Genomic DNA, 113,559 nt, shown 5'->3' with positions numbered 1-113,559 from the left:
TAACAAAAAGCGGCAGCCCATGGGCTGCCGCTTTTTTGCTGGAAAGTAGTGCTGGCGCCTCGCGGTAACTCAGAGCAGGGTGCTGCCCCAGGACAGCGCGAGCGACGCCGCCAGGCTGGCAAAACCGAAACGATAGAAAAACCGGTTGATACGCAGGGTCGGGGCGTCGAACACACTCACCTCCTCGACCATCTGCTTGGCGCCGCCGCCCGCGATCACGCGTGCCACTGCACGCCGCTCACGCACGCGGGTGGCCAGCAGCAACCAGCCCCCGGCAAGCCCGAAGAACAGGGCAAGGGTATTCAACGACTGCGCGGGATGGGCAAGAAAAACAGACCAGAGCGCCTGCAACGGCATAGCAACCTCCACAGCAAATTGGTGCACAGATCACGCCGGCGCACCACGAAAGGGAAAAACTCCGGCGCTGCCGGACGGCATGAAGCGCCTAGGCTGATCGCTCGGGGAAGGAACACTCGATGCTCCAGGGGGCAGGCGCTGAATTCCCCTCTTACACACCTCCATCAGCCGCACCTCACACCGCCACATCCCACCAGACGAGCCAAAATACCGCGCGCAGTTTACTGAAGCAGTCGATTTAGAAGTTTCGTTTCCGACGAACGAAGGAGCGATCTCAAAATCGTCTAAGAATCGTCATATTCCTGGCCTAAGCTTTGAATTCTTTTCAGCTACGCCACCGTCATCGCTGCACGGGGCGTATCCAATAGGCCCGCGGAGGAATTGCCATGCTCACGCCCCAACCCCTTGACCGTGACTACCTGATCGATTCGCTCGACGACATGGAAGAAGCGGTAATCAACGAACTGTCCTTCAACGTCCAGGATCACCACTGGCTGGTCTATTGCACCCTTGGCGGTCATGAACACTATGACCTGCCGGACATCGACCAGCACACCGGCTTCAGCTTGCCGGAGTTTTATGCCGACGCGGCCTGAACGCCCAATCAGCGCCATGCCACCCGCAATACCCTTCGACCAAGAAAAAACGCCACTCCACCGTTACCGGTGAGCGGCGTTTTTTATCTGCCCTCGCCGCCCCCAACCCAGCAGCTCTGACTGATGGGCGGCAGCCATCGCACACAATCCTTGGGCAGGCGCCGCACGGCCCTGTCTTCAAGAAAAAATGCCGCTTAGCCCTGACGGGGAAGCGGCATTTCTTCAGACTCTCGAACTATACAACTGGTCGCTGACAAGCAAGACCTGACGAACCGGCTCTTGGCTGACTAGCCTTGCGCAACTGACCGGTCGTTTATCGACAGGCGCTTACTGACGGAGCATTTGGCCGACAGTCGGATCCTTGAACGCACGGGTCAGCGCATCGCTCAAGACATCGCCCACCAGCTTGGTATTGGTTTCCTGGTTCGGCGCCATGCCAAAGCGCTGGTTCATCGAGGCGCCGTAGCGACCGTTGTAACGGCGCACACTGTTCTGCACGTCGATGCGAAAGGTCGCGGTGATATCGGACTCAGTGACGTACAGGCCTTCTTTCGGCGACTGGTACTTCAACTCGGCCAGGGTCAGGGTCAGCTGCGGCGCGTTGTAGGCATTCGGGGTCGGGGTGAAACCAAGTAGACGCACCGCCGCTTCTGCCTGGGCTTGCAGTTTTGGCAGAATGTCCTGACCAGTCACGACGATCGCACTGGTTTCCGGGTACAGGCCACCACGCGTACCGAGTACTGGCGACGGACGACCGTCGACAACCTTCACCACTACCGGCTGGCCCTGGCCAACGGCAGCCAGCGGGGCATTGATCTTGGGTTGCGGACTGAGTTGTTGCGGGCTGTGGGCACAGCCGACCAGGGTCAGGCTGACGACAGCGATCAGACCAAACAACAGGCGATGCAGCATGCTCATCTCTCCATGGGTGTGGGGCGCAAAAGTGCTCCGCAGTATAACCAGCAGCAGCATGGGCTAACAGCGCCGCAGGCAAGACTTGAGGGAGACCGAGCTGTTGTCACAGCGCTGTCATGCCCGGCTGGCATAAGACTTTAGTCGTCAACCGCCTGAGTCCATGCCATGTTCTCCCTTCGCTCCTGGCTCGTCCCGCGCCGTCACATTCGCACATTTGCCCTGCTCGACGAGCACGGCCTGTGCCGTGCCTTTCGCCAGTCAGCCCAGGCGCCACAAGGCCTGGACTGGACCGAGGTCAATCAGCAGCAACTCGGCTGGCTGCATAAACCACTCCCGGCCAGTGCCCGAATCGCCCCGACCGCGACAAATTCGACCGCCGCCGAAGCCTCGCTGGCCTGACCGGCTGAAGAAGAAAAGTCACTTGATACGATCAATTTCCCCGTATTCGTCTTATAATCGCGCCCCGATTATAAGGACGCCTCCTGATCGGGCCTCGCCGTACCGCTGATGCATTAGCCATCGGCACGCCCCAGAGAGTCGCCCACTTCGTGCAGCCCCTTCCGGCTCGCCGCTTTACCCAACACGCAGACCGCCTTGCAGCCATGCAACGGGAGTTTTGCGCGGGTAATAAGGCTGGCCTGGGCGAACGAGCTTTTGAGGTTCACGGCTCCAAAAGAGCGTGAAAAAACGGTTTCAACAACTTCACAAGAGTGTGGCGAATATGAACGATCTTGCGGCTGGGCAATGCTCCGTCATCCCCTCCTGCCTCACCCCGGGACACCTCAGCGACTGCTGATAGGCGTTGTTTCACGCTTAGGCCTCTGGCCGTCAATTGGGTGCAGCATTTTTAGGAGAAGTGATAATGGCGCAGAACGATTACGAAACGGTGGATGCGGTGCTGGTTGGTGCCGGCATCATGAGCGCGACCTTGGCCGTGCTCCTGAAAGAACTTGATCCAGGCCTCACGCTGGAAATCATCGAACTGATGGAATCCGGCGCGATCGAAAGCTCCAATCCCTGGAACAATGCCGGTACCGGCCACGCCGGACTGTGCGAGTTGAACTATACGCCGCAGGCGGCGGATGGCTCGATCGACATCAAAAAGTCGGTGACCATCAATACCCAATTCGAAGAGTCGAAGCAGTTCTGGGCTTATTTGATCGAAAAGGACGCCGACAAAGGCACCTTTGGTTCACCCAAATCCTTCATCACTCCGGTGCCGCACCTTAGCTTTGTGCGCGGGCAGGAAGGCATCGACTTCCTCAAGACGCGGTTCAAGGCGCTGACCCAGCACCATGCCTTCGCCGATATGGAGTACACCGAAGACCGCGCCACCATGGCCGAGTGGATGCCACTGATGCTGCCGGGCCGCGATCCGCAAGAGCCGATCGCCGCGACCCGGGTCATGGCAGGCACCGACGTCAACTTCGGCACGCTGACCAAGCACCTGCTCCACCACCTGGGCAAACAGCCCAACGCACAGGTCAAATGCAGCCAGAAGGTCACCGGCCTCGAACGCAACGAGCAAGGCTGGCGCGTCAGCATCAAGGATCAGCAGAGCGGCAATCACCGCACGATCCAGGCCAGGTTCGTCTTCCTCGGTGCCGGCGGTGCCGCCCTGCCGTTGCTGCAGATGTCCGGCATTCCCGAAGGCAAAGGTTACGGCGGTTTCCCGGTGAGCGGCCAATGGTTGCGCTGCGACAACCCCGAGGTGGTCAAACAGCACGAAGCCAAGGTCTACAGCCAGGCCGAAGTGGGTTCGCCGCCGATGTCGGTACCGCACCTCGACACCCGCGTGGTCGATGGCAAGACATCTCTGCTGTTCGGGCCCTACGCCGGTTTCTCGACCAAATTCCTGCGTCACGGCTCCTTGCTCGATCTGCCACTGTCGATCCGCCCCAACAATATCGGCCCGATGCTTGCGGTGGCACGCGACAACTTCGAACTGACCCGCTACCTGATCAAGGAAGTGATGCAGTCCGATGAAAAGCGCCTGAAGACCCTGCGCGGCTTTTACCCACTGGCGAAAGCCGAGGACTGGCGCCTGGAAATGGCCGGCCAGCGCGTGCAGATCATCAAGAAAGATGCCAAGCACGGCGGCATCCTGCAGTTCGGCACCGAGCTGGTTGCGGCTGAGGACGGCTCCATCGCCGCCCTGCTCGGCGCATCGCCAGGCGCCTCGGTGACCGTGTCGATCATGCTCGACCTGATTCAGCGCTGCTTCCCCAAGCAGGTTGAATCCGAGCAGTGGCGCAGCAAGCTGAACGAGATCTTCCCCGCCATGGCCGAGGTGCTTGCCAGCAACGCCGAACGCTACAGCGAGGTGCAGATGCGCTCCGACGAACTGCTGCAACTGAACGAGCCAGCAATGGCTTGAGGTGGCGGCATAATTGAGAAAACCGCCTTACGAGGCGGTTTTTTTATGGACGCTGTTTCGCTCAAGCGGTGCACGAACCCGTTCCTGTTGATCCTGCGGCCCGTCTCACCGCGAGATCTCAAGGCTTGGGCAAATATCGAGCGCCGTCACGAGACCGTCTGCAGGCGGCCGCAGCAGGCGGGCGTCTTCCACTCGTCATCAGCCCCTCTCCAAGAGCGCCGCCTAGGCAGAGGCACCCAGCGGGTAGAAACTGAAGTATTGACGCAACGAGTCGACCATCTCGACGAACTCGGCGGGCGGCGCCACCAAGGCGAAACCCGAGTCGAAGCTGCCTGGAGTGACATCCTCGCGACACCACTGACAGGTGGCCGAGAAGTCGATGAAGTGGAGCGTGCTCTGCCCTGGAATCTTCAAGCGCATGTCGAAACGCGCACCGACCAGCAGTGGTAATTGGCTGATCAACATGAGGCCGTCCAACGACACATTGCCGATATAGCCCATAGGCTTATCGGTAATGCGGTTGAACACCTTCAGGTAGCAAGGCAACTGCTGGCGTTCGATTCGGCGCTGAATGGGCATAATGGCACATCGCTATGAAGAGCTTCTAAGTATGGCCGCACTATTGCTCCTGGACCAGTTTCAGGAACAGCGTTCGGATACTCGGTCACGCAGCTGACGACGAGCGGCATCAAGCTGTTGATCGCTGTAATAGGTCCGTTCGCCATTCGCCTCGGAGCTGAAATAGCGCCGCCCTTCCTGGAGCTGCACCAACCTGTTGCGCAGCTCGCTGCATTCCTGCGCACGCTGGGTTTGACGTGTGGCTGAGGCAACCGCCGCCTGCGCCTGCTCGGCGCGGCGCGCGTCGTAGAAGCGCGCGGCACGCTCCTCGCGCTGGCGCGTCGCCTCGTCACGTTCGATCACCTGCGGCCTGACCTCGACCTGCTCGGCCCCGGGCGTAACAGGGCGCTGAGCGAAGTGCACCTGACCATTGGCATCGACCCAGCGATAAATCTCTGCCGCGGCCAATCCGGGCAGCAACAGGAGACAGAGCAACAGGCGCATGATTTTCCCTCCCTGAACGATCCATCAGCTTACCCCTGCAATCTCATGCAGCCAAACCCCGTGACCTATAGTCAGAGTGCCGTGGCTGTCGCCTTGGCTGCGCCTGCCGGACGGTAATGCCCCAACTGCTGCAAGGTTTGCAGGCGCGCGCGGGCGCGGAAGGCGTATTCACTGCTGGGGTAGCGACTGATGAGGAACTCATAGGTCTGCGCCGCATCGACGAACAGGTTTTGCCGCTCCAGGCACTGGCCACGCAACAGGGAGATTTCCGGCTGCAGATAAGGACGCGAACGGCTTTTACGCTCGGCCTGGGATAGCTCCAGCATGACCTGCGAACAATCGCCCTGCTCATAGGCGCGATAGGCATTGTTCAAGTGGTGGTCGAGCGACCAACGGGTACAACCGGCGGCGCTGAGCGCCAGGGTCAGAATCAACAGGGTTCGCATGGGTCTCTCCTCCAATGAGCAGTGTATCGACTGACCTGCAGAAATCTGCAGGCTCATGCCGATCGCCGGCTCAGACGCCAAGCAATAGCCGGTCCACTAAGCTGATACAGATCAACGCCAGCAGCGCGCCCATGCGTTGCAATGTGCCGCTAACCCACAGCGAGGTCCAGGTCCATGAATCTGCAACAGCTACTGGTTGTCATCGAACCCCAGCAGACACACCAGCCGGCACTCGAGCGGGCGCTATGGCTGGCACGCAAGACCCGCGCGAAACTGCACCTGCTGCTGGTCGAATACAACGCCACCCTGGAAGCCGGCCATCTGTTCGATACGGCCATGCAAAGCCGGGGGCGGGCCGCCTGGCTCGAACGTGGCATGGAATGGCTGGAGGAATTGGCCGCGCCAGTGCGGGCCGAGGGCCTGGAACTGCATCTGGACGTGCGCTGGGGCAGGCCGCTGCACAAGCTGGTACTGGAGAAAGTGGCAGAGCTGGTGCCCGACCTGGTGCTCAAGGCCACCGTGCATGACAGCCTGCTGCGCCGGCTGCTGCTGACCAACAGCTGCTGGCAGTTGATCCGCCATTGCCCGGCACCGCTATGGCTGGTGCATCATGCCCAATGGCAGGGCCATAGCCTGTGTGCAGCGCTCGATCCCCTGCACAGCGCCGACAAGCCGGCGGCGCTCGATCATCAACTGATTCGCGCGGCCAGCGAGTTGAGTCGTCAACTGGGCATGCACGCCCACTACCTGCACAGTTATTCCGCCTTGCCGCGCACCCTGATGTTCGATGCCGAACTGCTGGCCAATTACGATGACTATGTCGCCCGCTGCGCCGCCCAGCACCGCGAAGCCTTTGCCCAGTTGATCGACCAATACCCGATCGCCACGCCCAATACGCACTTGATCGAGGGCTTTGCCGAAGAAGTCCTGCCCCGCTTTGTTCGCGAGCAGCATGTCGACCTGCTGTTGATGGGCGCCATCGCTCGCGGCCACCTGGATACGGCCCTGATCGGGCATACCGCGGAGCGTATTCTGGAGAGCGTGGACTGCGATTTACTGGTGCTCAAACCCGAGCAGAAAGGTAGTGCAGAGCAACAATGACTACAGGGTTGCAGCGTAGTAGCCTCGCGCTCAATCGCAACTCAGGAGTCCGTGCATGACTTTTCGCCGTACCAAAATCGTCGCCACCCTTGGTCCATCGAGCAACTCGCCCGAGGTCCTCGAACAACTGATCATCGCCGGCCTGGATGTGGCCCGGCTGAACTTCTCCCATGGCACGCCGGACGAGCACAAGGCCCGCGCCAAGCTGGTGCGCGAACTGGCCGCCAAGCATGGCCGGCATGTCGCCCTGCTCGGCGACCTGCAAGGACCGAAGATCCGCATTGCCAAGTTCGCCTGCAAGCGCATCGAACTCAAGGTCGGCGACCCCTTCACCTTTTCCACCAGTCATCCGCTGACCGAGGGCACCCAGGAAATCGTCGGCATCGACTACCCGGACCTGGTCAAGGACTGCGGCGTTGGTGATGAGCTGTTGCTCGACGATGGCCGGGTGGTGATGCGCGTGGACACCGCGACTGCCGACGCCCTGCACTGCTCGGTATTGATTGGCGGCCCGCTGTCCGACCATAAAGGCATCAACCGTCGTGGTGGCGGCCTGACCGCGCCGGCGCTGACCGAGAAAGACAAGGCCGACATCATCCACGCCGCCGAGATGGACCTGGATTACCTGGCCGTGTCCTTTCCGCGCGATGCCTCGGACATGGAGTACGCGCGCAAACTGCGTGACGAGTCGGGCGGCACCGCCTGGCTGGTGGCCAAGATCGAACGGGCCGAGGCCGTGGCCGACGACGACACCCTCGACGGCCTGATCCGCGCCAGTGACGCGGTCATGGTCGCCCGTGGCGATCTCGGCGTGGAAATCGGCGACGCCGAGCTGTGCGGCATTCAGAAGAAAATCATTCTGCATGCGCGCCGCCACAACAAGGCGGTGATCACGGCGACGCAGATGATGGAGTCGATGATCCAGAACCCGATGCCGACCCGCGCGGAAGTCTCCGACGTAGCCAACGCCGTACTCGACTACACGGACGCGGTGATGCTCTCGGCGGAAAGCGCAGCCGGCGCCTACCCGCTGGAAGCGGTGCAAGCCATGGCGCGGATTTGCATCGGTGCGGAAAAGCACCCGACCAGCAAAGCCTCCAGCCACCGCATGGGCACGACCTTCGAGCGCTGCGACGAAAGCATCGCCCTGGCCGCCATGTACACGGCCAACCATTTCCCGGGCGTCAAGGCGATCATCGCCCTGACCGAGAGCGGCTATACCCCGCTGATCATGTCGCGGATTCGCTCCTCGGTGCCGATCTACGCGTTCTCCCCACACCGCGCCACCCAGGCCCGCGCCGCCATGTTTCGCGGCGTCTACACCGTACCGTTCGACCCGGCGGCCCTGCCGCCGGAACAAGTCAGCCAGGCGGCCGTGGACGAACTGCTCAAGCGTGGCGTGGTCAAGCCGGGTGACTGGGTGATCCTGACCAAGGGCGACAGCTACCACACCATCGGCGGCACCAACGGCATGAAGATCCTGCATGTCGGTGAAGCGCTGGTGTAATGCCTGCGCCGTAACGCAAACAGGCCCGCAAGCGCGGGCCTTTTCGTTGCTGCCGTGTATGGCTCAGCCGGCTACCAGTACGCCGGCTTCCATCACCGGCGGACTGTTCGCTGCGCTCCTGAGTCCGCCCTACGCATCACAACCCCTTCTGCCGAACCCTGGCTGCTGGAAGCCGCTAGCGGCTGCAACAGCTAATTTGACCATAGCCTTTTCGTTGGCCCAGCCCGACGAGATTTCCATTCGGGACAAGCGTATCAAGCCAACCTGGAGAAGTCCGGCGCGCGCCGCTGCATGAAGGCCGTCAACGCTTCGATGGCCTCCGGCGAGCGCAGGCGCTGGCCGAACAGCGCACCCTCGTCCTCGATCACCTGGCGCAACTCCTCACGTCCAGGCGCGCGCATCAGGCGCTTGCTGTCAGTCACGGCCGAAGGCGGCAGTTGCTGGAAGCGCAGAGCCATCTCGCGGGCCCTGGCCAGGGTCGCGGCGCCATTCTCCAGGGCCTGGTTGGCGATGCCCCAGGCAGCCGCCTGCTCGCCGCTGAAGCTTTGCCCGAGCAGCAGCAACTCGGCGGCCCGCGCATGACCGAGCAGGCGCGGCAGAATCAGGCTGGAGCCGTATTCGGGGCACAGGCCCAGGTTGACGAAGGGCATCTTCAGGGTCGCATCACGGCTGACGTAGACCAGGTCGCAATGCAACAACAGGGTGGTGCCGATACCCACTGCAGGTCCACTGACCGCCGCCACCACCGGCTTGCTGAACTCGAACAGGGCCTGCATGAACTGGAACACTTCACTGTTCAGGCCGGATGGCGGCGCCTGGATGAAATCGGCCACATCGTTGCCGCTGGTGAAGCACGTTGCGCCACCGGTGATCAGCACGGCGCGCACGCTGCTGTCTTGATCGGCCTGCTTGAGCACCTCGGCCATGCCGCTGTACATCGCCCGGGTCAGGGCATTTTTCTTGTCGGGACGGTTCATACGCAGGGTCAACAGACCTGTCTCGCGCTCAATCTGCAGGTGCTCGCTCATTTCTCATGCTCCGAGGGGCACGCCGCAGAGGTGGTTAGCGGGCGTGCGGCAAGAACAGGTCGGCAAACATCTGATTACGCGGCATACCTGCCAAATACAGGCGCCGGGTAAAAGCTTCGACACTGTCGGGGTGGCCGCAGAGTAAGGCGAGGGTTTGCCGGGAAACAAGGCGCAGTTCGGCCAAAGCCGCTGGCAACTCGGCCGCGCCCAGCAGCTCGACCTGCAGCTGCGGATACTGCGCCGCCAGCTGCGCCAGGGGCTCGGCCAGGTAATGCCCGGTTCGATCATGGGCCAGGTGAATAACCCGGATGCGGCCCTGGTGATCCTGGCGCAGTGCCTCGCGCAGTACCCCATAGAGCGGTGCCAGCCCGGTACCGGCCGCCAGCAGCCAGAGTGGGCGCATCTGCCAGTCGGGGTCGTAGTGCAAAGCGCCGCCGCGCAGTTCTCCGAGGCGCAAGCTATCGCCCGGCTTGAACGTCCGCGCCGCATCGCAGAACGCGCCGCTCTGGCGACAGTCCAGATGGAACTCCAGCCAGGGGTCTTCACCCGGCAGGCTGGCCAATGAATAAGGCCGGGCAATCCCCGAATCGGTCCAGAGCACCAGATGCTGACCGGCACGGTAACGCAGCGGTTGTTGAGGAATCAGGCGCAGGCGCAACACCTCCGGGCTGAGCCAGTCGCAGGCATCGATCTGCGCGGGGCGACCATCGCGCACGGGATCGAATACCTCGACCTGCAGGTCGTCGACGATTCGACACTGGCAGGCCAACCGCCAGCCCTGCTCGCGGCGCTGCTGGTCAAGCGCCTCGGGCTTGGCATCCAGCGGCTCACCGCGCAGGCAGCGCACCAGGCAGGCGTGGCAACTGCCCGAACGGCAACTGTAAGGCACACTGACGCCGCCCTGCAGCAGGGCATCGAGCAGGTTGCTGGCAGGCGCAACGGTCAACCGCTGCTCACCCACCCGGAGTTCAGGCATCGACATCCTCCCAGGCCGCCGCGCAACGGTTACGCCCGTTGCGTTTGGCCCGGTAGAGTGCCTGATCGGCGCGTTGCAGCGCCTCGTCCAGATCATCGTGCATGGTCAGTAAGGTCATTCCGACGGACAAGCTCAGAGTATCCACCTTAATGCCCAAGGGTTCAGCCTGATTAAAGGCCTCGCGCAAGCGCTCGCAACAGGCGGTGAACTGATCAGCCTTGGTATTGGGCAATAGCAGCACGAATTCCTCGCCGCCGTAGCGGGCGATGATATCGCCATCGCGCAGACAGGTTTGTGCCACGGTGGCGAAGGTCTGCAGCACGCGATCGCCTGCGGCATGACCGTGGGCATCGTTGACCCGTTTGAAGTGGTCCAGGTCGATCAGCGCCAGGCCGTGCTGACTGCCGGCACGCAGGTTTTTCAGCTCGACGTTGGCAAAGCGCAGGAAATGGCGGCGGTTGAACAGCCCGGTCAGTTCGTCGGTAGCCACCAGGTCCTCGAGCTGGCGCATCATTCCGCGCAGGGTGTCCTGGTGCGCCTGCAAGGCGAAACGCCGCTGGCGCATGCGCTGGCGCATGGCCTGCACATAGCTGGCAAACAGACTCAGCCAGAGCATCACGCCGCCCAGTACGCTGACCTGCAAGATGGCCAGGGCAGGATCGGCCAGCCGGTACTGATAGGCCTCGTAGAGATTCAGCCCGGCAAAGCCGAAAAAAGCGATGACCGCACAGCGCGCAAACACCCTGGGCGGCAACTGGAAGACTGCGAACAACAGGATCAGCACGTAGATCACCAGCAAGGCGCCGCGCCCATTGGCAAACATGCCCAACAAGAGCGTCAGCCAGACCAGGGCCACCAGCACCTGCGCCTCGGTCAGGCTGGGGTCACGAAAACGCAGGTTCTGCCCGGTGAGAAACAGGCCGAGGAAGGCCGCCTGACCGAGTATTACCAACCCGGTGAGTAGCAGCACCGTCGGTATGGAGGCACGAAACAGATCGTTGAATACCGCGATCCAGCACAGCAGCGCCGTCAGGGCGTAGGTTGCCGTGGCCATGCCGAAGCGCTTCAGCAGCAGGCGCTGCAGGGTATGCTGAGTGACCCGCTGATGGCTTAGGCTCATGGGGGCTTATGGGCTCCATCCCATACTGGCATTCAGCCGCCACTGTACGCCCGTGCCTATCAAATGCCTAGCCCGTTTCAGGGGGCGATCAGCGACCAGGGTCGGCCGTTGGTCGACTGTCCGCTCAGCCGCCAGCGCGTTATACTGCCGCGCCTTTTTTACTGCACCCGCGCGTCGACTCGTGGTTCGCCGTCGCCGAAGTTTTGCCCTACTCCTACCTTTATAAAAGGAGCGCCCAGCATGACCGTGATCAAGCAAGACGACCTGATCCAGAGCGTCGCCGACGCCCTGCAGTTCATCTCCTACTATCACCCCGTGGACTTCATCCAGGCGATGCACGAAGCCTACCTCAAGGAAGAATCCCCGGCCGCGCGCGACTCCATGGCGCAGATCCTGATCAACTCGCGCATGTGCGCCACCGGCCACCGGCCGATCTGCCAGGACACCGGCATCGTCACCGTGTTCATCCGCGTCGGCATGGACGTGCGCTGGGACGGCGCCACCATGAGCGTCGACGACATGATCAACGAGGGCGTGCGCCGCGCCTACAACCTGCCTGAGAACGTCCTGCGCGCCTCGATCCTGGCCGACCCGGCCGGTGCCCGCAAGAACACCAAGGACAACACCCCGGCGGTGATCCACTACAGCATCGTCCCCGGCGACAAGGTCGAAGTCGACGTCGCGGCCAAGGGCGGTGGCTCCGAGAACAAGTCGAAGATGGCTATGCTCAACCCGTCCGACTCGATCGTCGACTGGGTACTCAAGACCGTGCCGGAAATGGGCGCCGGCTGGTGCCCGCCGGGCATGCTCGGCATCGGCATCGGCGGCACCGCCGAGAAGGCCGCGGTGATGGCCAAGGAAGTGTTGATGGAGTCCATCGACATCCACGAGCTGAAGGCCCGCGGCGCGCAGAACCGCATCGAGGAGCTGCGCCTGGAGCTGTTCGACAAGGTCAACCAACTGGGCATCGGTGCCCAGGGCCTGGGCGGCCTGACCACGGTGCTCGACGTCAAGATCATGGACTACCCGACCCACGCCGCCTCCCTGCCGGTGTGCATGATCCCCAACTGCGCCGCCACCCGTCACGCCCACTTCGTCCTCGACGGCTCCGGCCCGGCCGAGCTGGAAGCGCCGTCGTTGGACGCCTACCCGGAAATCGTCTGGGAAGCCGGCCCGAGTGCGCGCCGCGTCGACCTCGACAGCATCACCCCGGAAGACGTGCAGAGCTGGAAGCCGGGCGAAACCGTGCTGCTCAACGGCAAGATGCTCACTGGCCGCGACGCCGCGCACAAGCGCATGGTCGAGATGCTCAACAAGGGTGAAGCGCTGCCGGTCGACCTCAAGGGTCGCTTCATCTACTACGTCGGCCCGGTCGATCCGGTTGGCGACGAAGTGGTTGGTCCGGCCGGCCCGACTACCGCCACGCGGATGGACAAGTTCACCCGGCAGATCCTCGAAAGCACCGGCCTGCTCGGCATGATCGGCAAGTCCGAACGCGGCCCGATTGCCATCGAGGCGATCAAGGACAATAAGGCCGTGTACCTGATGGCCGTCGGCGGCGCCGCCTACCTGGTGTCGCAAGCGATCAAGAAGTCCAAGGTACTGGCCTTCGCCGAACTGGGCATGGAAGCGATCTACGAGTTCGAGGTCAAGGACATGCCGGTGACCGTCGCGGTCGACACCAAAGGCGAGTCGGTGCACATCACCGGCCCGGCGATCTGGAACAAGAAGATCCACGACAGCCTGGCGGTGGAAATCAAGTAACAGCCACTGCGCTTAACGACAAACCCGGCCATGTGCCGGGTTTGTCGTTTTCATGGGTAAGCGCCAGCCTCAGTCCAGTGGCTCATCGTCGCGAATCAGGGTGTAGTGCCGGCCCTGCTCGTCATCGCTGTAATCGTGCACATAGAACATCACGACCTCTCCCAGCCCCGGCATGGTCGCCACATAATCGCCAACGTCAGCCACGAAGAAGTCAGCCGAACCGGGCTTGGCCTCGCACTCGATGTAGGCGGTGACGAACGTATCGGGCTCGGCATCGCCGAAGTACTCGGCGCGCTCGTTTTCATCCCATTCGACAGGCGCCTGGAACAGGCCACTGAACAGAATTTTGGCATCGCCAAGGTCCAGCTCTTCAGCATCGGGATCATCTTCATCCGGGCGGTAGACGGTGCAGTCCTGGGCGTCCGGGTGGCTGAGAATGGCCAGGCGCTGCTGGGGGTCGGTCTGGGGCACGTGAATCTCCTTCTTCAGGATTGGCGCCTACGGGAGGCAGCGAAAGTGGTGAAAATAGCCATCGGCGAGCATGGTCACTGGCCCTCAGTGTGGCGGCTAAAGACCAGGGCTTTCAAGCCGCTGTCAGGCTGGATATCGGTAAACTCCGGCGGGTTGTCCAGGCGCTGGTCAAAACGCAGCTCCGGTGCCTCAAGGGCCATGCTGTCCAGCAGAAAGTCGGGGCCAATATCCGGATCATTGATGCACGCCAGCACCCTGCCATGCTCGCCGAGCAGCTCGGGCAGGCGGCGCAGGACTTTTCGGTAATCCTGGGTCAGGACAAAACTGCCCTTCTGGAATGACGGCGGGTCGATGATGATCAGGTCATAGGGGCCGTGTTTTCTTATCGCGCCCCAGGATTTGAACAGGTCGTGACCGAGGAAGCTCACTCGCCTCAGGTCATGCCCATTCAGCCGGTGATTGTCTCGCCCGCGACTCAACGCCGCCTTGGCCATGTCCAGGTTCACCACATGCTCGGCGCCACCGGCGATGGCGGCCAGCGAAAAACCGCAGGTGTAGGCGAACAGATTGAGTACCCGCTTGCCTTGCGCCTGGGCCTGCACCCAGCGGCGGCCATAGCGCATGTCGAGAAACAGGCCGGTGTTCTGCTTCTTGCCCAGATCCAGCTTGAAACGCAGGCCATTTTCGCTGATCAGCCATTCATCGCGCACCTCGCCCAGCAACCACTGGGTGTCGCTGTCCGGCAGATAGCGGTGTTGCAGTAACAGGCTGTGCGCCTGACTGCTCAGCCAGGCGGGCGAGCGGGTCAGCGCCATGAGCATGTGTTTCAGCGCGACCAATTCGCCTGGCTCCGGCTCGCGGAACAGCGACACCAGCAGCAGCCCCTGCAACCAGTCGACCGTGACCTGCTCGAGCCCCGGCCAGCAGCGCCCCCGGCCATGGAACAGGCGCCGGGTTTCGGCGGGGGCGGGACTCAACCCGGCGAGCAGCTGCTGCTGCAGGGTAGCGATTGCATCTGAATTCATGGGGACTCTTATCACCTGGACGTTGCGGCGCATTTTAAACGCAATAAGGCCGTGTCCCCGGAAAAACTCGGCTGAGCACCTGACACACTCGGCCAGGGCCGCTCCCGCTCAAAGGATCTCCAGGCGCCCCGGGGCGAACTGCTGCGGCCAGTCGCGGCGGGTGAACACCTGGCCCTGCTGGCGCACCCGGCGCACGGCATCCAGGTCCAGCTCGCAGAGCAACCAATGACTGCGATCCGGGCAGAGTTCGGCGCTTTCGGCGAGTACGCCATCGGCTGGCAGGCCGTAGTCTGGCGGCAGGTAGAGCGCGGCGCGGCCGTAGTTTTCATCCAGTGCCGGCGACCAGGGCGCCAGGCCGACGCTGGGCGCCTGCAGCACCGCGATTTGATTCTCCAGGGCGCGGGCCTGGGCACCGATGCGCACGCGGTAAAAACCGGCCACGCTGTCGGTGCAGCTGGGCGCCAGGATCAGGTCGACGCCGGCATCGCTCAGGCGGCGGGCGAGCAGGGGAAATTCGTTGTCGTAGCAGATCAGGATGCCCAGCTTGCCCAGGGCGGTGTCGAACACGCGCAAGCCGCTGCCCGCCGCGATCTGCCACTGTTCGCGCTCGAAGCGGGTCATGATCAGCTTGTCCTGGCTGCCCAGGTTGCCCTCGGGCCCGAACAACCAGGCGCGGTTGCGGTAACAGCCGTCAGTGTCCAGCACCGGCAGCGAGCCGGGTTGCAGGTAGACACCCAGGCGTTGCGCCAGCCCCGCGCAAAGCGCGATCCAGGCCGGCAGCAACGCCTGGATCCCGGCGATCGAGGCGTGCAGATCGCCACGCTGCTCGGCCGGCAACTGACCGCTGAGCACCAGCCCGGCGTACTCCGGCAACAGCAGCAACTGCGCGCCCTGCCCCGCAGCGTCTTCGCATAAGTCGGTCAGGTGGCGGGCGTAGGCGTCCCAGCTCGGCAGCAGGTCGATGTGGTACTGGCAGGCGGCGAGCTTGATCACGGGCGCAGATCCTTCAACCAGAACGACATGGGCTTGGCCGACTCCTCACGCTCATCCAGATCCTGCCAGCTGAGCTCGGTATGCAATTCGGGGTGATGACGGTAGCCGCGCCGTGTCCAGAACTCATTCAGCGGCTGGTAGTCGAGCGGACGCCGCGGATGCTCAGGGGCCCGTTCGACCGCACAGAAGGCGCACCAATCGAACCGGCCGAGACGCCGCGCATAGCCTTCGCGCTCGGCAAAGAAGCGCACACCCAGGCCCTGACCGCGATAGGCCGGCAGCAGCACCGACTCGCCGAAATAGAAGATTCTTTGTGGGTTCCAGCCGCAGTCGACGAAGGGCCGCTTGAACGCAGCGGTTTCGTCGGCCAGCGGCAAGCCGGTAGAGGCGCCAACCACCCGTCCCCCATCCAGCGCCAGGACAACCAGACTGTCGGTCGATTGCGCGTAGGTGTGCAGGTACTCGGCCTCGTAGTCGAGCGAGCCGTCATACAGATAAGGAAATTCGCGGAACACGGCGATGCGCAGGCGCGCCAGGTCGTCGATATGCGGAGCAATGGCCGGGCCATGCAGCAGGCGGATATCCATCAGCGTGTCGTTCCATTAGCGATAGATGACGCCAGCGGCTATGCCAGCGCGAAAGGCAGAACTTATCATGCCGGCCGAACGCCGAACCAATCCCCAAGCGACCGGAGTATTGCCATGACCGCAACCGAACTGGTGCACGCCTATTACGCCGCCTTCAATGCCGGCGACATGCCGGCCTTTCTCGAACTGCTCAGCGATGAGGTGGTGCACGACATCAACCAGGGCGAGCGCCAGGTCGGCAAAGCCACCTTCGCCGCCTTCATGGGCAAGATGAACCGCTGCTACCGCGAACGCCTGAGCGACATCGTGGTGCTGCAGAACCGCGAGGGCAACCGCGCCGCCGCCGAGTTCGTGGTGCACGGCGAGTACCTGGCCGATGACGCCGGCCTGCCACCGGCCAACGGCCAGACCTATGTGCTGCCGGCCGGCGCCTTCTTCGAGATCGATGGCGGCAAGCTGACGCGGATCAGCAACTACTACAACCTCAACGACTGGATCGCCCAGGTCGGCTGAGCGCCGCCCGCCTCGGCAACGGCATGCGCGGCCGACCCTTGCCACGTGCATGCGCCCGCTCCACTCCCAAACAGATTGCGATCGCTTAAGTCTGCGTTAAGACTCACCGCCGACACTCACACCCAAGCCAACAGATGAGGTTCCAATCATGGAGCTGCCTTGGGTGCAACACGACAAAGCGTTGGCTCGAATCGGCCGCGATCAAACTATGAGCCTGTTCCTGGCTCAAGCCTCCAGCCCACGCCGGGCGAAACTGGAAGCCTTCATCCACCAGCGCTTCGCGCTGCATCATGGCGCCCAGGTGCGCCACTTCCTGCCTTGCCTGTTCGGCCTGGAAGATGCCGACGGCCAACTGCTCGGCGCGGTCGGTCTGCGCAGTGGTGCCAGTGGCCCATTTTTTCTCGAACGCTACCTGAGCCAACCGATCGAAGGCGTGATCGCAGCGCATCACCAACATAACCCGCCCAGCCGTCAGCAGATTGTCGAAGTCGGCAACCTGGCCTCTTGCGGCTCTGGCTCTGCGCGCCTGCTGATAGTCGCCCTGACCGACCTGCTGGTGGCCATGGGCTTTCGCTGGGTGACCTTCACCGGTACCCCGGGCCTGCTCAACAGTTTCCAGCGCCTGGGCCTGACCCCCTTGCCGTTGGGGCCAGCCAATCCTGACTGCATGGGGGCCGAGCTGGCCGACTGGGGCAGCTACTACGACTCCCAACCGCAGGTAATGGCCGGCAACATCTACGCCGGCCATCAACGCCTGCTGCACCTGGGCGTCTATCCGCGCCTGGGTCACCAAGCCTTTTATGCCCTGGAGGGTATGCCCGATGTGGCCTGCAGCTGACAGCCTGTTCAACCAATTGACCCTGCACGCCGAGCGAATCGCCCTGCGCGAAGGCGAGCGGCAATTGAGCTACCGTCAGTTGCTCGACGAGGTGTCGCGGCGCAGCGCCTGCCTGACGCAGCTCGGCGCCCAACGCATCGGCCTGGCCCTGGACAATGGCATCGACTGGCTGTTGTGGGACCTGGCCGCGCTGCAGTCCGGCCTGGTCTGCGTGCCACTGCCCGGCTTCTTCTCCGCCGACCAGCAACGCCATGTGCTCGACAGCGCCGGGGTCGACTGCCTGCTCGGCCGGGACAGCCTCGCCTATCGCGAACTGGGCTTCGTCGAGATCGCTGCCGGCCTGTTGCTGCGCCCGCTGCCCCAGGTCAGCCAACTGCCCGCCGGCACCTGCAAGATCACCTACACCTCGGGCACCACCGGCCAGCCGAAGGGCGTCTGCCTGGATGCCCACACCCAGTTGCAAGTCGCCCGCAGCCTGGTCAAGGCCAGCGCGAGCTGCCGGGTCGAGCGTCACCTGTGCGTGCTGCCGCTGGCCACCCTGCTGGAGAACATCGCCGGGGTCTATGCCCCGCTGCTGACTGGCGCCTGCGTCGAACTGCTGCCGATGGCCGAGGTCGGCCTGCTCGGCGCCAGTCAGTTCGACCTGCCGCGCTTTCTCGGCGCGCTGAACCGCGTGCAGCCAAATAGCCTGATCCTCCTGCCGCAGTTGCTCCTGGCTCTGGTCAGCGCCGCCGAGCGCGGTCTGCCGCTGCCCGACTCGTTGCGCTTCATTGCCGTGGGTGGTGGCCGGGTGGCGCCGCAGTTGCTCGAGCGCGCCGACGCCCTGGGCCTGCCGGTATTCGAGGGTTATGGCCTGTCCGAATGCGCCTCGGTGGTCTGCCTGAATACCCCAGAGCAGCGCCGCATCGGCAGCGTCGGCAAGCCACTCGAGCACCTCGAGATCCGTCTTGGCCCGGACCAGGAAGTGCTGGTCAAAGGCCCGCGCCTGCTCGGTTACCTGGGCGAGCCGGCCACCCAGGGCGAATGGCTCGGCACCGGCGACCTCGGCCACTTCGAGGAGGGCTTTCTGGTCCTGCACGGGCGCAAGAAACACCAGTTCATCACCGCCTTCGGCCGCAACGTCAACCCGGAATGGGTCGAGGCCGAACTGGTCCAGCAGCTGCCGATCGCCCAGGCCTGGCTGCATGGCGAAGCGCTGCCGGAAAATGTCGCGGTGCTGGTGCCACGCTTTCCCAACACCAGCGATGAGCAACTCGACGCGGCGGTCGAGCAGGTCAACCGACAACTCCCCGATTACGCCCGCGTGCACCACTGGCTGCGCGCCGAGCAGCCCTTCAGCGCGAGCAACGAGCTGGCCACCAGCAATGGTCGCCTGCGCCGCGCCGCCCTTTACCGCCACTACCAGCGCGCCATCGCACAGCTGATGGCCGATCAATCCTGTTACGGAGACGCTTCTTGATGAGCTTCTATGAGTCCCTGCTCGAACAAACCAGCAGCGAGCGCAATTACCTGCTGAGCGCACCGATCATCCGCCAGGCCATGAGCGGCCAGGTCAGCCTGCCCAGCTACGTGGCCTTCCTCACCGAGGCCTACCACCACGTCAAGCACACCGTGCCCTTGCTGATGGCCTGCGGCGCACGCCTGCCCGAGCGCCTGGAGTGGTTACGCGAGGCGATTGCCGAATACATCGAGGAGGAATACGGCCACCAGGAATGGATCCTCAACGACATCCGCGCCTGTGCCAGCGATGCCGATGCCGTGCGCGGCGGCACGCCGCAACTGGCCACCGAGCTGATGGTCAGCTACGTCTATGACCGCATCGCCCGGCACAACCCGGTGAGCTTCTTCGGCATGGTGACTGTCTTGGAAGGCACCAGCATCGCCCTGGCCACTCAGGTCGCGGGCGTGATCCAGGACAAGCTGCAGCTGCCGAACCAGGCCTTCAGCTACCTGACCTCCCACGGCAGCCTCGACCTCGAGCACATCGAACTGCTGAAGAGCCTGATGAACCGCCTGGACAACGACGACGACAAGGCCGCCGTGGTGCACACCGCCAAGGTGGTCTACCGCCTGTATGGCGATGTATTCCGCAGCCTGCCGCTGTCCAGCGAGGAGTAAACATGCACCTTAACGATTGCCGAGCCCTGCTCACCGGCGCCAGCGGCGGTATCGGCCAGGCGCTGGTCGAACGCCTGGTCAGCGAGGGCGCGCGCCTGCTGCTGGTCGGTCGCCAGCTCGAGCCATTGCAGGACCTGGCCCTGCGCCACCCCGACAAGATCAGCGTGGTGCAGGCCGATATCTGCGAACGCAGCGGCCGCGAGGCCGTGGTGGCGGCTGCCCAGCGCTTCGGCGGGATCAATACCCTGATCAACGCCGCCGGGGTCAATTGCTTCAGCCTGCTCGAGCAACACGACGAGCAGGCCATCGCCGAACTGATCGGCATCAACGTCACCGCCACCCTGCAGCTGACCCATCGCCTGCTGCCGCTCTTGCGCCAGCAGGCCCGGGGCCTGGTGATCAACCTGGGATCGACCTTCGGCTCGATCGGTTACCCCGGCTTCAGCGCCTACTGCGCGAGCAAATTCGCCCTGCGCGGCTTTTCCGAAGCGCTGCGCCGCGAGCTGGCCGATACCCAGGTCAAGGTTCTCTACTTCGCCCCACGCGCCACCCGCACCAGCATGAACGCGGCCAATGTGGTGGCCATGAACGACGAGCTCAACGTCACCATGGACGATCCGCTCAGCGTCGCCGCGCAACTGGTCGAGGCCATCCGCCGCGAGCACGAGGAAAGCTACCTGGGCTGGCCGGAAAAACTCTTCGTGCGTCTCAACAGTCTGCTGCCACGGTTGGTCGACCAGGCACTGCGCAAGCAATTGCCGATCATTCAACGCTTCGCCCGCAGCAAACCCCCAAGTGATAAATCAGCCCCGCGCGCGCTTCCCTGACAGCGGCCTGCTGCCACGGCTGGTCGACCAGGCGCTGCGCAAGCAATTGCCGATCACTCAACGCTTCGCCCGCTCAAAGCCCTGAAGGAGTTCCACCATGACGTTCGCCCGTACTCTCCTCTGCACCCTGCTCTGCCTGGGCAGCCTGCCTGCCTTCGCCCTCAGCGAGCAAGGCCAGCAGCAGCTGCAACAGTTGCAAGGCCGCTGGGCAGAGATCAATTACCAGCTGCCGAAAAAACAACGCGAGGCGGCCTTCGCCACACTCGCCGAACAAGCGCAGCAGGCGGTCAAGGCCGAACCCGGTGCCGCCGAACTGCTGATCTGGCGCGGCATCATCCTCAGCACCCAGGCCGGCGCCAAAGGCGGGCTGGGCGCGCTGAGCCTGGTCAAGCAGGCCAAGGCCAGCCTCGAACAGGCCCTGGCCGCCGATCCCAAGGCGCTGGCCGGCTCCGCCTACACCAGCCTCGGCAGCCTTTACTACCAAGTGCCGGGCTGGCCGATCGGCTTCGGTGACGACGAAAAGGCCGAGGCCATGCTCAAGCAGGCCCTGGCGCTCAACCCCGAGGGCATCGACCCCAACTACTTCTACGGCGACTTCCTGCAGCGCAACAAACGCTACGCCGAAGCCAAGGTCGCCCTGGAAAAAGCCCTGCAGGCACCCGACCGTCCCGGCCGCGCCAGTGCCGATGCCGGCCGTCGCGCCGAAGCGCGCCAGCTGCTCGCTGAAATCACCAAGAAACTGGAATAAGTTCGCCAAGCGGAGTTGAATGGCGAAAAATCGCCAGCCGCCTGCGTGCGCATGGCGCCCCCTCGACAAGGAACCCCCATGCGCATTCTGCTGGTCGAAGACGATGCCGCCCTCGGTGAAGGCATTCGCACCGCCCTCAAGCCCGAGGGCTACACCGTCGACTGGGTACAGGACGGCAGCAGCGCCCTGCATGCCCTGACCCATGAAAGCTTCGAACTGGCGATCCTCGATCTCGGTCTGCCGCGCATGGACGGCTTGCAGGTGCTCAAGCACCTGCGCGCCGCTGCCAACCCGGTACCGGTGCTGGTGCTCACCGCGCGCGACTCGACCAGCGATCGCATCGCCGGGCTGGATGCCGGTGCCGACGATTACCTGGTCAAACCCTTCGATGTCGCCGAACTCAAGGCGCGTTTGCGCGCCCTGTTGCGGCGCAGCTTCAACCGCCCGCAACCGGCCCTGGAATACCGTGGCATCAGCCTCGACCCGATCAGCCAGGCTGTGAGTTTTCAGGGGCAACCGGTCAATCTGCCGCGCAAGGAATTTCTCCTGCTGCACGAACTGCTCGCCCAACCCGGTCGGGTGCTGACCCGCGACAAGCTGCAACAAGCGCTCTACGGCTGGGAAGAAGAGCTGGAAAGCAACGCCCTGGAAGTACACGTGCATCACCTGCGCAAGAAGTTCTTTCCCGAGCTGATCCGCACCGTACGCGGAGTCGGCTACCTGGTGGATAAAGCCTGATGCTGTCGATCCGTGCCCGTACCCTGCTGCTGGTTCTCGGCTTGCTCAGCCTGTCGATGACCCTGATCTCCTATAAAAGCTACCGCGATGCCCAGCATGAGATCGAAGAGCTGTTCGATGCCCAGTTGGCGCAGACCGCCCGGCTGCTGCAAGGCATGGTCAGCCGCGACATGCCCGCAAGCGCACGCCAGAGCCTGCAACGTGCGCTGAACCAGGCAATCCTGGTGCACGACGAGGATGAAGACGAGGACGAAGGCTCGGCCAGCGGCCACCCCTACGAGGGCAAACTGGCCTTCCAGGTGCTCGATGAACGCGGCCAGATACTCCTGCAGTCGGCCAGCGCCCCGAACGGCGTACTGGAAAAAATGGTCGAAGACCTGGTGCAAACCGACAGTCCCGCGCTCACCCTGGCCACGGACGAACTCCTGACCCACATCACCGAGCAGCTGGCCGGTTACCACACGGTGGCCGTGGGAAACTATCACTGGCGCCTGTTCATCCTGCGCGACCTACCCGATGGTCACTGGATCCTGGTGGGCGAGCGCGAAGACGTGCGCGGCGAACTGGTGGGTAAAGTCGCCCTGCGCAGCCTGCTGCCCGACCTGGTCGGCCTGCCCCTGCTCGCCCTGCTGGTCTGGCTGGCCATTGGCTGGGGGCTGCGTCCACTGCAGCGCATGGCCGAGCTGATCAAGGCCCGCGCCCCGAACAACCTGGCGCCCCTGCTGCTGTCACCGCTGCCCGCCGAACTGGAGCCCATGGGCGCCGCACTCAACCGCCTGCTGATGCAGGTCAACCAACTGCTCAACCAGGAAAAACGCTTCATCGCCGACGCCGCCCACGAACTGCGCACGCCGCTGGCGGTGCTGCGCATTCACGCACAAAACGCCCTCGAAGCCCCCGACCCGGCCGACCGCAACGACGCCCTGCGTCAGCTCGGTGGCGGCGTCGAACGCGCCACCCGGGTCATCACCCAGCTGCTGACCCTGGCCCGCCTCGATCCCAACGTGGTGCAACTGGCGATGGTCAACCTCGACCTGCTCGGTTTCGTGCGCAACGAACTGGCCGAACTCATCCCCCTGGCCCTCGAGCGCCAGCAGGAGCTCAACCTCGACGCCGACGACAGCGCCGACTACCAGCTGCTGGCCGATGCCCCAAGCCTGGGTACCCTCCTGCAAAACCTGGTCAGCAACGCCGTGCAATACACCCCAGCCGGCGGGCGCATCCAGGTGCAACTGCAGGCGCAGGCCGATGCGGTGCTGCTGCGCATCCAAGACAGCGGCCCCGGCGTCGAAGCCGCCCAGCGGGAAAAACTCTTCGAACGCTTCTACCGCCAAGGCAGCGGCCAGGGCGCAGGACTCGGCCTGTCGATAGTGCTACGGGTGGTCGAACTGCACCGTGGCAGCATCAGCCTGGGTGAGTCGCCCTTGGGCGGGCTGGAGGTCTGCGTGCGCCTGCCGAGGCAGGGGCAGCTAAAGAAGGCATAGGCACCGACGCTGCCGAGTTAAGGCCGCCACGGCTTGCACAGTGGGCCGAGTCGCTGGCCATTTCATGGACACCTGCAGGCCTGAAAGTATTGGTCATTAGGTGCCTGTCTCGATTGTTTGGTTTGGGTTGACTGCGGCCTATCACGACCGGCAACAGTCGGCCAAAAGCGGTCTTTCGTGGGGCGCGGCATCCTTCCCTACACGGACTGTCGGCACGCATGCTAATGTCGATCCGATTCAGCTTACGCCGCATAACTCAGCACCAGATGTACTGGGTTACCCCTCCGCGACGAACTCAATCATCTCGTAGTTGTGATCAGCATTCGAACTCATAGACCCATATCCGCTTTGATGGACCTCTTCTTCGCGCGCGTGAGAACTTTCCACTTGCTGTACCAGTGTAGGAAAAAGTACGCCTTTTTTAACAATAGCCCGAGCAAAGTCGACCCAACACAATAGCGTCCAAGTCGTTCGGAAATGTCTTCCGGGCAGAACCTGGAGCTCAACATGTCTTTTTTCGATTCGGTTTTTGATTTTGTTGGCAGTGCGGTTGGTGCGGTAAGCGATCTGGCGGTTGCGACGGTCGGCACGGTGGGTGACCTGGCCGGTTCGGCAGTTGATACTGTGATGGAGAACCCTGGTAAGACGGCCTTGGTGTGCCTCGGCACCCTTGCCACGGGTGGTGCAGCCGCGGTCTTTGCGGGCCCCATTGCCGCCGCTGTGGGTTCGACGGGGTTGTTGGGGGCAACGGCTTCCGGTACGGCCATCAGCTCGCTTTCAGGGGTAGCGCTGACCAACGCGTCGCTGGCGGCGTTGGGTGGTGGCGCTATCGCTGCGGGCGGCGGAGGCATGGCGGCGGGTGCTACGATAGTGGCGACGACCGGGGCGGCAGCGGGTGTTGCGGCAGGCATCGGTGTGGCGGCAGGCGCCGCAGAGGCAGAGCGGAAAGGGTAGGCGTAAATGGCTCGCATCACCAAGGCACAGAAAGCTGGCCTAGATTTTCTGGATCTGGTTTTCTTTAACGAACTGGTCGTTTACCGAGGCATGGACGCCGAGGAGCGGCGACAGCTTGAAACGGTCATTCAGCGGGTCACGCAGATGACTGAGAGTCGATACTCGGGTCGTGAGTGCGAGATCATCAAGCATCTCGCGTACTACTTCCTGGAGGTGAGCCTGGCCAACACCAGTGAGGAGTTGAGACAGGCTATCCCGGTAGAGGTGCCACAGCCAGACTTGCCAAAGGAGACAATAGAAGCTGTCGATCGCCATACGAATGCTTTCCAGATGGGTTTCATGCTTGCGGTGACACGAAAGTCCACGGGTGTTGATGCCAGTTACGCCTTGGAAATTGCTGATGCCTTGAAGGGTGAGTTCGTTGGCTACTCGGCGCTGGTCCGGCGAGATCTGCTCAAGCGCTGCTTTGTCCGCGAGTTCAAGGATGTGTCCGTGGGCGTCTATTGCTGGCTGACCGTTGCGGGGGTGCTGCCGGTGACAAAAAACAGTCCGGATCGGATAGGTAGCGAGTTTGATGAGAAATTCATAACACGTCTTGCCTTGCTTGCCGACTACGAAATGATTACGCATGGCTTGAACATGTTGATAAGTAAGGATAACTCTATTTGCGTATTTCTCGGAAGGCGGGAGTTCAACTTGACGGAGGCGACGGTCGATCGCCTTCTGGACATACAAAAGCATTTCAATGAGGCAGTTACCAAATCGAGCTTGCGGGGCATCCCGCTCATCAATACCCGGGATTTGACGAGCATGGAGCAGATCCAGGATTTTTTCGAACGGTGGGGCATTCGCAAGGTGCGGTTGCGTATGCACGCGGGGACGCTGGCCAGTTGGCTGGGCATCCTGGGGGCGGGCATGGTGGAACTGCAGCTGTGGCGCGAATACGTTCATGCCGCTCGGAAAAAGTACCCTAATGGCACCGGGTCCGTTGAGATCGCTGAGTTGAAGGTAGCGGCAATCTTCAATGCGTGTGACAACCAGCACACCATCACCGAATTCGTGAAGGACAGGCTTTCGGAGTACGGTCTCAAAATCAACCCCGACACGCTGTACCGCAGTCACTCGATGATGAGAAAGACCATCCTCCGGTTGCTGGGCAGGTACTGCAAGCTGACGCGTGATGCGGGGGTTGTCATGTCGCCCATCTACGATGACACGTTCTATGGGTCGGCTTTCATCAATGCAGACAAACTGGCCCCCTGAAAGCTTCAGCTCTCTCCATGACGCTACTCAGTCGCCTTCTGCTCCCGTTAGAGTGTTTTCACGCTGCACCCAGTACCACAATCCTTCAGACTATTCCGATATTGCTCAAAAAATCTGCTCTAATGTCTCTCAGGGGGAGGCGCCCCACCGAGTAATACGACGATGTCATTACAGGGAGAAGTGATAGGCATGGCTGTAACTCCAACGGCTAACGATATTGCGGTGCGGGAGGTGCTTGAGAAACTCGAGTCCGAGTTCGCTTCGGCCGCCAATGCGGTCGCGAATGGCGAATTTGCAGTATGGGTAGGTTCAGGGATTTCAAGGCAAGCTCCAAATCTCGGCAACCTCATAGAGCGGGCCTTCGATTATATTCGAGAGAGGGCTATCGCAGCTGGGACTGCCGCTGCCTACATGCCAGCACTTGAAGAAGCCCTCGGGCTTGCCGAGGTTGAGCCCGCAACAGTCCAGGCACAGTACGGACAACCGCTCGCGTATTGGCCCGAGCATGACACCATCATCGATCGCCTCTGGAACAAGTATGCCCGCGTTCTTGACATCCGCATCGCGGGAACGGCCGCTGACTTTATCCTGTGGGATGCGATCGATATCAGGCAGGCATTCCAGGATCCCGCGCCGCCTGCCGCCGAACATCTTTGTATAGCGATCCTAATCCTTGAGGGGGCAGTACAGTCGATCGCCTCGGCAAACTGGGACGGATTTATAGAGGCGGCGGTCGATCGTCTGAGCAACCGTGTGCCTGGAGTGATGCAGGTCGTCGTCGACCCCGGCCAGCTTAGGGGGCCTGCAGGGCGAGCACGATTACTGAAGTTCCATGGTTGTATTGAGCATGCTGCTCGCGAGCCATCAGCCTTTCGGCGATTTTTAACCGGAAGCTACACCCAGATCATGGATTGGCCGGAGAAGCCTGAATTCTTAGCGATGTGCAATGCTGTCGTCGGGCTTGCAACGGCTCAGAAAACGCTCGTGCTCGGACTTTCGATCCAAGACAATAATCTCCAGACGCTCTTCGCGCGAGCTAAGGCAGCGCATGCGTGGCCCTGGCCCTGCGCACCGGCTGCTCCAGCGCATATCTTCTGCGAGGATAGGATTCAGCAGGGGCAGCGAGATGTGCTACGTCTCTCTTATGGTGATGCATACAATGAAAATGCCGCGGCCATCCATGAAGCCACGCTGCTGCGCGCCTGGGGCGAAAAGGTGTTAATCGCGCTTGTTCTGAAGGTCCTCGGCGATAAGCTCTCTGCATTAATGGAGCTTACTCTCACCGCGCTCGGGAAAGGACTTGTAGCGGGCGAACTCGAGCCCTTGCTAAAAGCGGTACGAGACGACATCGCGGAACTTGCAGTTCCCGCCCCCGGGGCACACAACCGGACTGACATCGTAAACCAGGCCATCACGCTTTGGTCCCGTATGCTCTCATTGTTCCGAAGCGGTCGCCTACCAATAAGCGCGGACGCCTACGAGACATTGAGCAACTCGACGCTCAACCTCATCGCTACTGATCAGAACGCTCAGGCTGCGGGCTTGGGACGTCTTGGTGTCGCTTTGTCGCTGTTGCAATATGGGCGCACAACGGGGCTTTGGGAGATTCATAAACCCGTGGCTGAAGATCTGAAGTCAGGGGCAATTACCGCGTGTGCATTGCGTCTGGACGGAACGAATCGCCCAATCTTCGTCGTGAAGTCGGCTACGGAAGCGATCGCGCTAAATATGAACGGTGGGTTCGCCGATGGCAATGCAATCATCTTACATGCTGACGACGCCTGGCATCAGATGGTCGGGAGCGGCGCAAGCGCGAGGCGCGTCCGTTCTGCTCCGGGACGAACCGGACGCGTCGGCGAAACGCATGTCAGCCTTGGCAATCTACTCGCGAATTGTGGCGATGCCGCGACACTACAACAGGAATTTGTTAAGGAGATGATGCTGTGAGCGTCGCACCTATCATACATGCAATCCAGGAACGACTTCGCGGCGCTGAATACACCGACTTGGCTATCCCCTTCAAGGTCGCTGGCGTCGAGTTCGCGTTCACCGCTGCGATGCGTGGTCACGATGGTAGGGCGCTAGATCTGGTGCTCGTGGTCGATACAACAACGGGAGATTTCGGTGATCGCGTTGGCGCAAGTGTCAGGCAACGTGTAGAAGCGTTAAGTCGCGCGCTCGACGTAACCGGCTCACGTTATGTCGTGACTGTAATCCTTGCAGGTGCAGTGCTGGTGGAGGGTATTGAAGTTCTGTCTGAGACCTGTCGTGTGCTGCTCGTCGAAGGAGTCGCACTCGATGATCAAGGCAGGCCGGCAGGCGAGGTTGCACACCGTCAGCTCGACGATTGTATTCGCGTCCTACTACCGCTTACGCTTCCCGCTCATCTGGCACAATCACAAAACGGCAGTGGCCCAGCCTTGGAACAACTCATTCGAGCACTTCCCGCTAGCACTGACAGCGCGCTTGTAGCTGCTGTGATCGCCGCATCGATTGACGGGGAGCAGGCGGTGATCGATACCATTTCACAGATGATCAATGCTGCCTTCCAATCCGACCTGGGAGTGAAGCAGTCTTGAGCGACTTTGTCCTTAAAAGCCTCGATATCAAGAATTTCCGAAGCATCCGCGGCAAGATTCATGCACCCCTCGACGCTAAGGTTGTGCTTCTTCATGGTGAAAATGGTGCAGGAAAGACGAGCATACTTTCAGCTATCGAGCTAGCTCTGACAGGGAAGGTCCAGTCGCTGGAGCGTGCCGATCCCAGCTATGAGAAGCAATTACTGCATCGCTCAGCTACCGAGGGCAGCGTACTGCTGCGGACCCTTAGCGGAATATCAGAACAAAGCTTTAACGCGACTCTCAATACAACCGGCGCGCAGTCGATCACCGCGCTTGATGATATGCGAGCGACATTCTTCCGCGAGCGGGCATTTCTACCGCAAGCTCTGCTTGGTCAGTTGCTTCAGATCTATCAGGACGCGGGACACGATGCGACATCTCCTCTAGCTCAGTTTGTAGCCAAACTTCTAGGATTGGATCGCCTGGACGCTCTCGAAGCTGGGCTGAAGCCGCTTGGAGACGTGCGCAACGTTCGCAAAAATGTGGAAGGCTGGTTGACAGCGGAAAATGAGAAGTCGCGCCTTGATCGCTTGCTCTCCGATCAACGAAAGGCACGCGAAACTTTAAATGAGCAAGTTCTGTCCGTGGTTGATGAGCTTGCAAGCCTCTGTGCGGAGTTGGAGTTGTCCGTGGAGGTGCGGGAAGAAACGCTTGATGAGGTCGCAACAAGCCTTTCAGATGACAAAGACGCAGATGCTTTTTCACAACTGACGGACCAGCAGCGAAAATTAGCCTCAATCCGGCGTGAGATAGAGGCAGCGCAGACTGCAACCGGGTCCAGTGTTGGCCTCATCACTACTGGCGCGGATGAAGCCAGTAAGGAGTTTTCGCGTTGGGAGGCGAAATATGGAGATCGTGTCAGATCTCTTTGTAGCCGTGTTCAAGCCGTGCTATCAAATATTTCATTTCCGAGTGACCCAGAGCAGTTCGCAGAAGCGGCGCTGGTGCGATTGAGCATCGAGCAGCAGCATTTTTCTGATCGTGTTACGCAGGCGCGGGCGGACATCGCACGGCACGCAACAGCGCAAGATGAACGTGATGTGGCTTTACGCCAACGAAGCACTATCGATGAAGAAGTGGTTCTCTTATCGAGCAGTGCAGGCAGTCTCGGGTCGGCACTATCGGAGTTGACATCATTTATTACGGATGAGACGTGCCCAGTTTGCGATCGAAATTTTACCGAAATAAGTTCGGACCCACTAAGCGCACATGTCCATGACAAAGTACGGAGGTTATCTGCATCGGCAGAGCGATTGCTGACACTTGGACGCACACGCAGTGAAGTGCAGGTCACCATTGAGCGACTGGACCGAGATATTGAGGCGATTGCTGCGCGTAGCCTCGGAGAGAATGATCTGGCCAACCTCGATCGGCAGCTAGCCGTTATTGATGTACTGATCAACGAACTGAATAGCATTCTCGACGTACTGCAACTAGGCGGAAGATTACGCGCGGCCGAGGTCGCAGCGCACCGTGCAGTGGCCAACGCTCAGACACACCATGCGTCTCTAGCTGCGGCGCACGACACGTTGAATGACTTTGCACTTTCAGTCCACGCACTTGGGTTAGGGGAAGGAGAGTCCTTCGAGTCCGCAGCGACTAGGCTGGAGGCGCTTTTGTTGGCCCAGGCAACGCGCTTTGAGACGCGCCTATCACTGCGGCGCAAGGCTGCCGATCAAATTGCCACGATCCGCTCGGCGATTAGGCAACGACTGGAAGTGGATGCAAGGATTTCTGCCGATGACTGGTCTTGGCAGTCCGCTAACCAAGCCCTCGAGCGAGCGCAAGTCCTGCGCGAGCAGGGCAACACTATCCGTAGTGCCGTTGATAAGGTGCGCTCCGCAATTATTCGGCGGGAGTTCAATGATCGACTCAATCTCGTGTGGCGCGATCTGTTCGTACGCTTGGCACCAGGCGAACCATTCGTACCAGCATTTCGTATTCCGGAGTCATCCACTCAGAAGCTCCAGCCCAAACTTATCACCGAGCATAGAGATGGCGGCGAGTCCGGTGGGACACCAGGTGCCATGTTGAGCGCAGGCAATCTCAATACCGGAGCCCTCTCATTGTTTATCGCGCTGCATCTCTCGGTCCCGCGCGACCTACCGTGCCTTATTCTCGATGATCCGGTGCAATCGATGGACGACATCCATATTGCCCACTTCGCGGCACTATTAAGGACTTTGTCAAAGGAACATGGTCGGCAGGTAGTAATCGCGGTCCATGATCGTCAACTATTTGAGTACCTCAAACTTGAGCTCAGTCCAGCCTTTCCCGAGGATAGCCTTCTGACGCTTGAGCTATCGCGCGGCCCCCGTCGAGATAGTGTATGCATCTCGCAGCGGTTCTCGTTCAAGCAGGAGACCGCCCTCCATGCTGTAAGTTAGTTCGCTGTTCGATGAGTGTGCACTGAATCGCCCTTGATTTCGTAGACGGGGGTGAAAGACTACAGTGAGCCGAAAGCTGCCTTCACCGAGTGGCTGCTTTTGGCCGGTTTCAGCCTGTCGTGACAGGCGTTTTTGGGTTGGCTCCAATCACTCGTAACCAGCTGCGCCCGGCCCGCCTAACTCTAGATGCACCCTCAACAATAACAATCGGGAATAACAATCGGGGACAGACCACGGTATTGATGCTGATGGGCCGCTTCTGGCCGGAAGGTAAGTTTGGCACCGTAAGGCCTTGGTTTCGGCTTGCAAATACTCACTTGATCACACTTGGTGGGCTTAAGGGCTGACAGGCTAGCGAGCAGATGCATGCGGTAAGGGCTGTCAGAACTGATGGCTGGTTCTTACCTTGCGCAGGTTTTCGAAGAATGTGGCGTTCAGCGTCCCCGTCCAGTCGATAGGCAGCAGCTCAATCCAGCTCAATGCCTCAAGCAGGGTTACTAGGCCAAGGCCGTATGCATTTTCGGGGGCCTGTTCTACGTTCAGTCCCGCCCAAAACTTGGTGTCGAAAAAGAGTGACGATTTGATGCCGTCCGCCCCCAGGTTCACCGTCTGAGTCGCGATGTGGTTATTGCCCAGGATTAACAGATCAGGCGTGTGCTCGCCGTGAGTGCGAGGCACGACAACGTCCGGTGAATATTTGCGTGCAAATACCGCGCAGAAGGGCTGGTTCTTGAGAGGCGGGTACGTGCGAGGCCAATCCCTGGGCCTACCGTTGTAAACCGGCCCATCCAATTCATAGTCAGGGTTGTCGAGGGCACGGCGTGTGAGCACAAGCTTTTTAACTGCTTCAGCCTGACCGATGGCTTTTTCCAGCACCGCATCGCTCGAAATGGAGTGCTTGCACTCGATGTATGCGTACACCGCGTCTACCGGGATCTGCTCCTTGACCGGAAACTGGCGGCTCAAGCTTGAACGCAGGGTAGGGCTGGCCATCTTGTCGTAGATGATGACGTCATCCCCGGCCGTCCTGCCATCCTCTGCGACAACAAAGCCACGACAAACCCCGTACTTGGCAGGCAACACGTCCTCCAGCAAGGCGCAAATGGCGAGCTCGAACTCGTCCCCCAGGTCGAAGTTGTAGATCGCTTCGATATACTGCAAGCGCGCCTCAACCTTCTTGGCCAACCTCTCGATGTACCCACCGTACGATCCCATCATTGCTCCTACGCTCGTTAAATGTATGGCCACTGAATCGACGCTGATTTTATAGGTACTCGATGACTGCTTTTGGCCGGTTTCAGCCTGTCGTGACAGGCGGTTTTGGGTTGGCTCCGATCACTCGTAACCAGCTACGTCCGGCCAGCCTAACTCCAGATACGCCGTCGACGATTGCGTCTGAGACTTGGGTTTCATTATCGCCCCGCAGGACTACCGAACTACTCGGTACAAACGTCACGAACGCATTCGCGGAGCCAGCGATGCGCTGGGTCGGCATTCATGCACACCACCTTCGCCGTCGCCGCGATCCTGATTGTCATCGCGCTGGTCATCGCCATCGCCAGCCATGTCCGGGCGCAGCGCAGCGTTTCGGCAAAAGAGGGCCAGGAGCCGGGCCGCAGCCTTGGCTGAGTGCTAGGCCATTTGCGGTCGTTAAGCGCATTGGGTGACTATCAGCGAGCGCGCGGCATTGCTCATTCCCGGCCAGGAGCAGGCGATCTGAGCCATAGATAGCACGCTGCCCCTGGCCGCTTTCCCAGGGGGGTTACCGTCGCACGCAGAACGAGCGGGCGTCGGCGCCGCGACACTCGGCAGATGAGGCCGAGTCCGTCCGCTGCTCCGGGAAAGGTCTTTCGCGACGCTCGGCCCATGCGGTCTACTTGCACCCATGCGACCTCGAGTGCTCCGATACGTCCAGTCCTTCGCCCTGCGCAGATCGACTCGAGAGCAAGCGCCACGCTGGCGACAGCATCAACACTCAGCCAATAGACCGTGAAGCCATGAACCAATGCCCCAAGTGCGGCTACCTGCGTACCGCCAAAGATGCGCCCATTCACCGTGATATCTGCCCCGGTTGCGGTATTGCGATCAACAAGTGGCTGGCACGTGCCGACAGGGTCGCGCCGCTAACCAGCGCCCCGTCCATCGACGAGCCGCCGCGCATGGGCGTGCGCGAGCACTTCATGCAGCTGCCGGGGCGTGTCGATACGGCCAGTCTGTATGGGCGCGGCCTGTTGTCCGTGGGGCTGGCACTGTGGGCGCTGTGGTTCATGGCCCACGGTATCGATTGGGCAATCATCGGCGGCTCGTTCATGCACAACATCAATCTGCCGTTCCATGAGTTCGGCCATGTGCTGTTTTCACCGCTGGGCCGGTTCATGGCCATCCTCGGCGGCAGCCTGTTTCAAGTGCTGCTGCCGTTGATCCTGCTGGTGGCCTTCAGTTTCTTTCACCACGACAACTACGCGGCCAGCGTGACGCTCTGGTGGTGCGGGCAGAGCCTGGTCGACCTGGCCCCCTATATTGCCGATGCGCCGTACCGGGCAATGCCGCTGGTCGGTGGTGGCGGCGAAGCGTCGCATGACTGGGGCAACCTGCTGGTGATGACCGGCACCCTGGATAGCGCCCAGGCCTTCGCCCGATTCAGCTTCATCTTGGGCGTCGGCATCATGTTCGCCGCGCTGGGGTGGGGCGTGTGCCTATTGCTCAAGCAACGCCGCCAGCTGTCGGCGTAGGGGACTCAGAGGGGACGATTGTTGCGCGCCCCCTCTAACCGAGGCTCGGCAAGCAGTGAGCTGTGCATGAGGGCTGGGCCGGCGCTTAGGCGTGCCGGGTATCGCTGCGCTCAACAGCCTGCTGCATCGCGGCCAAGCCCGTCAGCTGACACCGGCAGGACGCAGCGGCGCAGGCGCCCATCACTCATCCCGCGTCAATACTTCCAGCAGTTCGATCTCGAAGATCAGGTTGGAGTTGGGCTTGATATGCGGGCCAAACTCTCGTTCGCCGTAGCCGAGGTGGGCCGGGACGAAGAGTTTGCGTTTGCCGCCGACGCGCATGCCCATCAGGCCTTGGTCCCAACCCTTGATCACCCGGCCGGTGCCGATCACGCACTGGAAGGGTTTGCCGCGATCGTAGGAGGAATCGAACTTGCTGCCGTTTTCGAGAAAACCGTCGTATTGGGTGGTGATCAGGGCACCCTTGACCACTGCCTTGCCCTCGCCCACCCGAATATCTTCGATCTTTAATTCGCCGCTCATCACGCGCCTCCGTTGTCCTGCCTGGTAAAGGAGTTTAATCCAGTCGGCGCAAGAACGCTGTTGTCGGCAGTCGCCGGAGGAGCAGTCACGGTAACCAGGATCGCCCAGTCGCTGTGTTGCCTGCCGGGTTAGGGTGCCCGCTGCGCCAGTGACAGCTCGCGCACCTTGCCCGGCCGCTGCTGGCTGAGAAAACGCGTGCAGCTGACGCGCAGGAAGGAGGCAAAATTCACCACCTCGCCACGGTAGTCCATGACCTCGTCGTAGAGCTTGCTGATCAACTGGTTGGTGGTCATGCCATCGACTGCGGCGATCTCGGCGAGGATGTCCCAGAACTGGTTTTCCAGGCGCAGGGTGGTGACCACCCCACGGATGCGCAGCGAGCGCGAGCGGGATTCGTAGAGAATCGGGTCGGCTTTGACGTAGAGCTCGCACATGGGCGCCTTGCCTCGATCGGGGACGGGAATCAGTCGCGGGCAGGCGCCAGTGTACAGACGCCTGCCCGGTTGGCAGTCTACAGGCTGATCTGGGTACCCAGTAGCTTGAGGAAACCGGCCAGCCAGGCCGGATGCGCGGGCCAGGCCGGCGCGGTGACCAGGTTGCCCTGGACATGGGCCTGATCCACGGGGATATCCATATAGCGGCCACCCGCCAGCTGCACTTCCGGCCCGCAGGCCGGGTAGGCACTGCATTCACGGCCGTCGAGCACACCGGCGGCGGCCAGCAGTTGGGCGCCATGGCACACCGCGGCAATCGGCTTGTTGGCCGCATTGAAGGCCTGCACCAGGGCCAGCACCTCGGCATTCAAGCGCAGGTATTCCGGGGCGCGGCCGCCGGGAATCAGCAGGGCATCGTAATCATCGGCCTTGACCTGGCTGAAGTCGAAATTCAGGGCGAAGTTGTGCCCGGGCTTTTCGCTGTAGGTCTGGTCGCCTTCGAAGTCGTGGATGGCGGTGCGCACCGATTGGCCGGCGCTCTTGTCCGGGCAGACCGCATGCACGCTGTGACCAACCATCTGCAAGGCCTGGAACGGCACCATCACTTCGTAGTCTTCGACGTAGTCACCGACCAGCATCAGAATCTTTTTCACAGCCATGAGCGTTCTCCTGTAACGGGTTGAGGGAGCGATGCAAGTATCCGCCCCGTATCCAGCACACAGGTAATAGCCTAGGACTACATCGCCAGGAAACACGCCCGCACGTCGGGCTGCTGCACGCGGACGAGAGGCGGCTTGGCCGGCCGATGACACAGGCAGCGCGCGAAGGCCGGGTGAGGCGTTTCGAGCGCAGGCGTTTGGCAATGGCCGCTTAGCGACGGCGGTCGAGCAGGTTCACCACCAGCCGATCCAGCCACCCCCACAGACGCTCCTGCACGCGTCGCCACCAGGGCCGGGCGTGCCAGAGCTCCTGGCTGATCTCGAGGCTGTCGGCGAAATCCGCCTGGAAGCTGGCGACCACGGCGGCAGTCAGCTGCGGGTCGAGCGCTTCGAGGTTGGCGTCGAGATTGAAGCGCAGGTTCCAGTGGTCGAAGTTGCACGAACCGACGCTGACCCAGTCGTCCACCAGCACCATTTTCAGGTGAAGAAAACGCGGCTGGTATTCGAAGATCTGCACCCCGGCCCGGAGCAGCTTCGGGTAGTAGCGCTGGCCGGCAAAGCGCACCGGCGGGTTGTCGGTGTGGCGGCCGCTGAGCAGCAGACGGACATCGACCCCGCGTTCAGCCGCCTTGCGCAGGGCGCGGCGGACTTTCCAGGTCGGCAGAAAGTACGGCGTGGCCAGCCAGATGCGCTGCTTGGCGCCGCACAACGCCCGCACCAGCGATTGCAGGATGTCGCGATGCTGGCGGGCATCAGCGTAGGCCACCCGGCCCAGGCCCTGGCCCACCGGTGGCGATAGCGGCAAGCGTTTCAGCCCGGGGGTCGGTTTTGGCCGCCAGGCAAAGCGGGTCTGCAGGGCATGCCACTGGCGGTCGAACAAGGCCTGCCAGTCCGTCACCAGCGGCCCGCCGATTTCCACCATGACCTCGCGCCAGCTGCTATCCGCCTCGCCCGGCAGCCAGAACTGATCGGTCGCACCGGTGCCGCCGATGAAGGCCAGCCGGCCATCGACCAGCAACAGCTTGCGGTGGTCACGGTAGAAATTGCGCATGCCGCGGCGCCAGCGCAGCGGGTTGTAGCAGCGCAGTTGCACACCCGCAGCGCTCAGGCGCTGGCGATCGACCTGCAGCAGTGCCTGGGAACCGTAGTCGTCGAACAGGCAATGCACCGCAACGCCGCGCTGCGCTGCCGCGCACAAGGCTTGCAGCAGGGCATCGGTGCAGGCGCCACTGGCCACCAGATACAGCTCCAGCGCGACCAACTGACGCGCAGCGTCGATGGCTTCGATCATCCGCGGGAAGAAGGTCGGGCCGTCGTTGAGCAAGGCAAATTGGTTACCGCTACTCCAGGGAAAAACGATTCCTGGCATCAGTACGCAGCCGGCAACAAGGAGCAGCTGAGGCGGATTCGCATAAATCCCCGTAGGTTGAGCATCGAGGTCGCCACGATAGTCGCCTGCGGCGGCCTTGCAAAGCCCGCTGCGCCTGATCGCTCAGCAGTTGTGAAATAGCCAGCACCGTCGCGAAGCCGCAGTCGGCGAGGTTTTGTCACAGCCTCTCACGGCGGTGGCGAAGTTGACGCCGCGGGGAGCAACTGGCAGCCCTGTCGCGGGCCGAGCCAGACGGCGCTGTTGCTGCGGCCCAGGCCACTGGCGGTGACCCGCTTGCGGCTCTGGTCATCGAGCAACTGGCTGACCGGCACATACTGGCTCACATAGCCGTCACAGTAGGGCGCGGGGTTGTTCATCACATAGCGGCAGGAACAATATTCCTTGGCCGTATAGGCGCTGATGATGTCGGGGAAGGCCTGCAGGTGCGCACGGTTGTGCCAGCCGAGCCCCACCAGCAGCAGGACGCTGACCAGCAGCAAGGTGCGTAACGGACGACGACGGATCATGGCTGCACCTCGCGGGCAAAGGCGGCGGTCACCCGCTTGAGCAGTTGGTTGTGCTGGAAGCTGGCGTCGCGATCATCGGCGTAGCGCACGATCACCAGTTTTTCCGTCGGCAACACATACAGCCCCTGCCCCCAGTGACCGAGGGCGGCGAAGGCATCGGCCGGAGCATCCGCCCAGGGTCTGGCCGCGCCCGGCAGCTCGGCGTTCAACCACCAGTGCCCGCCCGGCACGGCGTCCCCCGCTTGGGCGGTCTGCGCCTGGTAAGTGGCCAAGGGCGTGCGATTGAAGGCGACCCAGGCCGGCGGCAGCAACTGCTGCTCGCCCCAGCGGCCATCGCGCTGCATCAGCAGGCCAACCCGCGCCAAATCACGGGCGCTCAGGTAGGCATAGGAGGAGGCGATGAAGGTGCCGGCGGGGTCGGTTTCCCAGACCGCCGAGGTGATGCCGAGCGGCTCGAACAGCGCGGTCCAGGGATAGTCCGCATAGGCCTCGGCACCGACCATGCCCTTGAGAGCGGCTGACAGCACATTGCTGTCGCCACTGGAGTAGCGAAAGCGGGTGCCCGGCGCCACAGCGTCGGCGTGCGCGGCGGTGAAGGCGGCCATGTCCGCGCGGCCGCGGGTATAGAGCATCGCCACCACCGAGGATTTCAGCGGCGCATATTCGTAGTCTTCGCGCCAGTCCAGGCCCGAGGCCCAGTTGAGCAGGTGGCCGACCTTGATCCCCGGATGCCGGGCGAACGGCGGGTAATACTGCGCCACTGGCGCATCGAGCTGGAAGCGGCCCTGGCCGTAGGCAACGCCCAGCGTGGTGGCGAGCAGGCTCTTGCTCATCGACCAGGTCAGGTGCGGCGTAGCGGCTCGAGTCGGCCCGGCGTAGCGCTCGTAAACCACCCGGCCATCACGGATGACCAGCAAGGCATCGGTGCGCACCCCCGTGCGCTGTTCGTCGTCGCGGGCAGGAAAGGCATAGGCCTCCAGCTCGGCGATGGCCGGGCTCGCAGGCACCGGCTCCAGCGGCCAATCGGCAGCGGGCCAGCTTTCGGCCTGGACGAGGCCGGCGCTGCTCGCCATGGCGAGGATCAAGCCGAACCAATGCAGCAGGGATACGGGCATTGCAGTGCCTCCGCGGATGACAAAGCGGCACCCTAGCATGCCGTCGATGACGCTAAAAAGGCAGGTTTCCGGCTCGCTGGCAACAGCATCGAGGGCAAGGACTGGGCGTGCGCCCGGTTCTTGTCAAATACCCCCCCATGTACTGCTTTTATGGGGTGTTCCACTTTCTGTAGGGTGTCACTCGCCGCAGGCAGTGCACCATAAGATCACCGGTGCGGCACAAAAACTGGCGGGTTATCGCTGCGCGCCGAAGCCGCCCTACCCGCAGGCAGTGCACCATGAGATCACCGGTGCGGCACAAAAACTGGCGGGTTGTCGCTGCGCGCCGAAGCCGCCCTACCCGCAGGCAGTGCACCATGAGATCACCGGTGCGGCACAAAAACTGGCGGGTTGTCGCGGCGCGCCGAAGCCGCCCTACCCGCAGGCAGTGCAGCATGGGTTCACCGGCGCGACACAAAAACTGGCGGGTTGTTGCTGCGCGCCGAAGCCGCCCTACCCGCAGGCAGTGCAGCATGGGTTCACCGGCGCCGCACAAAAATGGCGGGTTGTCGCTGCGCGCCGAACGGATCGCCGCCCGAGCCGCCCGACGAACGCAACGCGGCGGGGTCTTGCAGGTGCACGACTTTGCGCCGCCTGCTAGGCCCACTGCTACGGCTACAGGCCCAAGGCGGCCTGGGCTTTGGCCAGGCGCTTGGCGCGCGCAGAGTTGGCAAGCGACAGCAGGCCGCAGTCGCGTTGCCACAAGGCGGCCCAATCCGCCGGCCCGGCGGCGAAGGCCGCGTGCAGTTCGGCGTCCAGTGCGGCGAACTGGGCGAACAACCCGGCCAGCAGCAGGTGGGTGACGGCTTGCGCCGGGTCTTTACGCGCTACTTCGGCGCAGCCGGCGAGCAGGCCGAGCAAACGCAACTGCACGGCCTGCGGCCAGTTCGAGTCCTGGCCCACGCCATACAGCCAGGCGCCCACGGCGGTGAGGACGTGCAGATCCTCGATGCTGCGAAACGGCTTCACGTAGTCGTCCCAACCATCGCCGGCCAGGCGCTCGCAGTGGGCGCCATCCAGATACAGGCGGGCGTGGCCGATATCGGGCATCAGGGGCAGGCTCGGCAGCGTCTCGACGCGCACCCCGGGATCGCCATTGCGCACCACGCCCAGGGCCAATCGAACCGGTTGCGCCGACTGCTCTTCGCGGGCGGCGACCAGCAGCCAGTCGGCGGCATCGCCTGCCGTGACGAAATCCTTGCGGCCATGCAGCAGCAGGCCGCTCAGGCGGGTCTGCATATCCGCCGGGCGCACGCTCTTGTTTTCGGTGACACAGAGTGCGCCCAGCGACCAAGGCGCGGACAGCCAGAGTTTGCGCAGAGCGCCTTGATAGCCGGCGAGGAAGGCCAGCCCCGGGGTCGCCGCCAAACGCCCGCCGAGCAACGCCAACTCGAATGGCGACGGCGTGCCCAGCCGCGCCAGCAGCGTGGCATACCAGGCCTCCAGGCTGCTGGCGGCAGGCAGGCGTTGGTGGGTGTGCAACAGGTTTTGCCAGGGCATACGCAGTTCCTCAACCGGGTTGGAGTCGCAAGCAGCTGTCACACAAGCATCACCAAAACTTCACAGGGGTGACACCGCTGCTACCTAGCCTGAGCTTGCCCAACAAGATCGACCGGCCGCAAGACAAAAAGCCGGCCAACGGAGATGACGGCATGACCCAGATGGCAATCACCCGCGACCGCACTACCCCAGCACGTCGCTTGCAGGCCGAGCGACTCGTCGGCCCTGCTGCCCTGCGTGAGGCTCAGGCCCTGCGCTTTCGCGTGTTCAGCACCGAATTCGATGCCAAGCTCAAGGGTGCCGAACTCGGCCTGGACATGGATGACTACGACATTCACTGCCAGCACATCGGCGTACGTGATCTGAACAGCGGCCTGCTGGTGGCCACCACCCGCCTGCTCGATCATCAGGCCGCCGCCAGCCTGGGCCGGTTCTACAGCGAAGAGGAGTTCAGCCTGCACGGCCTGCAGCACCTGCAAGGCCCTGTGCTGGAAATCGGCCGCACCTGCGTCGATGGCGCCTACCGCAACGGCGCCACCATCGCCGTACTCTGGGGTGAACTGGCCGAGGTCCTCAACCAGGGCGATTACCGCTACCTGATGGGCTGCGCCAGCATCTCCATGCAGGACGGCGGCATCCAGGCCCAGGCCATCATGCAACGCCTGCGCGATCGTTACCTGTGCACCGAGCACCTGCGGGCCGAGCCGAAGACCCCGCTGCCGACCCTGGAGGTGCCGAGCAACGTCATCGCCGAGATGCCCCCGCTGCTCAAGGCCTACATGCGCCTGGGTGCGAAAATCTGCGGCGAGCCGTGCTGGGATCCCGATTTCCAGGTGGCCGATGTGTTCATCCTGCTCAAGCGCGACGAACTCTGCCCGCGCTACGCGCGCCACTTCAAGGCGGCGGTCTGATCCAGCAGCGCTTGCAGGAGCGCCCCGGTCTGTGTACACAGTGCCGGGCTAAGTCGTCCGCCCGGAGTACTCGATGAACAAGCTGCGCCTGTACCTGCGAATGCTGCGCCTGCTCGCCCTCATCGGCCTGATCACCCCGCTGGCCGGGGTGCTGAGTCTGCTGGAGCATCTGCTGCGGCAGGACCTGATGGGCCAGCGCCAGCGCCTGAGCCGCTGGTTCTTTGCGCGCCTGAGCAATGCCCTGCCGTTCCGCCTAAGCGTGCACGGCGAACTGCCGCAGCAGCCGATGCTGTGGGTCAGCAACCACATCTCCTGGACCGATATCCCCCTGCTCGGCATGCTCGCGCCGCTGTCGTTCCTGTCCAAGGCCGAGGTGCGTGCCTGGCCGCTGGCTGGCTGGCTGGCGCACCAGGCCGGCACCCTGTTCATCCGCCGGGGTGCGGCGGATAGCAACCTGCTCAACCAGCAACTCGGCCACCACCTGGGACAGGGCCGGCCGCTGCTGATCTTCCCGGAAGGCACCACCACCGACGGCCTGGTCCCGCGCACCTTCCATGGCCGCCTGCTGAGTAGCGCCATCGATAGCGGGGTGGCGCTGCAACCGGTCGCCATCCGCTACCTGCGCGACGGCCAGCCCTGCATGATCACGCCCTTTGTCGGTGACGACGACATGCTCTCGCACCTGTTGCGCCTGCTCGCCAGTGACCCGATCGACGTGCAGATTCGCCTGCTGCAGCCGATTGCCAGCGCCAGCCTGAATCGCAACCAATTGGCACGCCGTGCCCACGCCGCCGTGGCCAGCGCCCTGGCGGCGGACCGCCAGGCGCCAGCTCAGGCCGCGTGAGTCAGCCCTGGGGCGGCACGCAGAGGATGTCGCACGACAACTCGGCCAGCAGCGCTCCGGCAACGCTGCCGAGCATCAACCGCGGCAACCCCTTGCGTGCATGCGTGGCGATCACCAGCAGCTCGGCCTGGGTCTCGAGCAATTCCTGGGCGATCACCTCCCCCGGCTCACCCTCACGCACCCGCAGGCTGCTATCGGGTAGCGCCAAGCCGGCGTCCTGCAGGCTCGTCTGCAACGTCAGCAAGGCGTCCTTGGCCTGACTCTCGAGCACGCGATGATCGATCGTCGCCTCGGTCAGCTTGCCCCTGGGAAAGGGCGCCAGAGCATGCAGCACCGTGCAGCGCTGCAGGTCAAGCAGGCCCAGCCGCTGTGCACTGCCCATGGCGTGCACAGCACCGGGCGACAGATCCAGCGCAGCCAAGGCATGCTGATAATCGGCAGCGGCCGGTTGCGCGACGCGCAGAACCGGCAGATGACTGCCACGGATCAGCCGCTCCACAGTGGTGCCCAGAAACAAGTCGCGTAGCGCCGTCTTGCGGTGGCTGCCGACCACCAGCAGGTCGGCCGCCATGCCCAGGCCCGCCTCGAAGATGATCGGTTCGATCTCGCCGCTGCTCACCAGCACCCGCGGCCGGCTGCCGACCTGCTCGGCCAGTTGCTGCGCCTGCTCATCGAGCAACCTCTCGATGCGCCGCACGTGCTCGGCGACGAAGTCTTGCGGCGCATCGTCGTCGACCACATGAACCAGGGTCCAGTCGCCGCCACCCTGCTTGCGGATCAACCGGGCGGCACGCTCGATGGCATGTGTCGAACGCTGCGAAAGGTCGGTCGCCACCAGTAATTTGATCATCTCGTCCACCTTGCCGGGCTGTGCGTGTCTGCTAATTCGAGCGCAAAACATGGCCGGTGGTTTTGATGCAGATCAGAGCATGACCTGTGAATACGGCTACTGTGCCAACAGTTCAATCTGGAAAATGCCTGAATGGACACCCGGCTACCGGTTCACGCCGCACCTGCCTGGCACAGCCTCGATGCGCAGCAGGCTCTCGACACCCTGCACAGCAACCCGTTGGGCCTCGCCGAGGGCGAAATCGCAAGCCGTCGGCAACGCTACGGGGCCAATCGCCTGCCGCCGCCCAGGCGCCGCGGCCCGCTGCTGCGCCTGCTGCTGCAATTTCACAACCTGCTGCTGTACATGATGATCGCCGCGGCAGCGGTCACCGCCCTGCTCGGACACTGGGTGGATACGGCAGTCATTCTCGTCGTGGTGCTGATCAATGCGCTGATCGGCTTCATACAGGAGGGCAAGGCCGAGCACGCCCTGGACGCCATTCGCGACATGCTGTCGCTGCATGCCATGGTCCTGCGCGATGGCGAACGCCGGAAAATCCCCGCCGAACACCTGGTGCCCGGTGATATCGTCGCCCTGGTTTCCGGGGACAAGGTGCCGGCTGACCTGCGCCTGCTCAAGGTGAAGAATTTCCTCGTCGAGGAAGCGGCGCTAACCGGCGAGTCGCTGCCGGTGGAGAAATCCATCGCCCGCTCGGCCGCCGACGCCGTGCTCGGCGACCGCCGCTGCATGGCCTACTCCGGCACCTTGGTCAGCAGCGGTCAGGCGCTCGGCCTGGTGGTGGCCACAGGCCCGGCCACCGAATTAGGACGCATCGGCAGCCTGCTGCAACAGGTGCAGCCGCTGACCACCCCGCTGCTGCGGCAGATCGACGGCTTCAGCCGCTGGTTAAGCGTGGCCCTGCTGATCCTGGCGCTCGTCACCTTCGCCCTCGGCACCCTGTGGCACGGGCAGGACCCGGCGCAGACATTCATGATGGTGGTAGCGCTGACCGTCGCGGCGATTCCCGAGGGATTGCCCGCTATCATGACGGTGGTTCTGGCCCTCGGCGTGCAGCGCATGGCCCGGCAAAACGCCATCGTGCGACGCCTGCCGGCGGTGGAAACCCTCGGCTCGGTCACCCTGATCTGCTCGGACAAGACCGGCACCCTGACCCGCAACGAGATGACCGTGCGGCGGCTGGTCTGCGCCGATCGAGTCATCGACGTCAGCGGTGTCGGTTACGCGCCCGCCGGGGGCTTTCATCTCGCCGGCGCGCCCCTGCAGATCGATCGGGCCCTGCTCGACATCGGTCGCGCGGCGCTGTTGTGCAACGATGCCCGGCTGGAGGAAGACGCCGCCGGCATCTGGCAGTTGCACGGCGCCCCGACCGAAGGCGCACTCGCCACCCTGGCCCTGAAAACGGGCCTCTGCGCCCAGGAGACACAGGCCGAACTGCCGCGCAGCGACACCATTCCCTTCGAGTCGGAACACCGCTTCATGGCCACCCTGCACCATGACCATAGCGGTCACGGGCTGATCTACCTCAAGGGCGCCCCGGAGCGACTGCTGGAGATGTGCAGCCAGCAACGCACTGCCGACGCCGACCAGCCACTGGATGCGGATTTCTGGCGGCGTCAGGTCACGGACCTGGCCGCCCATGGCCTGCGCCTGCTGGCGATTGCCAGCCGCCCGGCCGATGCCGAACAACGCAGCCTGAGTTTTGCCGATGTGCAGCAGGGCTTCACCCTGCTCGCCCTGTTCGGCATCATCGACCCGCCACGCGAAGAGGCCATAGCCGCGGTGGCAGAATGCCGAAGCGCCGGCATCGCGGTGAAGATGATCACCGGCGATCATGTCGAAACCGCCCGCGCCATTGGCGCGCAACTGGGCATCGGGATTGGCCGGCCGGCCCTGACCGGCGCCGAAATCGAACTGCTCGACGAGCGCAGCCTGCGCGAGTTGCTACCCGGTATCGAGGTATTCGCCCGCGCCAGCCCGGAACACAAGCTGCGCCTGGTTCAGGCCATGCAGGCCGGCGGCGAAGTGGTGGCAATGACCGGGGACGGGGTCAACGACGCGCCAGCGCTGAAGCGCGCCGATGTCGGCGTGGCGATGGGCCGCAAGGGCACCGAGGCGGCCAAGGAGGCGGCAGAAATAGTCCTCACCGACGACAACTTCGCCACCATCGCCGGGGCCGTGCAGGAAGGCCGGGCGATCTATGACAACCTGAAGAAGTTCATCCTGTTCGTCCTGCCCACCAACGGCGGCGAAGCCTTGATCGTGATCGCCGCCATCCTGCTCCAGCTGAATCTGCCGCTGACCCCGGCCCAGGTGCTGTGGATCAATATGGTCACCTCCATCACCCTGGCCTTGGCACTGGCCTTCGAACCGTCCGAGCAGGGTCTGATGACCCGCCCGCCCCGGCCCCCGGCCGAGCCGCTGCTCACCGGTTTTTTCGTCTGGCGAGTGCTGCTGGTCTCGCTGCTGATGATGGCTGGCGCCCTCGGCCTGTTTTCCTGGGAATTGCAACATGGCAACAGTCTGGCAAGTGCGCGCACCATGGCCGTCAACACCGTGGTGATGTGCGAGATGTTCTACCTGTTGAACAGCCGGCATATCTTCGCCTCGGTACTCAATCGCGAAGGCTTGCTCGGCAACCCCAAGGTGCTGCTGGCCATCGCCGTGTGCCTGGCGCTGCAACTGATGTTCACCTATGCGCCGTTCATGCAGCAGGTATTCGGCTCCAGCGCACTGGGTGGCGGGGAATGGCTGCGCGTGCTGCTGGCCGGCTTGCTGCTATTCAGCGTGGCCGAGCTGGAGAAGGCGCTGATCCGCCGCTTTCACCTGCATCCTCATGCCGGGGGCTGAACCCGGTGCGCGTGGCGCACCAGCTGCGCCGCGGATTGCATCCGGAGGGTAATGTCGCGCAACTTGTAGGAGGCGCGCACCCGCGGCGAATGCAGCCCGCAGGGCTGCCCAGCTATCGCCTGGCGAGCACAGGTTAAAAGCTCGCCCCGAGGTCGGGCCTCCCACAGAAATACAATCCGGACCTGCACATAAACATAAGATCTACCGCTGGGCCCGCAAACGCCGGGCGAACTCGAGCAACTCGGGGTAGAAGGCGCGAAAGTCCTCGCTTAACGGCTGATACAGGCGCTCCAGTTCGAGCAGGCTGCCGTCCAGCACGCCGGGCCGGGACAGGCGTCGGCCCATGCCGGCAATCACCTGCTCCAGCACGGCGAAATCGCGGTAGCTACCCAGCCAGTCCTGGGCCGCCATGCGCGGCGCAATCAGGGCCAGGCGCCCGGGCAAGACCGGCTCGTCGGCCAAGATTCGATACACCCGCCCGGTGAATTGTGTCAGCGGCTCGTCGGCGTAATCCGGCCAATTGCGCGCCAGGCAGTGGTCGAAGAACAGGTCCAGGAGAATCCCGGCATAGCGTCGGCGCTCGGCGGGGAAACGCGCCCGGGCCTGGGCCAGTAGCGCATGGCTGTCGGTAAAAACATCGATGCGCCGGTGCAGGACGATCGCGGCTTCGATATCCGCCGGCCACTGCCCGACCAGCCGGCCTTTGACGAAATCGCCATACAGGCTGCCGAGCAGTTGCGCCGGCGCGTTGCCGCCAAGATGCAGATGAGCGAGGTAGTTCATAGGCCAGAGCTTACACATCAGTGCGGGCGATGAGCACTATCGGCGTAAACGATCTGTGTATCGCCACGCACCGATATACAGTTTGACCCATCGCCAAATAGCGCTACAGCATCCCTGGAAACTGCACACATGCCCATCGACATCGATGAAGTAATTAAAGCCCTGGCCCATCCGGCGCGCCGCGACATCCTGCACTGGCTGAAGACCCCCGAGGCCTATTTCGCCGATCAGGACCACCCACTGGAACTGGGCGTGTGTGCCGGCAAGATCGACCAACGTGCCGGGCTGTCGCAATCGACGGTGTCGGCCCATCTGGCGACCCTGCAGCGGGCCGGCCTGGTGACCAGCAAGAAGGTCGGCCAGTGGCATTTCTTCAAACGCAACGAAGAGACCATCCAGGCTTTCCTGCGCCTTATCAGCCAAGAGCTCTAACCACTCGCACACTTCTGCTCCCCCCGACCGAGGAATACTCAATGCCTACGCTATTCGACCCGATCAAGATAGGCGAGCTGGAGCTCGCCAACCGCATCATCATGGCACCGCTGACCCGCACTCGCGCCGACGCCGGGCGCGTGCCCAACGCATTGATGGCCGAGTACTACGTGCAACGCGCCTCCGCCGGCCTGATCATCAGCGAGGCCACCGCGGTCACGCCTATGGGCGTCGGCTATCCGGACACCCCCGGTATCTGGTCCGATGCCCAGGTACGCGGCTGGAGCAATATCACCAAAGCGGTGCATGCCCATGGCGGCAAGATCGTCCTGCAACTGTGGCATGTCGGGCGCATCTCCCACCCCAGCTACCTGAATGGCGCCGCCCCGGTTGCACCCAGCGCCATCGCGCCAGCCGGCCATGTCAGCCTGGTACGTCCGCTCACCGAATACGTCACCCCACGCGCCCTCGAAACCGAGGAAATCGCCGATATCGTCGAGGCTTATCGCCAGGGCGCGGAAAATGCCAAGGCGGCGGGCTTTGATGGCGTAGAGATCCACGGCGCCAACGGCTACCTGCTCGACCAGTTCCTCCAGGACAGCACCAACCAGCGCAGCGACCGCTATGGTGGCTCCCTGGAAAACCGCGCGCGGCTGATGCTGGAAGTCACCGATGCGGTGATTTCGGTATGGGGGGCCGGCCGGGTTGGCATGCACCTGGCGCCGCGCGCAGACAGCCACGACATGGGCGACAGTCAGCGCGCCGAGACCTTCACCTACATTGCCCGCGAACTGGGCAAACGCGGCATCGCCTTTATCTGCGCCCGCGAGAAGGAAGCCGATGACAGCCTGGCGCCTAGCCTCAAGCAAGCCTTCGGCGGCGTGTTCATCGCCAACGAGCGCTTCACCAAGGCGCAGGCCAATGCCTGGCTGGAAAGCGGCAAGGCCGATGCCGTGGCCTTCGGCATCCCCTTTATCGCCAACCCGGACCTACCCGCCCGCCTCGCCGAGGACGCCGCATTGAACGAACCGCAGCCGGCAACCTTTTATGGCTCCGGGCCGGTTGGCTATATCGATTACCCGCGGCTGTAACGCTGCCGGGCGCCTGACGCGCTGAATGAAAAAAGGAGCCCGAAGGCTCCTTTTTTCATTGCCGCGGGTTCTCAGTGCAGGATCTGGCTGAGGAACAACTTGGTACGCTCGTTCTGTGGGTTATTGAAGAAGGTTTCAGGATCGGCCTCTTCGACAACCTCACCCTTGTCGAGGAACAGCACCCGGTTCGCCACGGTACGGGCGAAGCCCATTTCGTGGGTCACGCAGAGCATGGTCATGCCGTCTTCGGCCAGGCCGATCATGGTGTCCAGCACTTCCTTGACCATTTCCGGGTCGAGCGCCGAGGTCGGTTCGTCGAACAGCATGATCTTCGGCTTCATGCACAGCGCCCGGGCAATCGCCACGCGCTGTTGCTGGCCACCGGACAACTGCCCCGGGTACTTGAGGGCCTGCTCGGGGATGCGCACGCGCTCGAGGAAGTGCATGGCAACTTCTTCGGCCTGACGCTTGGGCATCTTGCGCACCCACATCGGCGCCAGGGTGCAGTTCTGCAGCACGGTCAGGTGCGGAAACAGATTGAAGTGCTGGAACACCATGCCCACTTCGCGGCGGACCGCCTCGATGTGCTTGAGATCATGGGTCAGTTCGGTGCCATCGACCACGATGCGACCCTGCTGGTGTTCTTCCAGGCGGTTGATGCAGCGGATGGCCGTCGACTTGCCGGAACCGGATGGACCGCAGAGCACGATACGCTCGCCCGGCTTGACGTTCAGGTTGATGTCCTTGAGCACATGGAACTCGCCGTACCACTTGTGCACGCCTTCCATCAGGATCATCGATTCAGCGCTGGTTTGTTTTTTTGCTACAGCCATTGAAATAACTCCTAACGCTTGTGGCCAGTCTCGAGCTTACGCTCCAAATGCATGGAGTAGCGGGACATACCGAAACAGAAAATCCAGAAAACCAGGGCGGCAAACACATAGCCTTCGGTGGCCATCCCCAGCCAGACCGGGTCGGTGGTGGCTTGTTTGATGCTGTTGAGCAGATCGAACAGGCCAATGATGATCACCAGGCTGGTGTCCTTGAACAGGGCGATAAAGGTGTTGACGATCCCCGGAATCACCAGCTTCAAGGCCTGCGGCAGGATGACCAGGCCCATCATCCGCCAGTAGCCCAGGCCCATGGCCGCAGCCGCCTCGTACTGGCCTTTGGGGATGGCTTGCAAGCCGCCACGCACCACTTCGGCTACATAAGCCGACTGGAACAGGATCACCCCAATCAGCGCGCGCATCAGCTTGTCGAAGTTCATCCCCTCTGGGAGAAACAGCGGCAGCATCACCGAAGACATGAACAGCACGGTGATCAACGGCACACCGCGCCAGAACTCGATGAAGGTCACGCAGATCACCCGGATCGCCGGCATATCCGAACGCCGGCCCAGCGCCAGCAGGATGCCCAGCGGCAAGGCACCAGCGATGCCGACAGAGGCGATCACCAGCGTCAGCATCAGGCCGCCCCAACGGGTGGTGGAAACCGTGCTCAGACCGAAGAAACCGCCATGCAGCAGCCAGTAGGCCAGCAAGGGGTACACCACCAGGAAAGCCAAACCGTACAGCGCCTTGCGTGGCATCTGCGGAATGAACAGCGGCGAGGCACCGATCACAGCCATCCACAGCGTCAGGTCGACACGCCAGCGCAGCTCGGTCGGATAGAAACCGTACATGAACTGGCCGAACCGTTGCTGGATGAACACCCAGCAGGCCCCCTCGCCGGTGCAATCGGCACGGGTGGTGCCGATCCAGTTGGCATCGATAAACGCCCACTGGATCAGCGGCGGAATGATCAACCAGACCAGATAGGCGGCCAGCAGGGTCAACAGCGTGTTGAACCAGCCGGAGAACAGGTTGGCGCGCAGCCAACCAAGCACACCAACGCTCAGCAGCGGTGGTGGTAGATCGGGTTTGAACGTATGGGTTTGCATGGGCTGCTCCTTACCGCTCGATCAGCGCAATGCGCTTGTTGTACCAGTTCATCAACATGGAAATGCTGATACTGATGGCCAGGTAGACGCTCATGGTGATGGCAACCACCTCGATGGCCTGGCCAGTCTGATTGAGCACTGTGCCGGCGAACAGCGAGACCATGTCCGGATAACCGATACCGGCCGCCAGCGAAGAGTTCTTCGCCAGGTTGAGGTACTGGCTGGTCAAGGGCGGGATGATCACTCGCAATGCTTGCGGGATGATCACCAGTCGCAGGGTCTTGCCGGCGGGCAAGCCCAGGGAACGCGCCGCTTCGGTCTGGCCATGGCTGACCGAAAGAATCCCGGCGCGCACGGTCTCGGCGATAAAGGCGGCGGTATAGATGGTCAGTGCCAGGGTCAGCGCCATCAGTTCGGGGATCATCACCCAGCCGCCCCGGAAATTGAAACCGCTCAATTCCGGTGTAGTCCATTGCAGCGGATTACCCGTCAGCAGCACGGCCAGCGCGGGCAGTCCCACTAGCAAAGGCACGGCACCCAGCGAAACGGGGAAGTACTTGCCGGTCGCCTCGAACCGCGCCTTAGACCAACGCGTCAACAGCACGATACCGATGAGCGCCACCACTACGGCGCCGAAAAAGGGCATGAAGTTGTCAGTGACGCTGGGAGACGGCATGTACAAGCCGCGGCTATTGAGGAAGAACATCTGGCCAATATCCAGGCTCTGCCTCGGCCCGGGGAGCGAGAGCATCACCGCGAAGTACCAGAAGAAAATTTGCAGCAATGGCGGGATATTGCGGAACGTCTCGATATAGACGGTGGCCAGCTTGCCAATCAACCAGTTAGGCGACAACCGCGCCACACCGATAATGAAGCCAAGAATCGTCGCACCGATGATACCGATCACCGACACCAGCAGGGTATTGAGCAGACCGACGAAGAAAACCCGTCCGTAGGTATCGCTCTCACTGTAATCAATCAGGTGCTGGGCAATGCCAAAGCCGGCACTGTTATCGAGAAAGGCGAAACCGGAGGTGATCCCGCGTTTCTCCAGGTTGGTCTGGGTGTTGTCGAACAGATACCAGCCGATCGCCACGACGGCGATAACGGCAAGAATTTGGAATAGCCAGGCACGCAACTTGGGGTCGGTCCAAACCGAACCACTGGGACGCGAGGCATGTTCAGGAGTTTGCATATAAGCCCTCTTGGAACCTCCACTCCCGCTCTGGCGGGCATGGAGGTCACGTCATCTAGAACATGCCGAAACCCCAGGACAGGGTTTCGGCAAAGACGATCAGCGCACTGGGGGTGCGTATTGCAGACCACCTTTGTTCCACAGGGCGTTAAGGCCGCGCTCGATCTTCAGATCGCTGCCTGCGCCAACGTTGCGGTCGAAGCTCTCGCCGTAGTTGCCGACTTGCTTGACGATCTGTACCGCCCAGTCTTTCGGCAGTTTCAGATCCTTGCCAAACTCACCCTCGACGCCCAGCAGACGGGCAACATCCGGGTTCTTGGTGGTTTTAGCCACTTCGTCGACATTTTTCGAGGTGATGCCCAACTCTTCGGCGTTGACCATGGCGAACAGGCTCCAACGCACGATGTTGAACCACTCGTCATCACCCTGGCGCACAACCGGGCCCAGCGGCTCTTTCGAGATCACCTCAGGCAGTACCACATAGTCCAGCGGCGCAGACAGCTTGATGCGCTGGGCATAGAGTTGCGACTGGTCGGAAGTCAGCACGTCGCAACGGCCGGATTCCAGCGAGGTAGCGCTCTCGTCGGAGGTGTCGTAAGTGATTGGGGTGTACGACATGCCGTTCGAGCGGAAGTAGTCGGACAGGTTCAGTTCGGTGGTGGTACCGGCCTGGATGCACACGGTCGCGCCGTCGAGCTCCTTGGCACTGGTAACGCCGAGTTTCTTGTTAACCAGGAAGCCCTGACCGTCGTAATAATTGACGCCGGTGAAGTTCAAGCCCAGACCGGAGTCGCGCGAACTGGTCCAAGTGGTGTTGCGCGAGAGCACATCGACTTCGCCGGATTGCAGCGCGGTGAAGCGCTCCTTGGCAGTCAGCGGGCTGAATTTGACCTTGGTCGCATCACCAAACATGGCGGCTGCCACTGCGCGGCATACATCGACGTCGAGGCCAAAATAATTGCCTTTTTCATCGGCATAGGAGAAGCCAGGCAGACCATCGCTGATACCGCACTGAACGAAACCTTTCTTCTGTACCGCGTCCAGGGTGGCGCCAGCATGTACGAAGCCGCTGACACCTAGAACGGTTGCGGTAGTCAGAATAGCCAGGGTGGATTTCACCATCTTCATTAAAACCTCCAGTTGCTTTTGTTGTGTTTGGAGTCTCGGCCCTACCTCCGTACCCTTGTGGGGCACGTCGATCGCGTCGGCAGCAACGCGATCAACCGGGGATCGGACCTTAAGCGCGAGTCTAACCGCCGATTGTCCCATCGGCCATTAAAGCTCTCGCTTGCCCATTGGTCGAATGGGCTAGAGACGGATAGCGATTCGCTTATCGCCAAACAAGCTGCATTTGGCGAGTCTTGTGGAAACCCCAACAAATGGCTTCCCGTCTGTTCCATACCCGGTTTAGTAGCAGTGTTACCGTGCCGGGCGACAGCATCAGTCCCGGTTGGTTATAGCAAAGCCCGTACCAGAAGCTCGCCCTTAGTACGATACGTACAGGTCAATAGCAAAACTTGTAACCTTGCGACATCTTCTTCACAGAATAGCCACTCACTGAAATTTCAGGTGCACTAAATCATGCGCACTGCACCACCTTGGAGCTACCCATGAGCGACCCGTTGATCCTTGAGCCCACACTCGCTGCCGACGCCTGCGTCATTTGGTTGCACGGCCTGGGGGCTGACCGCTATGACTTTCTGCCCGTGGCCGAGGCCCTGCAAGAACAACTGCGCAGCACGCGCTTTGTCATGCCGCAGGCACCAACCCAGCCGGTGACCATCAATGGTGGTCTGCCCATGCCCAGTTGGTACGACATCCTGGCCATGAGCCCGGCACGGGCAATCAATCGCGAACAACTGGCAGCATCTGCCCAACAGGTGATCTCGTTGATTGAAGCACAGCGCGACAGCGGCATCGATCCGGCGCGGATATTTCTGGTCGGTTTTTCCCAGGGCGGCGCCGTGGTGCTGCATACGGCCTTCCTGCGTTGGCAAGGGCCGCTTGGCGGGGTCATTGCCCTGTCCACCTATGCGCCAACCTTCAGTGACGAAATGCAACTGATGGATACACAAAAGCAACTGCCGGTACTCTGCTTGCATGGCAGATTCGACGACGTTGTACTGCCCTCCATGGGCCGTACAGCGCACGATCAACTGGCCGCCTGCGGCGTCAGCGTGCAGTGGCGTGACTATCCGATGGCCCACGAAGTGCTGCCGGAAGAGATCCGCGACATTGCCGATTGGCTGGCGCTGCAGCTGAGCACGCAAACGCCACGAGCCGAGAACAATAAATGACCAGCCAACCCATCATTTGCGGTCTAGCCGATATCGAGCAGATCGAAGCCACGCCATTGGCCGAACGCCACCTGCCGTCCAGCACCTACGAACTGATCCGCCGCACCGCCGAGGCGCAGCCCCAGGCCGCGGCACTGTCCTTTATCCTCCAGGGCACTGTCGACGAGCCGATCTATCGACTTGATTACCAGGAGCTGCTGAACAAGATCACCCAGACCGCCAACGCCTTTCACCGCCTCGGCCTGCGCCCGGGCAAGGCGGTGTCATTCCTGCTGCCCAACCTGCCGCAGACCCACTTCACCATCTGGGGCGGCGAAGCGGCCGGCATCGTCAACGCGATCAATCCAATGCTCGAGCCCGAGCATATCGCCGAGCTGATCCAGGCTTCCGACTCCGAGTTGCTGGTGACCCTGGCGCCCTTCCCCGGCACCGACTTGTGGGCCAAGGTCGAGTCGCTGCGCGGCCAACTCCCGGGTCTCAAGGCGGTGATCTGCGTGGACATGGCCAACCTCCTGGCCGAACCACAGCGCAGTGCCCTCAAGGCGCAACGCGGGCCGCTTCCGGACGGCGTGCTGGACTTCGACGAACTGATCGCCGCCTGCCCGGCCGAACGACTGGAGAGCGGCCGCCACTTCCACCCCGATGACATCGCCAGTTATTTCCACACCGGCGGCACCACCGGCACGCCCAAGCTGGCCCCACACAGCCACGGTAACGAAGTGGCCATGGCCTACAGCATGAACCTGGTCACCCGCTTCGCCCCCGGCGACGTGACCCTCTGCGGCCTGCCGCTGTTTCACGTCAACGGCGTCATCGTCACCGGCCTGACGGCCTTCGGTGGCGGGGCCGAAGTCCTGCTGGCCACCCCGCAGGGCTATCGCAACAGCGCACTGATCGAGAACTTCTGGCGCATCATCGAGCGCCACAAGGTCAGTTTCTTCAGCGGTGTGCCGACCATCTATGCCGGCCTGCTGCAAGTACCCAGCGCCGGCCACGACCTCAGCTCGCTGAAATATGCCCTGTGCGGCGCCGCGCCCATGCCGGTGGAGCTGATCCGCCAGTTCGAGGCCAAGACCGGGCTGACCCTGATCGAGGGGTATGGCCTCACCGAGGGCACGTGCGGCACCTGTGCCAATCCACCAGCCGGCGAGCGTCGTGCCGGCTCGATCGGCCTGCGCATGCCCTACTGCGAGGTGAGCATCAAGGTACTCGACGATCAGGGCCGCTACCTGCGCGATGCCGCCGCAGATGAAATCGGCAACCTGTGCATCCGTGGCGCCACGGTGTTCAAGGGCTACCTGCAAGCGGGCAAGAACGCCGGCATCTGGGTCGACGGCAACTGGTTCAACAGTGGCGACCTCGGCCGCATCGACGCCGACGGTTACATCTGGCTGACCGGACGCAGCAAGGACCTGATCATCCGCGGTGGTCACAACATCGATCCGCAGATGATCGAAGAGGCGCTGCACGGCCACCCCGCCGTGGCCTTGGCCGCCGCAGTCGGCAAGCCCGACGAGAAGGCCGGCGAACTGCCGGTGGTCTATGTCCAGCTCAAGCCCGGCACCCAGGCCAGCGAAGGGGAACTGCTGGCCCATGCCGCCGCGCACATCAGCGAACGTGCCGCCGTGCCCAAGGATGTCTGGATCATCGACGCCATCCCGGTCACAGCGGTGGGTAAAACCTTTAAACCGACCCTGCGCTTCGATGCCATTCGGCGCGTCTATCAGGGGGCGGTGGCCGGACTGGATAGCGCTATCCGCGTCGAGGTACTCAACGACGAGCGCCTCGGCCAACTCGCCCACATCCATCTGCCACGCCGCGACAGCCAGCTGGAGCAGGCCGTGACCGAGCGCCTGGCAGGGTTCGCGGTGCCCATCCAGCTGCACTGCAGCGACTGAGCGAGCTGGATGAGCGCCAGGGTTATCCGGGAGCATCTCCCGGATTGTGCCCGGGCTTGTCCAGGCCACCAATCTGCTTTAAGGGGCACACGGCGCATTGCCTTGGCCCTGTGCAACGGACTGCATCTGCGGAGGCCTCCCGCAACAACCTACGCCGCTGATCAGCCACACTTTTTGCAGGGGATTGCCAGCCGCACCTCACAGGCATAGTGTGGGCGCTGGTGTTCGCCCATACGACAGGGAGTGTTTGCGATGTCCACCACATTATTCAGCCGGCCCCACCTACGCCGCGCGCCTTGAGAACTTCACGACGGCAGGCCGACCTGCAGCAAGTCCGCCAACTGCGACTGTTCAATAATGTCGCGACCAGCAGCGTCAACCAGGTGCTCAAGGAAGTCCGTACCTTCGACCTGGAGCCTGGCGAAATCCTCCTCTCTCCGTTCAACCGCAACCAGCACCTCTACCTCCTGCTCAAAGGCCAGTTCAAGGTCTACCTCGGCTCGCTGGACAATCCGCCGATCAGCACCCTGCAAGCCGGTGACTGCGCCGGGGAAATCAGCTTTATCGACAACCACCACCCTTCTGCCTATGTGGTGGCGACCGAACCGAGCAGCGTGCTGCGCCTGCACCGCGAATCCCTGGTCAAGCTGTTCCAGCAATCACCGCAACTGATGAGCAACCTGCTCGAACTGCTCTGCGCCCGTTTGCGCCAGGGCAATCTGCTGATTCTCAACAGTGAACAGAATGCCAATATCGACACCCTGACCGGCTCGTTCAACCGCCGCTGGCTCGAACATGTCTACGCACGCGAAAGCACCCGCTGCGCCTTCAATCAACAGCCGCTGAGTCTGCTGATGCTGGATGTCGACCATTTCAAGGCGTTCAACGACCAACATGGTCACCTCGCCGGCGACTATGCCCTGTGCCTGGTGGCCCACACCCTGCGCAATCAGCTGCGCACCAAGGACAGCCTGATCCGCTTCGGTGGTGAAGAATTTGTCATTCTCCTCCCGGAAATCGCCGCCACCGAAGCCCGCCGCATCGGCGAACGGCTGCGCCAGAGCCTCGAGGAGATCACCTCCTTCTATTCGCCAGTCGGTATGTTGCCCGGGGTAACGGTGTCCATAGGCCTGGCGCAGATGGACCCGAAGGACAGCCTGCAGTGCCTGATCGCCCGGGCCGACAGCGCGCTCTACACAGCCAAGCAACAAGGCCGCAACTGCCTCTGTTAGAGTCGTTTCCTGACGACAGCCGGATACCTTCACACATGCGCACACGCCCGTTACTGCTTGCCCTGCCGTTGCTGGCACTGACTGCGGCAGGGATTTTCTTCAGCTTGCCCAACCTGCTCGACCGGCGCATGAACAGTGTCGAGGCGCCCGCCCCCTATCCCGCCAGCGAAGCGGCCTTGAAGGTGCACGACAAGCTGTTTATCGCCGACCTGCATGACGATGTGCTGCTCTGGGAGCGTGACCTGCTCAAACGCCACAGCTACGGCCACTCGGACCTGCCGCGCATGCTCGAAGCGCGGGCCGCCTTGCAGGTGTTTTCCACCGTAACCAAGACCCCGCGTGGCATGAACATCCAGAGCAATAGCGCCGACAGCGACAACATCACCCTGCTGGCAATGGCCCAGCGCTGGCCGCGCGCGACCTGGGACAGCCTGTTGCAACGTGCCCTGTATCAAGCCGAGAAGCTGCGCCTGGCTGCCGCCAACAGCGACGGCCGGTTGGTCCTGATCAGGACACGGGGCGATTTGGCCGCCTTTGTCCAGGCCTGGCAGCAAGACCCACAGCGGGTTGCGGCGCTGCTCTCGACCGAGGGCCTGCACCCACTCGAAGGTCAGCTGAGTAACCTGGATCGCCTGTATGACGCCGGTTTCCGCATCGCCGGCCTGACCCACTTCTTCGACAACGAAGTCGGTGGCTCGGCCCACGGCCTGATGAAGGGCGGCCTGACCCCGTTCGGCCGTCAGGTGATCGATCGTCTGCAAGAAAAGTCCATGCTGATCGACCTGGCCCACGCTTCTCGCCCGCTGATCGACGACGTGCTGGCCATGGCCACGCGCCCGCTACTGGTCACCCATACCGGTGTCGAAGGTACCTGCCCGGGCCCGCGCAACCTCAGCGACAAGCACCTGCAGGGCATCGCCGCCACGGGCGGAGTGATCGGCATCGGGTACTGGGATACGGCCGTGTGCGCCACCTCGGTCGCGGCCATCGTCAAGGCCATTCGCTACACCGCCGACAAAGTCGGGGTCGACCACGTCGCCCTGGGCTCGGACTTCAACGGCACTGTCCACACACCCTTCGATGTCACCGGCTTGGGCCAATTGACCGAAGCGCTGCTCGAGGCCGGTTTCAGCCGCAGCGATATTGCCGCGATCATGGGGGGCAACGTGCAGCGCCTGCTGCTCGCCAACCTGCCGGGAGACTGAACCGCCGGGATCCAGCGACCGCGGACAAGGCCAGCCATGGCACTACGCCGCGCCGGCTTCTTGCATTACACTGGCCGCAGTTCACTCCTTAACCAATTGACGAGATGACCGTGCTCAAAGCACTCAAGAAAATGTTCGGCAAAGCCGAGGGCGAGCAGCCCAGCCCAACCAGCACGCCTGCTTCGCCAACCACGCCCCGTGGCGGCGAGAGCCACCACGAGCAACCCAACCGCACGGCCAAGACGCAGCACAAGGCCAACGATAGCGACAGCCCAGCTACGCTGGTGGCCCACCAAGAAAAACCCGCCGCCAAGGCCGTCAAGCCCCGGCGCCAGCGTGCCGCCAAGCCGGTGGACACCTGGAAACTGGAAGACTTCGTGGTCGAACCGGCCGAAGGCAAGACCCGCTTCCATGACTTCAAGCTCGCCCCCGAGCTGATGCATGCCATCCACGACCTGGGTTTCCCCTATTGCACGCCGATCCAGGCCCAGGTGCTTGGCTTCACCCTCAGAGGCCAGGATGCCATCGGCCGCGCCCAGACCGGCACCGGCAAGACCGCCGCCTTCCTGGTCTCGATCATCACCCAGCTGCTGCAGACCCCGCCGCCGAAAGAACGCTACATGGGCGAGCCGCGCGCGCTGATCATCGCGCCAACCCGCGAGCTGGTGGTGCAGATCGCCAAGGACGCCGCGGACCTGACCAAATACACCGGGCTCAACGTGATGAGCTTCGTCGGCGGCATGGACTTCGACAAACAGCTGAAGCTGCTCGAGTCGCGCCATTGCGACATCCTGGTGGCCACCCCGGGCCGCTTGCTCGACTTCAACCAGCGCGGCGAAGTGCACCTGGACATGGTCGAGGTGATGGTGCTCGATGAAGCCGACCGCATGCTCGACATGGGCTTTATCCCCCAGGTGCGGCAGATCATCCGCCAGACCCCGCCGAAGAACGAGCGCCAGACCCTGCTGTTCTCGGCGACCTTCACCGAAGACGTGATGAACCTGGCCAAGCAGTGGACCACCGAGCCGGCCATCGTCGAAATCGAGTCGGAGAACGTGGCCAGCGATACCGTCGAGCAGCACGTCTACATGGTCGCCTCCAGCGACAAGTACAAGCTGCTGTACAACCTGATCGCGCAGAACGACTGGATCCGCGTGATGGTCTTCGCCAATCGCAAGGACGAAGTGCGGCGCATCGAGGAACGCCTGACCCGTGACGGCATCAGCGCCGCGCAAATGTCTGGCGACGTACCGCAGCACAAGCGGATCAAGACCCTCGAAGGCTTCCGCGAAGGCAAGATCCGGGTAATGGTCGCCACCGATGTGGCCGGCCGCGGGATTCACGTCGACGCCATCAGCCACGTGATCAACTACACCCTGCCGGAAGTGCCGGACGACTACGTGCACCGCATCGGCCGCACCGGCCGCGCGGGCGCCAGTGGCACCTCGATCAGCTTCGCCAGCGAAAACGACGCCTACGCCCTGCCACCGATCGAACAACTGCTGGGGCGCAAGATCAACTGCGAAATGCCCCCGGAAGTGTTGCTCACGCCGGTACCGCACAAGCGCTGACAGTGTCGTGAAACAGCAACAAGGCGAAGCCGGCAGGCTTCGCCTTTTTTGTGGGTTAAGTCCCGCCTACCTGTGGCATTACCTCAGCTACACGCTCAAAGCGGCATGGGCCAACCGGCGCGACGATAGGCCGCCCCATAGGGTATGGCGTGGGCACGCTGAAACCTGGGGCCTTGAGGATGCCGCAACTTTCACTGGCAGCCCGCGACCTGCACCCCAACCAACTACTTAGTGTTTGAAATAGCGTTCTCTGACGGCCGCCACAGTGGCCTCGCGGAGCATGCCGATAAATAGCTGTTCCACATCGCTGAGCAGCTGGTTTTCCGGGGTAACCAGGTACACCTCGTTGACCGGCAGCTTGTCATAGGGCGGCAGCTGATACAGCAGCTTCTGCGCCACGAAGGGTTTGGCCCCCTCCACCGTCAGGGCCCCGAAGCCGAGGCCGGCGAGGATCAGCCGCCGCACCTCCTCCTCGTTGGGCGATACCGCCACCAGGCGGCCCCAGAACTGCTGCTCGGTTCGCACCGAGTTGACCGCACTGAGGCCCTCGCCGGGCTGGTCGCTCTCGAAGGAGACATAGGCCAGACCGCGCAGGTCCGCCGCAGTCAGGTCCTCGCGGGCAAACAGTGGATGGCGCGGGCCGCAGTAGAAGGCCATCTGCTCGTAGCCGAGCAGGTCGAAGTGCAGACCGGTCTGGGCGGTCTTCTTGTTGCTGATGCCGATATGCAGACTACCCCGGGCCACCGCGTCGACTATATCGGCGCTGGGCTGGGAGCTGAGGCTGATCAGCACATTGGGATAGAGACGATTGAACTGCGCCAGACTGTCGTCGAAGGGCTGACAGCTGACATGGCTGGCGACCTGCACATGCAGTTCGCCGAGCACCGCGCCGGCCTCGCCGGCGTATTGCTCGGCCATCTTGCCGATGATGCTGCCGGCCGAGGAAATGTACTCGTAGACCCGCAAGCCCTGTTCGGTCAGGGAGAACATGCCCTTCTTGCGCTGGATCAGGCGCATGCCCAGGTGTTCTTCCAGACGTTTCAGGGCATTGCTGACGCTGGGTTGGCTGAGCGACAGCTTGCGCGCCGCGCCGGTGATGCTGCTCTCCTCGACTATCACCAGAAAGGTGTACATCAGGTTCCAGTCCAGGTTGCGCAGCAAACGCTCGCGGGGCGACAGCATGATCGGTAGCTCTCCCAGGCAGGCCGTCATCCCGGCCACTTCGGGGGCAACAGTGCACCGTGCAGCGCCCCGAGCGCAAGCCTGCTAACCCGGGGCATGGCAGAGCGCACCTCAGTCCAGATCATGGGTCAGCAGGTCGCGGTATTCGCCACGGCGGCGGATCAGCCGGCTGCCTTGGCGCAGGTCCACCAGCACCGCGGCGGCGGACTGGCGACCACAGTACTGACTCATCATCTCCAGGGCGTAGGCCCCCACGTCCAGCAAGGCGATCACATCGCCCATGGCGGTGGCCGCCGGCAGTTCGCGCAGGTTGGGCTGGTGCACCAGCACCCGCTCCAGCGCGGCGCGATGCTGGGCCAGGATCGGCTCCTCGGCGAGCAGATCCGTCACCGCACCCTCGCCTTCGATGTCGTAATAGGTGTCGCTGCTGTCGCACAGTGGCCCGGCCATACGGCAGTGATGGGTGTCCGGATCGTCGGCGCGGGAGGCGTTGAGCATGTGGAAGTACCAGCCGCTATACAGGTCGAACAGCACGCTGTAGCCGGCGTCCAGGTAGAACACCGGACGACCCTGGCGCTCCTTGTGGGCCTCGATACGGGTCAGCAGAAGGGCGGTGTCGCTGACCATGCTGCGCCCCGGTTCGACGATCAGCTCGATCTGCTCGCCCAGCGCCTGGGACACCGGCCTGATCAGGTGCTCGGCGAGCTGGGCGAAGTCGATCTCGGTGCGGTAGTTGGCGCAGTAATGCGGCGCTACCGAGTCGAAATTCTCCTGGGCGCTGCTGTAGTTCTTGGGGAAGCCGCCGCCCAGGTTCACATGCTCCAGCGGATAAGGCAGACGTTCGCTGACCTGACGCACGTAGTCGATGAGGAAATTGGCCTCGGCCTGGTACACACCTATATCGGTGATCTGGGTGCCGATATGGGCATGCACCCCCACCAGTTTCAGCGCGTCGGAATGAGCAAGAATCAGCTCGATGGCCTCGGCCTGCTCGGCAGCGGTCATGCCGAACTTGGAGGTCGAGGTGCCGGTTTGCCAGCCAGCGGCGGCTCCGCCCTGGATCTCCGGAATGATGCGCAGGCTGACGCGGGCCTGCTGGCCCAGCTCCCCCGCCACCGCGAGGATGCGCGCCAGCTCCGACAACGAGTCGACATTGATCGCCTTGATCCCGGCGCCTATCACCTCGCGCAGCTCGACCACCTGCTTGGCCACGCCATTGAACACCATCTGCGCCGGGGCGAAGCCGGCGATCTGCGCCTTGTAGAACTCGCCGCCGGAGTTGACCTCCAGATCCAGGCCGCAGTCCTTGAACACCCTGAGCACCGCCAGGTTGGCGCAGGCCTTGCTGGCGAAACAGACCCGGGTATTGGCGTGTACCCGACGAAAGTTGTCGAGGATATCCCGGGCGTTATCGCGCAGTTTGCTTTCCGAGTAGACGAACAGCGGCGAGCCATAACGCTCGACCAGTTCGAGGGCGTTGACCCCGTCGATCAGCAGCTGATTGTGGGCACTATTGAGGTGCTGCGGTCTTTTCCAGGGGTACAGAGAGACGACTTGGCTCATGCTATTACTCACTTAAACAAGGCTGTTGAAAAACATCAGTATTGACTCGCCAACAGGCGGCGCAGGTGGTCCGATTGCGGGGCATTGAACAGCTGTTCCGGGCTGCCCTGCTCCTCGATCCGGCCCTGGTGCAGGTACACCACCTTGGACGACACTTCGCGGGCGAAGCGCATCTCGTGGGTGACCATGATCATGGTGCGGCCTTCCTCGGCCAGCTCGCGGATCACCAGCAGCACCTCGCCCACCAGCTCCGGGTCCAGGGCCGAGGTGGGCTCATCGAACAGCATCACCTCGGGATCCATGGCCAGGGCGCGGGCGATGGCCACCCGCTGCTTCTGCCCGCCGGACAGGCAGTCGGGGTACATCTGGCACTTCTCCAGCATGCCGACCCGGGCCAGCAGCTTCTTCGCCTGGGCCTCCACCTCAATACGATTGCGCTTGAGCACCAGGCAGGGGCCAAGCATCACGTTCTCCAGCACGGTCATGTGCGACCACAGGTTGAACGACTGGAAGACCATGGCCAGACGCGAGCGCACCCGCTCGATCTGCCGCTGAAAGCGCCGCGAGCGCACGCCACGGTGGTTGGGGGTCAGTTCAAGCTCCTCACCGTGCACCCGCAGGCGACCACTGTCGGGGAACTCCAGCAGGTTCATGCAGCGCAACAGCGTGCTCTTGCCCGAGCCGCTGGAGCCAATGATGCTGATCACGTCGTGCTTCTCGGCGGTCAGTGAAACGCCCTTGAGCACCTCGATGCCAGCGAAGGATTTGTGCAGGTTTTCCACCTGCAGGGCGGCGGTCTGGGGGATGCTTGCAGTCATGGCGACACTCCGGCGGAAACCCGCTTTGATGCTGGCGCAGTGGCGGTGGATGGGGCTTGGCGGACACGCTGGTGGCGGGTCAGGCACAGCTCCAGACGGTGCCAGAACCAGACGAAGGCGCTGGTCATCAGCAGGTAGAGCAACGCTGCCCACAGGTACACGGACAGGTCGAAGGTTTGCGAAAAGATGCGCCGGGTCTGGCCCATCACATCGAACAGGGTGATCACGCTGACCACCGCGCTGCCCTTGAGCAGCAAGATGATCTCGTTGCCCAGGGCCGGAAAGGCGATGCGATAGGCATTGGGCAGGATGATCTTGCGGTACTGGTTGCAGCGCGACAGCCCCATGGCGACGCCCGCCTCGATCTGCCCATAGGGCACGGCGCGCAGGCCGCCGCGGAGGATTTCTATCTGATAGGCCGTGGAGTTGAGGACGAAGGTCAGCAGTGCGCAGTAGTAGGGGTCGCGGAAGAACCACCAGAGCCCCAGTTGGCTCAGCTCGAGGCGAAACTGACCCGAGCCGTAATACACCAGGAACAACTGGGCCAGCAGCGGCGTGCCACGAAAGAACGACACGAACAGGCGAATCGGCCAGCGCAGCAGGCCACGTTCGCTGCAGCGGCCGATGGCCAGGGGCAAAGCCAGGGCGCAGGCCAGCAACGCGGCGATGGCGGTGAGTTGCAGGGTCAGGCCGGCACCGGCCAGCAACTGGCCGGAGAAGCGCGTCAGGATATCCATCATGCTGCCTGCCCTCCCGTGCGGTAACCGCGGCTGGCACGACGCTCCATGCGCGCCAGCAGCCACTCGCAAAGCAGGCACACCAGCCAGTAAGCCAGGCACACCACGAGGAAGAACAGAAAGGGCCTCTTGGTGCTGCCTACGGCGATATTGGCCATGCGCATCAGGTCGCTGAGGGCGATCACCGAGACCAGGGCGGTGTCCTTGAGCAGGTTGATCCACAGGTTACCCAGCCCCGGCAGGCCCAGGCGCAGTAGCTGCGGCAGCTCGATCACCCGGAAGATGGTCAGCCGGCGCAGGCCCATGGCCTGCCCTGCCTCGCGCTGGCCGCCGTCCAGGGCCTGCCAGGCCCCGCGCCAGACTTCGCTGGAATAGGCGGCGAAAACCATGGCCAAGGCCAGCACCCCGGCGATAAAGGGGCTCAGTTCGAAATAGCCGGCCGCCGGGTTGTACCAGCGCAGCAGGGCGTTCAGGCCCATGCCCACGCCGTGGTAGATGATAAACAGGGTGAGCAGCTCGGGCAGGCCGCGCAGGGTGGTGCTGTAAGCCAGGGCCAGGGTGCGCGGCAGGCGCCCGCCGAACAGCGCCAGCGCCGCCACCAGCAGGCCCAGCAGCAGGCCGACCGGCAGGGTGGTCAGCGCCAGGGCCAGGGTTACCCCCAGGCCCTGCAGCAACTCGTCGCCCCAGCCGGTGTCGCCAAAGCTCAGGTAGGTGAGCCAGTCCATAACAGATCCTCTTCTCGTTCAGCAGATGGGCCGTGCTTGGCTCACTGCTCCAGGGTCAGCAGGTTGACCGAGAAGAACTTGTCGTTGATGGCCTGGTAGGTGCCATCGGCGATGATCGATGCCAGCGCCTGATTGAGCGCCAGACGCAGCGGCTCGTCTTCCTTGCGCAGCGCCATGCCGACACCCTCGCCGACATATTTCGGGTCACTGATCGGCTCGCCGGCCAGACGGCAGCAGCTGCCATCGGTGGATTTCTGGGTCCAGTCGAGCATCGGGATCATGTCGCCGACCTGGGCATCCAGACGCCCGGACACCAGGTCCAGGTTCACCGCATCCTGGGTCGGATACAGGCGCACGTCGGAACCGGGGAACATGGCCATCAGGTAATCGGCCTGGGTGGTCGCACCCTGGGCCCCGATGGTCTTGCCTGCCAGCGCGGCGGGACTGAAATCCTTGAGCTCGGAATCCTTGGCCACCACGAAGGTCATCGCCGATTTCTGGTAGGGATCGCTGAAGGCGACCATCTGCCGGCGCTCCTCGGTAATAAACATGGAGGCGATGATCACATCGTACTTGCGCCCCAGCAGCGCGGGGATGATGCCGTCCCAGTCCTGGGCCACCAGGCTGCACTGGGCCTGCATGCGCTCGCACAGGGCCTTGCCGATCTCGATATCGAAGCCGGCCAGCTGACCGTCGGCGGTGTAATAGTTGAAGGGTGGATAGGCGCCTTCGGTGGCGAGGCGCAACGTCGGTTCATCACTGGCCTGGACGGCAGCGAATGGAAGGGCGCCGAAGGAGGCGCAGAGCAATAGGGAGCGTAGAGTCTTATTCATCTTGTTTTCCTCTGAGAAGCGGATTTCGCTGTGAAATCGGCTCTCACCCACAAGCCGATTTAACATCACGCTGGCTGACCGCCTGGTCACCGTCGCGAAACAAGAATCCGCCCAGCCCTCGCATTTATCAAATGTATATTTATTATGTTATGCATAGCCCTGAGTTATGCATTTGCCCGTAGAAACCCTGTTCTCGACTCCCGTCATTCAAGACGGCCCTGGGCTGCCGAGCCGCGCTTGATGCACTGCCCTGCTGGCTCCTCTGGCAGAGAGCCATTTCACTTGCTTTCACGCCAGTGCTTCCGCCGCCGAATCAGGGCGGTGGCAGGCGCACTGCGTTCACGGCTTCTCTTCGCGGCAGCAAGCGAGGCCGATTCAGCGAGCGCTGCACGGTTGCGAACCTCGCCAATATGTCGCCCCTGACGTTAAAAATCCTATAGCCCGGGCCTTCTGCCGGGCGGGCCCTGCGCTCGGCATACGGGCACGTTTTTTCCTCGCCAGCGAGTACAAAAAACATCATTTCGCCAATCCCTGGTTCTGCACAGAATGCGGCCAAGACCCACAGACAGCCGCAACAGCAGAACAACACTGATCGGAATCAGCAGAGGCACGCCATGACCGACCTGAATCAAACCGCCTTGCCCAAGTACCCAGACATGACAGCCAAGACAACAGAAATAGACACGCTCGTGATCGGTGCCGGCCAAGCCGGTGTGGCCATGAGTGAACACCTGAGCAAGCTCGGGGTGCCGCACCTGGTGCTGGAGCGTCAACGCATCGCCGAAGCCTGGCGCAGCGGCCGCTGGGATTCGCTGGTGGCCAATGGGCCGGCCTGGCACGACCGCTTCCCGGGGCTGGAATTCGACGACCTGGAGCCCGATGCCTTCGCCCCGAAAGAGCGGGTGGCGGCGTATTTCGAAGCCTATGCGAGGAAGTTCAATGCGCCGATCCGCACCGGGGTGGAGGTCAAGTCGGTGGTCCGCAATGCCGACCGTCCTGGCTTCACCATCGAGACCTCCGAGGGGGTGATCCAGGCCAATCGCGTGGTCGCGGCCACCGGCCCGTTCCAGCGTCCGGTGATCCCGCCGATCGCGCCTCAGGATCAGCGCCTGCTGCAGATCCACTCCGCCGAGTACCGCAACCCCCAGCAGCTGCCCGAGGGCGCCGTGCTGGTGGTGGGCGCCGGATCGTCGGGCGCGCAGATTGCCGAAGAACTGCAACGTGCCGGCAAGCAGGTGTACCTATCGGTCGGCGCCCACGACCGGCCGCCACGCGCCTACCGCAACCGGGACTTCTGCTGGTGGCTGGGTGTGCTCGGCGAGTGGGATGCCGAGGCGGCGCAACCGGGCAAGGAGCATGTGACCATCGCCGTCAGCGGTGCCCGGGGCGGACAAACCGTGGATTTCCGCCGCCTGGCCCAGCAGGGCATGCAGCTGGTGGGCCTGACCAAAGCCTTCAAGGAGGGGGTGGTCAGTTTCCAGCCTGACCTGGCCGCTAACCTGGCGCGCGGCGATGAGAACTACCTGGCGCTGCTCGATGCCGCCGACGCCTATATCGCCCGCAACGGCCTCGACCTGCCGCTGGAACCCGAAGCCCGCGCGACCTTCCCGGACCCGGAATGCCTGACCACGCCAATTCTCGAACTCGACCTGGCCGAGGCCGGCATTCGCTCGATCATCTGGGCCACCGGTTTCGCCGTCGACTACAGCTGGCTGCAGGTCGACGCCTTCGACGCCAAGGGCAAGCCGCAACACCAGCGCGGCGTGTCCAGCGAGCCCGGTGTGTATTTCGTCGGCCTGCCGTGGCTGTCGCGGCGCGGGTCCAGCTTTATCTGGGGCGTCTGGCACGACGCCAAGCACGTGGCCGGTCATATCGCTACGCAGCGCACCTACCTGGCCTATCGAGATCCTGCGCAGCGCCAGGCCGAGACGGACGCCAGCAATGCTTCGCCCATTCAACCCGTCAGCATTTAGGGAGTCAGTTGATGCCTACTCATACCCGCATCCGTATGTTCAACACTAAACAGACCTACCCCAACCAGAGCCTGGACAACGACCTGTGCCAGGCGGTACGCGCCGGTAATACCGTGTACGTGCGCGGCCAGGTCGGTACCGATTTCGAGGGCCGTCTGGTCGGCCTTGGCGACCCACAGGCCCAGGCCGAGCAGGCGATGAAGAACGTCAAGCAGCTGCTCGAAGAAGCCGGCAGCGACCTGTCGCACATCGTCAAGACCACCACCTACCTGATCGACCCGCGCTACCGCGAGCCGGTCTACCAGGAAGTCGGCAAGTGGCTCAAGGGCGTGTTCCCGATTTCCACCGGCCTGGTGGTGTCGGCCCTGGGGCAGCCGCAGTGGCTGATGGAGATCGACGTGATCGCGGTCATCCCAGACTGAAAGCCGCTGCGCTCGGCCATACGGCGTTGAGGGCAGTCAGGAAAATGCTCATTTGCACCAGCAAACTCCGCTTTTCCCGACTGCCCTCGCCTTGTCTGGCCTTCGCTCGCGACGCTTTCAGAACTTTTCGTCAAGGAGGCTTTATGACCTTTTCCATCGTCGGCCGCTGCGCCGAAACCGGCCAACTGGGTATCGCCATCAGCTCCTCGAGCATTGCCGTGGGCGCCCGCTGCCCCTGGTTGCGCGCCGGGGTTGGCGCGGTGGCCAGCCAGAACATCACCCTGCCGGCCCTCGGCCCGCAGGTTCTCGACGCCCTCGAAGCCGGCCTGGAGCCGGCCGCGGCGCTCGACCAGGCGCTGAGCCGTAACGGCTACAGCCAGTATCGCCAGGTCGCGGTACTCGATGATCAGGGCCGCAGCGCGCTGTTCACCGGCAGCGAAGCCCTGGGTGTGCATAACGCCCAGGCGGGCGAGCAATGCGTGGCCGCCGGCAACCTGCTGTCCGCACCCGAAGTGATCGCCGCCATGCTCGAAGCCTTCGAGCAGACCCCCGGCCTGCTCGCCGAACGCCTGCTGGCCGCCATGCATGCCGCCATGGCCGCCGGCGGCGAGGCGGGCCCGGTGCATTCGGCGGCGCTGCAGGTGGTCGACGACCTCACCTGGCCGCTCGTGGACCTGCGCGTCGACTGGGCCGAACAGGACCCCATCGGCGAGCTGGACCGGCTCTGGCAGGCCTACCGGCCGCAGATGCAGGACTACGTGAGCCGCGCCCTCGACCCGACCCGTGCACCCAGCTACGGCGTACCCGGTGACGAGTGAGATGAGCAGCCGAGACGATGGGTTGCGCCGCGAAACGGCCAACCCATCATCCCCCATCAATCAGGAGTCAGATCCATGCTCAGCAGTCGCGAACTCTTGGCCGAACTGGTCGCCTTCCCCACCGTCAGCCGTGACTCCAACCTGGGGCTGATCGAATTTATCCGTGCCTACCTGGCCGGGCTGGGGGTGGCCTGCGAACTGGACTATAACGCCGAGCGCAGCAAGGCCAACCTGTTCGCCAGCATCGGCCCCAGCGATCGCGGCGGGGTGCTGCTGTCCGGGCATAGCGACGTGGTGCCCGTGGCCGGCCAGGCCTGGACCCTGCCGCCCTTCGAGCTGAGCGAATGCGACGGCAAGCTCTATGGTCGCGGCACCGCCGACATGAAGGGCTTTATCGCCTGTGTGCTGGCTGCCGTGCCGCGCTTTCTCGCGCAGCCGTTGCGCCTGCCGATTCACCTGGCCTTCTCCTACGACGAAGAAGTCGGCTGCCTCGGCGTGCGCACGCTGCTGGCCGAACTGCAACGGCGACCGAACAAGCCGGTGTTGTGCCTGATCGGCGAGCCGACCGAGCTCAAGCCGGTGCTCGGCCACAAGGGCAAACTGGCCATGCGTTGCCACGTGCGCGGGGCGGCCTGCCATTCGGCCTATGCGCCGCTGGGGGTCAATGCCATCGAATACGCGGCACGGTTGATCAACCGGCTTGGCGAGATCGGCCAGCGCCTGACTGCTGTCGAACACCAGGATGCGCGCTTCGAGCCGCCCTTCTCCACCGTGCAGACCGGGCTGATCCAGGGCGGCCGGGCGCTGAACATAGTGCCGGCCGAGTGCCGGTTCGATTTCGAGGTGCGCGCGCTGCCCGGCGACGATCCGCAAGAGGTGGCCAATGAACTGCTGGACTACGCCGAAACCCAGCTGCTACCGCAGATGCACGCCCGCAGCGCCAGCAGCACCATCGAATTCCAACCATTGTCGGCCTACCCGGGCCTGGTCACCTGCCCGCAGAGCGAGGCGGCGCAACTGCTGGCCCAGCTCAGTGGCAGCCAGGACTTCACCACGGTGGCCTTCGGCACCGAGGCCGGGTTATTCCATGAGGCAGGCATCGCCACGGTGATCTGCGGCCCCGGCAGCATGGAACAGGGCCACAAGGCGGATGAGTTCGTCAGCTGCGCGCAGCTGGCCGGCTGCGACGCCATGCTGATGCGCCTGGCCGACTGGCTGCAGGGCTGCGCCTGACTCAATCGCATCAGCAAAGTCGCACGCCCAGAAGGCGTGCACATTGGCCACTGCCGCAGCAGGCAGCCCGACTTTGCATCAGGGACCAGCCAGGCTGACTTCCTCAGGGCATGAAGCGGTCATCCACAGGACAATGATCGGCAGTGCCAGACGTGATCGTCCTACTCGAATCATTGTTAATGACCAGGTGGCGCAGAGCTCTCAAGGCTCTACAACTGTCCCGTTTACTGATAAGCGCCGGCAGCGTAGGTCAGCTCGTAGCTGTGGCTATAAATCTCCAGGATGTTGCCGAAGGGGTCTTCCATATAAACCATGCGGAACGGCTTCTCGCCTGGAAAGTACTCGCGTACTGGCATGCGCTGCTTGCCGCCAGCGGCGACAATCTTGGCGGCCAGGCCTTCGACGTCCGGATCCTGTACGCAAAAGTGGAATATTCCAGTCTTCCAGTATTCGAAGTTATTTTCCGGCTTTACCGCATTGCGGAATTGAAAGACTTCCACGCCAATGCGGTCGCCGGTGGACATGTGGGCGATGCGAAACGAGCCCCAGCCTGCGCCGAACACGTCGGTGCACATGACGCCGATGGCTGAGTCGTCCTCGCTGATGGTGGTCGCCGGCATGATCAGGTACCAACCCATGACCTCGGTGTAGAACGTTACGGCAGCGTCGAGATCGGTGACCGACAGGCCGATGTGGGAAAAGCTGCGTGGGTAGACGGGAGACATAACCAGTACCTCGTATTGAGTTGATGGTGGTCAGTCTAGGAGGGCCAAGCCATAATGAAAATAACTGCAAGGTTATGGTTTCAATAAGGGATCGTTATGCTTAATCCGCAATGGCTGCGTACTTTTACGACGCTCGCCGAGCAGGGGAATTTCACTCGTAGCGCCGAGCGCCTGAACTTGACGCAAGCGGCTGTCAGTCAGCATGTGCAGCGTCTGGAAGAGCGATTAGGACCGCTGTTAATACGCCGTCCACGCCAGCTCGAACTCACACCTGCCGGGCGCGCTTTGCTCGAATACTGCGCAGAGGTCAATGCGGCCGACCAACGCTTGCAGCAGCGCCTGTCAGAGCGCGATGCAGAGTGCGGTGAGATAGGCTTGATCTGCCCCGGCAGCATAGGCTTGGCCCTCTATCCATTGCTGCTGGAGTTACAGCACACACACCCTGGACTGAGCATTCGACAGCGTTTCGCTCCGGATCGTGAAGTCCTCGATGCCGTGCTGGACAACCGATTTGAACTTGGACTGGTGACACTCAAACCGGACGATCCGCGTTTGAGTGTGAGTCGCTTCGCAGAGGAACCACTGGAATTGGTAGTGCCGGCCAGCGAGAGCGTTCAGTGCTGGGCTGATCTCGAGCGTCTTGGTTTCATTGATCACCCAGATGGCCAGGCCATGGCCGGTCGACTCCTTAGTCGCTATTACCCCGGCGCGCCCGGGGTCTGCAGCCTCCCTTGCCATGGTTTCACCAACCAAATCAGTCTGATTCTTGAACCTGTGGCCCGCGGCTTAGGCTTTACCGTATTGCCGCGCTATGCGCGCATGGCTTTTTCACGACCTGAATCGATTAAGGTAATTGAAGGGGAACGGCCGGTTGTAGATACCCTTTGGCTATTGCACCGAGCTGAATGGCCGCTATCTGCCCGAGCTGATTTGATAATCCAGCGAGTTAAGCCGCAATTTTGGTCCGCTGGCCGGCAGTGTTGAGTCCAAGGTGACAATCAGCAGCACTGATAGCGTTTACGAACGCTGCTACTCATTGCTATGGGCTGTCGGCTTTTGGTTGTGGATTCATCTGGTCGACGCCACACACTAACCACCCCACTCAGCCCTCACTGCCCTCACTGCCCTGCCCCAGCTGCTCCTTGCAAAACTCGACGAACAGCTGCGCCGGCTTGGTCAGTGGCGACCGCTTGAGCCAGGCGGCCACCAGGCCGGAACTGCTCACCGTTTCGACGATATCGACCGTCAGCACTTTCTTGCCGTCGTAGGTGCATTCCGAGTGCGGGCGGGTGACCAGCAGGGAGAAACCGAAACCCTGGCCGACCATGCCACGCACCATCTCGATCGACGGCGAGCTGAAGACGATATTCGGCGTCAGGCCGAGTTCCTCGAACAGGCTGACGAAGTAGGTGCGGCTCGGCTGCACGTCGAGCAGGATCATCGGTTCCAGGCACAGGTCGCGCAGAGAAACCTGCGCCTGGCCGGTGAAACGGTGGCCTTCGGGCAGCAGGGCATAGGGTTTCTGCGGCGCCATCAGCGGCTCGCACTCGATGGTCGTGTCGAGGTCATGGTCATAGAGCATCGCCAGGTCGAAGCGCCCGGCGGTCAGGCCCTGCACCAGCTCCTGCTGCTCGCCGTCGCGGATGCGGATTTCCACCCCGGGATAGAGCCCGTTGAAACCGGCGATCAAGCGCGGCAGATAGAGCGGCGCCACGGTTTCGAAACAGCCGATATCGATCTGCCCGGCCACCATTTCATTGTCGGCCAGGGCGTTCTGCTCGAACTCGTGGGCCATGCGCAGCAGCTCCTGGGCCTTGCGGTAGAAGCGCGCGCCACCGGGGGTGAGCGATACCCCCTGGGCGTGGTGGCGGATCAGCAATTGGACACCAAAGCTTTCTTCCAGGCCCTTGATCGCGGTGGAGATCGACGGTTGGGCGATATACAGCTTGCGCGACGCCTCGGCCACGCTGCCGGCTTCCACGGTGGTGACGAAATACTTGAGCTGGCGCAGGGTGTAGGCGGCCATGCGGTACCTCCTCGATAGCGGCCTTCAGGCCGTCTTGTGATGCTTTGACTGAACGCCAACATACCCCAGGCCCGGCCCTGGGGCTGCCCAGTTTTTTCATGGCCTGCGAGCATATATTTACTAATTTTCCTTGAGCCCGGCCTGCGCCACCATCGTTCTCAACAACCACGAGACGCCGCTTGCGGCATCCGGTATGAGGACAGAGGCGATGTTGCAGTACAGCGATTGGCAGAAGCGCGCGGCCGAACAGGGCTTTATCACCCAGGCACTGATCGACGGCCAGCTGTGTCCGGCGCAGAGCGGCGCGACCTTCGCGGCCACTAATCCAGCCAACAACCAGCTGCTGGCCGAGGTCGCCGCCTGTGCGGCGGCGGACATAGATGCCGCGGTGGCCAGCGCCCGCCGTGCGTTCGACCATGGCCCCTGGGCGCGGATGGCGCCGCGCGAACGCAAGCAGGTGTTGCTGCGCCTGGCCGAGCTGATCATGGCCAACCGCGAGGAACTGGCGCTGCTCGACTCACTGAACATGGGCAAGCCGGTGATGGACGCCTACAGCATCGACGTGCCCGGCGCGGCCCAGGTCTTCAGCTGGTACGCCGAAGCCCTGGACAAACGCTACGACGAAGTCGCGCCGACCGCCAGCGACGCCCTGGCGACCATCACCCGCGAGCCCCTGGGGGTAATCGGCGCCGTGGTGCCGTGGAACTTCCCGCTGGATCTGGCCGCCTGGAAGCTGGCGCCGGCCCTGGCCGCCGGCAATTCGGTGGTCTTGAAGCCCGCCGAACAGTCGCCCTTCTCCGCCCTGCGCCTGGGTCAGTTGGCGCTGGAAGCCGGCGTACCGGCCGGGGTGCTGAACGTGCTGCCGGGCCTCGGCGAAAGTGCCGGCAAGGCCCTCGGTTTGCACATGGAGGTGGACTGCCTGGCGTTTACCGGTTCCACCGAGGTGGGCAAATACTTTATGGCCTACGCCGCCCAATCCAACCTCAAACAGGTGTGGCTGGAGTGCGGCGGCAAGAGCGCCAACCTGGTGTTCGCCGACTGCCAGGACCTCGACCTGGCGGCGGAAAAAGCCGCGTTCGGGATCTTCTTCAACCAGGGCGAAGTCTGCTCGGCCAACTCGCGGCTGCTGGTCGAGCGCTCGATTCACGATGAATTCGTCCAGCGCCTGATCGCCAAGGCCCAGCAGTGGCAACCCGGCGATCCGCTGAACCCGGCCAGCCGCGCCGGTGCCATCGTCGATGGGCGCCAGGCCGAACGCATCATGGGCTTTATCGACCGCGCGCAGAGCCAGGGCGCGACCCTGGCCTGCGGCGGCCAACGCCTGAGTTTCAACGGCTCGGACAACTTTATCCAGCCGACCATCTTTACCGGCGTGACCGCAGATATGCAGCTGGCCCGCGAGGAGGTGTTCGGCCCGGTGCTGGCGGTGATGCCCTTCGACGACGAGGAACAGGCCATCGCCCTGGCCAACGACAGCCAGTACGGCCTGGCCGCCTCGCTGTGGACCGACGACCTCAACCGCGCCCACCGGGTTGCCCGCCGCCTGCGCGCCGGCACCGTGTCGGTGAATACCGTCGATGCCCTGGATGTCTGCGTGCCGTTCGGCGGCTGCAAGAAGTCCGGCTTCGGTCGCGATCTGTCGCTGCACGCCTTCGACAAATACAGCCTGATGAAAACCACCTGGTTCCAGCTGCGCGCCTGAGGGGCGCAGCGGACAACTGCGGCGCCTGCCGCGTGCGATTCACCTGACACAACAACAAGATTGCAGGAGAACTCCCATGCACGACCCCGATATAAGCCTTAACCCGCCCTTTGGCCTGGCGGCCGAGCCGGCACGTAAGCGCAACCTCAGCCTGGGCATGACCGCTTTGCTGGCCGTGGCCATCGGCCTGGTGGTCTCCCAGGGCGTGATGGTGCTGATGCTGCAAGGCGCCGGTATAGCCGGCCTGGGCTTTCTGATTCCCCTGGCGTTGGCTTTCGTGCTGGCGCTGACCTATGTAGTGTCGTTCGCCGAGCTGGCGCTGATGATTCCCCGGGCCGGCAGCCTGAGCAGTTACACCGAGGTGGCGCTGGGGCATTTCCCGGCCATTCTGGCGACCTTCTCCGGCTATGTGGTGGTGGCGATGTTCGCCCTCTCGGCGGAATTGCTGCTGCTCGACCTGATCATCAACGAGGTCTACCCCGGCGCCTTCCCCAGCATGCTGATCGCCTATGGGGTGCTGGTGGCGTTTACCCTGCTCAATCTGCTGGGTATCGACATCTTCGCCCGCCTGCAATCGGCCCTGGCGCTGATCATGGTCGTCGTGCTGCTCGCTCTGGGCCTGGCTGCGGTGACCGGCAGCGGTAGCGAACCGGCGCTGAGCACGTCCATTACCAGTGACTGGAACCCCATGGGCGCCAGTGTGATGACCCTGGTGGCGCTGGCCATCTGGGGCTTCGTCGGCGCCGAGTTCGTTTGCCCGCTGGTGGAAGAATCGCGTCGCCCGCAGCGCAATATCCCCTGGTCGATGATCCTCGGCGTGACGGTGATCTTTATCACCATCGCCCTCTACTGCGTGGGGGCGCTGCTCTATGTACCCCAGGACGCACTGGCCAGCTCGCCCCTGCCGCATTACCTGTTCGCCACCGCGCTGTTCGGCGAAACCGGGAAGATCTTCCTGGTGGTCGCGGCGATCACCGCCACCTGCAGCACGGTCAACACCTCGCTGGCAGCGATCCCGCGCATGCTCTACGGCATGGCAGTCAACGGCCAGGCATTTCCGCAATTCAAACTGCTCAGCAATAAGTACAAAGCGCCCTGGGTCGCCGTACTGTTCGTTGCCGCCATCACCGGCATCCCGGTGGTCTTTATGGGCGACGACCCTGCCGCCATCGGCCTGTTGCTGCTGGCTGCCGCGGTCGCCTGGCTGCTGGCCTATATCGTCTGCCACCTGGACGTGATCGCCCTGCGCCGCCGCTACCCGGACCTGGCGCGGCCGTTCAAGACGCCCTTCTACCCGCTGCCGCAGGTCCTCGGCATCGCCGGCATGCTGGTGTCGATCTACTACGTGTCGCCGGCCCCGGAGATGACCGCGGCGATCTTCTACAGCGCAGGCGCGGTACTCGGCCTGGTGTCGATCATCGCGGTGCTGTGGATCAAGCTGGTGATGCGCAAACCGCTGTTCACCCCCGAGCCCATCGACAAGGTGCTGGCCCGCCAATGAAGTCCCTCCGGGGGCTCGCCCCCGGCTCACACCCTAGTTGATCACCGAGGTTTTTTACCATGACAGTCCCGCATACCCCCAACCGCCAGACCCAGGACTACCAGGCGCTGGACGCCGCCCACCATATCCATGCCTTTGTCGATCAGAAGGCGCTGAATGCCGAGGGGCCGCGCGTGATGGTGCGCGGCGAACGCCTGCACCTGTGGGACAACGACGGTAATCGCTACCTCGACGGCATGTCCGGGCTGTGGTGCACCAACCTCGGTTACGGCCGCCAGGACCTGGTCCAGGCCGCAAGCAAGCAGATGGAGCAGTTGTCGTACTACAACATGTTCTTCCACACCACGCACCCGGCGGTGGTGGAACTCTCGGAAACCCTGTTCAGCCTGCTGCCGGCGCATTACAGCCACGCCATCTATACCAACTCGGGCTCCGAAGCCAACGAGGTGCTGATCCGCACCGTGCGCCGCTACTGGCAGATTCTCGGCAAGCCGCAGAAGAAGGTGATGATCGGCCGCTGGAATGGCTACCACGGCTCGACCCTGGCGGCCACGGCCCTGGGCGGGATGAAATTCATGCACGAGATGGGCGGCATGCTGCCGGATATCGCGCATATCGACGAACCCTACTGGTACGCCAATGGCGGCGAGCTGACCCCGGCCGAATTCGGCCGCCGCTGCGCCCTGCAACTGGAGGAAAAGATTCTCGAACTGGGCGCGGAAAACGTCGCCGGCTTTATCGCCGAACCCTTCCAGGGTGCCGGCGGCATGATCTTCCCGCCGGAAAGCTACTGGCCGGAAATCCAGCGCATCTGCAATCAGTACGACGTGCTGCTGTGTGCCGATGAGGTGATCGGCGGTTTCGGCCGTACCGGCGAATGGTTCGCTCACCAGCACTTTGGCTTCCAGCCGGACACCCTGTCGATCGCCAAGGGATTGACCTCGGGTTACCTCCCCATGGGTGGCCTGGTACTGAGCAAGCGCATCGCCGAGGTATTGGTCGAGCAAGGCGGGGTATTCGCCCACGGCCTGACCTACTCCGGCCACCCGGTGGCGGCCGCGGTGGCCCTGGCCACTATCAAGGCGCTACGCGACGAAGGCATCGTCAACCAAGTCAAGGACGATACCGGCCCCTACCTGCAGCAGTGCCTGCGCCAGGTGTTCGGCAATCACCCGCTGGTCGGCGATATCCAGGGCACCGGCCTGGTCGCCGCGCTGCAATTCGCCGAGGACAAGAACAGCCGCAAGCGCTTCGCCAACGAAAACGATATCGCCTGGCGTTGCCGCACCCTCGGCTTCGAGGAAGGCCTGATCATCCGCTCCACCCTGGGCCGCATGATCATGGCCCCGGCCCTGGTCGCCAGCCGCGCAGAACTGGACGAGCTGGTGGAGAAAACCAAACGGGCGGTGGACCGCACCGCCATGGAACTGGGCCTGCTCTGAGTCGAGCACCGGCGACCCGGGCAAGCATGACTCGAGCGAAATAGCGTACAGGCGCAGCAGCTCACTGCTGCTGCGCCTGGCCAGACGCTTGGCTCGAGAAGGGCCGTGAAGCAGCAAGCCGTTATGGCTTGTGCCAGCGCTCGGCGGCGTTCTGATCGCTTTGCCGGCCTTCGACCCAGCAGGCCCCCTCGGCCGTGTCTTCCTTCTTCCAGAAGGGCGCGCGGGTCTTCAGGTAGTCCATGACGAAGGCGCAGGCCTCGAAGGCGGCCTCGCGGTGGGCGCTGGTGGTGCCGACGAACACGATCGGCTCGCCCGGTTCCAGGCGGCCGATGCGGTGAATGACCTGCAGGTTCAGCAGCGGCCAGCGCTGCTCGGCCTCGAGCGCGATCTTGGCCAGGGATTTCTCGGTCATGCCGGGAAAATGCTCGAGGAACATGCCACCGACCTCGCGCCCCGCGTTGAAATCGCGCACATAGCCGACGAAGCTGACCACCGCGCCTACACCGACGTTCGCCGCATGCAGCGCGTTGACTTCAACCCCAGGGTCGAAGGGTTCGATCTGCACTCGGATGCTCATGCTCAGCCTCCAGTCACAGTGGGAAAGAAGGCCACTTCATCGCCCTCCTCCAGCGGCTCGGCGAGGCTGCACAGCTCCTGGTTGCGCGCGCACATCAGATTCTGCTCGGCCAATACCTGCCACACGCCACCGCGGGCCAGCAGATGCTGGCGCAGGTCATCCAGGGTCGCGAGCGCCTGGGTGTCGCTCAGTTGCTCACCGTCCAGGCCCAGCGCCTCGCGGTAACGGGCGAAATACTGCACGCGAATCATTGCTCGTCCTCGGCCTTGTAGTGACCACTCTTGCCGCCCAGCTTTTCCAGCAGGCGCACGCTTTCGATGATCATGCCGCGGTCCACCGCCTTGCACATGTCGTAGATGGTCAGGGCGGCGACACTGGCGGCGGTCAGGGCTTCCATTTCCACCCCGGTCTGCCCGCTGAGCTTGCAGCGCGCGGTGATCTGCACGGCATCATCGCCATGGGCGAGCAATTCGACCTTGACGCTGCTCAACATCAGCGAATGACAGAGCGGGATCAGGTCGGCGGTCTTCTTGGCGGCCTGGATGCCGGCGATACGCGCCACGGCAAACACATCGCCCTTGGGATGTGCGCCATCGACGATCATCTGCAGGGTCTGTGGGCGCATGCGCACCAGGGCTTGAGCCACGGCTTCACGGACGGTCAGCGCTTTATCGCTGACATCGACCATGGTGGCGTGACCTTGGGAATCGAGATGGGTTAGCACAGGTTTACTCCAGGCAGGGATCGGCCGATTGTAAACCCAGCAGTCAAGATATGGCAGCAGCAAGCTGCAAGCCTGGCTGCTGCGCACTCGACTCGCAGCTTAGGGCTTGCAGCTTGCCGTCTCCTACATATTGGTTTCGGCGAATTCCGCCAGGATCGAGCGCGGCACCCCTTGCAGGGTGATGTGCACGCCGTGGGGGAAGTCCTTGAAACGCTCGGTGAGGTAGGTCAGACCCGAACTGGGCGCCGACAGGTAGGGCGTATCGATCTGCGCCAGGTTACCCAGGCAGATCACCTTGGAGCCGGTGCCGGCACGGGTGATGATGGTCTTCATCTGATGTGGCGTGAGGTTCTGGCACTCGTCGATCAGGATCAGGCTCTGCTGGAAGCTGCGCCCGCGGATGTAGTTAAGCGATTTGAACTGCAGTGGCACCTTCTGCAGGATGTAGTCGACGCTGCCGTGGGTGTTCTCGTCATCCATGTGCAACGCTTCCAGGTTGTCGGTAATGGCGCCGAGCCAGGGCTCCATCTTTTCCGCCTCGGTGCCGGGCAGGAAGCCGATTTCCTGGTCCAGCCCCTGAACGCTACGGGTGGCGATGATCCGCCGATAGCGCTTGCTGACCATGGTCTGCTCGATGGCCGCGGCCAGGGCCAGGATGGTCTTGCCCGAGCCGGCGGCACCGGACAGGTTGACCAGGTGGATGTCGGGATCGAGCAAGGCGAATAGCGCCAGCGCCTGGTGAATATCGCGTGGGCGCAGGCCCCAGGCTTCCTGATGCAGCAACGGCTCCTGGTGCAGGTCGAGGATCAATAGTTCATCGGCCTCGATGCCCTTGATCCAGCCGACGAACCCCTGCTCGTCGATGATGAACTCGTTGATATGGACCGCCGGCAGGTTATCGATCAGTTGCACCCGGTGCCAGGTGCGGCCGCGGTCCTGGCGGGTCTCGACCGTACTCACGCGGTCCCAGAACGAGCCGTCCATGCTGTGATAACCCTTGGACAGCAGCGACACATCGTCGACCAGCTGATCGGTGTGATAGTCCTCCGAATCGATGCCGCAGGCACGCGCCTTCAGGCGCATGTTGATGTCCTTGGTCACCAGCACCACGGACATGTCCGGGCGACGGGCTTTCAACTCGACCAGCTGGTTGATGATCTTGTTGTCGTTGAGGTCCTCTGGCAGCCAGGTAATGGGCGAGGCACTTTTGCTCATGAGAATCGAGAGAAAACCACAAGGCCCGCTTTTCTCACGCTGGATCGCGACACCATGCTCGACTTCCTCGGGCGTGGCGCTACCCAGGATCTTGTCGATCAACCTGATTGCCTGCCGGCACTCGGCGGCGACGCCTTGCTTGCCGGTTTTCAGCTTGTCCAACTCCTCCAGCACGGTCATCGGGATGGCGACGTGGTGCTCCTGAAAATTCAGCAGCGCATTGGGATCGTGGATCAATACATTGGTGTCAAGGGCGTAGAGGGTCAGAGCGGTGGGCTTGAAGCTTCCGTGGTCATCCATACTCGGTCACCTTCTTCTAGGAGCCAAGCGACGGAATGCCAGAGCAGCGCTCCGCCGCGGGGACCACCGACCACTCAGACGGGGGCTGGGCAACTGCAAGCGAGGTGAAGGCCAAAGCTCGCCACCTGTCTGCAGGGTTCGGCGGTCTGTCTTTTAGATACTCCAAAAATCATGACAGGCGAAAGTTTTTTTTATTTATTTCAGTTTATTCGTCGCCTCGACGAATAGCGCTTGGCGCCCCACAAAAGCACCGTTAAAGTCAGGAGTTCTACCGCCATTCGCACCGCAATAAAATCCCGCCTCGGCAGCGACATCAGCGCTCGTTTTCAGCACAACGATTGACTTCAACCGTCACGTGCACCAACTCGCCAATCCCAGCCAGCCGGGCCTTGTAGCGATCCGCCGAGGTATCGCCATGGGTCACCACGCTGACAATGCAGGCGTAATGCGCGCGACCGACTCGCCACAGGTGCAAATCCGCCAGCTCGGTGTCCGCTTCCTGCGCCAGGGCGCGGCGCACACGCGCCACAACGGGGCTGTCCATCTCCCGGTCGAGCAGCACAGTGGCGGTCTCGCTCAACAAGCCCTTGGCCCATAGCGCGATGATCAGCGCACCGATCACGCCCATCAGCGGATCGAGCCAGCTCCAGCCGAACAGCATGCCACCGAGCAGGGCAACGATCGCCGCCACCGAGGTCAGCGCATCGGCCAGCACATGGATGAAAGCGGCATGCCGATTGAGGTCGCGTGCGCTCGCTGGCGCAGCGTGATCGTGATCGTGATCGTGATCGTGATCGGCATGAGCGTGAGCATGCGCGTGCTCATGCTGGTCACGCAGCAGCCAGGCCGACAGCAGATTCACCAGTAGACCGACCACCGCCACCCACAGCGCCACGTCAAAAGCAATCACCTGCGGCTGCCACAGGCGCCACAACGACTCGAACGCCAGCATCGCCACCACCACCAGCAACAGCAGCGAACTGGCGAAGCCGGCCAGCACCTCGATCTTCCAGGTGCCGAAGGCGAAACGCGGATCATCGGCGTAATGTCGGGCCAGCAAATAGGCCAGGGCCGTCAGGCCAATGGCGAGCATGTGCGACGCCATGTGCCAGCCATCGGCGAGCAGGGCCATGGAGTTGAAGGCATACCCGGCGGCGATTTCCACCAGCATGGTCACCCCGGTCAGAGCGGTCACCAGCCAGGCCTGGCGTTCGGTGCGGGTTTCCAGCGGTCGGTAATCGTGGGAAGGCTCCCAGCGCGAATGGTTGCAGGCGGTCATGGCGGCTCCTTGAAGGAAGTGACCTGGGCAAACTACAACCCCGTGGCGGCCCCCAGGTCAAGCGCAGCGATGTGACCAGCCGAACTGCCGCGGCCAGGGCTTATCCGTTTGCGACGGGGCGCGGCAGCACAGCACGTCGTGGCCGTGCCAGGCACCTGGCTGCCTGTCGGGCTGCTAGAATCGCGGCCAAGACTTTCAGGAGCAGACTTTATGCTGATGGTGATTTCCCCGGCCAAGACCCTCGATTACCAGACGCCGCCGGTGACCCAGCGCTATACCCAGCCCGAGCATCTCGACCACGCCCAGAACCTGATCGCCCAACTGCGCGACTTCACGCCCATGCAGATTGCCGAACTGATGCACCTGTCGGACAAGCTCGCCGGCCTGAATGCCGCGCGCTTTGGCAGCTGGACGAAAACCTTCACCGCGGAAAACGCCAAGCAGGCCCTGCTGGCGTTCAAGGGCGATGTCTACACTGGGCTGAACGCCGAAGACTTCAGCGAAGCCGACTTCGACTTCGCCCAGGTGCACCTGCGCATGCTCTCCGGCCTCTACGGTGTGTTGCGGCCCCTGGATCTGATGCAACCCTATCGCCTGGAGATGGGCACCAAGTTGGCCAACCCGCGTGGCAACAACCTCTACGATTTCTGGGGTGAGCGCATCAGTGGCTGGTTGAATGACGCCTTGCTCGCCCAGGGTGACGACGTGCTGCTCAACCTGGCCTCCAACGAGTATTTCAGTGCGGTGAAACGCAAGGTGCTCAACGCCCGAGTCATCGATACCGAGTTCAAGGACCTGAAAAACGGCCAGTACAAGATCATCAGCTTCTACGCCAAGAAGGCCCGCGGCCTGATGGCCCGCTATGTCATCAAAGAGCGCCTGAGCAATAGCGAGGGTCTCAAGGACTTCACCGCACAGGGTTACCGCTACTCGGCAGAGCACTCGAAAACCGACAAACTGGTGTTTCTGCGCGACACCCCGCAAGACTGATCCCGCCGCCACGCCCCCGCTACGGGCCGCACCACGGCCCGTTTGCCCCTGCGCCGGCACTCCCAATACCGGCCTAAACAATTCGCTTGATCAATCCGCGCCTGCCGCATTGAACTGTGCGAATCCTTGCCGATGGCCTGCGGTAGTCGACTAGGACTGGAACAGCGGCAGCGCTTTCCGGCATCCGCCAGCACGGCGCATCTCGCCACGGCCTTGTGTAGGATAGGGCCCTGTGTTGTCCACCAAGGCCCACCCCCTATGCTATTCGGCGCGATACTGGTTTTGAGCTGGCTGATCCTGCTGATCCGCTACCCGAGCAAAGCCCTGCCTATCTCCCTTGCCGCCTTGATCGGCCTGGGCCTGGTGGCTAGTTGGGTGCTCTGGCAGGAAGGCCGCGAGATGCGCCACCTGGCGCATGTGCAACTGCGCATGGTCTACGATCCGCAGAACTGCCCGGCCAACCGCCCCCTCGCGCTGCAGTTGAAAAACGGCAGCGACGCCGCCCTGCTCGAACTGCACTGGAAGATCGCCGCCTACCGCCCCGGCGACAGCGTCAACCTGGTCGAACGCCTCTACGAATCCCCCCGCTACAGCGGCCCCGGCAAACTGCTGCCAGGCGCCACCTGGCAGGACTGCCTGCCCCTGCCGACCCTGCGCAGCGGTTACCGCGCCAGCACCCTGGAGTTCCGGGCCGAACGCCTGCAGGGCAGTTTCAGTCGCTGATTGCTCTCTTGACCATGGCGGGTGCATGCCAGCCCCCCGACACCCCCACAAGGATGCCCGCATGACCCAGCCCAGCGCCCTGATCACCGGATGCTCCAGCGGCATCGGCCGCGCCCTGGCCGACGCCTTTCAACGGGCCGGCTATCAGGTGTGGGCCACCGCCCGCAATGCGGCCGACCTCGCCACGCTTGGCGCGGCCGGTTTTACCGCGGTGCAACTGGACGTCAACGACGGCCTGGGCCTGGGCCAACTGGCCGAACGCATGCAGGCGGAAATTGGCGGCCTGGATGTGCTGATCAACAACGCCGGTTACGGCGCCATGGGCCCGCTGCTCGATGGCGGCGTCGAGGCCATGCGCCGGCAGTTCGAGACCAATGTGTTTTCCCTGGTCGGCGTGACCCGGGCGTTTTTCCCGCTGCTGCGGCGCAACAAGGGCCTGGTGGTGAATATCGGCAGCGTTTCCGGGGTGTTGGTTACGCCCTTCGCCGGGGCCTACTGCGCCTCGAAAGCCGCCGTGCATGCGCTGTCCGATGCCCTGCGCCTGGAGTTGGCGCCCTTCGCCATCGAGGTCATGGAAGTGCAGCCCGGCGCCATTGCCTCCAGCTTCGGCGCCAATGCCAGTCAGCAGGTCGAGCAGCTGATCGATGAAGCCTCGCCCTGGTGGCCAATCCGCGAGGGCATCCGCGCCCGCGCCAAGGCCTCACAGGACAACCCGACCCCGGCCGAGCAGTTTGCCGGCGAACTGCTCGCCGCCGTGCAGCGTGCCAGACGCCCGCGCCTGTTGCGCCTGGGCCATGGCAGCCGCACCCTGCCGTTACTGGCTACGCTGATCCCCAGGAGCCTGCTCGACGCCGTGCTGAAAAGACGCTTCGGCCTCGATCGGGCGCTGTAGCCTGCCCTTCCAATTCGCACGGAGAACACTGTGGATACCCCTTCCGTCGCCATGCATCGCTACGCCATTGGCGGGGTCTTAGCCGTGATCCTGCTCAACCTGCTGCTGCGCAGCCTGACCAGGCTCGGCGGCCCGTTGATCACCCTGCTGGTCGCCGTCATCGTCGCCGCGGCAATGGCCCTGTGCTTCGCCTGGCACGCTCGCCGCGCGCCCTCGCGCAGTGAACGCAGGCGTCTGGTCGGACTCTATGGCGGCATGCTCGGCTTGCTCTATCTCGGTCTCCTGGCGCTGATGGAGCTGAAGGATGCCCCCGGCACGATGGGCCTGCTGATCCTCGCCTTGCATTACCTGTGCTACCCACTGTGTGCCCAGCTGCTGTTTTCCGAGCGCTTCTTCAAGCGCTTCTACTAGCGGCGACCCACTGGCCTTACCCTGGTGTCCGGCAGAGTCCCGGCCGCTGTATCCGCGGATCGGGCGTGCCACCGGCGATCGCAGAAAGAGTGGCGGAGCGCATCTCCCGACAGACCGGTAATAGCCCATTCCCAACCGCTTTAAAGCCTGTTGCAAACGGATATAAGCCCGAGTGGCCCTCTCAACTAGAGTCATCTACAGGATTTGATCGAAGCCAGCATGCGCCTGTGCCTTGGACTCATGGCTGCGGACATGACGATGAGTCCTGCCCGAACCGGCTCACCCCGTACAAGAGGAAACCACGATGACCCCCTTCCCATACCTTGCCGCTACTCTGGCAATACTCAGCGGATTCTTGCTGATGCCAGTCGCCTCGGCCGATGAGTCCGCTTTCGTCGCCGCCAAAGCCTCCGAACTGCAATGGGCTCCTGCACCCTCAGTAGGTCCAGGCGCGATGATGACGGTGATTGAAGGTGACCTGAAAAAAACCGAGCCCTTTACCCTGCGCCTGATGCTGCCTGCCAATTCGACCATTGGCGTGCACACCCATCCTACGACCGAGCGCGTCACCGTGATCTCGGGCAACTTCTACCTTGGCATCGGCGACAAGCCAGACCCCACCGCCGCCGTGACCTACCAGGCCGGTGACACCGTGATCATCCCGGCGGGAATGGCAATGTTCGCGGGCACCGGTGCCGACGAAGCCATCCTGCAATTGCACGGCGATGGCCCCTGGGGCATCACTTACCACGACCCGGCCGATGATCCGGCCAACCACTAACCCGCTGTGGCATCAGGCGATCTTGGCATTTGCCCAGCGGAAGGGCGGGTGACACTGCAGCGGTGAACACCATTGCGGTCTCCTCGTGTGGTGACAGCGCCCGTGCAGCCCGGGGAACCAGGCGGGTGGCAGCGACTCTATACTCAAACAAGGTCATTCATGAGTGAGAGGCAGGTCATGCCTGCACCGCCTTCTGCCAACCAGGAAACCCATTATCTCTACCGTGCGTTGCGCACCCTCAGCGGCTGCAACCGAGCCTTGGTGCGCGCCAAGGACGAGGCCACCCTGCTCCAGGAAATCTGCCGGGTCATCGTCGATGAGTCCAGTTACTGTCTGGCCTGGGTGGGGCGTGCCGAACACGACAACGCGAAGACGGTGACCCCGCTCGCCTATGCCGGCGTCGACCAGGCCTACATCGATTCACTGCACATCAGTTGGGCCGACAACCCGCGCGGGCGCGGCCCCTCCGGCACCGCGATCCGCACCGGCCAGCCGAGCCTGACCCACAACCTGCTCACCGATCCGAACACCGCGCCCTGGCGCAAAGGCGCCATCAGGCACGGTATTGCCTCGGTGCTGTCGCTACCACTGCGGATCAACGGTGAAATCTTTGGCGCCATTGGCATCGGCGCCCCGGAGCCCGACGCCTTCGGCGAGCAGGAGCAGGAGCTGCTGAGCGAGGCCGCCGAAGACCTGGCCTTCGGCATCCAGGCCCTGCGCAGCAAGGCGCGGCGTGCCCAGGCCGAACAGGAGGTCCAGCGTCTCAACCGGGCCCTGGCGACGCGGGTGGCGGTTAACCATGCGCTGATCCATGCCAGCGAAGAACTGGTTCTGCTCAAAGATATCTGCCGGGTGCTGGTCCATGATTGCGGCTACCGCCTGGCCTGGGTCGCCTACCGCCAGGAGGACCAGACCCCGCCCTACCAGCCTGTGGCCTACGAAGGGGTGGAGAAGGGTTTCATCGCCATCGGCCAGGCCTGGGCCGCCAGCTCGAAAGGTCTGGCTTTTATCCGTAACCTCGACGCTACCTTGGAAACCGGTCAACCCTTCGTGCTGCGCGACATCCATAACAACCCCAATGCAACCACACTGCGGGGGGAAGCGCTCGAGCGTGGCTACGACTCGGCCATCACCCTGCCGCTGCAGGTCGAGGACAAGGTGATTGGCACCCTGAACATCATGGCGATCGAGGCCGACGCCTTCGATGAGCAGGAAGTCGAGTTGCTGTTCGCCACGGCCAACGACCTGGGCTTCGGCATCGCCACCCTGCGCACCCGCGCCCGCGCCCTGGAAGCCGAGGCTACGATCAGGCGCATGGCCTATACCGACGAGCTGACCGGCCTGCCCAACCGCCTGCGTCTACGCGAACTGCTGGATCAAGCAATCGCCGAGGCCAAGTCCGAGCACCGGCCGCTGAGCCTGCTGTACCTGGAAGTCGGGCGCAACCAGGCGATCAGCGAAACCCTCGGCTACCGCGAAGGTGACCTCCTGCAGGAGGCAATCGCCGCGCGTCTGGCGCAGGCCATAGGCCCGGCTATCCCGCTGGCACGCCTCGGCGAGTTTGAGTACGCCGTACTGGTGATCAGCGGCGGTGCCGAGCAGGCCTCGCAGTTGGCGCAGAAAATCCTCGTCGCGCTGTACGAGCCAATCGACCTGGCCGGCCTGCTCCTCGATACCCGCGCCACTATCGGCATCGCCCTCTATCCCGGTCATGCTACCGAGCCGGACGCCCTGCTGCGGCGCGCCAGCAGCGCCATGGATCAGGCCAAGCGCAGCGGTGATGGCTATGCCCTGTACAAGGGCGACCTGGACCGCGAATGCGCCAAGCACCTGACCCTGATGAGCGACCTGCGCCGGGCGATCGACGGTAACCAGCTGCTGCTGCACTACCAGCCCAAGCTGCAGATCGCCACCAACAAGGTATGCGGCAGCGAGGCCCTGGTGCGCTGGCAGCACCCGCAACATGGCCTGCTGCCGCCCAACGAGTTCATCAAGCTGGCCGAGAACACCGGCTTGATTACCCCGCTCACCTACTGGGTACTCGACGCCGCCCTGGCCCAGGGCTATGCCTGGCGCGAGGAAGGCGATACCCGACCAATCTCGGTCAACCTGTCGGCGCGCGACCTGCGCGATCCCAAGCTGCTCGAGCGGATAAGGGGCGCCTTCGCCACCTGGGGCGCGCAGCCGGACTGGATCGAGTTCGAGCTGACCGAAAGCGCGTTGATGGAAGACCCGGTGGCAGCGCGGGAAACCCTGATCCAGCTGCGCAACCTCGACAGTCGCCTGACCATCGACGACTTCGGCACCGGCTACTCGTCACTGGCCTACCTGCAGAAGCTGCCGGTGAACTCGCTGAAGATCGACCAGTCCTTCGTCACCCGTATGCTCAGCGACGACGATGACTCGGCGAAGATCATCCGCTCGATTGTCGAACTGGCGCACAACCTCGACCTCGAGGTCGTCGCCGAAGGGGTGGAAAGCCGCGAAACCCTGATCCGCCTGGGCAACTTTGGCTGCGACATCGCCCAGGGCTTCTCGATCAGCCAGCCAATTCCCGGCGACGAATTCCGCGCCTGGGAGGCGCTGTCGAACTGGCATTGAGCGGTTCGTCAGGCCTGCTTGTAGCCACCCGACAGCAGCGCCGGCGGCTTGGGCTTGCGAAACACCAGTACGTTACCGAGCATCACCAACACCAGGCCGACCAGTGCTGGCGCGGTCCACTGGTAGCCCTCGACGAACACCGAGATATTCAGCGCCACCACCGGGAACAGCACCGTGCAGTAGGCCGCCCGCTCCGGCCCCATGCGCCCGACCAGGGTCAGGTAGGCGGTGAAGCCGATCACCGAACCGGGAATCGCCAGGTACAGCAGCGAACCGACATAGCGCGTGCTCCACTCGAAACCGAACGGTGTGCCATTGACCAGGCAGATCACCACCAACATCAAGGCGCCGTAGAGCATGCCCCAGGCATTGGTGGTCAGCGGCTTGAGGCCGGCTTTCTGCTGCAGGCTGGAGAGCAGATTGCCGGCGGAGAAACACAGGGTGCCGATCAGCGACAAGCCGATGCCCAGCAGGGTTTCCCGGCTGGCCGCATGGCCGGCCAACTCGGGCCAGAACAACAGACCGAGACCCGCCAGGCCCAGGGCACCGCCGGCCAGGACATTGGCGGCGACCTTCTGCTTGAAGAACAGCCGCGCGTTCAGCGCATTCCACAAGGTTGCCGTGGAGAAAATCACCGCGACCAGCCCGCTGGGGATCCACTGACTGGCGGTGTAGAAGCACAGGAAGTTGATGCAGAACAGGCACAATCCCTGAATCAGGCAGATCACCTGGCCACGCCTGTCGAGCGTCTGCAGGCGGCCACTGAGCAGCAACACGGCAAACAGCACCGCCGCTGCCAGGGCGAAGCGATAGGCAATCGAGGCGGCAATCGCCACTTCCCCCATCTGCAGCTTGATGGCAATCCAGGTGGTGCCCCAGATCAGCACGGTCAACAGGTATAACGACAGGTTCATCGGACGACTCCCAGTGGATGACGCCAGTCTGCGCCGCACCGGCTGCGGACACTTGCATAAAGTTGCGGATTTTGTCCGGTGCCTGCGCGACGCCCGTCCGCTCCATGTGTGGCTAGCGCATGGACCACAAGGGACGGTGCGCAGAGCCTGATTCGAGGCATATGCAAACGTATTCGTCACCGAAGCGGACTTTTCTCTCCTGGCGAGGTCAAAGCAAGAAGGTTGCCGGCAACAGGCACCACCACAGGGTATTAGTTATGACGACGATGAATAGTTTTCGCCCCATGTTCGGACTGGCCGCTGTCCTTGCGCTCAGCGCGTGCATGTCCACCCCCCAGCCTGCCACGCCTTACCCGCAGGCCCCGTACCAGGGTAGCGCTGAACCACGAAGCATCTACTCCGGCTACGGCAGAGTGGAGTCGATTGACAGCGTCCCGCAGGACTACCAAGGCGTCGGTGGAACCGGCTTCGGCCTCGGGTCTGTGGCAGGGGCGGTGATCGGCGGCGTGGCGGGCAACCAGGTGGGCGGTGGCAGCGGCAAAACGGCGGCAACAATCGCCGGGGCAGCAGGCGGCGCCTATATCGGCCACCAGCTTGAAAAACGCAAACAGGCTGAGAGCGCCTACAGGATCACCGTGCGTATGGAAAACGGCTCCTATCAGACCCTGACCCAGCCCAGCATCGGCGACCTGAGAGTGGGTGACCGCGTGCGCATCGATAATGGCGGCCTGCAGCGCTACTAACCGCCGACCCGGTCGGCTCGATGAGTCAATCTCGGCGCCCGAGCAACTGATACGGCGCTGCCGCTCCTCGCCCAGAGCCTCAGGCATCTGCACAGCAGAATGCCGCAGGCGGGAGTGGAACTGGCCTATGCTTTATTGAAAAGCATAGGCCTGTGACCGAGGAGGATTGACCATGCACCCCTTGTTAGAGGAGCTGCACCACTACCATCAGACGGTTTCCGCGACCATCGATCAGATGGCAGACCTGCTCGACAGCCTCGAAAAAGATGCCTGCGACCCGACTGATCGTCAGCAACTGTTTGCGCTTCTGGAGTCTCTGCATGGTGACGCCGAAACCCGCCACCACCAGAACGAGGAACTCATTCGCCACCGGTTATTAGCCACCCAAGCCCCTGTGCATCCGCGCGTACAGGAAATAGAGCGCGACCATCAGGGCTTTGCGCGCATTGCCAGCCAACTCAAGGCGCTCGAGCATTCAAACTTTACGCCCAAAGAAATAGCCACGTTCATCAAGGACTACATAGGCAAGTACTATGACCACCTGGACAGCGAGGAAAATATCTTCTTTCCCCTGGCCGATAAGTGGCTGAGCGACATCCAATGGCAGGAAATCCAGCAGCAGTGGCACAAGCCCGCCGCCTGACCAGCCCGGGCTCTATTGCCCCTCGTCGGTCCCACCCGCCGAGGAGGACCGGCAGCGCAGTCTTGCAGACACTCGCCACAGCTTGTCGAGTGCGTCGAGTTCGGCCATCGGCAGAGCCTTGGCGCTCATATCGTCATGCGCAACCTGCCGCTGGCCTGAAAAATCAGGAACAACGCCTCGGCATATTTCGCTGTGCCGGATGCCTTCTCGACGGCGAGCAGGCGCCGGATTCATGGCTCCGCGGAGGAAGACGTGACGTGCATTCTAATCGCCGCGCCCCATCCCCTCCCCGCGCGACCTGGGCACTGACATAAAAGGGCAATGAAGCCGCCCTACAGTGCCCACTCGATCTATGGAGGAGCGCTCACATGAGCCGACCCACAAGGAATATCTGCAAGACCCTGGACCAGATCGCGGCCAACAGCGAGGCGGCCGCCGTGGCGGTCATGCGCGCCGCCGAGCGCATCGGCGACGAGCTGCTGCGCCAGCAGCTGCTCAACGTGATCCACCGCATGAACCTGGATGCCGCCCAGCTGCGCGCCGCCCGCGAGGAGATTGCCGGACAGGGCCAGCGCCGCGCCTGAGAGCCCTGCGCCGCGCCCCTATCCACGGCCCCGGGGCAGACCCGGGCCATTGCCCAGTAGCGTCGCCCCTGAAACGCACTCCTGCAGAGCTGCGCTGGTTCTAGCGCAGGGCGTGGTCCTGACCCGGCATTGGCGCGATACGCCGGCTGACTGCCAGGACGTGCACTGTGAAGCCCGGCTCAAGCCGGCGCCTGCAACTGTTCTCGCTCGACATCGAAATCCGCGAGCGCGGCGGACGCTACGCGATCGCCCTGGAGGCCGGCGGCCAGGCAACCACCCCGCGCAATGCCCCAACGGCAGAGCCCGCCGTGTTTTCCGTCAGCCGATAGCCGACCCCGCGCACTTTCACGCTAAAATGCCCGCCTCATTCAAGCCTCGAATCACTGCCATGTCCCTGCCTGCGCACCACCTGGAACTCCTGAGCCCCGCGCGCGATGCCGCCATCGCCCGGGAAGCCATCCTGCATGGCGCCGATGCCGTGTACATCGGCGGCCCCAGCTTCGGTGCGCGGCATAACGCCAGCAACAGCGTGGCCGACATCGCCGAACTCGTACGCTTCGCCCACCAGTTCCACGCGCGGGTGTTCGTCACCATCAACACCATCCTGCATGACGACGAGCTGGAACCGGCCCGCCAGCAGATCTGGCAGCTCTACGAGGCCGGCGTCGACGCGCTGATCGTGCAGGACATGGGCGTGCTGGAGCTGGACATCCCGCCGATCGAGCTGCATGCCAGCACCCAGTGCGACATCCGCAGCCTGGACAAGGCCCGCTTCCTATCCCAGGCCGGCTTCTCCCAGCTGGTGCTGGCACGCGAGCTCAACCTGCAGGAAATCCGCACGATCAGCACCGGCGTCGACTCGGCCATCGAGTTCTTCATCCACGGCGCCCTGTGCGTGGCCTTCTCTGGCCAGTGCAACATCTCCCACGCACAGACCGGGCGCAGCGCCAACCGCGGCGACTGCTCGCAGGCCTGCCGCCTGCCCTACACCCTCAAGGACGACCAGGGCCGCGTGGTGGCCTACGACAAGCACCTGCTGTCGATGAAGGACAACAACCAGACCGCCAACCTGATCGATCTGGTCGATGCCGGCGTGCGCTCGTTCAAGATCGAGGGCCGCTACAAGGACATGAGCTACGTGAAGAACATCACCGCTCACTACCGCCGCGAACTGGATGCCATCCTTGAACAGCGCCCGCAGCTGGCGCGCGCCTCCAGCGGCCTGACCGAACACTTCTTCGCCCCCGACCCGGACAAGACCTTCCACCGCGGCAGCACCGACTACTTCGTCAGCGAACGCAAGATCGACATCGGCGCCTTCGACTCGCCGACCTTTACCGGGCTATCCGTTGGCCATGTCGAAAAAGTGGCTAAGCGCGACCTGATCGCCGTGACCGACACCCCGCTGTCCAACGGCGATGGCCTCAACGTGCTGATCAAGCGCGAGGTGGTGGGCTTTCGCGCCAACATCGCCGAGTTGAAGGATACGTTCGAGGAGGATGGCGCCGAGCGCTGGCGCTACCGCGTCGAACCCAACGAAATGCCGGCGGCGCTCAAGCAGCTGCGCCCGCAGCATGCGCTCAACCGCAACCTCGACCACAACTGGCAACAGGCGCTGCTCAAGACCTCGGCCGAACGCCGCGTCGCGGTGAGCTGGCAGGTGCGACTCGACGAACAGCAACTCGCGCTGACCGTCACCAGCAGCGAGGGCTGCAGCGCCTCGGCCAGCCTGGCCGGCCCCTTCGGCCCGGCCAAGGACGCCGAACAGGCGCTCAACCAACTGCGCGACAGCCTGAGCAAGCTGGGCACCACCATCTACTACGCCGAAGACGTGCAGATCGACGCGCCCCAAGCCCTGTTCGTGCCCAACTCGCAGCTCAAGTCCCTGCGCCGCGAGGCCATCGAGGCCCTGAGCGCGGCGCGCCTGGCCGCCCACCCGCGCGGCGGGCGCAAGCCGGTGGCCGTGCCGCCGCCGGTCTACCCCGAGTCGCACCTGACCTTCCTCGCCAACGTCTACAACGACAAGGCTCGCGCCTTCTACCAGCGCTACGGCGTGCAGCTGATCGATGCGGCCTACGAGGCCCACGAGGAAGCCGGCGAGGTGCCGGTGATGATCACCAAGCACTGTCTGCGCTTCTCCTTCAACCTGTGCCCCAAGCAAGCCAAGGGCGTCACCGGCGTGCGCACCAAGGTCGCCGACATGCAGCTGATCCACCAGAACGAAGTGCTGACCCTGAAGTTCGACTGCAAGCCGTGCGAAATGCACATCATCGGCAAGATGAAGGGCCACATCCTCAACCTGCCGCAACCCGGCAGCGCCGCCGGCATGGTCGGCCACATCAGCCCCGACGACCTGATGAAGACCATCAAGCGCAAGCCGAGCGGCCCGCACTGATCGCTTGGCGACCCGAACCGCGCGGGCGGGACAGCGGCCTACTCTCTGCGCCCTGCTCTGCCGTTGCCAGCCCGTACGCAAGAGTGGATAGCGGCGCTGGGGGTAGTTTCCGTCAAGGACGAAGGGCTGGAAGCGACCCGAAGCTGACGCTGGTGACAGGCAGTGAACGGCCAGGCTGCGTCAAAAGACTGCATGGGATAACCTTGCACCATGAATCAATCATATGGCTGTGAACTAAACGATGGGTTTTGAACAACTAGCTGAGCTACGCGACCGCCTACGGGCCGAAAAAGTGCAAGTAAAGACTGAGAGTGCGAAGCAACCTGTACGCAAGCCTTCTGTGCAGGCGAAGCCTCACGAGCAAGATCCTGCTGTGGAGGCGATCTGGCGCTTGCAGAAGCACTTTCCATTGGCCTTCCCGGTCAATCCGGCTCCCAAGGTTCCGCTTAAGGAAGGTATTTTAAAGGATGCCGAGCAACACCTAGAGCTGCTCGGAATATCCAGCGAACAGCTCAAGCAGGGCATTGCTACCTGGTGCCGAGGAAGTCGATATTGGGCAAGCATGACGGAGAATGCGCCCCGCTTGGACTTAAGCGGCCAGGCAGTTGGTATGGTAACGGCGGCTCAGGCGCTGCATGCGAAGCAGCAGGCTAAGCGCCAGCGCGGACAAGCACGGCGTAATCAGAAAACGCCGAAAGAGCGTAATCAGGTTAAGGCCGTCGATACCGCTGAGGCACAGACCAAGGATTAAAATCACTTGCCCTCTGCGCCGAGCAGCTAGATCACTGGCAGGGCGCGTGTGGCGATGATCAGGCAGCCCGAAGAGTGGTAAGTGGCCGATTGCAGCCCTTTGCGGCAGTCCGTAATCGGCCAGAAGCGGCCATTAACAGTGACGACGAAACTCGGTCGATTAATTCCGCGTCAACCTACCGCTCAACTTCTGGTGTTTACCTATTCACGTTCACCACCACACGCCCTCGAACTTTGCCTTCAAGCAATTCCTGGGAAACCGCTATAGCATCACTCAAACCTATCTCTCGGGTAATTTCATCCAATTGCGCCAGATCCAGGTCAGTGCAAAGACGTTGCCATGCTTCGACACGTTCCTTATAAGGACGGGTCACGCTGTTGATGCCTAGCAGGCTCACGCCACGCAGGATAAAAGGCGCTACCGTCGATGGAAAGTCCATGCCTTGAGCCAGACCGCATGCGGCAACCAAACCATCTGCGCGAGTACCCGCACATACGTTAGCAAGGGTATGGCTACCGACTGAATCGATCGCAGCAGCCCAACGCTCTTTTGCTAATGCACGTCCCGGGCTGGACAACTCGGCACGCTCAATTATGGACGTTGCACCTAGGCGTTTTAGGTACTCACTTTCCGCAGGTCGGCCCGTTGCAGCAATCACGGAGTAGCCTTTACGTGCCAGCAATGCGATGGCAAAGCTACCTACTCCACCATTGGCACCCGTTACCAAAACATCACCGCATGCTGGCGTCAGGCCGTGGCGCTCTAAAGCGATCAAGCAGAGCATTGCGGTATAACCTGCTGTTCCGATTGCCATTGCCTGGCGCTCGCTTAACGCTTCAGGCAGAGGAATCAGCCAGTCACCATTGAGTCTTGCCTTCTGCGCCAATCCGCCCCAATGCCCTTCACCCACGCCCCATCCATTGAGCAGAACCCGATCACCAGCCTTGTATGCAGGGTGATTGCTGGATTCAACGGTTCCGGCCAGATCAATACCGGGAATCATTGGAAACCTACGAACTACCGGGCTACTGCCACTGATAGCCAGTCCATCTTTGTAGTTCAGTGTGCTGTAGGCCACACGAACGGTGACATCCCCATCTGGCAGCTGCGCATCCTCCAGCTCGATCAAGTTTGCTCGGTAAACATCTGCGTCTTTATCAACAAGAATTGCCTTAAACATTGCTAGCCCCTCATTTAGACCGATCGTCTATTAAATGGCGAAAAATCACCGCGTAATGCCGGTGAGAAATCCATCAATGAATACATCCAGTGGCCGCACCTCCTGCACCAGCCTGGCGCGTAAAACCGCACCCTCCCAACCAATCCAGAAAAAGGCCGCTAGTTCCTCGCAGTCACTATCTGCGTCTATCTGCCCTTGGCTGACCGCCTGCCGCAAACAGATAGCCAGACGCCTCTGCCAATCGAGCAGCACGTCCTCCAATTCATTACGAAAGCTCTCGGGCAGGACAACAATCTCCTGACCAAGATTTCCAACCAGACAACCCCGACGGAACTCATGTCTGGTCATGCCCGATTTGGCGTCCTCGACAAAGTTTCGTAGGCGCTGGAGGGGAAGCTCTGTTTCATTCAGCAACCAGCGATCCAGTTTCCGGGCAAAGTAATCGGCATAACGACGCAACACCGCCTGCCCGAAGGCTTCCTTACTGTCGAAGTAGTGATAGAACGAGCCCTTGGGCACACTGATCCGCTTGAGGACAGTGTCGATTCCGGTGGCAGCAAAACCTTGCTCGGTCAGTACCTCCATGCCACAACGAAGCAAAATCTCTAGTGTTTCAGCGTGCTCACGGGCAACTTTTGGCGGGCGGCCTCGACGGACCTGTGGTTTAGAAATAGTCATAACGGCATATTAGACCGATCGTCTTTAATTGCAACAGAAAAAATAAAAGATACCCCAAGGCTACCGGTTTGGCATGTGTAACGAGTGGGTCTAGTGGCCTGTTTGGTAAGTGGGTTAACTCAAGTTCGGATGCCTGAGGTTCTGAGACAAGGCGCTGTGACGAGTCATAGCCGGCTATGGCGAGGATCAGCAACGCCGTATCGGGGCCTTAGGCGCCGAAATTGACTAAGTGAATTTGCCAAACAGGCCACTAGAGGAGGCTGTGCGGCGGTTACCGATTTTAGGTCTGCCGTACCTCCATACAAAGGAGGCACGGCAGACTATTAGTCAAACGTCAGCAATGCATCTTCACTTCATGGTCGGCATGGAGAACTCGGCGCCTTCGCGTACGCCTGCAGATGGCCAGCGCTGAGTAACGGTCTTGCGTTTGGTGTAGAAGCGCACTGCATCTGGGCCGTATGCATGCAGATCGCCGAACAACGAACGTTTCCAGCCGCCGAAGCTGTGATAGGCCACTGGCACCGGCAGTGGTACGTTGATGCCGACCATGCCGACTTTGATGTTATCCGAGAAGTAACGCGCCGCTTCGCCATCGCGAGTGAAGATGCAGGTACCGTTGCCGTACTCGTGAGCATCGATCAAGTCCATGGCTTCCTGCATGCTGTTAACGCGCACCACTTGCAGCACCGGGCCAAAAATCTCTTCTTTGTAGCTGAGCATCTGCGCGTTGACGTTATCGATCAGTGTGCCGCCAACAAAGAAGCCGTTTTCATAGCCAGCCACCTTGGGGTTACGGCCGTCCACCACGATTGTTGCGCCCTGCTCTTCGGCGCTGTTGATATAGCCCACTACCTTCTGTTGGTGCGCTTTGGTGATCACTGGGCCGAAGTCGTTACTCTTTTCCGAGTAGGCGCCGACCTTTAGCGACTGCATGGCTTTTTGCATTTTCTCGACCAGCGCATCGGCAGCGGCATCACCCACCGCCACGGCTACCGACAAAGCCATGCAACGCTCGCCGGAGGAACCAAAGGCGGCACCGAGCAGCTGGTTGACGGCGTTATCCATATCGGCATCGGGCATCACGATGGCGTGGTTTTTAGCACCGCCCAACGCCTGGCAGCGCTTACCGTTGGCATTGGCCGTTTTGTAGATGTATTCCGCAATCGGGGTCGAACCAACAAAGCTTACGGCTTGAATGCGTTCATCGTTGAGCAGCGTATCCACCGCTACTTTGTCGCCGTTGACTACGTTCATCACGCCGTTAGGCAAACCTGCTTCCTGCAACAACTGAGCGATGAACAGGGTCGAGCTAGGGTCACGCTCAGACGGTTTGAGGATGAAGCAGTTGCCACAGACGATGGCCATCGGGAACATCCACAACGGCACCATCGCGGGGAAGTTGAACGGCGTGATACCGGCCACCACACCTAGGGGCTGGAACTCGCTCCACGAGTCGATATTGGGGCCGACGTTTTTGCTGTGTTCACCTTTGAGCAACTCAGGCGCACCACAGGCGTATTCAACGTTTTCGATACCGCGTTGCAGCTCGCCCAGTGCATCGTGAGAGATCTTTCCGTGTTCCTCACCGATCATTTGCGCGATGCGGTCAGCATTCTGCTCGAGCAATTCCTTGAAGCGGAACATCACTCGCGCGCGCTTGATCGGTGGTGTGTTGCGCCAGGCTGGAAAAGCAGCTTCGGCAGCGGCAATGGCGGCCTCAACAGTTTGCCTGGAAGCCAGAGCAACCTGCTTCTCTGCTTGCCCGGTGGATGGATTGAAGACGTCCTGAAGGCGCTCGGCATCTGTACTGATCTGGCCGTTGATAAGGTGACCTACGATGTTCATGCGTTTACTCCTGATATGTTGATGTAACGGCAAATGGCCGCTAGAAGCTTAGATAAATCGATTACCAGAGGCTGCGGTAAATCTCGACCATCTGTTCCACCGTGGGAACGCGCGGGTTGTTGCCCGGCGAACCGGACGCCAGCGCTTGTTGCGCCATGGTTGGCATCAGCTCGAAGAAGCGCTCACGGTCGATGCCGAACTGTTCTGGCGTCGGTACTTGCAGCTCGTCGTTGAGCGCCTGTAGTTCAGTCAGCAACTTGGCGTTGGCGGCAGCGGTACTGTCTTGCGCGGTGGCGACGCCCATGGCGCGTGCGCAGTCGGCGTAACGCTCTGCGGCGGCAGGCATAGAGAACGCGGTGACGCTAGGCAGCAACATGGCGTTGGACAACCCATGGGGTACATGGAAGAACGCACCAATAGGCCGACTCATGCCATGCACTAGCGCTACCGACGCGCTGGAGAAGGCTACCCCAGCGAGGGTCGAGCCAAGCATCAGCGCTTCTCGCGCCGCGCTGTCTTGCCCGGAGTGGAACACCTTGCGCAGGTTTGGGCCGATCAGACGCATGGCCGCCAGCGCTTGGCTGTCACTGTAAAGATTGGCTTTCTGGCTGACGTAGGCTTCGATGGCGTGAGTCAGCGCATCAATGCCGGTATCGGCGGTTACCCGAGGTGGCAGGCTAAGGGTCAGCGTGTAGTCGACCAATGCGGCTACAGGCATGAAGCCGATGCCGACGCAGAGCATTTTTTCGTCGGTCTTTTCATCCGTGATGATGGTGAAACGCGTCACCTCAGAACCGGTGCCGGCGGTGGTCGGTACCGCAATGATCGGCAGGCCGGACTCGGTGACGTTACGCGGAAACTTGTAGTCGCGCATTTCACCGCCCAGCTTGGCCAAGATGCCGATGGCCTTGGCGCTGTCGATTGGGCTACCGCCGCCGAGTGCAATGATGCTGTCGTAATTGCCAGAGCGGGCCTTGGCTACACCGGCCTGGATCGAGTCGACGGTAGGCTCCGGAACGGTGTCAGCGAAAATTTCCGCGGTCATCCCGCTTGCTGCCAAGGTTTCCTGAATACGGTCTGCGTAACCTAGCTGCACCATCATTCTGTCGGTGATCAACAACGGTCTCGAACAGCCAAGACTGGTGAGCACATTGGGGATCGCCTCGCTGGCGCCGGCACCGAGCTGCATGATTCGAGGCAGAATCACTTGATTGGACATATCAACTCCAGTTTTCTTAGGCATGAGTCGTCCCCTAGGTACGGACAGGCCGACCCATGCGTTATTTCAAAAAGTTGGGTGCCGTGTAGGTAGTTGTGGCACCCGGTTGGTTACTAGGGTCGTGACCCCAGTGGTGCTGCAGGATTAGGCGTGGCACCGAATGGCTGAGTAATGAGGTCTGGAGCAGGCATGCCCTGGGCAGGTAATGCAGGGCCATCGACAATCAGTACCGGTGAACTCAGGCGTGTACCAAAATCCTGCTTGAGCATGCGTAGCAGCGACCAAGCAAGGATCACCAGCACGGGAATAAGCGGCAAAGCAACGATAATGGTTGAGGTTTGCACCGCCTTGAGGCCACCAACCTTGATCAAGCCAATACCGACTATCGCTAGCAACAATGCCCAGGTAATGCGGATCCAGCGGCGGGGTTCCTCATATCCGGACAACTTGTTCGACGTGACCGAAGCCAGCACATAAGCCGCCGAGTCAAGAGTTGTGGCGAGAAACACGAAACACAGCAGGACAAATCCGGCGATGATCACATCGGCCATCGGCATGGTTTTCAGGATCGCAAGTACGGTCGCCGGAATACCTTGCTGGTTGAGAATGGCGCTGACATCCAGCACTCCGGACAGCTGCAGATCCAGGGCATAACCGCCCCATACCGCGAAGAACACCCAGCAACCCAAGCTGCCCCAAACCAACTCAGCGAACACCAACTCACGGATTGTTCTGCCACGAGAAATACGCGCAACAAACAGTCCCATCATGGGCGCATAGGCAATCCACCAAGCCCAGTAAAATACAGTCCAATCTTGGGGGAAGCTTCCCTTGGCTATCGGGTCGGTCCACAAGCTCATATGAATGAAGTTGTTGACCATTAAACCCACACTGTTTGACCAGCCGTTAACGATGAACAGGGTCGGGCCGATCGCTAGAACAAAGAGCAGTAGTAGTACGGCCAAATAGACGTTGATATCGCTGAGAATCTTGATGCCTTTACTCAGGCCAAACCAAACACTGGCACCGAACATGGCAGTCCACAGGCCAAGAATAAGCATGTCGAAGCCAAACGACGGCTGCAGGCCGAACACATCAGAGGCCAAGGTTGATACCAACGGCACAGCCAGGCCCAGGGAGGTGCCAACGCCGCCGACGATGCCGAACACCACCACGGTGTCGAGCAGGGTTCCCAGCCAGCCATCCGCCTTATCGCCCAATACCCCGCGTGCCGCGACTGACAGGCGCACGCCTGGCTGACGACGGACATACATGGAATAGGCAATCGGAATCGCCGGCAGGCAGTAGAAGGCCCAAGGTGTGAGCCCCCAGTGGAACTGCCCATAGGCCAGTGCCCACTCGGCGGCTTCCTTGCTTTTGGCGGCGATGCCTAGCGGCGGGCCATCGAAGTAGTAGATCGGCTCAACCCAGGCCCAGTTGGCGATGGCAATACCGATGCCGCCACAGAAAATCATGGCAATCCAACTGAAGTAGGAAAACTCGGGCACATCTTCCGCGCGGCCCAGGCGCACGTTGCCATAGCGGCCTAATGCGAGCCACAGCAGAAACAGCACCGCACCCAGGCCGCTAAGCAAATAGAGCCAGCCAAAGTTACCGGTGGCAAAACCGAATAACTGTTTGATGATCAGGTTGCCTGATTCGGGAAACACAACCAGTGGGATGGTGATGCCGAGAATGACTGCAATCGAAGGCCAGAACACTCGTCCATCGAGGGCTGAGCCGTTGTGTATGTTACTCATCGTGAAAACTCTCCTCTTGTAGGCTGACTACGCTGACGTCTATCAAGCGGTTGCCTGGGTCGTAGTCCGCGGATGCTAATTGCGTACTAGCCGTGGTTGCTCTGTATGCATAAGCGTTGCGGGCCATAAAAGGAGCGGCGGGTGTTTGGCACAGCTTTTTTATATTTATTGGTCATGGTGGTTCTCGTTTAGGTCACTTCAGGGTGATAGCGCTCTGACGTACAAGGCAGTTGTATTCCAGAGCGCCCTTATGATTCTTTTACTTAGCTCGGCAGATACTCCTCACTCCAGCATTCGCCGATGCTTTTGCTCGCGATGAGTGCGTCAATTTGGGTTTCGCTGTAGCCAAAGTCGCGAAGAACTCTGCGTGTCGAGGTGCCAAACTTCTCCGCTGGCGACAGTGCGCGAATAGGGGCAAGACGTGGGCGAATGGCAAATGGATCAAGCTGGGTGACGCAGCGGCCGCTGGGGTGATCGGCATATACGCTGAACGAGTAGCTTCCGTTGTCCGTGCCAGGTAGGCCATCTGCAGGACGGCTGTAGCGTTGACGCAGGTTGTCGAGGTTGTCAGGCACAGCTGCCGCAATATCGACGGCCTGTAGACGGCGCTGCCAAGTAGCTGAAGTTGCGGACATCAAAGCGCGGTTAAGAAAAGCGGCGCGATCATTTGACTCGACCAGGCCAGCTAAGCCCTCTACGTGCGCCAAACGCTCCAATTCACCCACATGACTGTCTAGGTACAGCCAGTCGTCTGAGGTGCGATAAAAACGTGACAAGTCGCTATAGCCCACAGCATCTCGGCCGGCCGGCTCGTCGAAAGGCGCGCGACCGGCATAGTCGAAGCAGAACGGGATCTGCACCAGGTTGCCAAGTGATGCCAACGATGTGCGTGCTCTACTGACTCGGCCTGTTACTGCTTTTTGGTAGAGCGCTGTGGCAATACCTAACGCGGCAGCGAAACCGCACATGACATCGATAGTGCCAACGTGAGCATGCTCCTCTGGGGTCTGCATACCGCCGCCAAAGCGCAGCATGATGCCGGTAGTTGCTTGAATCAGGTCGTCGTACCCCAAGTAGTCGGTACGTGGCCCTCGACGAGGACCACCGAAACAGTCCAATTGGCAGAAGATGACGCCAGGATTTACTGCCTGCAGGCTGGCCTCGTCCAAGCCCAGCGGGGCGAGCTGACGATCTGGAGCGTTCATTACGATGATGTCTACCGAACGCACCAAGTTATTGAATACTTCGCGACCATCAGGCTGGTTCAGGTCAACCAGAATGCTCTGCTTGCCCCGCGCCGACGACATACCGAAGACCACCGTATTCCATGGGTCGTAGTTCGGCGTGGTCGGATCGAGCTTGATTACGTCGGCACCAAAGCGGCCAAGAAATGACGTGGAATGTGGCCCTGCGATTACATTGGTCAGATCGAGAATGCGCACACCCTCAAGCCAACCGCCGGCCTTTTCTGCTGGTGCAGGAAGCGCTGCTGTAGCGCATGCATCGAGAGCGGCTAGGGCTTCCTCAAAACTAACAGCGCGTCGTGCTTGAGGCGCCAACATTTGATCTGCACTGTCTTCCAGCCAGGAAATTGCACCGGGCTGCTTCATCACGCCGTACTGCGGATCGTCGACATCGACGACCAAACCGGCTGTGTTGGCATGCTCATCATGCAACCATTCTTGGGTCGTGCGATGTGGCGCGCCAGGGAACTGGCCCTCACCAAATATCTTTTCCCATTCAGCAGCTGTTTTAGTAAGAAACACTTCCTTCATGCGCACCGAGATGCGCTTCGCCCAATACTCCGGCAACGGGTAAACACCGAGGGACGCATCGCCTTCCCACTGGGCCAGCGGCAGGTAAGGGTCCTCGACTTTAGGCAAGCCGGCAGCCAGCATTTCTTCGTACAGTCCCATGGCTTGCAAGCAGCGTTTAGCGTGCGAGCGATGGGATGGACAGACCGCATAGAACTTGCGGCCATCGGCACATTCATAGGTGCGGTAGAACGGATCGAGATACTCCTGAAGATCCTCGTAGGTGAGGTTCATTGGCAGATTCTCGGCGCGCCGGCGCTCGATTTCCTTCTCGCGCAAGGTCTTGTAGCGCAGTGGATAACCGTCGATCTTGATCGAGTTGTATGACAGGCCTTCCATCACCGCGGCGGCCAACGGAACCTCTATTTCATCCCCCATACCGCTGCTTTGGCGTGCTTGCAGGGCGAGTACCACAGAAGAGACCGCGAGCATGGTGCCGTAAGAAGACGCTAACGGCAGGGGCGAAAAGCTTGGGTTAATTCCCATCAGCACGCGGTTCTGGCCCATATCGGTAAACACCCCGGAGGCCGAGGCGATGATCGACTCGTAGGCGCGCCAGTCACGGCGCAGCTCATCGTTTGTAGCAAAACCGGGAATGGATAGCGTGATCAGTTCAGGACGCTGACGGCGTAACTCGGCAAAGTCCAGACCCAGGCGGCGCATGACGCCAGGGCGGAAGTTCTCGATCAAAATATCGGCACTGGCGATCAGCGCCCTAGCGTTCTGCAGGCCCTCGGCTGACTTGAGGTCGAGTTGTAAGCAGTGCTTGTTGCGGTTGAGCACCGCGTTGGCTGGACTGTCCCATAGCGGCCCGGTCAGAGGATCGATATGAATGACCGTAGCGCCAAGATCCGCAAGGATCATGGCCACCGCAGGGCCCGCAATGTATTGACCAAAGTCGATGACTTTGACGTTACGCAGGGGTAGTTGACTCAGCTGTCCCATGATTCACCATCACTTTTCAAAACGCGCTAAAACGCGCGCTTTTCTTGTTTTTGTGGTTTGTCGCCGAGGGCCTCGCGAGATGCTGGTACGAGGTCTGGATGACGATCTGGGCACAACTTTCGGGCAATTACAGGAATAGGAAAAGCAATATAAAAAGACCTGGCGGGTCTGTTTTATTTATGGCAACACAGATTTTCTTATACGCGCGCGCGCTGACATATCGCGTTTTTTGGCGCGACGACACGGTCTGCGGAGGGGAGTGGGATAGTTACCGGGCACAACACCCAAAGGCCCGTTTCACATGCCTTGAATGAGATGTTTGGTTGGTTTTTACAGCGTCAGTTGCTGCGTTTCGCAGCCTCGGCTTCGGCAATGAGCCAGGCGATAAACGCGGCTGCCTGCGGGTTAGCAGTACTGTGGGGGGAATACACCAAGTAGAACGCTTCCTGGGTGGTGAAGCGCTGCTTGAAAGGGGCGACTAAAGTGCCCTCTGCAAGCTTCTGCTCAACCAATGACGAGCGAGCCAAAGCAACACCTTGACCCAACTCTGCCACTTTAAGGGCAGAGATCAGTGTGTCGAATTGCAATCCTTGGGAAGAGTCAACGTGCTCTGAACCAGCCTTCTTTAACCAGTATCCCCAGCCCTCTTCATAGCCAAGGACATGCAGCAACTCATGATGGGCAAGGTCTTTGGGGGTGTTTAGCGGTTTTTGCTCCGTGGCCAGCGAGGGTGCACAAACCGGCACCAGCAAGTCCCAGGTAAGCCTCTCTGCTTTCAGCCCCGGCCACTGGCCATGTCCGTGACGGATTTCTAAGTCGGCCTCAACATCAACCTCGGACACCCAAATATTGCTGGTGATGTGCAGATTTACCCCCGGATGCAACTTGCGAAACTCTGGCAGACGTATCGCCAACCAATGAATGAAAAACACCAGATTGACCCGCACGGTCAGTACTTTCTTATGTCCCTGTCCGAAAATCTCATCTGTAGCAGCCGCCAGTCGCTCGACAGCCTCATGGACTGCCGGCAGATAGGCTTGTCCAGCTTCGCTGAGCTCCAACCCCTTTGGTCGACGCTTGAAGAGAACAGCACCCAACTTAGACTCGAGCCCCTTGATCTGCTGACTTATAGCCGCCTGAGTCAAATTCAACTCCTGCGCGGCAAGGGTAAAGCTGAGGTGCCTGGCAGCAGACTCAAATGCCCGCAACCAGTTGAGCGGGGGCAAATATTTTTTCATCAAGAGGCATCTCCGAACAGGACAAGCGACGAGCCCGACGCAGCGACCCCATATTGTTTCATGAGAATGAAGTGAGCTGGATAGTAAAACTGAATCGCCCCTGATTTGGTAGGCTCTCAATGGCCGCTTTTTGGCCGATTCCAGCCCTCAACTTTTACGCAACGAATCACCGCATCGCACCATCGGCAAGTATTCCCCTGTGTCGCGCCAAGACAAGGGGAGCCGCCTGGCGCGACCACCTGCTCCACAACAGAAGCCGGACAACGCGGCGCCTTCAACGGCACGGCGCGCGCGACCGCGTCCAAGCCGCTATTGCCTATAGTTACCCGGTACCCCCAGGAGGCCGTCGCGCCCGCTGCGCTTGCGGCTTGACGCGTTTGTGCACAGCCACACCCTGGCCCTCACCCCTTCGCGTCGCTCAAGAGAGGTCACCACTTATGTCGCACGCTGACACCACCGATGCGCGGGGGCTGCCGCTGAGCGGGGCCGATGGCGCGGCCGCCGAGCGCTTCGAGAGCCTGATCGACGACCTCTACTACTACCGCCTGGGCGTATCGGACCGCCTGGGGCTGCTGCTGCAGGAGTGTCCGGAATTCGTCATGGCCCATGTGCTGATGGGCTACTCGCTGATGACCGAAGGCACCCTCGATGCTCACCCCAAAGCACGGCAGCAGCTGCTCGCGGCCGAGGCCCTGCCCGCCACGCCCCGCGAGCGCCTGCATCAGGAAGCCCTGCGCGCCTGGATTGCCCAGGACTTCGCCGCGCGGGCGGCGGCCTGGGAGCAGGTGCTGGTCGACTGGCCGCTGGACCTGCTGGCGCTGCGTCAGCACACCGGCACGCTGTTCTGGAGCGGCGACAAGCGCCACCAGGCCGAGGTGAGCGCGGGGGTTGCCGGCAGCTGGTCCGCAGGCATCCCCGGCTACGCGCACTTCCTCTCGGCCCATGCCTTCGCCCTGGAGGAAGTTGGCCAGTACGCAGTGGCCGAGCGCTTCGCGCGCGCGGCGCTAGCCGTGCAGCCGCAGGACCTGTGGGCGTTGCATGGCCTGAGCCATGTGTTGGAGATGCAGGGTCGCGTGCAGGAAGGCCGCGAGCTGCTCGAGGATGCGGCGGGCTTTCTCGACAACTACAACCTGTTTCGCGGTCACCTGTGGTGGCACCTGAGCCTGTTCAAGCTGTCCCTGGGCCAGTTCGATGAGGTGCTCGAGCTGTTCGATCGCAAGGTCTATCCGCAGTCGTCGACCTTTTACCTGGATGTGCAGAACGGCGCCTCGCTGCTGGCGCGCCTGGAGTTCCAGGGCATCGAGGTCGGCCCGCAGCGCTGGGAACGGCTGGCGCAGGCGTCTCTGCGCAATGCCACGCAGAGCACGGTGTGGTTCACCGCCCTGCACCACGTCATGGCCCTGACGCGCAGCGGACGGGTATCGGCGGTGCAGGCGACGCTCGACTACCTGGGCACGGCCGCGGCGCACTGCGCCCAGGCGGCGCTGGCCCAGCAACTCGCCCGAGCCGGGGCGGCCTTCTACCAGGGCCTGCCCGGCGAAGCGCTGGCCCAGCTACTGGCGGTGCGCCAGGCACACGGCGACCTGGGCGCGAGCCATCTGCAGCAGGACCTGTATGACCAGTTCATGGTCATGGCCGCGTTGCAACTGGGCGACTGGCCGCGCGTGCGCCAGCTGCTCAAGGCGCGCCTGAGCACGCGGATCTGGGATGCGCCGTCCTGGCAGGCCTTCGAGGGCCAGGCGCGCCGGGTGGATAGCGTCGCCGACGAGGCGGCGGTGCGCGCCGCCCTGCGCTGGGCCCTGGACTAGCGCAGCAGGCGAGGCCTGGCCGCCTGCAGAGCATTCCGGCAATCGAACTGAGGCCGGCCCTCGCCCGCCGCTCAGCCCTGGGCGATCTTGTCCAGCACCTGTTCCAGGGTGTCGACGCTGCGCTCGATGTGCGTCAGCTTGTCGAGGCCGAACAGGCCGATGCGGAAGGTCTGGAAGTCTGCCGGTTCGTCGCACTGCAGCGGCACCCCGGCGGCGATCTGCAGGCCTTGCACGGCGAACTTCTTGCCGCTCTTGATCTCGCCATCGTCGGTGTAGCAGACCACCACCCCGGGCGCCTGGAAGCCGGCCGCGGCGACGCTCTTGAAGCCCTTGCGGGTCAATAGCGCGCGCACCCGATCACCCAGTTCCTGCTGGCTCGCACGAATCTTGGCGAAGCCCAGGCCTTCGGTTTCCTGCATCACATCGCGAAAACGCGCCAGGGCATCGCACGGCATGGTGGCGTGGTAGGCATGGCCGCCCTGCTCGTAGGCCTGCATGATCTGCAGCCACTTCTTCAGGTCGCAGGCGAAACTGCTGCTCTGGGTCGCCTCGACCCGCTGCTGGGCCGCCTCGCTGAGCATCACCAGGGCACAGCAGGGGGAACCGCTCCAGCCCTTCTGCGGCGCACTGATCAGCACATCGATGCCGCACGCCTGCATGTCGACCCAGAGCGCCCCGGAGGCGATGCAGTCGAGGACGAACAGACCGCCGACAGCGTGCACGGCATCGGCGACGGCGCGCAGGTAGTCATCCGGCAGAATCATCCCCGAGGACGTCTCGACATGGGGGGCGAACACCACCTGCGGCTTTTCTGCCGCGATGCTCGCCAGCACTTCGGCAATCGGCGGCGGGGCGAAGGCGGCCTGGGCCCCGCTCTCGATCGGCCGGGCCTTGAGCACCAGAGCCTCGGCCGGAATATTGCCCATCTCGAGAATCTGCGACCAGCGATAGCTGAACCAGCCGTTGCGGATCACCAAGCACTTCTGCCCGGTGGCCAACTGACGCGCCACCGCCTCCATGCCGAAGGTGCCACTGCCGGGCACTATCGCCACCGCGTGGGCGTGGTAGACCTGCTTGAGCGTGCGCGAGATGTCGTTCATCACCTGCTGAAACAGTTGCGACATGTGGTTGAGGGAACGGTCGGTGTAGACCACCGAGTATTCGATCAAGCCATCGGGGTCGATATCCGGGTAGCGGTCTGACATGAGTGACTCCTGTGAGGATCAGGGCATTCACTCGACCCTGCCCGAAGCCTGGATAAATGACAAGACTGTCCGGCGCACGAGTTGCGGCACTTGCCTAAACTTGCGCTTTTCTCGCTGGCATAGCTGGCAGAGCGCCGCGACCGCGGTAGCATGGCGTGGCAGAGGAAATGCCCATGTCACAGCTCGAGCAAAGCCAGGTCTTCCAGTCCATGGCCAGTTCACCCAATTCCAGGCTGTTGCACAGCGCCGAGCTGGGCGATGGCCTGGCCGCGGCACTGTGGAGCAATTGCCACGATACCCGCGACTACCAGGCGCCGAGCCACCATACCTTGTCCTGCTACCTGGCCGGCGGCACCGGCACCTTTCGCCGCGAGCGCCCGGACAGCAAGGGCGCACCGGACAAGCTGTGCACCCTGCCGGCCGGGCATCAGTCGGCCTGGGTGATCAACGGCGAGATCAACCTGGTCCACCTGTATGTCAGCCAGGAGCAATTTGCCCTCGGCGCCTTGCGCCTGCTCGACCGCGAGCCGCGCGAACTGCAACTGCGCGAAGCCACCTTCCTCGACGACCCGCAGCAGGCCCAGCGCTTTCGCCAGCTGAGCCGCCTGAACTGGCTGGAGCCCAGCGAGCGCCTGCTGACCAGCAGCCTGGCCCACGAGCTGCTCAACCATGCCCTGCTGTTCCAGGTCGGCCGGCGCGATGGCCTGCGCCTGAGCGGAGGCCTGGCACCGGTGCAACGCCGGCGGCTGCGCGAGTACATCGAGGCGCATCTGGCCGAGCCGCTGAGCCTGGGTCAGCTGGCCGGGCTCTGTGCCTTGTCCGAGTACCATTTCGCGCGGATGTTTCACCTGAGCTTCGGCCTGCCGCCACACCGTTATCTGCTGGCGCGCCGCCTCGAACGCGCCCGGCAGCTGCTGCACGGCAGCCGCCTGCCGCTGGGCGAGATCGCCCTGGCCTGCGGCTTTGCCAGCGCCAGCCACTTCAGCAACCGCTTTCGCCAGGCCTTTGCCGCAACGCCAGGACAGTACCGCATGGCGCTCGGCGGCTAAGCGGTCGCCGCTTGCCAGGAGACGGCATACTGCTGCGCGACTGCCGACACGCTGGGTTGCTGCGTGTCGGCCGGCGCCGGGCAGATTGTGTAAGCGCCTGCTAATCCAGCGCCAGCTGTGCCAGAATCATTGGCTTTGCAGCCACCCGACACCGCCATGTCCAGACTCGCCCCCACTGCCGCTGATTTGCCATGATGGCCCTGGATGTTCTGCATCTGCGCCAGGCCGACTGGCGCCCGGCATTTCGCGCTGGGGACTTCAGTCGCGGGCTCGACTATGCCAAGCAGGGCCGCAGCACCCTGCTCAGTCTCAAGGGCGAGACCCTGCTGGCCAGCTGTCGCGGCTCGGGCGCGCAGACCTACCAGCAGCGCATCAACCTGCAGTCCTTCCCCCAGGGCTGGAGCGTCAACGGCCACTGCAGCTGCCCGGTGGGGTTCAACTGCAAGCACGTGGTCGCCGCCCTGCTGACCCTGGAACGCCAGCAACTGGCGGGTATCGATCTCAGCCCGCTGATAGACATCCCGGCCGATGTCGTCGAACAGCGCCTGGAGGGCATCGCGCCGCAACCCGTACTGATGCTCGGCAGCCACGTGCGGGTGCATTTCGATGCGCGCAAGGGCCGCATGCTCGAGCAGACCCAGCACCGCGCCGCCCTGGCCTTCGATTACCAGGGCCAGCTGGCCTACGGTAAACTGGCGAACGACCTGCTGGTGCGGCAGAGCCCGGGCCTGAGCCTGCGCATCATCCGCGATGCCGCCGCCGAGGCGGCACTGCGCCAGCGCCTGGAAGACGCCGGCCTGCAGCCCGCCCTGCGTCAGAGCGAGGCCCTGGCCGAACATCCCGGCGAACACTTCGAGTTGCCCGGCGAGGCGGCCTGGCTCGGTTTCGTCCAGCAGCAATTGCCGCTGCTGCGCGCGCAGGGTTGGCGGATCGAGCTGCAGCCGGAATTTCGCTACAACCTGGCGCAGGTCGACGACTGGTACGCGACAATCGAAGAAACGCCCGAACACGACTGGTTCGACCTGGAGCTGGGCATCGAAGTCGAAGGCCAGCGCATCAGCCTGCTGCCGATCCTGCTGCAGGCGATCCGCCACAAACCCTGGCTGCTCAATGGCGAGGCCCTGGCCCAGCGCCAGGATGAGGAAATACTGCTGGTCAACCTGCCGCAGAGCCACAAGCACATCGCCCTGCCTTTCGCTCGCCTCAAGCCCTTGCTGACCACCCTGGGCGAACTGTTTTTCCGCGAACCGGGCGAGTCCGGCCAGCGCTTGCGCCTGCCACGCGCCGACGCCGCACGCCTGAGCGAACTGGAACGAGGCCCGGCGCTGAACTGGCAGGGTGGCGAGCAGCTGCGCGGCTTTGCCCAGCGCCTGCAGGCGCACACCTTGCAGGAGGTCAACCCGCCAGCGGATTTGCAGGCCACCCTGCGCCCCTACCAACTGCATGGCCTGGCCTGGATGCAGGCACTTGGCGAACTGCAAATCGGCGGAGTACTGGCCGACGACATGGGCCTGGGCAAGACCCTGCAGACCCTGGCGCATATCCTCAGTGAGAAACAAGCCGGGCGCCTGGACCGACCAGCGCTGATCGTCATGCCCACCAGCCTGATTCCTAACTGGCAGGACGAAGCCGCACACTTCACCCCGCAGCTCAAGGTGCAGGCTCTGTACGGGGCCAAACGCCGCCCGCTGTTCCAGTTGATCGGCGAACACGACATCGTCCTGACCACCTATGCCCTATTGCCGCGCGACCTCAAGGCGCTGGCGGCGCAGCCGTATCACCTGCTGATTCTCGACGAAGCGCAGAACATCAAGAACCCGCGCAGCAAGGCCGCGCTGGCGGCCGGCCAACTGCAGGCACGCCAGCGCCTGTGCCTGACCGGCACCCCGCTGGAAAACCACCTGGGCGAACTCTGGTCGCTGTTCAATTTCCTCATGCCCGGCTGGCTCGGCGACAGCAAGAGCTTTGCCCGCGACTACCGCACCCCGATCGAGAAGCAGGCCAACCAGCAGCGCCTGGCGCACCTGCGCGGACGGATCAAGCCCTTCGTGCTGCGCCGCACCAAGGAACAGGTGGCGCGCGAGCTGCCGCCCAAGACCGAGGTGACCCACTGGGTCGAACTGAGCGCCGCCCAGCGCGACCGCTACGAAACCCTGCGCCTGGCGATGGACAAGAAGGTCCGCGATGAAGTCGCCCGCCAGGGTCTGGCCCGCAGCCAGATCGTCATCCTCGAAGCGCTGTTGCGCCTGCGCCAGGCCTGCTGCGATTTGCGCCTGCTCGGCGATGACGACGCGCAGCTGAAAAGCAGCGATTCGGGCAAGCTCGTCGCCTTGCTGGAGATGCTCGAAGAACTGGTCGAGGAAGGCCGCAAGGTGCTGCTGTTCTCCCAGTTCACCTCGATGCTGGCGCTGATCGAAACCGAACTGCAGGCACGCCGGATCGGCTACACCAAGCTCACCGGCAGCACCCAGGATCGGCGCACCCCGGTGCAGCAGTTCCAGGCCGGCGAGTTTCCGGTGTTCCTGATCAGCCTGAAAGCCGGCGGCGCCGGCCTCAACCTCACCGCTGCCGACACCGTGATCCACTTCGATCCCTGGTGGAACCCCGCCGCCGAAGCCCAGGCCAGCGACCGCGCCTACCGCATCGGCCAGGACAAGCCGGTGTTCGTCTACAAGCTGATCGCCCGCGGCAGTGTCGAAGAGAAGATCCAGCACCTGCAGCAGGCCAAGGCCAACCTGGCGCGCGGCCTGCTGGAAGGCGGCAGCCAGGCGCAGTGGCAGATGAGCGAAGACGACCTGGCGGCGCTGTTCGCCCCCTTGAGCGACTGAGCCCCACCGCGAATCCATGACATTCTCGGGCGGTCGCGGCGTGACCTGCGGCAGCGTTCCAGACTGACGAGAGCCCCCACGCACGACGCAGCCTGCACTCAGTTGTGCTATACGCCCGTCAACGCATCACCACGAGGCCCCGCCATGAGAACACCCCTGACCCGCTGCGCCATGGCGCTCGCTCGGCTACTGCTCGGTTTGCTGATCGCGCTGGGCGGTGGCTGGGGCGTGCTGATGATCCTCTATGCCGGGCCGCCGGACGCGCTGCTGCGCTACAGCCTGGCAGGCGCAGTGGCCGTCGTGTCGCTGGCCGCCCTGATTGCCCTGGGCCTGCGCCGCTGGCGCTGGCGTACCCTGGCGGTCTATCTGGTTCAGTTCGCCGGCCTGCTGGCCTGCTGGCACCGCCTCGAACCCTCCAACCAGCGCGACTGGCAGACGGACGTGGCGGTGTTGCCTTATGCGACCATCGAGGGCGACCTGGTTACCGTGCACAACATCCGCAACTTCGACTACCGCAGCGAGACCGACTTCACGCCGGCCTGGTACGACAAACGCTTCGACCTGGCCAAGCTGCAAGGGGTGGATCTGGTCGCGTCCTACTGGATGGGCCCGGCCATTGCCCACGTGTTTCTCAGCTTCGACTTTGGCGACGGCGATCACCTGGCCATGTCGATCGAGACGCGCAAGGAAAAGGGCGAGAGCTACTCCACCCTCAAGGGTTTCTTCCGCCAGTACGAGCTGTACTACGTGGTGGCCGACGAGCGCGACGTGATCCGGCTGCGCACCAACTACCGGCGCAACCCGCCCGAAGAGGTTTACCTCTACAAGCTGCGCGCCCCCATCGAGCAAGGTCGACAGTTGTTCCTGGAGTACATCGAGCGCATCAACGCATTGCATCAGCAACCCGAGTTCTACAACAGCCTGACCACCAACTGCACCACCGGCATGTGGCTGAACTCCCGGGTCAACCCGCAGCACCTAGCGCTCGACTGGCGAATAATTGCCAGCGGCTATGTACCGCAGCTGCTCTACAAACACGGCTTGCTCGACAGCGCCGGCTTGTCGTTCGCCGAGGTCAAGCGCCGCGCCCATATCAATGCCCGGGCGCAGGCCGCAGACGCTGCCGCGGATTTCTCCAGACGCATCCGCATGGACGAGCAAGCGAAGCCCGACGGCATGACCGAACGAGTGGCCGATGATCCCGCAGCTGCACAGCCCTAGCGCCGACTAGACCGACCCTTGCCCTGCCCGCTGGCCTCCACCGGCCGGCGTTGGTTCCGAGGGCGGATCGCCCATGGGTGCGGATCAGCGCGGAACAGCCCCAGGCATATGACAGCAGAGGACCGGCCCTCAACCATCGTCCTGGCCATCATCCTTCTCTGCCGCATTGTCGGCCGGGTTGTGGCGCATGCGCGGTCCATCGGTTTGCACCGAGGGGAACCGCGCGGAGGCATAGCGCACCACCAGAATTGCCAATGCCAGCAACAGAATCGCCCCGGAAATCAGCACCACGCCCATATCCGGGCGATGGTGGTGCGACACGTCGGAGATCAGCAAACGGGTCAGCGCGGTGATCGCCACATAGATCAGGAAACGGATCGGCATGTGGTTGGTCTTGAAGTAGATCCCGACCATCGCCCCCAGTTCGAGGTAGATGAACAGCAACAGGATGTCATCGACCGTGGTGTGGCCCTTGTCGACCATGTCGCTGAACGCCATCACCGCCGCCCAGGCAGTGGCCCCGCCAATGGCGAACAGAGCCAGGTAGTGGAAGCTCTCGACCAGCAGGTTGCCGAGCGATTCGGCCAGGCCATGCAGGTTTTCACGCAGGGTCTCGGCCCAATTCAATTTCAAGATGCAACTCCTCGGCAGTGGGCTCTCCAGCATGATCGGCCCCGCAGGTGACGGTTGGATTATGCAGGATGAGGGCCAGCCAGACGGCCGAGAAGCGCGCTGTGCGGCAATAAGCCACGCCCCGCGCAGCCGGGCACCGCCGCACAGCGCGGTGCCGCCCACCTCAGGCTATTCGCTGATAGGCCCGCACTGGGCGGTTGGCATGAGCTGGAGAAATTGTTCCGCACTCATATGCACCAGACCTTCATGATCGCCCGACTCGAAATACAGGTCCTGGAGCGCCGTCAGCGATTCGTCGATCAGGGTTTCCATCTCGAAGGCGCTGCCCACCGGCGGAATCGCACCGTTCGCGCAGTCGCTGAAACGCGCGACGATCTCGTTTTCCCGCGCCAGCCGCCAGTGGCGCTTGGTCAGTTTGCGCACCTTGTTGAGGTCGACCAAGTGAGTCGCCGGCACCACCGCCATCAGCCAGTGGCCCTGAAAGTCGTCGAGAATCACCGACTTGGCCACCAGATGCGGCGGCACACCGGCGCGCCGAGCCGCTTCCCGGGCGGTCATCGAGGGATCGTGTTGCAGCATGTCGTAGTGGGAGTGCTGCTCGGACAAGTAGTTTTGCAAACGGTTGGCCATGCTCATGATGCACCTCCTGACGTTGGCCCGAGAATCGACGCCAGCCCCCGCCTACCGCTGCAGCCCGCGCCTACCGGAGTAATCGACGCAGATTGTGCGAGCCTTCCCAGCCCCGTCTAGCATGCAAGAGGCGACTGTTCACTCTGTAAGTCTAGTGCATGGACAAACCTGTGATCGATGCACTAGCCAGGCTCAGTCGTCTGCTTTACACTGCGCCAGCACTGTATATATGAACAGTTTATTGCAACCCATTAGCGTGAAGGCGTAGAGGTGATGAATGGCCGTCGAAGTGGTGTACCGCAGCAGCCGGGATCTGGAGCGTTTATTCATGGATAAAGCCGAAGCCGACCGTCATGACAAAATGCTCGAACTGGCCGAGCTGCTCACCGACGTATTGCAGAAGGCCGTGCCTTCGCTGAACGAGCAGCAAGGCGAAGAGCTGGGTATCTTCATGGCCAAGAACCGCGAA

Annotated in this window: 107 protein-coding genes (1 of these 107 cut by a window edge); 57 read left to right on the top strand and 50 right to left on the bottom strand. The window is 62.5% G+C overall.

Annotated elements, in window-relative coordinates; all coding sequences use genetic code 11:
• Positions 1 to 69: 69 nt before the first annotated feature.
• Entirely contained in the window at positions 70 to 357 is a 288-nt protein-coding gene (locus tag PH586_RS12875) for a hypothetical protein (RefSeq protein WP_271348165.1), read from the bottom strand.
• Between the two features lie 386 nt (positions 358 to 743).
• Between PH586_RS12875 and PH586_RS12870 the strand changes: the two genes are divergently transcribed.
• Positions 744 to 953, top strand: coding sequence for a hypothetical protein (locus PH586_RS12870; protein ID WP_271348164.1), 210 nt, complete (start codon positions 744 to 746; stop codon positions 951 to 953).
• 327 nt (positions 954 to 1,280) lie between these two features.
• Here PH586_RS12870 and PH586_RS12865 read toward each other — a convergent pair whose 3' ends face one another.
• Complete coding sequence (locus PH586_RS12865; protein WP_271348163.1) at positions 1,281 to 1,865, bottom strand: YajG family lipoprotein; 585 nt, start codon at positions 1,863 to 1,865, stop codon at positions 1,281 to 1,283.
• A 168-nt stretch (positions 1,866 to 2,033) separates the two neighbouring features.
• On the opposite strand from PH586_RS12865, the gene PH586_RS12860 reads away from it, so the two are divergent.
• Together PH586_RS12860 and mqo are read left to right on the top strand one after the other, a co-directional pair.
• Entirely contained in the window at positions 2,034 to 2,267 is a 234-nt protein-coding gene (locus PH586_RS12860) for a hypothetical protein (RefSeq protein WP_271348162.1), read from the top strand.
• A gap of 463 nt (positions 2,268 to 2,730) precedes the next feature.
• On the top strand, positions 2,731 to 4,245 hold the full coding sequence (gene mqo, locus PH586_RS12855) for a malate dehydrogenase (quinone) (protein WP_271348161.1): 1,515 nt from the start codon (positions 2,731 to 2,733) through the stop codon (positions 4,243 to 4,245).
• Positions 4,246 to 4,467: 222 nt separating this feature from the next.
• Here mqo and PH586_RS12850 read toward each other — a convergent pair whose 3' ends face one another.
• From PH586_RS12850 to PH586_RS12840, 3 genes are all read right to left on the bottom strand, one after another.
• Positions 4,468 to 4,824: a PilZ domain-containing protein gene (locus tag PH586_RS12850; RefSeq protein WP_271348160.1), complete on the bottom strand. Its 357-nt coding sequence runs from the start codon at positions 4,822 to 4,824 to the stop codon at positions 4,468 to 4,470.
• Between the two features lie 60 nt (positions 4,825 to 4,884).
• Positions 4,885 to 5,307 (bottom strand): DUF4124 domain-containing protein, encoded by a 423-nt coding sequence (locus PH586_RS12845; protein WP_271348159.1) that lies wholly within the window; start codon positions 5,305 to 5,307, stop codon positions 4,885 to 4,887.
• Positions 5,308 to 5,378: 71 nt separating this feature from the next.
• Positions 5,379 to 5,753, bottom strand: coding sequence for a tetratricopeptide repeat protein (locus PH586_RS12840; RefSeq protein ID WP_271348158.1), 375 nt, complete (start codon positions 5,751 to 5,753; stop codon positions 5,379 to 5,381).
• 174 nt (positions 5,754 to 5,927) lie between these two features.
• On the opposite strand from PH586_RS12840, the gene PH586_RS12835 reads away from it, so the two are divergent.
• Together PH586_RS12835 and pyk are read left to right on the top strand one after the other, a co-directional pair.
• Entirely contained in the window at positions 5,928 to 6,854 is a 927-nt protein-coding gene (locus PH586_RS12835; RefSeq protein WP_271348157.1) for a universal stress protein, read from the top strand.
• Between the two features lie 55 nt (positions 6,855 to 6,909).
• Entirely contained in the window at positions 6,910 to 8,361 is a 1,452-nt protein-coding gene (gene pyk / locus PH586_RS12830) for a pyruvate kinase (RefSeq protein WP_271348156.1), read from the top strand.
• Positions 8,362 to 8,615: 254 nt separating this feature from the next.
• Here the strand turns inward: pyk and PH586_RS12825 are convergent, their stop codons facing one another.
• Genes PH586_RS12825 through PH586_RS12815 form a run of 3 tightly spaced genes read right to left on the bottom strand, consistent with a single transcriptional unit; the run spans position 8,616 to position 11,485 of the window.
• Complete coding sequence (locus PH586_RS12825; RefSeq protein WP_271348155.1) at positions 8,616 to 9,389, bottom strand: enoyl-CoA hydratase; 774 nt, start codon at positions 9,387 to 9,389, stop codon at positions 8,616 to 8,618.
• A gap of 34 nt (positions 9,390 to 9,423) precedes the next feature.
• Complete coding sequence (locus PH586_RS12820) at positions 9,424 to 10,365, bottom strand: iron-sulfur-binding ferredoxin reductase (protein ID WP_271348154.1); 942 nt, start codon at positions 10,363 to 10,365, stop codon at positions 9,424 to 9,426.
• Complete coding sequence (locus PH586_RS12815; protein WP_271348153.1) at positions 10,358 to 11,485, bottom strand: GGDEF domain-containing protein; 1,128 nt, start codon at positions 11,483 to 11,485, stop codon at positions 10,358 to 10,360. The genes PH586_RS12820 and PH586_RS12815 overlap by 8 nt, the downstream gene beginning before the upstream one ends.
• A gap of 240 nt (positions 11,486 to 11,725) precedes the next feature.
• Between PH586_RS12815 and PH586_RS12810 the strand changes: the two genes are divergently transcribed.
• Positions 11,726 to 13,249: a fumarate hydratase gene (locus PH586_RS12810; RefSeq protein ID WP_271348152.1), complete on the top strand. Its 1,524-nt coding sequence runs from the start codon at positions 11,726 to 11,728 to the stop codon at positions 13,247 to 13,249.
• Positions 13,250 to 13,318: 69 nt separating this feature from the next.
• Here PH586_RS12810 and PH586_RS12805 read toward each other — a convergent pair whose 3' ends face one another.
• The 4 genes from PH586_RS12805 to PH586_RS12790 form a co-directional block, all read right to left on the bottom strand.
• Positions 13,319 to 13,720 (bottom strand): hypothetical protein, encoded by a 402-nt coding sequence (locus PH586_RS12805; RefSeq protein ID WP_271348151.1) that lies wholly within the window; start codon positions 13,718 to 13,720, stop codon positions 13,319 to 13,321.
• Positions 13,721 to 13,794: 74 nt separating this feature from the next.
• Entirely contained in the window at positions 13,795 to 14,745 is a 951-nt protein-coding gene (locus PH586_RS12800; RefSeq protein ID WP_271348150.1) for a class I SAM-dependent methyltransferase, read from the bottom strand.
• 108 nt (positions 14,746 to 14,853) lie between these two features.
• Positions 14,854 to 15,738 (bottom strand): carbon-nitrogen hydrolase family protein, encoded by an 885-nt coding sequence (locus PH586_RS12795; protein WP_271348149.1) that lies wholly within the window; start codon positions 15,736 to 15,738, stop codon positions 14,854 to 14,856.
• On the bottom strand, positions 15,735 to 16,325 hold the full coding sequence (locus PH586_RS12790) for a GNAT family N-acetyltransferase (RefSeq protein ID WP_271348148.1): 591 nt from the start codon (positions 16,323 to 16,325) through the stop codon (positions 15,735 to 15,737). The genes PH586_RS12795 and PH586_RS12790 overlap by 4 nt, the downstream gene beginning before the upstream one ends.
• 114 nt (positions 16,326 to 16,439) lie before the next feature.
• Between PH586_RS12790 and PH586_RS12785 the strand changes: the two genes are divergently transcribed.
• The 13 genes from PH586_RS12785 (at position 16,440) to PH586_RS12725 (ending at position 30,816) form a co-directional block, all read left to right on the top strand.
• Entirely contained in the window at positions 16,440 to 16,838 is a 399-nt protein-coding gene (locus tag PH586_RS12785; RefSeq protein WP_271348147.1) for a nuclear transport factor 2 family protein, read from the top strand.
• 148 nt (positions 16,839 to 16,986) lie between these two features.
• Positions 16,987 to 17,676 carry a thermostable hemolysin gene (locus PH586_RS12780; RefSeq protein ID WP_271348146.1) on the top strand — a complete coding sequence of 230 codons (690 nt, stop codon included), beginning with the start codon at positions 16,987 to 16,989 and terminating at the stop codon, positions 17,674 to 17,676.
• Positions 17,660 to 19,135 carry an AMP-binding protein gene (locus PH586_RS12775; protein WP_271348145.1) on the top strand — a complete coding sequence of 492 codons (1,476 nt, stop codon included), beginning with the start codon at positions 17,660 to 17,662 and terminating at the stop codon, positions 19,133 to 19,135. The genes PH586_RS12780 and PH586_RS12775 overlap by 17 nt, the downstream gene beginning before the upstream one ends.
• Positions 19,135 to 19,794, top strand: coding sequence for a TenA family transcriptional regulator (locus PH586_RS12770; protein WP_271348144.1), 660 nt, complete (start codon positions 19,135 to 19,137; stop codon positions 19,792 to 19,794). Before PH586_RS12775 ends, PH586_RS12770 begins: the two co-directional genes overlap by 1 nt.
• A 2-nt stretch (positions 19,795 to 19,796) precedes the next feature.
• Positions 19,797 to 20,621 carry an SDR family oxidoreductase gene (locus PH586_RS12765; protein ID WP_271348143.1) on the top strand — a complete coding sequence of 275 codons (825 nt, stop codon included), beginning with the start codon at positions 19,797 to 19,799 and terminating at the stop codon, positions 20,619 to 20,621.
• Between the two features lie 97 nt (positions 20,622 to 20,718).
• On the top strand, positions 20,719 to 21,369 hold the full coding sequence (locus PH586_RS12760) for a tetratricopeptide repeat protein (protein WP_271348142.1): 651 nt from the start codon (positions 20,719 to 20,721) through the stop codon (positions 21,367 to 21,369).
• Positions 21,370 to 21,447: 78 nt separating this feature from the next.
• Entirely contained in the window at positions 21,448 to 22,107 is a 660-nt protein-coding gene (locus PH586_RS12755; RefSeq protein ID WP_271348141.1) for a response regulator, read from the top strand.
• A complete protein-coding gene (locus PH586_RS12750; protein WP_271348140.1) occupies positions 22,107 to 23,591 on the top strand; it encodes a sensor histidine kinase in 1,485 nt (494 codons plus the stop codon). Before PH586_RS12755 ends, PH586_RS12750 begins: the two co-directional genes overlap by 1 nt.
• A 507-nt stretch (positions 23,592 to 24,098) precedes the next feature.
• A complete protein-coding gene (locus PH586_RS12745) occupies positions 24,099 to 24,545 on the top strand; it encodes a hypothetical protein (RefSeq protein WP_271348139.1) in 447 nt (148 codons plus the stop codon).
• A 6-nt stretch (positions 24,546 to 24,551) separates the two neighbouring features.
• On the top strand, positions 24,552 to 25,808 hold the full coding sequence (locus tag PH586_RS12740) for a hypothetical protein (RefSeq protein WP_271348138.1): 1,257 nt from the start codon (positions 24,552 to 24,554) through the stop codon (positions 25,806 to 25,808).
• A 189-nt stretch (positions 25,809 to 25,997) separates the two neighbouring features.
• Positions 25,998 to 27,755: an SIR2 family protein gene (locus tag PH586_RS12735; protein WP_271348137.1), complete on the top strand. Its 1,758-nt coding sequence runs from the start codon at positions 25,998 to 26,000 to the stop codon at positions 27,753 to 27,755.
• Positions 27,752 to 28,387 carry a hypothetical protein gene (locus PH586_RS12730; RefSeq protein WP_271348136.1) on the top strand — a complete coding sequence of 212 codons (636 nt, stop codon included), beginning with the start codon at positions 27,752 to 27,754 and terminating at the stop codon, positions 28,385 to 28,387. Before PH586_RS12735 ends, PH586_RS12730 begins: the two co-directional genes overlap by 4 nt.
• Positions 28,384 to 30,816: an AAA family ATPase gene (locus PH586_RS12725; protein WP_271348135.1), complete on the top strand. Its 2,433-nt coding sequence runs from the start codon at positions 28,384 to 28,386 to the stop codon at positions 30,814 to 30,816. Before PH586_RS12730 ends, PH586_RS12725 begins: the two co-directional genes overlap by 4 nt.
• 381 nt (positions 30,817 to 31,197) lie before the next feature.
• Here PH586_RS12725 and PH586_RS12720 read toward each other — a convergent pair whose 3' ends face one another.
• Positions 31,198 to 32,034: a DUF6602 domain-containing protein gene (locus PH586_RS12720; protein ID WP_271348134.1), complete on the bottom strand. Its 837-nt coding sequence runs from the start codon at positions 32,032 to 32,034 to the stop codon at positions 31,198 to 31,200.
• A 279-nt stretch (positions 32,035 to 32,313) separates the two neighbouring features.
• Here PH586_RS12720 and PH586_RS12715 point away from each other — a divergent pair, with 279 nt between their 5' ends.
• Positions 32,314 to 32,445, top strand: coding sequence for a hypothetical protein (locus PH586_RS12715; protein WP_271348133.1), 132 nt, complete (start codon positions 32,314 to 32,316; stop codon positions 32,443 to 32,445).
• Positions 32,446 to 32,813: 368 nt separating this feature from the next.
• Positions 32,814 to 33,548, top strand: a complete 735-nt coding sequence (locus PH586_RS12710) for a TFIIB-type zinc ribbon-containing protein (protein ID WP_271348132.1) — start codon at positions 32,814 to 32,816, stop codon at positions 33,546 to 33,548.
• A 180-nt stretch (positions 33,549 to 33,728) separates the two neighbouring features.
• Here the strand turns inward: PH586_RS12710 and PH586_RS12705 are convergent, their stop codons facing one another.
• The 6 genes from PH586_RS12705 to PH586_RS12680 form a co-directional block, all read right to left on the bottom strand.
• Positions 33,729 to 34,070: an FKBP-type peptidyl-prolyl cis-trans isomerase gene (locus tag PH586_RS12705; protein WP_271348131.1), complete on the bottom strand. Its 342-nt coding sequence runs from the start codon at positions 34,068 to 34,070 to the stop codon at positions 33,729 to 33,731.
• A gap of 128 nt (positions 34,071 to 34,198) precedes the next feature.
• Positions 34,199 to 34,504, bottom strand: coding sequence for a ribbon-helix-helix domain-containing protein (locus tag PH586_RS12700; RefSeq protein ID WP_271348130.1), 306 nt, complete (start codon positions 34,502 to 34,504; stop codon positions 34,199 to 34,201).
• Between the two features lie 77 nt (positions 34,505 to 34,581).
• On the bottom strand, positions 34,582 to 35,163 hold the full coding sequence (locus PH586_RS12695; RefSeq protein ID WP_271348129.1) for a DJ-1/PfpI family protein: 582 nt from the start codon (positions 35,161 to 35,163) through the stop codon (positions 34,582 to 34,584).
• Between the two features lie 211 nt (positions 35,164 to 35,374).
• Entirely contained in the window at positions 35,375 to 36,532 is a 1,158-nt protein-coding gene (locus tag PH586_RS12690) for a phospholipase D-like domain-containing protein (RefSeq protein ID WP_271348128.1), read from the bottom strand.
• Between the two features lie 188 nt (positions 36,533 to 36,720).
• Complete coding sequence (locus PH586_RS12685) at positions 36,721 to 37,059, bottom strand: amidase (protein ID WP_271348127.1); 339 nt, start codon at positions 37,057 to 37,059, stop codon at positions 36,721 to 36,723.
• A complete protein-coding gene (locus PH586_RS12680; RefSeq protein WP_271348126.1) occupies positions 37,056 to 38,174 on the bottom strand; it encodes a serine hydrolase domain-containing protein in 1,119 nt (372 codons plus the stop codon). Before PH586_RS12680 ends, PH586_RS12685 begins: the two co-directional genes overlap by 4 nt.
• A gap of 193 nt (positions 38,175 to 38,367) precedes the next feature.
• Between PH586_RS12680 and PH586_RS12675 the strand changes: the two genes are divergently transcribed.
• A complete protein-coding gene (locus PH586_RS12675; RefSeq protein ID WP_271348125.1) occupies positions 38,368 to 38,814 on the top strand; it encodes a hypothetical protein in 447 nt (148 codons plus the stop codon).
• Positions 38,815 to 38,828: 14 nt separating this feature from the next.
• Here the strand turns inward: PH586_RS12675 and PH586_RS12670 are convergent, their stop codons facing one another.
• Positions 38,829 to 39,713, bottom strand: a complete 885-nt coding sequence (locus PH586_RS12670; RefSeq protein ID WP_271348124.1) for an acyl-CoA dehydrogenase middle domain-containing protein — start codon at positions 39,711 to 39,713, stop codon at positions 38,829 to 38,831.
• Between the two features lie 152 nt (positions 39,714 to 39,865).
• Between PH586_RS12670 and olsB the strand changes: the two genes are divergently transcribed.
• Positions 39,866 to 40,624, top strand: a complete 759-nt coding sequence (gene olsB, locus PH586_RS12665; RefSeq protein ID WP_271348123.1) for an L-ornithine N(alpha)-acyltransferase — start codon at positions 39,866 to 39,868, stop codon at positions 40,622 to 40,624.
• Positions 40,625 to 40,697: 73 nt separating this feature from the next.
• On the top strand, positions 40,698 to 41,468 hold the full coding sequence (locus PH586_RS12660; RefSeq protein ID WP_271348122.1) for a lysophospholipid acyltransferase family protein: 771 nt from the start codon (positions 40,698 to 40,700) through the stop codon (positions 41,466 to 41,468).
• Between the two features lies 1 nt (position 41,469).
• Here the strand turns inward: PH586_RS12660 and PH586_RS12655 are convergent, their stop codons facing one another.
• Positions 41,470 to 42,318, bottom strand: coding sequence for a universal stress protein (locus PH586_RS12655; protein ID WP_271348121.1), 849 nt, complete (start codon positions 42,316 to 42,318; stop codon positions 41,470 to 41,472).
• A gap of 132 nt (positions 42,319 to 42,450) precedes the next feature.
• Here PH586_RS12655 and PH586_RS12650 point away from each other — a divergent pair, with 132 nt between their 5' ends.
• Complete coding sequence (locus PH586_RS12650) at positions 42,451 to 45,168, top strand: HAD-IC family P-type ATPase (protein ID WP_271348120.1); 2,718 nt, start codon at positions 42,451 to 42,453, stop codon at positions 45,166 to 45,168.
• A gap of 201 nt (positions 45,169 to 45,369) precedes the next feature.
• On the opposite strand, the gene PH586_RS12645 is transcribed toward PH586_RS12650, so the two are convergent.
• Entirely contained in the window at positions 45,370 to 45,951 is a 582-nt protein-coding gene (locus tag PH586_RS12645; RefSeq protein WP_271348119.1) for an acyl carrier protein phosphodiesterase, read from the bottom strand.
• A 129-nt stretch (positions 45,952 to 46,080) separates the two neighbouring features.
• Here PH586_RS12645 and PH586_RS12640 point away from each other — a divergent pair, with 129 nt between their 5' ends.
• The gene (locus tag PH586_RS12640) at positions 46,081 to 46,383 is read left to right on the top strand and encodes an ArsR/SmtB family transcription factor (protein WP_271348118.1); all 303 of its coding nucleotides are present in this window, start codon (positions 46,081 to 46,083) and stop codon (positions 46,381 to 46,383) included.
• Between the two features lie 41 nt (positions 46,384 to 46,424).
• Positions 46,425 to 47,474: an alkene reductase gene (locus PH586_RS12635; RefSeq protein WP_271348117.1), complete on the top strand. Its 1,050-nt coding sequence runs from the start codon at positions 46,425 to 46,427 to the stop codon at positions 47,472 to 47,474.
• A gap of 71 nt (positions 47,475 to 47,545) precedes the next feature.
• Here PH586_RS12635 and PH586_RS12630 read toward each other — a convergent pair whose 3' ends face one another.
• The 4 genes from PH586_RS12630 to PH586_RS12615 form a co-directional block, all read right to left on the bottom strand.
• The gene (locus PH586_RS12630) at positions 47,546 to 48,307 is read right to left on the bottom strand and encodes an amino acid ABC transporter ATP-binding protein (RefSeq protein ID WP_271348116.1); all 762 of its coding nucleotides are present in this window, start codon (positions 48,305 to 48,307) and stop codon (positions 47,546 to 47,548) included.
• Positions 48,308 to 48,318: 11 nt separating this feature from the next.
• Positions 48,319 to 49,416 (bottom strand): amino acid ABC transporter permease, encoded by a 1,098-nt coding sequence (locus tag PH586_RS12625; protein ID WP_271348115.1) that lies wholly within the window; start codon positions 49,414 to 49,416, stop codon positions 48,319 to 48,321.
• Between the two features lie 10 nt (positions 49,417 to 49,426).
• The gene (locus PH586_RS12620; protein WP_271348114.1) at positions 49,427 to 50,611 is read right to left on the bottom strand and encodes an amino acid ABC transporter permease; all 1,185 of its coding nucleotides are present in this window, start codon (positions 50,609 to 50,611) and stop codon (positions 49,427 to 49,429) included.
• A 99-nt stretch (positions 50,612 to 50,710) separates the two neighbouring features.
• Positions 50,711 to 51,739, bottom strand: coding sequence for an amino acid ABC transporter substrate-binding protein (locus tag PH586_RS12615; protein WP_271348113.1), 1,029 nt, complete (start codon positions 51,737 to 51,739; stop codon positions 50,711 to 50,713).
• A 482-nt stretch (positions 51,740 to 52,221) separates the two neighbouring features.
• Here PH586_RS12615 and PH586_RS12610 point away from each other — a divergent pair, with 482 nt between their 5' ends.
• The 5 genes from PH586_RS12610 (at position 52,222) to rhlB (ending at position 58,814) form a co-directional block, all read left to right on the top strand.
• The gene (locus tag PH586_RS12610) at positions 52,222 to 52,908 is read left to right on the top strand and encodes an alpha/beta hydrolase (protein WP_271348112.1); all 687 of its coding nucleotides are present in this window, start codon (positions 52,222 to 52,224) and stop codon (positions 52,906 to 52,908) included.
• Complete coding sequence (locus PH586_RS12605; RefSeq protein ID WP_271348111.1) at positions 52,905 to 54,806, top strand: acyl-CoA synthetase; 1,902 nt, start codon at positions 52,905 to 52,907, stop codon at positions 54,804 to 54,806. Before PH586_RS12610 ends, PH586_RS12605 begins: the two co-directional genes overlap by 4 nt.
• Before the next feature lie 296 nt (positions 54,807 to 55,102).
• Positions 55,103 to 56,038, top strand: a complete 936-nt coding sequence (locus PH586_RS12600; RefSeq protein WP_271348110.1) for a GGDEF domain-containing protein — start codon at positions 55,103 to 55,105, stop codon at positions 56,036 to 56,038.
• A gap of 35 nt (positions 56,039 to 56,073) precedes the next feature.
• Entirely contained in the window at positions 56,074 to 57,243 is a 1,170-nt protein-coding gene (locus PH586_RS12595; protein ID WP_271348109.1) for a dipeptidase, read from the top strand.
• A gap of 110 nt (positions 57,244 to 57,353) precedes the next feature.
• Entirely contained in the window at positions 57,354 to 58,814 is a 1,461-nt protein-coding gene (rhlB, locus tag PH586_RS12590) for an ATP-dependent RNA helicase RhlB (protein ID WP_271348108.1), read from the top strand.
• Positions 58,815 to 59,042: 228 nt separating this feature from the next.
• On the opposite strand, the gene PH586_RS12585 is transcribed toward rhlB, so the two are convergent.
• The 6 genes from PH586_RS12585 to PH586_RS12560 all read right to left on the bottom strand — a co-directional run bounded on the left by PH586_RS12585 (position 59,043) and on the right by PH586_RS12560 (position 64,672).
• Complete coding sequence (locus PH586_RS12585; protein WP_271348107.1) at positions 59,043 to 59,996, bottom strand: LysR family transcriptional regulator; 954 nt, start codon at positions 59,994 to 59,996, stop codon at positions 59,043 to 59,045.
• 111 nt (positions 59,997 to 60,107) lie between these two features.
• Entirely contained in the window at positions 60,108 to 61,559 is a 1,452-nt protein-coding gene (gene lysA / locus PH586_RS12580) for a diaminopimelate decarboxylase (protein WP_271348106.1), read from the bottom strand.
• A 35-nt stretch (positions 61,560 to 61,594) separates the two neighbouring features.
• A complete protein-coding gene (locus PH586_RS12575) occupies positions 61,595 to 62,377 on the bottom strand; it encodes an ATP-binding cassette domain-containing protein (protein ID WP_271348105.1) in 783 nt (260 codons plus the stop codon).
• Positions 62,374 to 63,117 carry an ABC transporter permease gene (locus PH586_RS12570; protein ID WP_271348104.1) on the bottom strand — a complete coding sequence of 248 codons (744 nt, stop codon included), beginning with the start codon at positions 63,115 to 63,117 and terminating at the stop codon, positions 62,374 to 62,376. The genes PH586_RS12575 and PH586_RS12570 overlap by 4 nt, the downstream gene beginning before the upstream one ends.
• Positions 63,114 to 63,839 (bottom strand): ABC transporter permease, encoded by a 726-nt coding sequence (locus PH586_RS12565; protein WP_271348103.1) that lies wholly within the window; start codon positions 63,837 to 63,839, stop codon positions 63,114 to 63,116. The genes PH586_RS12570 and PH586_RS12565 overlap by 4 nt, the downstream gene beginning before the upstream one ends.
• A 41-nt stretch (positions 63,840 to 63,880) precedes the next feature.
• On the bottom strand, positions 63,881 to 64,672 hold the full coding sequence (locus PH586_RS12560; protein WP_271348102.1) for an ABC transporter substrate-binding protein: 792 nt from the start codon (positions 64,670 to 64,672) through the stop codon (positions 63,881 to 63,883).
• Between the two features lie 614 nt (positions 64,673 to 65,286).
• Here PH586_RS12560 and PH586_RS12555 point away from each other — a divergent pair.
• The 4 genes from PH586_RS12555 to argE all read left to right on the top strand — a co-directional run bounded on the left by PH586_RS12555 (position 65,287) and on the right by argE (position 69,118).
• Entirely contained in the window at positions 65,287 to 66,645 is a 1,359-nt protein-coding gene (locus PH586_RS12555) for a flavin-containing monooxygenase (RefSeq protein ID WP_271348101.1), read from the top strand.
• An 11-nt stretch (positions 66,646 to 66,656) separates the two neighbouring features.
• Positions 66,657 to 67,067, top strand: a complete 411-nt coding sequence (locus tag PH586_RS12550) for a RidA family protein (protein WP_271348100.1) — start codon at positions 66,657 to 66,659, stop codon at positions 67,065 to 67,067.
• Positions 67,068 to 67,210: 143 nt separating this feature from the next.
• Positions 67,211 to 67,885, top strand: a complete 675-nt coding sequence (locus tag PH586_RS12545; protein ID WP_271348099.1) for a DUF1028 domain-containing protein — start codon at positions 67,211 to 67,213, stop codon at positions 67,883 to 67,885.
• A gap of 75 nt (positions 67,886 to 67,960) precedes the next feature.
• On the top strand, positions 67,961 to 69,118 hold the full coding sequence (gene argE, locus PH586_RS12540) for an acetylornithine deacetylase (RefSeq protein ID WP_271348098.1): 1,158 nt from the start codon (positions 67,961 to 67,963) through the stop codon (positions 69,116 to 69,118).
• A 224-nt stretch (positions 69,119 to 69,342) separates the two neighbouring features.
• Here argE and PH586_RS12535 read toward each other — a convergent pair whose 3' ends face one another.
• Positions 69,343 to 69,843: a lactoylglutathione lyase family protein gene (locus PH586_RS12535; RefSeq protein ID WP_271348097.1), complete on the bottom strand. Its 501-nt coding sequence runs from the start codon at positions 69,841 to 69,843 to the stop codon at positions 69,343 to 69,345.
• A gap of 96 nt (positions 69,844 to 69,939) precedes the next feature.
• Between PH586_RS12535 and PH586_RS12530 the strand changes: the two genes are divergently transcribed.
• On the top strand, positions 69,940 to 70,827 hold the full coding sequence (locus PH586_RS12530) for a LysR family transcriptional regulator (RefSeq protein ID WP_271348096.1): 888 nt from the start codon (positions 69,940 to 69,942) through the stop codon (positions 70,825 to 70,827).
• 118 nt (positions 70,828 to 70,945) lie between these two features.
• On the opposite strand, the gene PH586_RS12525 is transcribed toward PH586_RS12530, so the two are convergent.
• A complete protein-coding gene (locus PH586_RS12525; protein ID WP_271348095.1) occupies positions 70,946 to 71,869 on the bottom strand; it encodes a LysR substrate-binding domain-containing protein in 924 nt (307 codons plus the stop codon).
• A 208-nt stretch (positions 71,870 to 72,077) separates the two neighbouring features.
• Here PH586_RS12525 and PH586_RS12520 point away from each other — a divergent pair, with 208 nt between their 5' ends.
• From PH586_RS12520 to PH586_RS12510, 3 genes are all read left to right on the top strand, one after another.
• Positions 72,078 to 73,571 carry an aldehyde dehydrogenase gene (locus PH586_RS12520; protein ID WP_271348094.1) on the top strand — a complete coding sequence of 498 codons (1,494 nt, stop codon included), beginning with the start codon at positions 72,078 to 72,080 and terminating at the stop codon, positions 73,569 to 73,571.
• A gap of 76 nt (positions 73,572 to 73,647) precedes the next feature.
• Positions 73,648 to 75,072, top strand: a complete 1,425-nt coding sequence (locus tag PH586_RS12515; protein ID WP_271348093.1) for an APC family permease — start codon at positions 73,648 to 73,650, stop codon at positions 75,070 to 75,072.
• A 59-nt stretch (positions 75,073 to 75,131) separates the two neighbouring features.
• Positions 75,132 to 76,514: an aspartate aminotransferase family protein gene (locus PH586_RS12510; RefSeq protein ID WP_271348092.1), complete on the top strand. Its 1,383-nt coding sequence runs from the start codon at positions 75,132 to 75,134 to the stop codon at positions 76,512 to 76,514.
• Positions 76,515 to 76,635: 121 nt separating this feature from the next.
• Here PH586_RS12510 and moaE read toward each other — a convergent pair whose 3' ends face one another.
• The 5 genes from moaE to dmeF form a co-directional block, all read right to left on the bottom strand.
• Positions 76,636 to 77,091 carry a molybdopterin synthase catalytic subunit MoaE gene (gene moaE, locus PH586_RS12505; RefSeq protein ID WP_271348091.1) on the bottom strand — a complete coding sequence of 152 codons (456 nt, stop codon included), beginning with the start codon at positions 77,089 to 77,091 and terminating at the stop codon, positions 76,636 to 76,638.
• Positions 77,092 to 77,093: 2 nt separating this feature from the next.
• On the bottom strand, positions 77,094 to 77,342 hold the full coding sequence (locus PH586_RS12500; RefSeq protein WP_271348090.1) for a MoaD/ThiS family protein: 249 nt from the start codon (positions 77,340 to 77,342) through the stop codon (positions 77,094 to 77,096).
• Positions 77,339 to 77,815 carry a cyclic pyranopterin monophosphate synthase MoaC gene (moaC, locus tag PH586_RS12495; RefSeq protein WP_271348089.1) on the bottom strand — a complete coding sequence of 159 codons (477 nt, stop codon included), beginning with the start codon at positions 77,813 to 77,815 and terminating at the stop codon, positions 77,339 to 77,341. Before moaC ends, PH586_RS12500 begins: the two co-directional genes overlap by 4 nt.
• 123 nt (positions 77,816 to 77,938) lie before the next feature.
• Positions 77,939 to 79,330, bottom strand: coding sequence for a PhoH family protein (locus PH586_RS12490; protein WP_271348088.1), 1,392 nt, complete (start codon positions 79,328 to 79,330; stop codon positions 77,939 to 77,941).
• A gap of 313 nt (positions 79,331 to 79,643) precedes the next feature.
• Positions 79,644 to 80,609: a CDF family Co(II)/Ni(II) efflux transporter DmeF gene (gene dmeF / locus PH586_RS12485; protein WP_271348087.1), complete on the bottom strand. Its 966-nt coding sequence runs from the start codon at positions 80,607 to 80,609 to the stop codon at positions 79,644 to 79,646.
• Between the two features lie 210 nt (positions 80,610 to 80,819).
• On the opposite strand from dmeF, the gene yaaA reads away from it, so the two are divergent.
• The 6 genes from yaaA to PH586_RS12455 all read left to right on the top strand — a co-directional run bounded on the left by yaaA (position 80,820) and on the right by PH586_RS12455 (position 87,007).
• On the top strand, positions 80,820 to 81,599 hold the full coding sequence (gene yaaA / locus PH586_RS12480) for a peroxide stress protein YaaA (RefSeq protein WP_271348086.1): 780 nt from the start codon (positions 80,820 to 80,822) through the stop codon (positions 81,597 to 81,599).
• 258 nt (positions 81,600 to 81,857) lie between these two features.
• Entirely contained in the window at positions 81,858 to 82,322 is a 465-nt protein-coding gene (locus PH586_RS12475) for a multidrug transporter (protein WP_271348085.1), read from the top strand.
• 61 nt (positions 82,323 to 82,383) lie between these two features.
• Positions 82,384 to 83,214 carry an SDR family oxidoreductase gene (locus tag PH586_RS12470; protein WP_271348084.1) on the top strand — a complete coding sequence of 277 codons (831 nt, stop codon included), beginning with the start codon at positions 82,384 to 82,386 and terminating at the stop codon, positions 83,212 to 83,214.
• A gap of 51 nt (positions 83,215 to 83,265) precedes the next feature.
• A complete protein-coding gene (locus tag PH586_RS12465; RefSeq protein WP_271348335.1) occupies positions 83,266 to 83,625 on the top strand; it encodes a hypothetical protein in 360 nt (119 codons plus the stop codon).
• Positions 83,626 to 83,929: 304 nt separating this feature from the next.
• Complete coding sequence (locus PH586_RS12460) at positions 83,930 to 84,406, top strand: cupin domain-containing protein (RefSeq protein ID WP_271348083.1); 477 nt, start codon at positions 83,930 to 83,932, stop codon at positions 84,404 to 84,406.
• A gap of 177 nt (positions 84,407 to 84,583) precedes the next feature.
• A complete protein-coding gene (locus tag PH586_RS12455; protein WP_271348082.1) occupies positions 84,584 to 87,007 on the top strand; it encodes a bifunctional diguanylate cyclase/phosphodiesterase in 2,424 nt (807 codons plus the stop codon).
• Positions 87,008 to 87,015: 8 nt separating this feature from the next.
• Here the strand turns inward: PH586_RS12455 and PH586_RS12450 are convergent, their stop codons facing one another.
• The gene (locus PH586_RS12450; protein WP_271348081.1) at positions 87,016 to 87,921 is read right to left on the bottom strand and encodes a DMT family transporter; all 906 of its coding nucleotides are present in this window, start codon (positions 87,919 to 87,921) and stop codon (positions 87,016 to 87,018) included.
• 257 nt (positions 87,922 to 88,178) lie between these two features.
• On the opposite strand from PH586_RS12450, the gene PH586_RS12445 reads away from it, so the two are divergent.
• From PH586_RS12445 to PH586_RS12420, 6 genes are all read left to right on the top strand, one after another.
• Positions 88,179 to 88,664, top strand: a complete 486-nt coding sequence (locus tag PH586_RS12445) for an outer membrane lipoprotein (RefSeq protein WP_271348080.1) — start codon at positions 88,179 to 88,181, stop codon at positions 88,662 to 88,664.
• Positions 88,665 to 88,836: 172 nt separating this feature from the next.
• A complete protein-coding gene (locus PH586_RS12440; protein WP_271348079.1) occupies positions 88,837 to 89,307 on the top strand; it encodes a hemerythrin domain-containing protein in 471 nt (156 codons plus the stop codon).
• Positions 89,308 to 89,675: 368 nt separating this feature from the next.
• Complete coding sequence (locus tag PH586_RS12435) at positions 89,676 to 89,891, top strand: hypothetical protein (RefSeq protein ID WP_271348078.1); 216 nt, start codon at positions 89,676 to 89,678, stop codon at positions 89,889 to 89,891.
• 167 nt (positions 89,892 to 90,058) lie between these two features.
• Positions 90,059 to 90,220: a hypothetical protein gene (locus tag PH586_RS12430; RefSeq protein WP_271348077.1), complete on the top strand. Its 162-nt coding sequence runs from the start codon at positions 90,059 to 90,061 to the stop codon at positions 90,218 to 90,220.
• 59 nt (positions 90,221 to 90,279) lie between these two features.
• The gene (locus PH586_RS12425) at positions 90,280 to 92,286 is read left to right on the top strand and encodes a peptidase U32 family protein (RefSeq protein ID WP_271348076.1); all 2,007 of its coding nucleotides are present in this window, start codon (positions 90,280 to 90,282) and stop codon (positions 92,284 to 92,286) included.
• A gap of 241 nt (positions 92,287 to 92,527) precedes the next feature.
• The gene (locus PH586_RS12420) at positions 92,528 to 93,037 is read left to right on the top strand and encodes a ProQ/FinO family protein (RefSeq protein WP_271348075.1); all 510 of its coding nucleotides are present in this window, start codon (positions 92,528 to 92,530) and stop codon (positions 93,035 to 93,037) included.
• Positions 93,038 to 93,233: 196 nt separating this feature from the next.
• On the opposite strand, the gene acuI is transcribed toward PH586_RS12420, so the two are convergent.
• The 7 genes from acuI to gcvA all read right to left on the bottom strand — a co-directional run bounded on the left by acuI (position 93,234) and on the right by gcvA (position 103,719).
• The gene (gene acuI, locus PH586_RS12415; protein ID WP_271348074.1) at positions 93,234 to 94,217 is read right to left on the bottom strand and encodes an acrylyl-CoA reductase (NADPH); all 984 of its coding nucleotides are present in this window, start codon (positions 94,215 to 94,217) and stop codon (positions 93,234 to 93,236) included.
• Positions 94,218 to 94,262: 45 nt separating this feature from the next.
• Complete coding sequence (acuR, locus tag PH586_RS12410) at positions 94,263 to 94,895, bottom strand: acrylate utilization transcriptional regulator AcuR (protein ID WP_271348073.1); 633 nt, start codon at positions 94,893 to 94,895, stop codon at positions 94,263 to 94,265.
• A 348-nt stretch (positions 94,896 to 95,243) separates the two neighbouring features.
• Complete coding sequence (locus PH586_RS12405) at positions 95,244 to 96,740, bottom strand: CoA-acylating methylmalonate-semialdehyde dehydrogenase (protein ID WP_271348072.1); 1,497 nt, start codon at positions 96,738 to 96,740, stop codon at positions 95,244 to 95,246.
• A gap of 61 nt (positions 96,741 to 96,801) precedes the next feature.
• Positions 96,802 to 97,959, bottom strand: a complete 1,158-nt coding sequence (locus tag PH586_RS12400) for an iron-containing alcohol dehydrogenase (protein ID WP_271348071.1) — start codon at positions 97,957 to 97,959, stop codon at positions 96,802 to 96,804.
• Between the two features lie 113 nt (positions 97,960 to 98,072).
• Complete coding sequence (locus PH586_RS12395) at positions 98,073 to 99,719, bottom strand: BCCT family transporter (protein WP_271348070.1); 1,647 nt, start codon at positions 99,717 to 99,719, stop codon at positions 98,073 to 98,075.
• 263 nt (positions 99,720 to 99,982) lie between these two features.
• On the bottom strand, positions 99,983 to 102,478 hold the full coding sequence (locus tag PH586_RS12390) for a CoA transferase (RefSeq protein ID WP_271348069.1): 2,496 nt from the start codon (positions 102,476 to 102,478) through the stop codon (positions 99,983 to 99,985).
• Positions 102,479 to 102,816: 338 nt separating this feature from the next.
• A complete protein-coding gene (gene gcvA, locus PH586_RS12385) occupies positions 102,817 to 103,719 on the bottom strand; it encodes a transcriptional regulator GcvA (RefSeq protein ID WP_271348068.1) in 903 nt (300 codons plus the stop codon).
• 434 nt (positions 103,720 to 104,153) lie between these two features.
• Between gcvA and PH586_RS12380 the strand changes: the two genes are divergently transcribed.
• Positions 104,154 to 105,524: a tetratricopeptide repeat protein gene (locus PH586_RS12380; RefSeq protein WP_271348067.1), complete on the top strand. Its 1,371-nt coding sequence runs from the start codon at positions 104,154 to 104,156 to the stop codon at positions 105,522 to 105,524.
• A gap of 71 nt (positions 105,525 to 105,595) precedes the next feature.
• On the opposite strand, the gene PH586_RS12375 is transcribed toward PH586_RS12380, so the two are convergent.
• Entirely contained in the window at positions 105,596 to 106,729 is a 1,134-nt protein-coding gene (locus tag PH586_RS12375; RefSeq protein WP_271348066.1) for an aminotransferase class V-fold PLP-dependent enzyme, read from the bottom strand.
• Positions 106,730 to 106,902: 173 nt separating this feature from the next.
• Between PH586_RS12375 and PH586_RS12370 the strand changes: the two genes are divergently transcribed.
• The 3 genes from PH586_RS12370 to PH586_RS12360 all read left to right on the top strand — a co-directional run bounded on the left by PH586_RS12370 (position 106,903) and on the right by PH586_RS12360 (position 111,827).
• Complete coding sequence (locus tag PH586_RS12370) at positions 106,903 to 107,778, top strand: AraC family transcriptional regulator (RefSeq protein ID WP_271348065.1); 876 nt, start codon at positions 106,903 to 106,905, stop codon at positions 107,776 to 107,778.
• 194 nt (positions 107,779 to 107,972) lie between these two features.
• On the top strand, positions 107,973 to 110,606 hold the full coding sequence (locus PH586_RS12365) for a DEAD/DEAH box helicase (protein ID WP_271348334.1): 2,634 nt from the start codon (positions 107,973 to 107,975) through the stop codon (positions 110,604 to 110,606).
• Between the two features lie 144 nt (positions 110,607 to 110,750).
• Positions 110,751 to 111,827 carry an Lnb N-terminal periplasmic domain-containing protein gene (locus PH586_RS12360; protein WP_271348064.1) on the top strand — a complete coding sequence of 359 codons (1,077 nt, stop codon included), beginning with the start codon at positions 110,751 to 110,753 and terminating at the stop codon, positions 111,825 to 111,827.
• A 129-nt stretch (positions 111,828 to 111,956) separates the two neighbouring features.
• Here PH586_RS12360 and PH586_RS12355 read toward each other — a convergent pair whose 3' ends face one another.
• Both PH586_RS12355 and PH586_RS12350 read right to left on the bottom strand, forming a co-directional pair.
• Positions 111,957 to 112,460: a phosphate-starvation-inducible protein PsiE gene (locus tag PH586_RS12355; RefSeq protein WP_271348063.1), complete on the bottom strand. Its 504-nt coding sequence runs from the start codon at positions 112,458 to 112,460 to the stop codon at positions 111,957 to 111,959.
• 168 nt (positions 112,461 to 112,628) lie between these two features.
• Complete coding sequence (locus PH586_RS12350) at positions 112,629 to 113,096, bottom strand: aminoacyl-tRNA deacylase (protein WP_271348062.1); 468 nt, start codon at positions 113,094 to 113,096, stop codon at positions 112,629 to 112,631.
• A gap of 271 nt (positions 113,097 to 113,367) precedes the next feature.
• On the opposite strand from PH586_RS12350, the gene PH586_RS12345 reads away from it, so the two are divergent.
• Positions 113,368 to 113,559: the 5' portion of a YebG family protein gene (locus tag PH586_RS12345; RefSeq protein WP_271348061.1), read on the top strand. It continues 69 nt past the right edge of the window; 192 of the gene's 261 nt are visible here — the first part of the coding sequence; its start codon is at positions 113,368 to 113,370; its stop codon lies off the right edge, out of view.

This window comes from Pseudomonas aestuarii (assembly GCF_027988105.1).
Taxonomy (GTDB): Bacteria; Pseudomonadota; Gammaproteobacteria; order Pseudomonadales; family Pseudomonadaceae; genus Aquipseudomonas; species Aquipseudomonas aestuarii.
The sequence above is the reverse complement of the archived record's forward strand: the minus strand, read 5'-3'. Positions and strand labels throughout refer to the sequence as shown.

Bases quoted from the DNA above. Each gene is read 5' to 3' on its own strand.
- PH586_RS12710 (WP_271348132.1), top strand. From the start codon at position 32,814: ATGAACCAATGCCCCAAGTGCGGCTACCTGCGTACCGCCAAAGATGCG.
- PH586_RS12850 (WP_271348160.1), bottom strand. From the start codon at position 4,824: ATGCCCATTCAGCGCCGAATCGAACGCCAGCAGTTGCCTTGCTACCTG.
- PH586_RS12660 (WP_271348122.1), top strand. From the start codon at position 40,698: ATGAACAAGCTGCGCCTGTACCTGCGAATGCTGCGCCTGCTCGCCCTC.
- PH586_RS12560 (WP_271348102.1), bottom strand. From the start codon at position 64,672: ATGAATAAGACTCTACGCTCCCTATTGCTCTGCGCCTCCTTCGGCGCC.
- PH586_RS12670 (WP_271348124.1), bottom strand. From the start codon at position 39,713: ATGCCCTGGCAAAACCTGTTGCACACCCACCAACGCCTGCCTGCCGCC.
- PH586_RS12705 (WP_271348131.1), bottom strand. From the start codon at position 34,070: ATGAGCGGCGAATTAAAGATCGAAGATATTCGGGTGGGCGAGGGCAAG.
- PH586_RS12695 (WP_271348129.1), bottom strand. From the start codon at position 35,163: ATGGCTGTGAAAAAGATTCTGATGCTGGTCGGTGACTACGTCGAAGAC.
- PH586_RS12785 (WP_271348147.1), top strand. From the start codon at position 16,440: ATGACCGCAACCGAACTGGTGCACGCCTATTACGCCGCCTTCAATGCC.
- PH586_RS12800 (WP_271348150.1), bottom strand. From the start codon at position 14,745: ATGAATTCAGATGCAATCGCTACCCTGCAGCAGCAGCTGCTCGCCGGG.
- mqo (WP_271348161.1), top strand. From the start codon at position 2,731: ATGGCGCAGAACGATTACGAAACGGTGGATGCGGTGCTGGTTGGTGCC.
- PH586_RS12350 (WP_271348062.1), bottom strand. From the start codon at position 113,096: ATGAGCATGGCCAACCGTTTGCAAAACTACTTGTCCGAGCAGCACTCC.
- PH586_RS12760 (WP_271348142.1), top strand. From the start codon at position 20,719: ATGACGTTCGCCCGTACTCTCCTCTGCACCCTGCTCTGCCTGGGCAGC.
- PH586_RS12680 (WP_271348126.1), bottom strand. From the start codon at position 38,174: ATGCCCGTATCCCTGCTGCATTGGTTCGGCTTGATCCTCGCCATGGCG.
- PH586_RS12365 (WP_271348334.1), top strand. From the start codon at position 107,973: ATGGCCCTGGATGTTCTGCATCTGCGCCAGGCCGACTGGCGCCCGGCA.
- PH586_RS12735 (WP_271348137.1), top strand. From the start codon at position 25,998: ATGGCTGTAACTCCAACGGCTAACGATATTGCGGTGCGGGAGGTGCTT.
- lysA (WP_271348106.1), bottom strand. From the start codon at position 61,559: ATGAGCCAAGTCGTCTCTCTGTACCCCTGGAAAAGACCGCAGCACCTC.
- PH586_RS12845 (WP_271348159.1), bottom strand. From the start codon at position 5,307: ATGCGCCTGTTGCTCTGTCTCCTGTTGCTGCCCGGATTGGCCGCGGCA.
- PH586_RS12790 (WP_271348148.1), bottom strand. From the start codon at position 16,325: ATGGATATCCGCCTGCTGCATGGCCCGGCCATTGCTCCGCATATCGAC.
- PH586_RS12635 (WP_271348117.1), top strand. From the start codon at position 46,425: ATGCCTACGCTATTCGACCCGATCAAGATAGGCGAGCTGGAGCTCGCC.
- PH586_RS12770 (WP_271348144.1), top strand. From the start codon at position 19,135: ATGAGCTTCTATGAGTCCCTGCTCGAACAAACCAGCAGCGAGCGCAAT.
- PH586_RS12720 (WP_271348134.1), bottom strand. From the start codon at position 32,034: ATGATGGGATCGTACGGTGGGTACATCGAGAGGTTGGCCAAGAAGGTT.
- PH586_RS12520 (WP_271348094.1), top strand. From the start codon at position 72,078: ATGTTGCAGTACAGCGATTGGCAGAAGCGCGCGGCCGAACAGGGCTTT.
- PH586_RS12390 (WP_271348069.1), bottom strand. From the start codon at position 102,478: ATGGGACAGCTGAGTCAACTACCCCTGCGTAACGTCAAAGTCATCGAC.
- PH586_RS12650 (WP_271348120.1), top strand. From the start codon at position 42,451: ATGGACACCCGGCTACCGGTTCACGCCGCACCTGCCTGGCACAGCCTC.
- PH586_RS12445 (WP_271348080.1), top strand. From the start codon at position 88,179: ATGACGACGATGAATAGTTTTCGCCCCATGTTCGGACTGGCCGCTGTC.
- PH586_RS12715 (WP_271348133.1), top strand. From the start codon at position 32,314: ATGCACACCACCTTCGCCGTCGCCGCGATCCTGATTGTCATCGCGCTG.
- PH586_RS12625 (WP_271348115.1), bottom strand. From the start codon at position 49,416: ATGCAAACCCATACGTTCAAACCCGATCTACCACCACCGCTGCTGAGC.
- PH586_RS12575 (WP_271348105.1), bottom strand. From the start codon at position 62,377: ATGACTGCAAGCATCCCCCAGACCGCCGCCCTGCAGGTGGAAAACCTG.
- PH586_RS12820 (WP_271348154.1), bottom strand. From the start codon at position 10,365: ATGCCTGAACTCCGGGTGGGTGAGCAGCGGTTGACCGTTGCGCCTGCC.
- PH586_RS12400 (WP_271348071.1), bottom strand. From the start codon at position 97,959: ATGTCCAATCAAGTGATTCTGCCTCGAATCATGCAGCTCGGTGCCGGC.
- PH586_RS12555 (WP_271348101.1), top strand. From the start codon at position 65,287: ATGACCGACCTGAATCAAACCGCCTTGCCCAAGTACCCAGACATGACA.
- PH586_RS12535 (WP_271348097.1), bottom strand. From the start codon at position 69,843: ATGTCTCCCGTCTACCCACGCAGCTTTTCCCACATCGGCCTGTCGGTC.
- PH586_RS12370 (WP_271348065.1), top strand. From the start codon at position 106,903: ATGTCACAGCTCGAGCAAAGCCAGGTCTTCCAGTCCATGGCCAGTTCA.
- PH586_RS12750 (WP_271348140.1), top strand. From the start codon at position 22,107: ATGCTGTCGATCCGTGCCCGTACCCTGCTGCTGGTTCTCGGCTTGCTC.
- PH586_RS12450 (WP_271348081.1), bottom strand. From the start codon at position 87,921: ATGAACCTGTCGTTATACCTGTTGACCGTGCTGATCTGGGGCACCACC.
- PH586_RS12525 (WP_271348095.1), bottom strand. From the start codon at position 71,869: ATGGCCGCCTACACCCTGCGCCAGCTCAAGTATTTCGTCACCACCGTG.
- PH586_RS12835 (WP_271348157.1), top strand. From the start codon at position 5,928: ATGAATCTGCAACAGCTACTGGTTGTCATCGAACCCCAGCAGACACAC.
- PH586_RS12465 (WP_271348335.1), top strand. From the start codon at position 83,266: ATGCATCGCTACGCCATTGGCGGGGTCTTAGCCGTGATCCTGCTCAAC.
- PH586_RS12360 (WP_271348064.1), top strand. From the start codon at position 110,751: ATGAGAACACCCCTGACCCGCTGCGCCATGGCGCTCGCTCGGCTACTG.
- PH586_RS12570 (WP_271348104.1), bottom strand. From the start codon at position 63,117: ATGATGGATATCCTGACGCGCTTCTCCGGCCAGTTGCTGGCCGGTGCC.
- PH586_RS12405 (WP_271348072.1), bottom strand. From the start codon at position 96,740: ATGAACATCGTAGGTCACCTTATCAACGGCCAGATCAGTACAGATGCC.
- PH586_RS12620 (WP_271348114.1), bottom strand. From the start codon at position 50,611: ATGCAAACTCCTGAACATGCCTCGCGTCCCAGTGGTTCGGTTTGGACC.
- PH586_RS12500 (WP_271348090.1), bottom strand. From the start codon at position 77,342: ATGATTCGCGTGCAGTATTTCGCCCGTTACCGCGAGGCGCTGGGCCTG.
- PH586_RS12470 (WP_271348084.1), top strand. From the start codon at position 82,384: ATGACCCAGCCCAGCGCCCTGATCACCGGATGCTCCAGCGGCATCGGC.
- PH586_RS12515 (WP_271348093.1), top strand. From the start codon at position 73,648: ATGCACGACCCCGATATAAGCCTTAACCCGCCCTTTGGCCTGGCGGCC.
- moaE (WP_271348091.1), bottom strand. From the start codon at position 77,091: ATGAGCATCCGAGTGCAGATCGAACCCTTCGACCCTGGGGTTGAAGTC.
- PH586_RS12740 (WP_271348138.1), top strand. From the start codon at position 24,552: ATGGCTCGCATCACCAAGGCACAGAAAGCTGGCCTAGATTTTCTGGAT.
- PH586_RS12380 (WP_271348067.1), top strand. From the start codon at position 104,154: ATGTCGCACGCTGACACCACCGATGCGCGGGGGCTGCCGCTGAGCGGG.
- PH586_RS12840 (WP_271348158.1), bottom strand. From the start codon at position 5,753: ATGCGAACCCTGTTGATTCTGACCCTGGCGCTCAGCGCCGCCGGTTGT.
- PH586_RS12780 (WP_271348146.1), top strand. From the start codon at position 16,987: ATGGAGCTGCCTTGGGTGCAACACGACAAAGCGTTGGCTCGAATCGGC.
- argE (WP_271348098.1), top strand. From the start codon at position 67,961: ATGCTCAGCAGTCGCGAACTCTTGGCCGAACTGGTCGCCTTCCCCACC.
- PH586_RS12475 (WP_271348085.1), top strand. From the start codon at position 81,858: ATGCTATTCGGCGCGATACTGGTTTTGAGCTGGCTGATCCTGCTGATC.
- PH586_RS12585 (WP_271348107.1), bottom strand. From the start codon at position 59,996: ATGCTGTCGCCCCGCGAGCGTTTGCTGCGCAACCTGGACTGGAACCTG.
- yaaA (WP_271348086.1), top strand. From the start codon at position 80,820: ATGCTGATGGTGATTTCCCCGGCCAAGACCCTCGATTACCAGACGCCG.
- PH586_RS12510 (WP_271348092.1), top strand. From the start codon at position 75,132: ATGACAGTCCCGCATACCCCCAACCGCCAGACCCAGGACTACCAGGCG.
- PH586_RS12490 (WP_271348088.1), bottom strand. From the start codon at position 79,330: ATGGATGACCACGGAAGCTTCAAGCCCACCGCTCTGACCCTCTACGCC.
- PH586_RS12615 (WP_271348113.1), bottom strand. From the start codon at position 51,739: ATGAAGATGGTGAAATCCACCCTGGCTATTCTGACTACCGCAACCGTT.
- PH586_RS12375 (WP_271348066.1), bottom strand. From the start codon at position 106,729: ATGTCAGACCGCTACCCGGATATCGACCCCGATGGCTTGATCGAATAC.
- PH586_RS12565 (WP_271348103.1), bottom strand. From the start codon at position 63,839: ATGGACTGGCTCACCTACCTGAGCTTTGGCGACACCGGCTGGGGCGAC.
- PH586_RS12455 (WP_271348082.1), top strand. From the start codon at position 84,584: ATGCCTGCACCGCCTTCTGCCAACCAGGAAACCCATTATCTCTACCGT.
- PH586_RS12425 (WP_271348076.1), top strand. From the start codon at position 90,280: ATGTCCCTGCCTGCGCACCACCTGGAACTCCTGAGCCCCGCGCGCGAT.
- PH586_RS12460 (WP_271348083.1), top strand. From the start codon at position 83,930: ATGACCCCCTTCCCATACCTTGCCGCTACTCTGGCAATACTCAGCGGA.
- PH586_RS12815 (WP_271348153.1), bottom strand. From the start codon at position 11,485: ATGAGCCTAAGCCATCAGCGGGTCACTCAGCATACCCTGCAGCGCCTG.
- acuR (WP_271348073.1), bottom strand. From the start codon at position 94,895: ATGACTATTTCTAAACCACAGGTCCGTCGAGGCCGCCCGCCAAAAGTT.
- PH586_RS12610 (WP_271348112.1), top strand. From the start codon at position 52,222: ATGAGCGACCCGTTGATCCTTGAGCCCACACTCGCTGCCGACGCCTGC.
- PH586_RS12875 (WP_271348165.1), bottom strand. From the start codon at position 357: ATGCCGTTGCAGGCGCTCTGGTCTGTTTTTCTTGCCCATCCCGCGCAG.
- PH586_RS12645 (WP_271348119.1), bottom strand. From the start codon at position 45,951: ATGAACTACCTCGCTCATCTGCATCTTGGCGGCAACGCGCCGGCGCAA.
- PH586_RS12700 (WP_271348130.1), bottom strand. From the start codon at position 34,504: ATGTGCGAGCTCTACGTCAAAGCCGACCCGATTCTCTACGAATCCCGC.
- PH586_RS12630 (WP_271348116.1), bottom strand. From the start codon at position 48,307: ATGGCTGTAGCAAAAAAACAAACCAGCGCTGAATCGATGATCCTGATG.
- olsB (WP_271348123.1), top strand. From the start codon at position 39,866: ATGACCCAGATGGCAATCACCCGCGACCGCACTACCCCAGCACGTCGC.
- PH586_RS12775 (WP_271348145.1), top strand. From the start codon at position 17,660: ATGTGGCCTGCAGCTGACAGCCTGTTCAACCAATTGACCCTGCACGCC.
- PH586_RS12745 (WP_271348139.1), top strand. From the start codon at position 24,099: ATGTCTTTTTTCGATTCGGTTTTTGATTTTGTTGGCAGTGCGGTTGGT.
- PH586_RS12860 (WP_271348162.1), top strand. From the start codon at position 2,034: ATGTTCTCCCTTCGCTCCTGGCTCGTCCCGCGCCGTCACATTCGCACA.
- PH586_RS12605 (WP_271348111.1), top strand. From the start codon at position 52,905: ATGACCAGCCAACCCATCATTTGCGGTCTAGCCGATATCGAGCAGATC.
- PH586_RS12870 (WP_271348164.1), top strand. From the start codon at position 744: ATGCTCACGCCCCAACCCCTTGACCGTGACTACCTGATCGATTCGCTC.
- PH586_RS12865 (WP_271348163.1), bottom strand. From the start codon at position 1,865: ATGCTGCATCGCCTGTTGTTTGGTCTGATCGCTGTCGTCAGCCTGACC.
- PH586_RS12530 (WP_271348096.1), top strand. From the start codon at position 69,940: ATGCTTAATCCGCAATGGCTGCGTACTTTTACGACGCTCGCCGAGCAG.
- PH586_RS12595 (WP_271348109.1), top strand. From the start codon at position 56,074: ATGCGCACACGCCCGTTACTGCTTGCCCTGCCGTTGCTGGCACTGACT.
- PH586_RS12685 (WP_271348127.1), bottom strand. From the start codon at position 37,059: ATGATCCGTCGTCGTCCGTTACGCACCTTGCTGCTGGTCAGCGTCCTG.
- PH586_RS12545 (WP_271348099.1), top strand. From the start codon at position 67,211: ATGACCTTTTCCATCGTCGGCCGCTGCGCCGAAACCGGCCAACTGGGT.
- PH586_RS12755 (WP_271348141.1), top strand. From the start codon at position 21,448: ATGCGCATTCTGCTGGTCGAAGACGATGCCGCCCTCGGTGAAGGCATT.
- PH586_RS12440 (WP_271348079.1), top strand. From the start codon at position 88,837: ATGCACCCCTTGTTAGAGGAGCTGCACCACTACCATCAGACGGTTTCC.
- dmeF (WP_271348087.1), bottom strand. From the start codon at position 80,609: ATGACCGCCTGCAACCATTCGCGCTGGGAGCCTTCCCACGATTACCGA.
- PH586_RS12825 (WP_271348155.1), bottom strand. From the start codon at position 9,389: ATGAGCGAGCACCTGCAGATTGAGCGCGAGACAGGTCTGTTGACCCTG.
- PH586_RS12550 (WP_271348100.1), top strand. From the start codon at position 66,657: ATGCCTACTCATACCCGCATCCGTATGTTCAACACTAAACAGACCTAC.
- PH586_RS12420 (WP_271348075.1), top strand. From the start codon at position 92,528: ATGGGTTTTGAACAACTAGCTGAGCTACGCGACCGCCTACGGGCCGAA.
- PH586_RS12655 (WP_271348121.1), bottom strand. From the start codon at position 42,318: ATGATCAAATTACTGGTGGCGACCGACCTTTCGCAGCGTTCGACACAT.
- PH586_RS12640 (WP_271348118.1), top strand. From the start codon at position 46,081: ATGCCCATCGACATCGATGAAGTAATTAAAGCCCTGGCCCATCCGGCG.
- pyk (WP_271348156.1), top strand. From the start codon at position 6,910: ATGACTTTTCGCCGTACCAAAATCGTCGCCACCCTTGGTCCATCGAGC.
- PH586_RS12690 (WP_271348128.1), bottom strand. From the start codon at position 36,532: ATGCCAGGAATCGTTTTTCCCTGGAGTAGCGGTAACCAATTTGCCTTG.
- PH586_RS12765 (WP_271348143.1), top strand. From the start codon at position 19,797: ATGCACCTTAACGATTGCCGAGCCCTGCTCACCGGCGCCAGCGGCGGT.
- PH586_RS12810 (WP_271348152.1), top strand. From the start codon at position 11,726: ATGACCGTGATCAAGCAAGACGACCTGATCCAGAGCGTCGCCGACGCC.
- PH586_RS12435 (WP_271348078.1), top strand. From the start codon at position 89,676: ATGAGCCGACCCACAAGGAATATCTGCAAGACCCTGGACCAGATCGCG.
- acuI (WP_271348074.1), bottom strand. From the start codon at position 94,217: ATGTTTAAGGCAATTCTTGTTGATAAAGACGCAGATGTTTACCGAGCA.
- PH586_RS12395 (WP_271348070.1), bottom strand. From the start codon at position 99,719: ATGAGTAACATACACAACGGCTCAGCCCTCGATGGACGAGTGTTCTGG.